The organism is Sphaerimonospora cavernae, assembly GCF_042435035.1.
In the GTDB taxonomy this organism is placed as follows: domain Bacteria; phylum Actinomycetota; class Actinomycetes; order Streptosporangiales; family Streptosporangiaceae; genus Sphaerimonospora; species Sphaerimonospora cavernae.
Genome location: NZ_JBHMQT010000014.1, coordinates 112434 through 227776 on the forward strand (window position 1 = coordinate 112434; position 115343 = coordinate 227776).

The 115343-nt window shown below is 68.4% G+C and carries 91 protein-coding genes and 1 pseudogene (2 of these 92 cut by a window edge); 44 read left to right on the plus strand and 48 right to left on the minus strand.

Features of this window, described 5'->3' with window-relative positions:
* Positions 1-110, plus strand: the 3' end of a protein-coding gene (locus ACFHYQ_RS09660) for a hypothetical protein (protein WP_394300758.1). It extends 136 nt beyond the left edge of the window; 110 of the gene's 246 nt are visible here — the last part of the coding sequence; the start codon falls outside the window, past its left edge; its stop codon occupies positions 108-110.
* Here the strand turns inward: ACFHYQ_RS09660 and ACFHYQ_RS09665 are convergent.
* On the minus strand, positions 70-396 hold the full coding sequence (locus ACFHYQ_RS09665) for a helix-turn-helix domain-containing protein (protein ID WP_394300759.1): 327 nt from the start codon (positions 394-396) through the stop codon (positions 70-72). The two genes, ACFHYQ_RS09660 and ACFHYQ_RS09665, sit on opposite strands and share 41 nt — an antisense overlap.
* Positions 393-758, minus strand: a complete 366-nt coding sequence (locus ACFHYQ_RS09670) for a type II toxin-antitoxin system RelE/ParE family toxin (RefSeq protein WP_394300760.1) — start codon at positions 756-758, stop codon at positions 393-395. The genes ACFHYQ_RS09665 and ACFHYQ_RS09670 overlap by 4 nt, the downstream gene beginning before the upstream one ends.
* 149 nt (positions 759-907) lie before the next feature.
* On the opposite strand from ACFHYQ_RS09670, the gene ACFHYQ_RS09675 reads away from it, so the two are divergent.
* The 3 genes from ACFHYQ_RS09675 to ACFHYQ_RS09685 are packed head-to-tail and all read left to right on the plus strand — an operon-like array spanning position 908 to position 7091.
* Positions 908-2425: a type I restriction-modification system subunit M gene (locus ACFHYQ_RS09675; protein ID WP_394300761.1), complete on the plus strand. Its 1518-nt coding sequence runs from the start codon at positions 908-910 to the stop codon at positions 2423-2425.
* On the plus strand, positions 2422-3627 hold the full coding sequence (locus ACFHYQ_RS09680; RefSeq protein ID WP_394300762.1) for a restriction endonuclease subunit S: 1206 nt from the start codon (positions 2422-2424) through the stop codon (positions 3625-3627). The genes ACFHYQ_RS09675 and ACFHYQ_RS09680 overlap by 4 nt, the downstream gene beginning before the upstream one ends.
* 23 nt (positions 3628-3650) lie before the next feature.
* Positions 3651-7091 (plus strand): DEAD/DEAH box helicase family protein, encoded by a 3441-nt coding sequence (locus ACFHYQ_RS09685; protein WP_394300763.1) that lies wholly within the window; start codon positions 3651-3653, stop codon positions 7089-7091.
* A 19-nt stretch (positions 7092-7110) separates the two neighbouring features.
* On the opposite strand, the gene ACFHYQ_RS09690 is transcribed toward ACFHYQ_RS09685, so the two are convergent.
* Positions 7111-7989, minus strand: a complete 879-nt coding sequence (locus ACFHYQ_RS09690) for a tryptophan 2,3-dioxygenase (protein WP_394300764.1) — start codon at positions 7987-7989, stop codon at positions 7111-7113.
* Positions 7990-8131: 142 nt separating this feature from the next.
* Between ACFHYQ_RS09690 and ACFHYQ_RS09695 the strand changes: the two genes are divergently transcribed.
* The 3 genes from ACFHYQ_RS09695 (at position 8132) to ACFHYQ_RS09705 (ending at position 9819) form a co-directional block, all read left to right on the plus strand.
* Positions 8132-8578 carry an Lrp/AsnC family transcriptional regulator gene (locus ACFHYQ_RS09695; RefSeq protein ID WP_394300765.1) on the plus strand — a complete coding sequence of 149 codons (447 nt, stop codon included), beginning with the start codon at positions 8132-8134 and terminating at the stop codon, positions 8576-8578.
* 411 nt (positions 8579-8989) lie between these two features.
* Positions 8990-9379: a hypothetical protein gene (locus tag ACFHYQ_RS09700; protein ID WP_394300766.1), complete on the plus strand. Its 390-nt coding sequence runs from the start codon at positions 8990-8992 to the stop codon at positions 9377-9379.
* Positions 9376-9819 carry a hypothetical protein gene (locus ACFHYQ_RS09705; protein WP_394300767.1) on the plus strand — a complete coding sequence of 148 codons (444 nt, stop codon included), beginning with the start codon at positions 9376-9378 and terminating at the stop codon, positions 9817-9819. Before ACFHYQ_RS09700 ends, ACFHYQ_RS09705 begins: the two co-directional genes overlap by 4 nt.
* Before the next feature lie 42 nt (positions 9820-9861).
* Here ACFHYQ_RS09705 and ACFHYQ_RS09710 read toward each other — a convergent pair.
* Both ACFHYQ_RS09710 and ACFHYQ_RS09715 read right to left on the minus strand, forming a co-directional pair.
* Positions 9862-9945, minus strand: a pseudogene (locus ACFHYQ_RS09710) (Lsr2 family DNA-binding protein); the annotation flags it as partial.
* Between the two features lie 13 nt (positions 9946-9958).
* A complete protein-coding gene (locus tag ACFHYQ_RS09715; RefSeq protein ID WP_394300768.1) occupies positions 9959-10849 on the minus strand; it encodes an NAD-dependent epimerase/dehydratase family protein in 891 nt (296 codons plus the stop codon).
* 151 nt (positions 10850-11000) lie between these two features.
* On the opposite strand from ACFHYQ_RS09715, the gene ACFHYQ_RS09720 reads away from it, so the two are divergent.
* Complete coding sequence (locus tag ACFHYQ_RS09720; protein ID WP_394300769.1) at positions 11001-11852, plus strand: helix-turn-helix transcriptional regulator; 852 nt, start codon at positions 11001-11003, stop codon at positions 11850-11852.
* An 82-nt stretch (positions 11853-11934) separates the two neighbouring features.
* Here the strand turns inward: ACFHYQ_RS09720 and ACFHYQ_RS09725 are convergent, their stop codons facing one another.
* The gene (locus ACFHYQ_RS09725; RefSeq protein ID WP_394300770.1) at positions 11935-12756 is read right to left on the minus strand and encodes an SAM-dependent methyltransferase; all 822 of its coding nucleotides are present in this window, start codon (positions 12754-12756) and stop codon (positions 11935-11937) included.
* A gap of 669 nt (positions 12757-13425) precedes the next feature.
* Between ACFHYQ_RS09725 and ACFHYQ_RS09730 the strand changes: the two genes are divergently transcribed.
* Positions 13426-15828, plus strand: coding sequence for a 5'-nucleotidase C-terminal domain-containing protein (locus tag ACFHYQ_RS09730; protein ID WP_394300771.1), 2403 nt, complete (start codon positions 13426-13428; stop codon positions 15826-15828).
* Between the two features lie 179 nt (positions 15829-16007).
* Positions 16008-18836 carry an ExeM/NucH family extracellular endonuclease gene (locus ACFHYQ_RS09735; protein ID WP_394300772.1) on the plus strand — a complete coding sequence of 943 codons (2829 nt, stop codon included), beginning with the start codon at positions 16008-16010 and terminating at the stop codon, positions 18834-18836.
* Positions 18837-19041: 205 nt separating this feature from the next.
* Here the strand turns inward: ACFHYQ_RS09735 and ligA are convergent, their stop codons facing one another.
* Together ligA and ACFHYQ_RS09745 are read right to left on the minus strand one after the other, a co-directional pair.
* On the minus strand, positions 19042-21255 hold the full coding sequence (gene ligA, locus ACFHYQ_RS09740; protein ID WP_394300869.1) for an NAD-dependent DNA ligase LigA: 2214 nt from the start codon (positions 21253-21255) through the stop codon (positions 19042-19044).
* A gap of 371 nt (positions 21256-21626) precedes the next feature.
* Positions 21627-22652, minus strand: a complete 1026-nt coding sequence (locus ACFHYQ_RS09745) for a methionine synthase (RefSeq protein WP_394300773.1) — start codon at positions 22650-22652, stop codon at positions 21627-21629.
* A gap of 19 nt (positions 22653-22671) precedes the next feature.
* Between ACFHYQ_RS09745 and ACFHYQ_RS09750 the strand changes: the two genes are divergently transcribed.
* The gene (locus ACFHYQ_RS09750; RefSeq protein ID WP_394300774.1) at positions 22672-23304 is read left to right on the plus strand and encodes an MBL fold metallo-hydrolase; all 633 of its coding nucleotides are present in this window, start codon (positions 22672-22674) and stop codon (positions 23302-23304) included.
* A 46-nt stretch (positions 23305-23350) separates the two neighbouring features.
* Here the strand turns inward: ACFHYQ_RS09750 and mnmA are convergent, their stop codons facing one another.
* Positions 23351-24469 (minus strand): tRNA 2-thiouridine(34) synthase MnmA, encoded by a 1119-nt coding sequence (gene mnmA / locus ACFHYQ_RS09755; protein WP_394300775.1) that lies wholly within the window; start codon positions 24467-24469, stop codon positions 23351-23353.
* A gap of 72 nt (positions 24470-24541) precedes the next feature.
* Here mnmA and ACFHYQ_RS09760 point away from each other — a divergent pair, with 72 nt between their 5' ends.
* The gene (locus ACFHYQ_RS09760; protein ID WP_394300776.1) at positions 24542-25576 is read left to right on the plus strand and encodes a DUF695 domain-containing protein; all 1035 of its coding nucleotides are present in this window, start codon (positions 24542-24544) and stop codon (positions 25574-25576) included.
* Between the two features lie 146 nt (positions 25577-25722).
* Here the strand turns inward: ACFHYQ_RS09760 and ACFHYQ_RS09765 are convergent, their stop codons facing one another.
* Positions 25723-26880, minus strand: a complete 1158-nt coding sequence (locus ACFHYQ_RS09765) for a cysteine desulfurase family protein (protein ID WP_394300777.1) — start codon at positions 26878-26880, stop codon at positions 25723-25725.
* A gap of 103 nt (positions 26881-26983) precedes the next feature.
* Here ACFHYQ_RS09765 and ACFHYQ_RS09770 point away from each other — a divergent pair, with 103 nt between their 5' ends.
* Positions 26984-27475, plus strand: a complete 492-nt coding sequence (locus ACFHYQ_RS09770) for a TetR/AcrR family transcriptional regulator (protein WP_275409010.1) — start codon at positions 26984-26986, stop codon at positions 27473-27475.
* A 214-nt stretch (positions 27476-27689) separates the two neighbouring features.
* A complete protein-coding gene (locus tag ACFHYQ_RS09775) occupies positions 27690-28922 on the plus strand; it encodes an MFS transporter (protein ID WP_394300778.1) in 1233 nt (410 codons plus the stop codon).
* Between the two features lie 216 nt (positions 28923-29138).
* Here the strand turns inward: ACFHYQ_RS09775 and ACFHYQ_RS09780 are convergent, their stop codons facing one another.
* Positions 29139-30092 (minus strand): electron transfer flavoprotein subunit alpha/FixB family protein, encoded by a 954-nt coding sequence (locus ACFHYQ_RS09780; RefSeq protein ID WP_394300779.1) that lies wholly within the window; start codon positions 30090-30092, stop codon positions 29139-29141.
* Between the two features lie 12 nt (positions 30093-30104).
* A complete protein-coding gene (locus tag ACFHYQ_RS09785) occupies positions 30105-30884 on the minus strand; it encodes an electron transfer flavoprotein subunit beta/FixA family protein (RefSeq protein WP_394300780.1) in 780 nt (259 codons plus the stop codon).
* Positions 30885-31164: 280 nt separating this feature from the next.
* Here ACFHYQ_RS09785 and ACFHYQ_RS09790 point away from each other — a divergent pair, with 280 nt between their 5' ends.
* Positions 31165-32529, plus strand: a complete 1365-nt coding sequence (locus ACFHYQ_RS09790; RefSeq protein WP_394300781.1) for an ATP-binding protein — start codon at positions 31165-31167, stop codon at positions 32527-32529.
* Between the two features lie 18 nt (positions 32530-32547).
* On the opposite strand, the gene ACFHYQ_RS09795 is transcribed toward ACFHYQ_RS09790, so the two are convergent.
* The 7 genes from ACFHYQ_RS09795 to glgP all read right to left on the minus strand — a co-directional run bounded on the left by ACFHYQ_RS09795 (position 32548) and on the right by glgP (position 43449).
* The gene (locus ACFHYQ_RS09795) at positions 32548-33978 is read right to left on the minus strand and encodes a serine/threonine-protein kinase (protein ID WP_394300782.1); all 1431 of its coding nucleotides are present in this window, start codon (positions 33976-33978) and stop codon (positions 32548-32550) included.
* A gap of 41 nt (positions 33979-34019) precedes the next feature.
* Positions 34020-36071 carry a serine/threonine-protein kinase gene (locus tag ACFHYQ_RS09800; RefSeq protein WP_394300783.1) on the minus strand — a complete coding sequence of 684 codons (2052 nt, stop codon included), beginning with the start codon at positions 36069-36071 and terminating at the stop codon, positions 34020-34022.
* Positions 36072-36082: 11 nt separating this feature from the next.
* Complete coding sequence (locus ACFHYQ_RS09805) at positions 36083-38311, minus strand: serine/threonine-protein kinase (protein WP_394300784.1); 2229 nt, start codon at positions 38309-38311, stop codon at positions 36083-36085.
* A 116-nt stretch (positions 38312-38427) separates the two neighbouring features.
* Positions 38428-38943 carry a YbaK/EbsC family protein gene (locus ACFHYQ_RS09810; protein WP_394300785.1) on the minus strand — a complete coding sequence of 172 codons (516 nt, stop codon included), beginning with the start codon at positions 38941-38943 and terminating at the stop codon, positions 38428-38430.
* Positions 38944-39014: 71 nt separating this feature from the next.
* A complete protein-coding gene (locus ACFHYQ_RS09815; protein WP_394300786.1) occupies positions 39015-39857 on the minus strand; it encodes a M55 family metallopeptidase in 843 nt (280 codons plus the stop codon).
* 145 nt (positions 39858-40002) lie between these two features.
* On the minus strand, positions 40003-40776 hold the full coding sequence (locus tag ACFHYQ_RS09820; RefSeq protein WP_394300787.1) for an enoyl-CoA hydratase/isomerase family protein: 774 nt from the start codon (positions 40774-40776) through the stop codon (positions 40003-40005).
* 81 nt (positions 40777-40857) lie between these two features.
* Positions 40858-43449, minus strand: a complete 2592-nt coding sequence (glgP, locus tag ACFHYQ_RS09825) for an alpha-glucan family phosphorylase (protein WP_394300788.1) — start codon at positions 43447-43449, stop codon at positions 40858-40860.
* 497 nt (positions 43450-43946) lie between these two features.
* On the opposite strand from glgP, the gene ACFHYQ_RS09830 reads away from it, so the two are divergent.
* From ACFHYQ_RS09830 to ACFHYQ_RS09840, 3 genes are read left to right on the plus strand one after another with little or no spacing between them, the layout of a single operon-like run.
* The gene (locus tag ACFHYQ_RS09830; protein ID WP_394300789.1) at positions 43947-46028 is read left to right on the plus strand and encodes an alpha-1,4-glucan--maltose-1-phosphate maltosyltransferase; all 2082 of its coding nucleotides are present in this window, start codon (positions 43947-43949) and stop codon (positions 46026-46028) included.
* A gap of 47 nt (positions 46029-46075) precedes the next feature.
* The gene (gene treS, locus ACFHYQ_RS09835) at positions 46076-47809 is read left to right on the plus strand and encodes a maltose alpha-D-glucosyltransferase (protein ID WP_394300790.1); all 1734 of its coding nucleotides are present in this window, start codon (positions 46076-46078) and stop codon (positions 47807-47809) included.
* Positions 47806-49164, plus strand: a complete 1359-nt coding sequence (locus ACFHYQ_RS09840; RefSeq protein WP_394300791.1) for a maltokinase N-terminal cap-like domain-containing protein — start codon at positions 47806-47808, stop codon at positions 49162-49164. The genes treS and ACFHYQ_RS09840 overlap by 4 nt, the downstream gene beginning before the upstream one ends.
* Positions 49165-49185: 21 nt before the next feature.
* On the opposite strand, the gene ACFHYQ_RS09845 is transcribed toward ACFHYQ_RS09840, so the two are convergent.
* Entirely contained in the window at positions 49186-49836 is a 651-nt protein-coding gene (locus tag ACFHYQ_RS09845) for a hypothetical protein (RefSeq protein WP_394300792.1), read from the minus strand.
* A gap of 58 nt (positions 49837-49894) precedes the next feature.
* Positions 49895-55702 (minus strand): DNRLRE domain-containing protein, encoded by a 5808-nt coding sequence (locus ACFHYQ_RS09850; RefSeq protein ID WP_394300793.1) that lies wholly within the window; start codon positions 55700-55702, stop codon positions 49895-49897.
* A 378-nt stretch (positions 55703-56080) separates the two neighbouring features.
* On the opposite strand from ACFHYQ_RS09850, the gene ACFHYQ_RS09855 reads away from it, so the two are divergent.
* Both ACFHYQ_RS09855 and glgB read left to right on the plus strand, forming a co-directional pair.
* Entirely contained in the window at positions 56081-56563 is a 483-nt protein-coding gene (locus ACFHYQ_RS09855; protein WP_394300794.1) for a transposase, read from the plus strand.
* A gap of 500 nt (positions 56564-57063) precedes the next feature.
* Complete coding sequence (gene glgB / locus ACFHYQ_RS09860; RefSeq protein ID WP_394300795.1) at positions 57064-59274, plus strand: 1,4-alpha-glucan branching protein GlgB; 2211 nt, start codon at positions 57064-57066, stop codon at positions 59272-59274.
* A gap of 25 nt (positions 59275-59299) precedes the next feature.
* Here the strand turns inward: glgB and sppA are convergent, their stop codons facing one another.
* The 8 genes from sppA to ACFHYQ_RS09900 all read right to left on the minus strand — a co-directional run bounded on the left by sppA (position 59300) and on the right by ACFHYQ_RS09900 (position 68593).
* Positions 59300-61027, minus strand: a complete 1728-nt coding sequence (gene sppA, locus ACFHYQ_RS09865) for a signal peptide peptidase SppA (RefSeq protein ID WP_394300796.1) — start codon at positions 61025-61027, stop codon at positions 59300-59302.
* Between the two features lie 102 nt (positions 61028-61129).
* Positions 61130-62638 (minus strand): glycosyl hydrolase family 18 protein, encoded by a 1509-nt coding sequence (locus ACFHYQ_RS09870; RefSeq protein ID WP_394300797.1) that lies wholly within the window; start codon positions 62636-62638, stop codon positions 61130-61132.
* A gap of 189 nt (positions 62639-62827) precedes the next feature.
* Positions 62828-64672 (minus strand): asparagine synthase-related protein, encoded by a 1845-nt coding sequence (locus ACFHYQ_RS09875; protein ID WP_394300798.1) that lies wholly within the window; start codon positions 64670-64672, stop codon positions 62828-62830.
* Between the two features lie 36 nt (positions 64673-64708).
* Positions 64709-65200 (minus strand): flavin reductase family protein, encoded by a 492-nt coding sequence (locus ACFHYQ_RS09880; protein WP_394300799.1) that lies wholly within the window; start codon positions 65198-65200, stop codon positions 64709-64711.
* A 32-nt stretch (positions 65201-65232) separates the two neighbouring features.
* Positions 65233-66150 carry an ABC transporter substrate-binding protein gene (locus tag ACFHYQ_RS09885; protein WP_394300800.1) on the minus strand — a complete coding sequence of 306 codons (918 nt, stop codon included), beginning with the start codon at positions 66148-66150 and terminating at the stop codon, positions 65233-65235.
* A 39-nt stretch (positions 66151-66189) separates the two neighbouring features.
* Complete coding sequence (locus ACFHYQ_RS09890) at positions 66190-66852, minus strand: ABC transporter permease (RefSeq protein ID WP_394300801.1); 663 nt, start codon at positions 66850-66852, stop codon at positions 66190-66192.
* Entirely contained in the window at positions 66849-67526 is a 678-nt protein-coding gene (locus tag ACFHYQ_RS09895) for an ABC transporter permease (RefSeq protein ID WP_394300802.1), read from the minus strand. Before ACFHYQ_RS09895 ends, ACFHYQ_RS09890 begins: the two co-directional genes overlap by 4 nt.
* The gene (locus tag ACFHYQ_RS09900) at positions 67523-68593 is read right to left on the minus strand and encodes an ABC transporter ATP-binding protein (protein ID WP_394300803.1); all 1071 of its coding nucleotides are present in this window, start codon (positions 68591-68593) and stop codon (positions 67523-67525) included. The genes ACFHYQ_RS09895 and ACFHYQ_RS09900 overlap by 4 nt, the downstream gene beginning before the upstream one ends.
* Positions 68594-68958: 365 nt before the next feature.
* Between ACFHYQ_RS09900 and ACFHYQ_RS09905 the strand changes: the two genes are divergently transcribed.
* Positions 68959-70497 carry an RNA polymerase sigma factor gene (locus ACFHYQ_RS09905; protein ID WP_394300804.1) on the plus strand — a complete coding sequence of 513 codons (1539 nt, stop codon included), beginning with the start codon at positions 68959-68961 and terminating at the stop codon, positions 70495-70497.
* 383 nt (positions 70498-70880) lie between these two features.
* Positions 70881-71531, plus strand: coding sequence for a TetR family transcriptional regulator (locus ACFHYQ_RS09910; protein ID WP_394300805.1), 651 nt, complete (start codon positions 70881-70883; stop codon positions 71529-71531).
* A gap of 120 nt (positions 71532-71651) precedes the next feature.
* Here the strand turns inward: ACFHYQ_RS09910 and ACFHYQ_RS09915 are convergent, their stop codons facing one another.
* The 4 genes from ACFHYQ_RS09915 to ACFHYQ_RS09930 all read right to left on the minus strand — a co-directional run bounded on the left by ACFHYQ_RS09915 (position 71652) and on the right by ACFHYQ_RS09930 (position 75049).
* A complete protein-coding gene (locus ACFHYQ_RS09915) occupies positions 71652-73097 on the minus strand; it encodes an ATP-binding protein (protein ID WP_394300806.1) in 1446 nt (481 codons plus the stop codon).
* A 64-nt stretch (positions 73098-73161) separates the two neighbouring features.
* Positions 73162-74247 (minus strand): alcohol dehydrogenase catalytic domain-containing protein, encoded by a 1086-nt coding sequence (locus ACFHYQ_RS09920; RefSeq protein ID WP_394300807.1) that lies wholly within the window; start codon positions 74245-74247, stop codon positions 73162-73164.
* A 79-nt stretch (positions 74248-74326) separates the two neighbouring features.
* Positions 74327-74521, minus strand: coding sequence for a ferredoxin (locus ACFHYQ_RS09925; protein WP_394300808.1), 195 nt, complete (start codon positions 74519-74521; stop codon positions 74327-74329).
* Positions 74522-74557: 36 nt separating this feature from the next.
* Entirely contained in the window at positions 74558-75049 is a 492-nt protein-coding gene (locus ACFHYQ_RS09930) for a pyridoxamine 5'-phosphate oxidase family protein (RefSeq protein WP_394300809.1), read from the minus strand.
* A gap of 82 nt (positions 75050-75131) precedes the next feature.
* Between ACFHYQ_RS09930 and ACFHYQ_RS09935 the strand changes: the two genes are divergently transcribed.
* On the plus strand, positions 75132-75767 hold the full coding sequence (locus tag ACFHYQ_RS09935; protein WP_394300810.1) for a class I SAM-dependent methyltransferase: 636 nt from the start codon (positions 75132-75134) through the stop codon (positions 75765-75767).
* 8 nt (positions 75768-75775) lie between these two features.
* Here ACFHYQ_RS09935 and ACFHYQ_RS09940 read toward each other — a convergent pair whose 3' ends face one another.
* The 3 genes from ACFHYQ_RS09940 to ACFHYQ_RS09950 form a co-directional block, all read right to left on the minus strand.
* The gene (locus ACFHYQ_RS09940) at positions 75776-76849 is read right to left on the minus strand and encodes a prenyltransferase (protein ID WP_394300811.1); all 1074 of its coding nucleotides are present in this window, start codon (positions 76847-76849) and stop codon (positions 75776-75778) included.
* Positions 76846-77559: a class I SAM-dependent methyltransferase gene (locus ACFHYQ_RS09945; protein WP_394300812.1), complete on the minus strand. Its 714-nt coding sequence runs from the start codon at positions 77557-77559 to the stop codon at positions 76846-76848. Before ACFHYQ_RS09945 ends, ACFHYQ_RS09940 begins: the two co-directional genes overlap by 4 nt.
* Before the next feature lie 62 nt (positions 77560-77621).
* A complete protein-coding gene (locus tag ACFHYQ_RS09950) occupies positions 77622-78902 on the minus strand; it encodes a glycosyltransferase family 4 protein (protein WP_394300813.1) in 1281 nt (426 codons plus the stop codon).
* Positions 78903-79158: 256 nt separating this feature from the next.
* Between ACFHYQ_RS09950 and ACFHYQ_RS09955 the strand changes: the two genes are divergently transcribed.
* The gene (locus ACFHYQ_RS09955; protein WP_394300814.1) at positions 79159-80184 is read left to right on the plus strand and encodes a GDP-mannose 4,6-dehydratase; all 1026 of its coding nucleotides are present in this window, start codon (positions 79159-79161) and stop codon (positions 80182-80184) included.
* 53 nt (positions 80185-80237) lie between these two features.
* On the opposite strand, the gene ACFHYQ_RS09960 is transcribed toward ACFHYQ_RS09955, so the two are convergent.
* On the minus strand, positions 80238-81449 hold the full coding sequence (locus tag ACFHYQ_RS09960) for a cytochrome P450 (protein WP_394300815.1): 1212 nt from the start codon (positions 81447-81449) through the stop codon (positions 80238-80240).
* 203 nt (positions 81450-81652) lie between these two features.
* Between ACFHYQ_RS09960 and ACFHYQ_RS09965 the strand changes: the two genes are divergently transcribed.
* Together ACFHYQ_RS09965 and ACFHYQ_RS09970 are read left to right on the plus strand one after the other, a co-directional pair.
* The gene (locus tag ACFHYQ_RS09965; protein WP_394300816.1) at positions 81653-82393 is read left to right on the plus strand and encodes an HAD family hydrolase; all 741 of its coding nucleotides are present in this window, start codon (positions 81653-81655) and stop codon (positions 82391-82393) included.
* A 30-nt stretch (positions 82394-82423) separates the two neighbouring features.
* Positions 82424-84784, plus strand: a complete 2361-nt coding sequence (locus tag ACFHYQ_RS09970; protein WP_394300817.1) for a glycoside hydrolase family 65 protein — start codon at positions 82424-82426, stop codon at positions 84782-84784.
* A gap of 51 nt (positions 84785-84835) precedes the next feature.
* On the opposite strand, the gene ACFHYQ_RS09975 is transcribed toward ACFHYQ_RS09970, so the two are convergent.
* Complete coding sequence (locus ACFHYQ_RS09975) at positions 84836-85909, minus strand: MBL fold metallo-hydrolase (RefSeq protein ID WP_394300818.1); 1074 nt, start codon at positions 85907-85909, stop codon at positions 84836-84838.
* Positions 85910-86083: 174 nt separating this feature from the next.
* Here ACFHYQ_RS09975 and ACFHYQ_RS09980 point away from each other — a divergent pair, with 174 nt between their 5' ends.
* From ACFHYQ_RS09980 to ACFHYQ_RS10000, 5 genes are all read left to right on the plus strand, one after another.
* The gene (locus tag ACFHYQ_RS09980; RefSeq protein WP_394300819.1) at positions 86084-86725 is read left to right on the plus strand and encodes a B3/B4 domain-containing protein; all 642 of its coding nucleotides are present in this window, start codon (positions 86084-86086) and stop codon (positions 86723-86725) included.
* A gap of 207 nt (positions 86726-86932) precedes the next feature.
* The gene (locus tag ACFHYQ_RS09985) at positions 86933-90673 is read left to right on the plus strand and encodes a multifunctional oxoglutarate decarboxylase/oxoglutarate dehydrogenase thiamine pyrophosphate-binding subunit/dihydrolipoyllysine-residue succinyltransferase subunit (protein ID WP_394300820.1); all 3741 of its coding nucleotides are present in this window, start codon (positions 86933-86935) and stop codon (positions 90671-90673) included.
* A gap of 143 nt (positions 90674-90816) precedes the next feature.
* Positions 90817-90990, plus strand: coding sequence for a DUF6104 family protein (locus tag ACFHYQ_RS09990; RefSeq protein WP_394300821.1), 174 nt, complete (start codon positions 90817-90819; stop codon positions 90988-90990).
* Positions 90991-91199: 209 nt separating this feature from the next.
* Positions 91200-91949: a DUF4097 family beta strand repeat-containing protein gene (locus tag ACFHYQ_RS09995; protein WP_394300822.1), complete on the plus strand. Its 750-nt coding sequence runs from the start codon at positions 91200-91202 to the stop codon at positions 91947-91949.
* The gene (locus tag ACFHYQ_RS10000) at positions 91946-92716 is read left to right on the plus strand and encodes a PadR family transcriptional regulator (RefSeq protein WP_394300823.1); all 771 of its coding nucleotides are present in this window, start codon (positions 91946-91948) and stop codon (positions 92714-92716) included. Before ACFHYQ_RS09995 ends, ACFHYQ_RS10000 begins: the two co-directional genes overlap by 4 nt.
* Positions 92717-92765: 49 nt before the next feature.
* On the opposite strand, the gene ACFHYQ_RS10005 is transcribed toward ACFHYQ_RS10000, so the two are convergent.
* On the minus strand, positions 92766-93728 hold the full coding sequence (locus ACFHYQ_RS10005) for a zinc-binding dehydrogenase (protein ID WP_394300824.1): 963 nt from the start codon (positions 93726-93728) through the stop codon (positions 92766-92768).
* 133 nt (positions 93729-93861) lie between these two features.
* Positions 93862-94410 carry an SSI family serine proteinase inhibitor gene (locus tag ACFHYQ_RS10010; protein ID WP_394300825.1) on the minus strand — a complete coding sequence of 183 codons (549 nt, stop codon included), beginning with the start codon at positions 94408-94410 and terminating at the stop codon, positions 93862-93864.
* Between the two features lie 209 nt (positions 94411-94619).
* Between ACFHYQ_RS10010 and ACFHYQ_RS10015 the strand changes: the two genes are divergently transcribed.
* Together ACFHYQ_RS10015 and ACFHYQ_RS10020 are read left to right on the plus strand one after the other, a co-directional pair.
* The gene (locus ACFHYQ_RS10015; RefSeq protein WP_394300826.1) at positions 94620-95753 is read left to right on the plus strand and encodes a trypsin-like serine peptidase; all 1134 of its coding nucleotides are present in this window, start codon (positions 94620-94622) and stop codon (positions 95751-95753) included.
* A 109-nt stretch (positions 95754-95862) separates the two neighbouring features.
* On the plus strand, positions 95863-97041 hold the full coding sequence (locus ACFHYQ_RS10020; protein WP_394300870.1) for a trypsin-like serine peptidase: 1179 nt from the start codon (positions 95863-95865) through the stop codon (positions 97039-97041).
* 8 nt (positions 97042-97049) lie between these two features.
* Here ACFHYQ_RS10020 and ACFHYQ_RS10025 read toward each other — a convergent pair whose 3' ends face one another.
* Both ACFHYQ_RS10025 and ACFHYQ_RS10030 read right to left on the minus strand, forming a co-directional pair.
* Complete coding sequence (locus tag ACFHYQ_RS10025; RefSeq protein ID WP_394300827.1) at positions 97050-98327, minus strand: NsdA family TPR-like regulatory protein; 1278 nt, start codon at positions 98325-98327, stop codon at positions 97050-97052.
* Between the two features lie 234 nt (positions 98328-98561).
* Entirely contained in the window at positions 98562-99746 is a 1185-nt protein-coding gene (locus tag ACFHYQ_RS10030; RefSeq protein ID WP_394300828.1) for an NAD(P)-dependent malic enzyme, read from the minus strand.
* 244 nt (positions 99747-99990) lie between these two features.
* On the opposite strand from ACFHYQ_RS10030, the gene ACFHYQ_RS10035 reads away from it, so the two are divergent.
* Positions 99991-100518 carry a CGNR zinc finger domain-containing protein gene (locus ACFHYQ_RS10035; RefSeq protein WP_394300829.1) on the plus strand — a complete coding sequence of 176 codons (528 nt, stop codon included), beginning with the start codon at positions 99991-99993 and terminating at the stop codon, positions 100516-100518.
* Here the strand turns inward: ACFHYQ_RS10035 and ACFHYQ_RS10040 are convergent.
* Positions 100515-100853: a S24 family peptidase gene (locus ACFHYQ_RS10040; protein ID WP_239089896.1), complete on the minus strand. Its 339-nt coding sequence runs from the start codon at positions 100851-100853 to the stop codon at positions 100515-100517. The two genes, ACFHYQ_RS10035 and ACFHYQ_RS10040, sit on opposite strands and share 4 nt — an antisense overlap.
* Before the next feature lie 63 nt (positions 100854-100916).
* Between ACFHYQ_RS10040 and sodN the strand changes: the two genes are divergently transcribed.
* The 3 genes from sodN (at position 100917) to ACFHYQ_RS10055 (ending at position 102868) form a co-directional block, all read left to right on the plus strand.
* On the plus strand, positions 100917-101318 hold the full coding sequence (sodN, locus tag ACFHYQ_RS10045; RefSeq protein ID WP_394300830.1) for a superoxide dismutase, Ni: 402 nt from the start codon (positions 100917-100919) through the stop codon (positions 101316-101318).
* Between the two features lie 327 nt (positions 101319-101645).
* The gene (locus ACFHYQ_RS10050) at positions 101646-102071 is read left to right on the plus strand and encodes an ATP-binding protein (protein ID WP_204017822.1); all 426 of its coding nucleotides are present in this window, start codon (positions 101646-101648) and stop codon (positions 102069-102071) included.
* Positions 102068-102868, plus strand: a complete 801-nt coding sequence (locus tag ACFHYQ_RS10055; protein ID WP_394300831.1) for an RNA polymerase sigma factor SigF — start codon at positions 102068-102070, stop codon at positions 102866-102868. Before ACFHYQ_RS10050 ends, ACFHYQ_RS10055 begins: the two co-directional genes overlap by 4 nt.
* A 2-nt stretch (positions 102869-102870) precedes the next feature.
* Here ACFHYQ_RS10055 and ACFHYQ_RS10060 read toward each other — a convergent pair whose 3' ends face one another.
* Complete coding sequence (locus tag ACFHYQ_RS10060) at positions 102871-103278, minus strand: hypothetical protein (protein WP_394300832.1); 408 nt, start codon at positions 103276-103278, stop codon at positions 102871-102873.
* A 130-nt stretch (positions 103279-103408) separates the two neighbouring features.
* On the opposite strand from ACFHYQ_RS10060, the gene ACFHYQ_RS10065 reads away from it, so the two are divergent.
* Both ACFHYQ_RS10065 and ACFHYQ_RS10070 read left to right on the plus strand, forming a co-directional pair.
* Positions 103409-104401: a diacylglycerol/lipid kinase family protein gene (locus tag ACFHYQ_RS10065; RefSeq protein ID WP_394300833.1), complete on the plus strand. Its 993-nt coding sequence runs from the start codon at positions 103409-103411 to the stop codon at positions 104399-104401.
* 283 nt (positions 104402-104684) lie between these two features.
* Positions 104685-104939, plus strand: coding sequence for a WhiB family transcriptional regulator (locus ACFHYQ_RS10070; RefSeq protein WP_204017819.1), 255 nt, complete (start codon positions 104685-104687; stop codon positions 104937-104939).
* 245 nt (positions 104940-105184) lie between these two features.
* On the opposite strand, the gene ACFHYQ_RS10075 is transcribed toward ACFHYQ_RS10070, so the two are convergent.
* The gene (locus ACFHYQ_RS10075; RefSeq protein ID WP_394300834.1) at positions 105185-106657 is read right to left on the minus strand and encodes a sensor histidine kinase; all 1473 of its coding nucleotides are present in this window, start codon (positions 106655-106657) and stop codon (positions 105185-105187) included.
* A 68-nt stretch (positions 106658-106725) separates the two neighbouring features.
* On the opposite strand from ACFHYQ_RS10075, the gene ACFHYQ_RS10080 reads away from it, so the two are divergent.
* The 4 genes from ACFHYQ_RS10080 (at position 106726) to ACFHYQ_RS10095 (ending at position 110330) form a co-directional block, all read left to right on the plus strand.
* Positions 106726-107919 (plus strand): 8-amino-7-oxononanoate synthase, encoded by a 1194-nt coding sequence (locus tag ACFHYQ_RS10080; RefSeq protein ID WP_394300835.1) that lies wholly within the window; start codon positions 106726-106728, stop codon positions 107917-107919.
* Complete coding sequence (locus tag ACFHYQ_RS10085; protein WP_394300836.1) at positions 107916-108659, plus strand: GntR family transcriptional regulator; 744 nt, start codon at positions 107916-107918, stop codon at positions 108657-108659. Before ACFHYQ_RS10080 ends, ACFHYQ_RS10085 begins: the two co-directional genes overlap by 4 nt.
* A gap of 136 nt (positions 108660-108795) precedes the next feature.
* Entirely contained in the window at positions 108796-109518 is a 723-nt protein-coding gene (bioD, locus tag ACFHYQ_RS10090) for a dethiobiotin synthase (RefSeq protein ID WP_394300837.1), read from the plus strand.
* A 44-nt stretch (positions 109519-109562) separates the two neighbouring features.
* Positions 109563-110330, plus strand: coding sequence for an endonuclease/exonuclease/phosphatase family protein (locus ACFHYQ_RS10095; RefSeq protein WP_394300838.1), 768 nt, complete (start codon positions 109563-109565; stop codon positions 110328-110330).
* Here ACFHYQ_RS10095 and cyaB read toward each other — a convergent pair.
* Positions 110327-110881, minus strand: coding sequence for a class IV adenylate cyclase (cyaB, locus tag ACFHYQ_RS10100; RefSeq protein ID WP_394300839.1), 555 nt, complete (start codon positions 110879-110881; stop codon positions 110327-110329). The two genes, ACFHYQ_RS10095 and cyaB, sit on opposite strands and share 4 nt — an antisense overlap.
* 119 nt (positions 110882-111000) lie before the next feature.
* Positions 111001-111846: a chitosanase gene (locus ACFHYQ_RS10105; RefSeq protein WP_394300840.1), complete on the minus strand. Its 846-nt coding sequence runs from the start codon at positions 111844-111846 to the stop codon at positions 111001-111003.
* Between the two features lie 191 nt (positions 111847-112037).
* Between ACFHYQ_RS10105 and ACFHYQ_RS10110 the strand changes: the two genes are divergently transcribed.
* Positions 112038-113684, plus strand: a complete 1647-nt coding sequence (locus ACFHYQ_RS10110) for an acetolactate synthase (RefSeq protein WP_394300841.1) — start codon at positions 112038-112040, stop codon at positions 113682-113684.
* A 153-nt stretch (positions 113685-113837) separates the two neighbouring features.
* Here ACFHYQ_RS10110 and ACFHYQ_RS10115 read toward each other — a convergent pair whose 3' ends face one another.
* A protein-coding gene (locus ACFHYQ_RS10115; protein ID WP_394300842.1) for a serine/threonine-protein kinase crosses the window boundary here: on the minus strand, positions 113838-115343 show its 3' portion. Its footprint extends 198 nt past the window's final position; only the last 1506 of its 1704 coding nucleotides appear in the window; its start codon lies off the right edge, out of view — the gene reads right to left on this strand; its stop codon occupies positions 113838-113840.

The following is a 115343-nucleotide window of genomic DNA, read 5'->3' on the forward strand; positions in this document are numbered from 1 at the left end:
TCACCCAGGCCAAGCACGCCGATGGCAGGAGCCTGCCCTCGTCGGCCGTCCGTTCGTCCCTCTGGAACGTCAGCCGACCACGAGACGTTCGCCGCCGAAATCAGCAATGATCTCCATTCGTCCGCCGAGGGCCCGGATGTAGGCGGCGAGGGTCCTCAGCTCGCTTGCGTCGACCTTGGCGCGTTCGATGGCAGAGACGCGCTCCTGACGCACGTTCATCCGCTCGGCGACCTCGGCCTGCGTCAGCCCCAGGCGCTTGCGCATCTCGGCCAGACGGTGCGCCCGGCTGATGTTGACGAGGTCCTGAGCTCCCGCCTCGACCTCCGCCCGGTCGGTCGCGTCAGGGAAGAAAGCCGAGAGGAAGCCCTCGCGGTCGTAACTGTGTGTGCTGCTCATGGCTCCGCCTTTTCCTTCAGGTAGGTCGCGTACCGGTCTTCGGCGAGGGGGATCGCTTGGCGGTACCAGGTCGTCCATTGCCCTGCCTTGTCGCCGGCGACAAGGAGGACTGCGTTGCGATCTGGGTCGAAGATGAACAAGATCCTTATCTCGGTCGTCCCGGCCGAACCGGGGCGTAATTCCTTCAAATTATGCAAGGTGGAGCCTTTGATCCGGTCCACCAGTGGCCGACCCAGGCTCGGCCCTTCGTCCAGCAGCGCAGTGATCGCCTGGCCGACCAGGATGGCACTTGCACGGTCGGTACGGCGAAGGTGGAGGAGCCAGTCCCGAACCTCCGCGACGATCTCCAGACGATAGGTCACGCAACGATAGTACTCCACGTAAGTATGCTTGAATACTATTGATCTTCATGGGAAGCTGCCATGAAAGCGAGATGCTGACCTTGGTCATAGGTCACGATCTGCAGCGGAAGCTACAGGTGTGTCGGGCTGCTCCGCTACGCTGACGGATCGTGATTACGGGTGAGCTGAAGAACAAGATTGACCGGCTCTGGGACGCCTTCTGGTCGGGCGGGATCTCCAACCCACTGGAGGTCATCGAGCAGATCACCTACCTGATGTTCATCCGGCGGCTGGAGGACATCCAGACCGCGAAGGAGCGCAAGGCCAGCCGGACTCGCAAGCCGATCGAGCACCCGATCTACACCGAGGAGACCAACGAGCTCCGGTGGTCGGAGTTCACCGAGCTGCACCCGGAGAGCATGCACCAGGTGGTGCGGGACGCGGTCTTCCCGTGGCTGCGCGAACTGGGCGGCGACGACTCCACCTACTCCCACCACATGAAGGACGCCCGCTTCACCATCCCCACGGCGAACCTACTCACGAAGGTCGTCGACATGATCGACGACATCCCCCTGGGCGAGCAGGACACCAAGGGCGATCTCTATGAGTACATGCTCGGCAAGATCGCGACAGCGGGCCAGAACGGCCAGTTCCGGACGTCGCGCCACATCATCGAGCTCATCGTGGAGATGATGGCCCCCGGCCCGCGCGATGAGATCTGCGACCCGGCCTGCGGCACGGCCGGCTTCCTGGTCGCGGCAGCCCAGTACGTCAATCGAACCCACAAGGACGCGCTCCTTGACCTGGAACAGCGCCGCCACTTCAACGAGAACATGTTCCACGGCTTCGACTTCGACAGCACCATGCTGCGGATCGCCAGCATGAACATGCTGCTGCACGAGATCGAGCGTCCGGACATCCGCTATCGCGACTCGCTGGCGCAGGGCTCCGCGAGCGAGACCGAGCGCTACACGATGATTTTGGCCAACCCGCCCTTCGCCGGGAGCCTCGACTACGAGACGACAGCCGAGGACCTACTCAAGGTCGTCAAGACCAAGAAGACCGAGCTGCTGTTCCTAGCGCTCTTCCTCCGCCTGCTCAAGCCGGGTGGTCGGGCGGCCGTCATCGTGCCCGACGGGGTGCTCTTCGGTTCCACCAAGGCGCACAAGGAGCTCCGCCGCATCCTGGTCGAAGACCACAAGCTCGACGCGGTGGTCAAACTTCCGAGCGGCGCCTTCAAGCCGTACACCGGAGTCTCCACGGCCATCCTGTTCTTCACCAAGACCAACAGCGGTGGTACGGACAACGTCTGGTTCTACGAGGTCACCGCCGACGGCTTCAGCCTGGACGACAAGCGCACCCCACTGCTGACCGAGAACAAGCTCGGCCCAGTACCGACAACTCAGCTTGACGATGTCGAGCACGCCAAGAACAACCTCCCGGATGTCCTCGCACGCTGGGCACTCCGCAACGGCAGCGAGCAGCAGCGCGACAGGACCGAGCAGAGCTTCTGCGTCCCCAAGGCTGACATCGCCACCCAGGGCTACGACCTGAGCCTCAACCGCTACAAGGAGATCATCCACGAGGAGATCGAGCACCGCCCCCCGATGGAAATCCTTGAAGAGTTGGAGCTCATCGAGTCCGAAATCCAACAGGGCATGTCCGACCTGAAGGGACTCCTGGGATGACTAATCTGGTACCGATTCGGGATTTGGTGGACAAGGTTTCGACATGGAATCCAGCTCAATCAAATTCCATCTCTACATTTAAATATATCGACCTCGGAACGCTCGACCAGAGCAGCAAGGAAATTACCGGAGCGTTTGATGTGCTAACAAAAGACGCCCCCAGCCGGGCGCGACAGTTGGTAAAATCCGGAGATATACTGGTTTCAACCGTTCGCCCCAACCTTAACGGCGTTGCTGTAGTACCGGAGGAGTTGGACGGGGCAACCGCTTCAACCGGGTTCTGCGTCTTGCGTCCCACATCAGCTATTGATGGGTCCTATCTGTTTCACTGGGTGCGCTCCCCTGAATTCGTGACAGACATGACAAGGAAAGCAACTGGGCAAAGCTACCCGGCAGTTTCCGACAAGATTATAAAAGAGTCGAGAATCCCGCTGCCTAAACTTTCCGACCAGCAGAGGATCTCAGAAACTCTCGGCGAGGTGGCCATGTTACGGGCGAAACGCCGAGAGGCGATCACCCTCCTTGGCGAGTTCACACAGTCCATCTTTCACGACATGTTCGGCGATCTGGCTGCTAACGCCAAGGGCTGGGATGATTCGCTATCGCTGGGCGATGTGGCCGATGTCAATTCTGGGATCACCAAGGGACGGAAAGTCTCGGGTACTCTCCGGCCAATTCCCTACATGGCCGTATTGAACGTCCAGGACAAGAATCTTGATTTGACTACGGTCAAGGAAATCGAGGCCACCGAAGACGAGATACAACGTTACCGGCTCCTTAAAGACGACCTCCTCCTGACGGAGGGAGGGGACCCCGACAAGCTCGGACGAGGCACGCTCTGGCAAAACGAACTTCCAGAGGCTATTCATCAGAACCACATCTTCAGGGTTCGCCTGCATCCCAGCTCCAAAGTGGAACCCAATTTCCTGAACTGGCTAATAGCATCCGAGAGAGGGCGTAGATACTTTCTTCGCTCTGCGAAGCAGACGACGGGAATCGCTTCTATCAACGCAACCCAGCTTCGCCAGTTCCCCTTGGTTATCCCACCTCTTGCGCTACAGAACGAGTTCGCCGTCCGACTGGGAAAGATAAAGACACACGAGTCCACCCAGCGCGCCCACCTCGCCGAGTTGGATGCGCTGTTCGCTTCGTTGCAGCAGCGGGCGTTTCGGGGGGGGTTGTGGGACGATCGGGGTAACTGAAGCGTTCCACCGGAGGGTGTTCGTTGGGCAACTTCGAGTTTCTTCGTCCGGAATGGCCTGATTTATACGAAGAAGCGACGCGCGCTGAGCGGCTTGCGGTCGTCGATCCGCGGGTGTCGTGCTTCTATGCCCGGCGGACGCTGGAGTTGGCGGTCACCTGGCTCTATACGGCCGACGACACGCTGCGGCTGCCGTACCGGGACGATCTCGCCGCCCTGATCACCGAGCCAACCCTGGTCAATCTGGTCACTCCAGCGATCCGCACCAAGATGGACCTCATCCGGCGGCAGGGGAACACGGCCGTCCATCGTCGTGGGCCGGTGCCGCCCGCCGACGCGATCCGGACCGTGGCCGAGCTGTTCCACGTCCTCTACTGGCTCGCCCGGCGATATGCCCGGAACCAGAACGCGAGACCGGCCGCCGGCCTGGCCTTCGACCAGACGCTCATCCCCAAGCCGATGCCGGCCGAGGTCAGGCAGAAGAAGCAGGCCGAGCTCCAGGCCATGGCCGAGGAGTTCGCCAAGCAGCAGGCCGAGTTGGCCAAGCAACTCCGGAAGAACCAGGATCTCGACGCCGAGCTGGCGAAGCTCCGGGCCGAGATCAAGCAGGCCAAGGCGGCCAACGACGCGGTCCCGGACGCCCACGACTACAACGAGGCCGACACCCGCGAGCTGCTCATCGACCTGCTGCTCAAGGAGGCAGGCTGGCCGCTCGACAAGAAGGAAGACCGGGAGTTCCCGGTCACCGGCATGACCACCAACCAGAGCGGAACCGGCCGGGTCGACTACGTCCTCTGGGACGACAACGGCAAGCCGCTGGGCCTGGTCGAGGCCAAGCGCACCAGCCATAACGCGGAGTCCGGCCAGCAGCAGGCCAAGCTGTACGCCGACTGCCTGGAGCGGATGTTCGGCCAGCGGCCGGTGATTTTCTATACCAACGGCTACGACACCGTCCTCTGGGACGATCTGCGCTATCCGCCCCGGAAGGTCCAGGGGTTCTACACCAAGGACGAGCTGCGCACGCTGATCCACCGTCGGAGCAGCCGCCGGCCGCTGTCGACCGAGCCGATCAACCCCGAGATCGTCAACCGCAACTACCAGACCCGGGCCATCCAGCGCGTCGGCGACACCTTCGACACGGACGGCATGCGGCACGCGCTGCTGGTGATGGCGACCGGCTCCGGGAAGACCCGTACGGTCATCGCGCTGGTCGACCAGCTGATCAGGGCCAACTGGGTCAAGCGGGTGCTGTTCCTGGCCGACCGGCAGGCCCTGGTCACCCAGGCTGCCAACGCGTTCAAGGAGCACCTGCCGGGCGTGCCCTCGGTCAACCTGCTGACCGAGAAGAGCGACGAGGGCCGGGTCTACGTCTCGACGTACCCGACCATCATGAACCTCATCAACGAGACCGCCGACGGGGTACGCAGGTTCGGACCCGGCTACTTCGACCTGGTCATCATCGATGAGGCGCACCGGTCGGTCTACCAGAAGTACGGCGTGATCTTCGACTACTTCGACTCGCCGCTCGTCGGGCTCACCGCCACGCCGAAGGACGAGATCGACCACAACACCTACCGGCTCTTCCACCTCGAAGACGGCGTGCCCACCGATGTCTACGGCCTGGACGAGGCCGTGGCCGAGGGATACCTCGTCGCGCCGAGCGCCGTCGACGTGCCGCTGAAGTTCCAGCGCGGCGGCATCAAGTACGACGACCTCTCGGACGAGGACAAGGAGCAGTGGGACGCGACCGACTGGTCGGAGAACGACGACGTCCCCGACGAGATCAGCGCCGACGAGATCAACAAGTTCCTGTTCAACGCCGACACCATCGACAAGACGCTCACCACGCTCATGGCGTACGGCGCGAAGGTCGAGGGCGGCGAGCGCCTGGGCAAGACGATCATCTTCGCCCGGAACAACAACCACGCCGAGTTCATCGCCCAGCGCTTCGACAAGCTCTTCCCCGAGTACAAGGGCACGTTCGCGCAGGTCATCACCCATCAGAAGCGGCTTGCCCAGGATCTGATCGACAAGTTTTCCGACCGTGACAAGGCCCCGCACATCGCCATCTCGGTCGACATGCTCGACACCGGGATCGACGTGCCCGAGGTCGTCAACCTGGTGTTCGCGAAGCTCGTACGGTCCAAGACGAAGTTCTGGCAGATGATCGGGCGGGGCACCCGGCTCTGCCCCGACCTGTTCGGCCCGAACCACGACAAGAACGGCTTCCTCGTCTTCGACCTCTGCCAGAACGTGGAGTTCTTCAACCAGAACTTCCCGACCGCCGAGGGCAGGATCCAGCCCTCGCTCAGCGAGCGGCTGTTCCGCCAGCGGATGGACCTGCTGCTCAACCTCGACCAGCAGCACCCCGACCTGTCCCCGCCGAAAGACGGCACGCCTGACGGCACGAAAAGCGAGGTCGACCTGCGCTGGGCCCTGGCGGAGCGACTGCAGGCCGAGGTGGCGAACATGAACACCGCCAACGTCGAGGTGCGCCGTCATCTGCGCGAGGTCGAGACCTACCGGGAGCCGGCCACCTGGCAGCGGATCACGTTAGAGAAGCACGCCGAGATCACCTCGACGCTTGCCGGGCTGCCGACGGAGTTCCGCGACGACGACAGCAGCCAGGAGGCCAAGCGCTTCGACCTGCTCGCGCTGCGGCTGCAACTCGGCCTGATCCACGCGGACGCGGGCTATCCGAAGCTCCGCGCGCAGGTGCAGGAGATCGCCTCGGCGCTGCTCGACCCGACCACGCTGACGATCCCGACCGTGCGGAAGCAGCAGGAGTTCCTCGAAGACCTCACCACCGAGCAGTGGTGGGAGGACGTCACGCTGCCGATGCTGGAGAACATGCGCAAGCGGCTGCGCGGGCTGGTCAAGCTCATCCCCAAGGTGAAGCGCGGCATCGTCTACACCGATTTCGAAGACGAGCTCGGCGAGCTGAACGTGACGCAGATCAACGGGGTCTCGCTCGGTACGGACAAGTCCAGGTTCGAGGCCAAGGTCCGGACGTACCTGCGCAGCCACGAGAACGAGCTGGTGATCCAGAAGATCCAGCGCAACCGGCAGCTCACCTCCGCCGACCTCGACCAGCTTGAGCAGATCTTCCTCACGAACGGCTTCGGCACCGAGGACGACATCGAGCGGGCCAAGGGCGAGCACGGCGGGCTCGGGCTCTTCCTCCGTGGGCTGACCGGCCTCGACCGTGAGGCCGCCGCGAAGGCGTTCGACCGGTTCCAGGCGGGCAGGAACCTCACCGCCAACCAGCTGCACTTCGTCACGCTGGTGATCGACTTCCTGACGCGGAACGGCTTCATGGAGGTCGACGTGCTCTACGAGTCGCCCTTCACGTCGCTGGCCCCCGGCGGCCCCGAGGCCATCTTCCCCGATCCCGACGTCGACGCCCTCGTCGAAGTCCTGGCCGCCGTGCAGGCGACAGCCGTACCCGAGGAGAACGCCGCCTGAAACACCGGACGAGGCCCCGTCACATGTGAGTCCTGGCGGACCACAGCTCGGGGAAGACCACCCGCGCCATGCTGCGTTCCAGCCAGGCCAGGCCGTTGGATCCGCCGCTGCCGGGCTTGGCACCCATCGCCCGGCGCACCGTGGCGAGGTGCCGGTAGCGCCAGTCGCCGAACAACTCGGCCACCTCGGTGAGCGCCTCGCCGAGCAGCCGCAGGTGGTTGCCGGGGCCTTCGTCGCGGTAGACGTCGGTCCAGGCCTCCTCCACCGCCGGATGCGGCTCGTGCTCGGCGGCGACGTCACGGTTCAACAGCTCACGCGGGATGTCGTGGCCACGCCGGGCCAGCAGGGCGATGGTGTCGTCCCAGACGCTCGGCGACTCGAACGTACGCAGCAGGTCGCGGTGGGCCTTCTCCTGACGCTTGAAGGGTCGGAGCAGGGCCGGGTTCTTCAGCCCGAGCAGAAACTCCACATGCCGGTACATCGCCGACTGCAGCCCGGACGCCTCGCCGAGCTGGTCCCGGAAGCGGTTGAAGTCCGCCGGCGTCATCCAGCGCAGTCCGCGCCAGCTCGCGTTCAGGCCTTCCAGGTGCAACGCCGTACGGCGCAGCGGGGCCAGCGCGGCCCACACCTCGTCGGCACGCAGCAGCTTCTGCGCGTGACGCAGTTCGAAGGCGATGAGCTTGAAGTACAGCTCCATCACCTGTGTGGTCATCAGGAACGACATCTCACCGGCGTCGTCGCTCATCGGCTGTTGCAAGGTGTGCAGCACGTCCGCGTGCACGTAGGCGTCGTAGGGAGTCCGCGTCTCGAAGTCCAGGGTCGGCGCCCCGCCGGTGGCTCTGGCCCTTTCGGCCCGTTCCCACGCCGTCGTCGGCCGTACGGCGGATTTCTGTCCCATGACGTCCCTCTCGTAGCTGGCCACTTCATGATGTCGTGGCACTATCGGGAAACGGAATGCCGAACGAAAGGCGATGACTGCCTTTCGCCGTGCATTGGCGGCGATAGCATCGCCATCGCTTTGCGAACGAAAGGAACGGGAGATGGACGAGACGGACTGGGAGCTGCTGCGCGAGGTGCAGGACAACGCCCGGCTCTCCTACAAGGAGCTCTCCCGCCGGGTCCACCTGTCCCCGCCCGCGGTCGCCGAACGCGTCCACAAGCTCGAAGAGGCGGGAGTGATCACCGGCTATCACGCGAAAGTCGACCCGATCCGGGCCGGCTGGCCGGTGTCCGCCTTCATCCGCATGTCCTGCTACGGCCCGCGTTGCGTGCTTCGTGACCCCGCGGTGGCCACCTGGCCTGGGATATTGGAGATCCACCGGGTCACCGGCGACGCGTGCAGCATCCTCAGGATCGTCGCAGTCTCCATGGCCGCCTTCGAGCACCTGATCGACCAGCTGGCCGCCTATGGACAACCCGCCAGCACCATGATCCTCTCCAGCCCGCTACCCGGCCACCCGCTCACCGCTCCGGCCCCGCCCGACTGACAGAGCGCGCGGCCGGCCCTCGGCGCGCGGCGTCAGAGCTCGAAGCCGGGTGGGTGGCCCGACTGCCGTCACGGAGGTCGTACGGCAGGCGTGCCGTTCGGCGGGGCGGCCTTCCTAGGATCGTTGGATGCCGCACGCACTCGTTCTCGGCGGAACCGGCCTGATCGGCCGGGCCGTCAGGCCGTGTTCACCGGCACCGCCGCCGGGTTGAAGACCGAGCCTGCTCTGCTGAACCGGCTCGACGCCTGGTTGGGCTGACACCGTCGGCTAGAGCCCGGCCCGCAGGCTGCGGGGCTGGGTCGACGCAAGGCATCACTTGACCGGCAGCGAAACTCTATGCAATGGATCTGTTACAGACAGTGTAGGCTGCTTGCTGTCTTCACCGTAACCACTCCCCCAGTAGGCACCTATATGAGTGACGACCTCGGCGATGAGGATTGGGTCAGTCAGTATGGAACGATCCACAAACCGATTGAAGGAAAGCCGTTCAAGCGGCGTCCGTCCGTCGGCGAAGTCTCACAAGAACTGTCTCTGCTCAAGGGCAAGCTGACGCCGGATCAAGCAGCGACGGCAGTGAACCACCACCGCGTTCGAGGAGCGATCCCGGGGGAAGGCGTACGCTATGCGCTGGCCGGGAAGCTACGGGCTGACGGTTTCCGGGTATGGGCGAGTCCGACAAGACATATACCCGGACATGTTTCCGTGGCGCTGATGGACGACGACCGGCTATGGACTCACGATGACATGGAGAGGTTCGACGCCTGCTTCGAGTCGACCAACTGGAAGGAAGGCATGCTGTGAGCGACCTGATCAAGCTGGGGATCGGAGAGCGTCCCTGGTTGCCCACGCCCAGCACTGAGATCGTCGAGGTTTTCGGCCGTTACAACATGCCTATCACCGGGTTGATCAAGCAGGATGACAAGCTCTTCGTCTTTGACTGCGTCGAGGGCCATGTGATGGCAGGCAACGTGTGGGTCTACGCGCACGTTGACGCGAACGAGGCACAGCGGCTCCAAGAGGCACATGGCGACGAGTTCCCTCGCCTGTTCGACGAGGCATTCACCGGCAAGAGGATCATGGTAGCCCTCGCCGTCAACACTCGCATCCGATCGGGCGCCCCCGTGGAAGATGAGGCGATCAAGCAGGTGGGCCTGCTGAAAGCTATCTTCGACCAGCTCGCAGACGGACTGGATTCAGCGAACGAAACCAAGAACGCGATGGAGCAGTTGGTCAACTGCTGATCCAGCCTGACGCGCTCCCGGGCGACAATCGGCATGCACGAGTCAGCCTTCGTGGGCACGCTCGTAGGCGAGCAAGATTTCGGGGCGGAGCCGCCCGCGGTCGGAGACGTCGAGACCGTTGTCCCGGGCCCATCGCCGGTCAGGCGGACGCTTGCGTGTAGGAGCCGGAGGTCAGTTCAGCGAACAGACCCGGTGCGGTGGGGGTCCACCCGAAGAGCCGCCGAGCCCGCGACGAGTCCAACGGCGACGAACGGGTGAGCGCGGCGGCGGACGGGCCCAGCGCCTCAATCGCCTGGTCGAGCGTGATCGACACGGCACGGGTCCCGGTCAGTTCGGCGACAGCCTCGGCGATCCGCCGCATGGGCGTCCGCTCTTCGTTGGCGGCATTGACGATCGCCTTGGGCTCGGGGCGCCGCAGTGCTGACACATACAGGGCGGCGAGGTCATCCACGTGCACCGACGACCACTCGTTGGCGCCGTCCCCAACGTAGGCGACCATGCCCTGCTGCCGGGCGGAGGCCAGCATGCCCTGAAGCAGACCCGACCCGCCCCGTCCATAGACCATTGCGGCCCGGACCACCATGCCTGCCGCGCGGTCGGCGTTCAGGACCCGCCGCTCGCCGAGGACCTTGAACGGCTGCGGAGAAGTCTCTGGGGCCACAAGGTGATCCTCGGTGACGGTTTCGCCCCGCATATCCGGATAGACCATGCCGCTGCTTGTGTAGACGAACGGCCGCCCTTCATCGAGTCCGCTCAGCATCGCATCCAGAGCCGCGACCTCGATGTCCGTCATGTCCGGACGGGTGTAGTCCACGGCCGTGGACACCACGGCGTCAGCGGCCTCCGCGCTCGCCCGTAGTACGTCGAGGTCCTCCAGACCACCGGAGACTGCCTTGGCGCCCAGACCCTCGACGCGCTCGCGGGCTCGGTCTGACCGAGCCAGGGCGATCACCTCGTGGCCGGCCCGGAGCAGGTGCTCGGCCACGACTCCGCCGACATAGCCGCTGGCTCCGGTGATGAAGATACGCATGGATTCAGTCGCCTTTCGCTGACGATGGTGCCGGCAACGAGAGCTCCCGCCGCCGGTCGCTGGCACCACCACCCTTGCTTCTGCGCATCCCCGTAGCCAGGGACCAGGAGTCCGTGGCTGACGTCCGGCGGCAGCACGTACGGTCGAGAGCATGGACAAGCGTGCCCTGGCGGATTTCCTACGCAGCAAGCGAGAGCGGGTCAGCCCGGCTGACGTGGGCCTGCCGTACGGGCAACGCCGCCGCACCCCCGGGCTGCGGCGCGAGGAGGTCGCCCAGCTCGCCTACATATCGGTCGATCACTACACGCGGCTGGAGCAGGCACGCGGTCGGCATCCGTCACGACGGGTGCTGGACGGCATCGCCCGTGCGCTGCGCCTTTCCGATCAGGAGCGCGCTCACTTGTTCCAACTCGCCGGTGAGCGGGAGGAAGATCCCGCCGTCGGACCGATCCGCGCGGTGAAGCCGAGCACGCGGAACCTCATCGACCGCCTGAACGACGCCGCGGCGATCGTCGTTGACCAGACCTGCCGGGTGCTGGCCTGGAACCCCCTCGCCGCCGCGCTGTTCGAGGACTTCTCCGCCCTGGCTGGAGAGGAGCGCAACATCATCCGGCGCTATTTCCTGCACCCCGATCCGGAACGGCGACACTACGGCATGGGCAGCCCGGAGCGGTTCGTGGTCACGGCGGTCAGCTACCTGCGCATCGCCGTCACCCGCTATCCCCACAGCCGTGAGCTCAACAGCCTGGTGGCGGAGTTGCTGGCCGGAAGCGAGGAGTTCGCCCGTCTGTGGAGCTCCCATCAGTTCCATATCGAGCGCCACCTGCACCAGACCGTACGGCACCCGCAGGTCGGGCCGATCGAGTTGGACTTCGACGTGCTGACCGTTCCCGATCAGGAGCAGCAGGTGGTCATCTTCACCGCCGATCCGGGATCTGCCGCCTACCGGTCCCTCCAGCTATTACGGGTCATCGGCACCCAGGACATGACCGTCGCCCGTTGATCTTCACATTGGCCGGCGTCCTCCGGCGGGCGGAGGGTTTCCGGCGAAGCCGCGGCTCTTCACAGGTTGCCGGTGGATATGTTCACTCCGGCTTCCGGGCTACCCCGCCCCACACCCACGGAGCGTTATTGGGGAAGTATGGCACCGGCCCGTCCGGACGCCAGTGCGAGACCTGGACGACGCCGGGGTCGAGGAGTTCCAGGCCGTCGAAGAAGCGGACGACCTCGTCGCGAGTCCGCGCGACCATCGGCGCGGTGGCCTTGTCGTACACCTGAGCGCCGCGTGACGCCGCCTCCGGGTCGAAGTCCTGTGTGACGTGCGAGATGACCAGGTAGCTTCCCGCCGGTGCCGCCGCCAGCAACCGGGCCACCACTCCATACGGATCATCGGAATCACGCAGGAAATGCAGCACGGCCACCAACATGATCGCCATCGGCCGGTCGAGGTCGAGCGTGCCGAGCACCTCGGGATGGCCGAGGATCTTCTCGGGCTCTCGCACGTCCGCCTGAGCGATCGTGGTCTTCCCCGCATCACCGCTCGCCATCAGCGCCCGCGCGTGCACCAGCACGATCGGGTCGTTGTCTACATAGACCACCCGGACCTTCGGATTGACCTGCTGCGCGGTCTCGTGAACGTTGGGCGACGTCGGAATACCGGTGCCAAGATCGAGGAACTGCTCGATCCCCGACTCGACGAGCATCCGCACCGCTCGGGTGAGGAACTTGCGGTTCTCGCCAACGATCAACCGCGCCGCTTCTATGCCCCCTCCCGCCGCTGCCACCACCTTTTCGGCCGCCTCACGATCAGCGGCGAAGTTGTCCTTTCCCCCGAGGTAGTAGTCGTACATCCGAGCCGGATGTGGCACTGATGTGTTCAGTTCGGGTACCGCACGCTCATCGGACATGCCCCATCCTCCAGTTCCGGCGATCACCGCGAAAGCATCAAAATCCTTCTCCGCCGATTAGTCGATCTTAGGTCACGTTGTCCGTAACTGCTGATAATCAGGGGGACTACGCGTACTGGTGGGCGCGCTTGTAGGCGAGCAGGATCTCGGGGCGGAGCCGGCCTCGATCTCCAGATCCGCCGGGTGCAGCGCGGTCCGCTGCCCGTATCGACGGCTCACCTGCTCCAGCCTGACGAGTGGGGGCCGAACCACGGTCACGGTGTCTCCTCGCCTTCCGTTCCGATCAGGGTGCCATCTCGCATCGGTGAGACGGATGGAAGGACGGAATGATCCCCGGCGGCCGATGAGGAGCGTCCACTCGTGGCCGTTTCGCGATGCGGCGTCACTGACGGTCTACCGCTCGCCACGCACTTCCGAAGACCTGCCGGGTATCTGGCAGTCGTGAGGTGAGCGGCCCGGAGGCCTCTTTCGCCGTCCAAGACCCGGAACGTGAACATCGGGTGAATACCGGCGGCCGACATCACCCTTCGGGCTTCCCCTTGGCAGTCTTTGTGCTTCCCCCTGGCAGTGCTTGACCATATGTTGCCTTTGTTAGTTCTTGTCCGAACGCACGGGAGGCACCGTATGCGCCTGCGAAGGCGTCTGGCGCCGTTGGTAGCAACGGCCACGATGGCCGCGATAGCAGGGATCGGCCTGGTCGGCGCGCCGGCGGCGTACGCCGATGACGCCGATGACACTGTCGAGATCGACATCCTCGGGATCAACGACTTCCATGGCCGGCTTGAGGCGAACGGCCAGGAAGCAGGAGCCGCGGCGCTGGCGACCGCGGTCAAGGATATGAGGGCGCAGAACCCGAACACCATCTTCGCCGCGGCGGGGGACCTGATCGGTGCCTCGACGTTCACCTCGTTCATCCAGCAGGACAACCCGACCATCGACGCGCTCAACGCGGCCGGCCTCGAGGTCAGCGCGGTCGGCAACCACGAGTTCGACCGGGGCTACGACGACCTGGTGAACCGGGTGATCCCGCGGGCCACGTGGCAATACCTCGGTGCGAACGTCAGGGTCAAGAAGGATCTCCAGGACAGGTACCGGGAGCTCACCAAGTCCTGGGTCAAGGAGATCGACGGGGTCAAGGTCGGCTTCGTCGGCGCGGTGACCGAGCACCTCAGCGAACTCGTCACCCCCGCGGGCATCTCCATGCTCGACATCCTGGACATCCCGCGCGCGGTCAACGAGGTCGCCGACGAGTTGCGGGCCAAGGAGGGGGCCGACATCGTCGTGCTGCTCGTGCACGAGGGCGCCGCCAGCACGCAGTACGATTCGGCGGTCGACCCGGCGAGCGACTTCGGAAAGATCGTGAACGGAGTGGACGAGAACTTCGACGCGATCATCTCCGGCCACACCCACCTGGCCTACGACCACAAGGTGCCGGTCAAGGAGTGGCAGGCCGAGAAGCGTCCGGTGACCATGCGCCCGGTCGTGTCGGCGGGTCAGTACGGCTACAACCTCAACAAGATCACGTTCACCTACGACCGGACCAAGAAGCAAGCGGTCAACGTCGACTCGAAGATCGTTCCCCTGACCGAGCGGCAGGCGGACGGCACGTGGAAGCCCCTCTACAGCCCGGACCCGACGGCCAAGGGAATCGTGGACGATGCCGTCGAGGTGGCCAAGCGGGAGGGCGCGCGCAAGCTCGGTGAGATCACCGCGGACTTCAACCGGGCCCGTCAGTCCAACGGCACCACCGAGAACCGCGGCGGTGAATCGACCCTGGGCAGCCTCGTCGCCGACGCGCAACTCGCGGGTGCTCGTACGACCGACCCGTCCACCGAGATCGCTTTCATGAACCCGGGCGGGCTCCGTACGGACATGAAGTACCGGGCCCAGGGCAAGCAGGACGGCACCGTCACCTACAAGGAGGCGGCCGAGGTCCAGCCGTTCGCCAACACCCTGGTCACGATGACCCTGACCGGTAAGCAGATCGTCCAGGTGCTCGAGGAGCAGTGGCAGCCCGAGGGGGCCAGCCGACCGTTCCTCAAGCTCGGCGTGTCCAAGGGGATCTTCTACACCTACGACCCGACCGCACCCAAGGGCCGGCACATCACCTCGGTCTCCCTCGACGGGAAGCCGCTGGACCCGGCCAAGTCCTACCGCGTGGTCGTGAACTCGTTCCTCGCCTCGGGAGGGGACAACTTCAGCACCCTGAACGAAGGGGCGGACAAGCGGGACACCGGCCAGGTCGACCTGCAGTCCATGGTCACCTACCTGGGCGAGAACTCGCCCGTTGCCCCGGATTACGCGCAGCGCGCGATCGGCGTACGGTTCGACGCGCCGCAGGATGGCTTCAAGGCCGGTGACCCGGTGACGGTCAATCTGTCGTCGCTGCTGTTCACCACCGGCGAGCCGAAGGACGAGAAGGTCACGGCCACGTTCGCCGGCCAGAAGGTCGGCACGTTCGGGGTCGACGCCACCGCCGACGCGAGCACCGACAACACCGACGAGGTCGGCCGTGCGACCGTCGAGTTCGCGGTGCCCGCTGCGCCGGCGCACGGGGGCGCGACGAGCGCGGACCTCGTCATCACCGGTGAGACGACCGGCACGGCGGTCACCGTGGCGATCCCGCTGGCCGCTGACACCGGCCCCGCGTGCACGGCCACGATCACCGGCCGCCACGCCGGTCCCCTCAAGGTGAGCTCCGGCGTCACCTGCCTGAACGGAGCAGCGGTCTCCGGGCCGGTCACGGTGCAGAAGGGCGCGAGCCTCCACGCGACCGGCGCCGTGGTCAGCGGGCCGATCAGCGCCTCGAAGGCCGCCGGTGTCTCGCTGAACCAGACGACGGTCGGTGGTCCGGTGACGGTCAACGGCGCCACCGACAAGCTCACCATCCTGGACTCCAAGGTGAGCGGTCCGGTCAGCCTGACCAACAACCGGGTGACCGACGCACCGGTCGTGTCCGGCAACCGGATCAGCGGGCCGTTGAGCTGCAGCGGAAACTCCCCGGCGCCGACGAACAACGGCAAGGTCAACACCGTGTCCGGTCCCAGAAGCGGACAGTGCAAGGGGCTGTAACCCGCTGATGCGGTAGTCCAAGCCGGATCAGGGGCGCCGGATCAGAGGGCGCCGGATCAGGGGCGGTGGCGTGGACGACGAACTGCGCCACCGCCCCTCGCTTACTCACAAGCACCGCGCACTCACGGCACCACGCTCTCGGGGGTCTTCAACACCACCAACGAGAAGAGAGGGACAGGATGCGTTCAAGCCGGCGCATTCCGCCATTCGCCGCCACCGCGGCGGCCGTGGCGATGACCGGTCTGGGGGTGGTCACCGTACCCGCGGTGGCGGCCGCGGAGTTCACCCCCTTCATCAGTGAGATCCACTACGACAACGTCGGCGCTGACGAAGGCGAGGCGGTGGAGATCGAGGCACCGGCCGGATTCGATCTCACCGGCTGGAAGATCGTTCGCTACAACGGCAACGTGGCTGACGCGGCCGTCGTCTACACGTCGCCGGGCACGATCAACGGTACGAGCGAGAACCTGTCCGGCACAGTACCGGCCGCCGGGGTGGTGGTCATCGAGTACGCCCAGAACGGCCTGCAGAACGGGCCGCGGGACGGCATCGCCCTGGTCGGCCCGGACGGGCAGGCCGTCGAACTCATCTCCTACGACGGCGTGTTCGCCGCGTCGAATGGTCCGGCCGCGGGGAAGACCTCGGCCGACATCGGCGTCAAGGAGCCCAGCAGCACGCCGATCGGCCACTCGCTGCAGAAGGTCGACGGGAGGTGGACCGGTCCGCTCCCGAACACCTTCGGGGTCCGCAACGGCTCCGGCGGCGGCGATCCGGACCCGACCCCGACCCCGACCTCGGACCCCGGCCAGGTGCCGATCGCGGAGATCCAGGGCACCGGCGCTTCGACGCCGTACGAGGGTCAGACCGTCACCACGTCCGGAGTCGTGACCGCGACCTATCCGACCGGCGGATTCAACGGCTACTACATCCAGACCCCGGGCACGGGCGGGGACTCGGACATGAGCGAGCGCACCGCCTCGGATGCGATCTTCGTGTTCTCGTCCGCGGCGCTCCCGCGGATCGGCGACCACGTCCAGGTCACCGGCAAGGTCAGCGAATATTTCGGGCTCACCGAGATCACGGTCCCGGCGTCCGGCCTGACGATCCTCGACAAGCCGGCCGAGGCGGTCAAGCCCGTGCAGTTCGTCCTGCCGCGCGATGAGGCCACCCGGGAGAAGTTCGAGGGCATGCTCGTCCAGCCCACCGGGGCGTACACGGTCTCCGACACGTACAACCTCGGCGGGTGGGGCAACAACGCGTTCGGGTCGATCACCCTCGCGGCCGGGGACACGCCGCTGCGCCAGCCCACGGACGCCGCCCGCCCGGGAGCCGGGGCCGACGCCGTGACGGCGGACAACCAGGCCCGCCGGGTGGTGCTCGACGACGGCCAGTCGGCTCGTACGCCCAGCAGCGGGCAGGTTCCGTACCTCACCAGGACCACCCCGGTGCGAACCGGAGCATCGGTCGCCTTCCCCGCACCGGTGATCTTCGACTACCGCAACGACGAGTGGAAGTTCCAGCCGACCGGGCCGCTGCCCGGCGGGGCTTCGGACGCGGTGACGTTCCAGGACACCCGCACCAAGGCGCCCGAACCTGTCGGCGGTGACGTACGGCTCGCCACGTTCAACGTGCTGAACTACTTCACCACGCTCGGAGTGGATCTGCCGGGCTGCAAGGCCTACACCGATCGCGCCGGCAACCCGATCTCGGTCAGCGGCGGCTGCGACGCCCGCGGTGCGTGGGACAGGCAGAACCTCGATCGGCAGCAGGGCAAGATCGTCAGTGCGATCAACAGCCTCGACGCCGACGTGGTGGCGTTGGAGGAGGTCGAGAACTCCGCCAAGTTCAACAAGGACCGCGACGACGCGCTGGCCAAGCTGGTCGACGCGCTCAACGCCGACGCCGGCCCCGGCACCTGGGACTATGCGAAGTCGCCGGAGAAGCAACCGGACCTTCAGGACCAGGACGTCATCCGCAACGCCTTCATCTACCGCCCGGCGGCGGTCACGCCGGTCGGGTCCTCGACGATCCTCACCGACTCCCCCGCCTTCCACAACGCCCGCGAGCCGCTCGCCCAGGAGTTCGCCGCGGTCAACGGCGGCAAGCGGTTCCTCGCCATCACCAACCACTTCAAGTCCAAGGGGTGCGGCGGCACGACCGATCCGGGTGACGGGCAGGGCTGCTGGACCCCGGACCGGGTGAAGCAGGCGCAGGCACTGGCCGGCTTCGCCGATGCTCTGGTCGCGAAGACCGGGACACGGGCGGTGTTCCTGTTCGGTGACTTCAACGCCTACACCCAGGAGGACCCGATGCAGGTCCTCTACACCGCGGGCTACACCGACCTGAACGCGGAGTTCGCCAAGAAGCACACGTACGTCTTCGACGAGACGGTGGGCTCGCTCGACCACATCCTCGGCAACGCCGCGGCGCTCACGTCCGTGCGCGGCGTGGACGTGTGGAACATCAACTCGGTCGAATCGGTGCTGACCGAGTATTCGAGGCACAACTACTTCGCCGGTGACCTGTTCGAGCCGGCCACGCCGTACCGCTCCAGCGACCACGACCCGATCCTCGTCGGCGTACAGAGCCTGCCGGCCTGCACCAAGACCATCGGCGGGAAGCACAGCGGTCCGTTGACGGTCAGCTCGGGGATCACCTGCCTGGACGGTGCGACGGTGTCGGGTGGGGTGACGGTACGGCCGGGGGCCGGCCTGTTCACGACCGGGTCGCGGATCAGCGGGCCGATCACCGCTTCACAGGCCGGGCAGGTGGCGCTGCTGCGGACGACGATCAGCGGGCCGGTGACGATCACCGGATCCGGTGAGGTGACGCTGGACGGGCTGACCATCAGCGGTCCGGTGCGCCTGAACGACAACCGGGCGCCGGTTGTCGCGGGCAACCGGATCAGCGGGCCGCTGTCGTGCACCGGGAACTCGCCCGCGCCGATCAACAACGATCGGCCGAACACGGTGTCCGGTCCCAAGACCGGCCAGTGCTCGGGGCTGTGAGCCGCTGACCTACACCGACCGTGTGCCGGGCCTCTCGTACGCCTCGTGAGGGGTGGCCGAGAGGCCCGGCACCGCCCGCCGGCGGCGCTGAACAATGTAAGATCACATCTACGTTAGATTGATTCTACGTATGAGCGAGGCGACCGAAGGCGGACGAGGAGCCGTCTGGGCCGCGCGCAGCAGGGCATGACTTTTGAAAGACGACCTAGGCCTCCTCCTCGGGGGTGACGGCGAGGGGGCGGGCGGCGTCGGGGCCCTTCTCCAGGAGGACGTGGAAGCCTTCCTCGTTGAGGATGGGGATGCCGAGCTTGACGGCCTTGTCGTACTTGGATCCGGGGTTGTCCCCGACCACCACGAACCCGGTCTTCTTCGACACCGACGAGGTGACCTTGCCGCCTCGGCCGGTGATGGCCTCGCTCGCCTCGTCGCGGCTGAAGTCGGTCAAGGTGCCGGTGACGACGAACGTCAGGCCCTCCAGCGTCCGCACCTCCAACCCTGCCGGGGCCTCGTCGGCCATCCGGACGCCGGCGGCCCGCCACCTGTCGACGATCTCGCGGTGCCAGTCGACCTCGAACCACTCGCGGATGGTGGCCGCGACGCGGGGGCCGATGTCCTCGACCGCTGCCAGTTCCTCCTCCGAGGCCGCCGCGATCGCGTCGAGCGAGCGGAACTCGTCGGCCAGCGCCCGCGCTGTCGGCGGGCCGATGTGTCGGATGCTCAGCGCGACCAGCACCCGCCACAGCGGCTGCGTCTTGGCCTTCTCCAACTGCTCCAGCATCTTCTCGGCGTTCTTGCTGGGATCACCCGACTTGTTGGCGAAGAACGTCACCTCCTTCGGTTCGCCGGTCTTGGGGTCGGTCTTGGGCAGGCCGGTGTCCGGGTCGCGGACGACCGACCGGATCGGCAGCAGGCGGTCCATCGTGAGGTCGAACAGGTCGGCCTCGGTGCGCACCGGCGGCTCCTGCGGCGGGAGCGGCTGGGTCAGCGCGGTGGCCGCGACATAACCCAGCCCCTCGATGTCGAACGCGTTGCGCCCGGCCGCGAAGAAGATCCGCTCACGGAGCTGGGCAGGGCAGGCGCGGGTGTTCGGGCAGCGCAGGTCGGCATCGCCCTCCCGCTCGTAGGCCAGCTCGGTGCCGCACTCGGGGCAGTGGGTCGGCATCACGAACTCCCGCTCGGTGCCGTCCCGCAGATCGGCCACCGGTCCGACGATCTCGGGGATGACGTCGCCGGCCTTGCGCAGCACCACGGTATCCCCGATGAGCACGCCCTTGCGCTCGACCTCGAAGGCGTTGTGCAGGGTGGCCCGCTCCACCGTCGACCCGGAGACCACGATCGGCGTCATCACCCCGTAGGGCGTGACGCGACCGGTGCGGCCGACCCCGACCTGGATGTCGAGAAGCTTGGTGGTGACCTCTTCGGGCGGGTATTTGAACGCGACCGCCCAGCGGGGCGCGCGGCTGGTCGAGCCGAGCTGCCGCTGCACGGCGATCCGGTTCACCTTCACCACGACGCCGTCGATCTCGTACTCCGGATCGTGGCGGTGCTCGTTGTAGTAGCCGATGTACTCGCGGACCTCGTCCAAGGTCTCGACGATCCGGAATCGGTCGCTGACCGGGAGGCCCCAGGAGGCGAGCCGCTCATACATCTCCGACTGGGACTTGGGCGACTCGGCGCCCTCCCATTTGCCGACGCCATGGACGATCAACCGGAGCGGCCGCTGCGCGGTGACCCGCGGGTCCTTCTGCCGCAGCGACCCGGCGGCCGAGTTGCGCGGGTTGGCGAACGGCGGACGGCCCGCGTCCATGAGCTGCTCGTTGAGCCGCTTGAAGCCCTCCACCGGGAGGAAGACCTCGCCGCGCACCTCCACGAGATCGGGCACGTCGTCGCCGGTCAGCCGGTCCGGTACGTCACGCAGTGTGCGGACGTTGGGCGTGATGTCGTCCCCGGTACGCCCGTCTCCACGGGTGGCGCCCCGGATCAGGCGGCCCTTCTCGTAGACGAGCGCCACCGCCAGGCCGTCGATCTTCAGCTCACACAGGTACGGCCCCGGGTCGGCCTCGATCAGACGCCGGGCCCGCGCCTCCCACCCCGCCAGCTCCTCGTCGTCGAACGCGTTGTCGAGGCTCTCCATCCGCTGCAGGTGGGCGACTGGGGCGAACTCGGTGGAGATCGGTGCGCCCACCTTCTGCGTGGGCGAGTCGGGCGTCCGCAGGTCGGGATGCTCCTCCTCCAGCGCCCTGATCTCGCGCATCCACGTGTCGTACTCGGCGTCGCTGACAGTCGGTGAATCGAGCACGTAGTAGCGCCAGTTGGCGTCCTCGATCAACTCGGCGAGCTCGGCGTGCCGCTCCCGCGCCGCGGCCGGCGCGGCCTCAACCGACACACCGGGCACAGCGGACACACCCTCGACCGGCATGCCCTCGACCTCGTTCACCTGCTCGGTCACGCCCGTCTCCCCTCGTCGGCCGCCTTGGTGGATGGCCTGGTCGATGGCCTGGCGGATGGCACAGAGAAACGGTATCTCCGCCGACTGACATTCGACGCCGCGACCACGACGAACAGCGCCAGGACAACCAGGGACCACGACAACCAGCGACCACGACATACAGGCGGCAGCGTCAGGTGGGGCGGGAGCCGTACCGAGGACAGGGCACGGCTCCCGCTGATCGACTCCGCCCAGAGGTCGCGCCAGACCACGCGGCCCCTCGTCTCAGGAGCGATCCAGAAATACGGTAGACGGCTCGCAGCCGACTTTCATTCCCTTTTGTCCGGCTCCGCCCGCGACCGTCACTCCATGCCTTCGCCAGGGTCTTCGCGCAGCACCCGGGCGGCGTCCCGGCAGCGGGCGAGCACCGCACGCGCATAGCGGGGCGAGGCCCCGGCGAGCCCGCACGCGGGCGTGAGCACGACCTGCTCGGCGAGCCGCGCGGGGGCGAACCCGAGACGCCGCCAGAGCTCCAGTGCGGGTTTGGCCACCACGCCGATGTCGGCGAGCCTGGCGTCGACGCCCGGCACGACCCCCAGGAAGAACGCGACATCCGCCTCGATGGCCTCGCCGATCGCGTCCTCGTCCCGCCGCCGCAGCAGCGAGGCGTCCAGCGAGATCCCGCGCGCCCCCGCCGTATGGAGGACCTCGAACGGCACGTCCGGCGCGCAGCAGTGGACGATGGGAAAGACGTCGTCGCCCAACCCCGAGATCAGCGTCCTGAGCCGTTCACTCGCGATCACGGGCTCGACGGCCGGCAGCCGCCCGAAACCGGATGCGGTCGGGACGGTGCCCGCCAGCGCTCCCGGCAGTCCGGGCTCGTCGAGCTGAACGACCAGGCGGGCCCCCGGCACCCGGCGCCGCACCTGCGCGATGTGCCCGGCGAGCCCCTCGGCCAGCGATTCGACCATGTCGCGTACGGCTCCCGCGTCGGAGAGCGCCTTGTCGCCGTGCCGCAGCTCGACGGCCCCGGCGAGCGTCCACGGCCCGCATGCCTGGATCTTCAGCGGGCCGACGTATCCCTGCGCGACCTCCTCCAGGCCGTCGAGGTCGCGGGCGAGGTGGTCGACAGCGCGTTTGAGGTCACGGCCGGACCGGTCGGTGAACCGCCACCCCGACGGCTGCACCTCGACCGGCAGCTCCGCCAGCAGAGACGCGCCCCTGCCGATCATGTCGGCGCCGACGCCCCGGCCGGGCAGCTCCGGGAGGTAGGGCATCGGCAGCTCACCGAAGGCCGTACGGAGAGCCTCCATGTGTGCCTCGCGGTCGTCACCCGGATGCGAGCCCACGCCCGTGGCGGTGGCCTCCTCCCACGGATAATCAGTCACGGGAACTAGCTTAGGCACTATGGAACTCACGAAACTCGGGCACGCGTGCTGGCGGCTGCGGAAGAACGGCTCGACCCTGGTGATCGACCCGGGGTCGTTCAGCGGGGAAGGTCTGCTCGACGGGGCGAGCGCCGTACTGATCACCCACGAGCATTTCGATCACGTGGACACCGACCTGCTGCGGAAGGCGAGCCCGGATCTGGAGGTCTTCACCTGCCGGGCGGTGGCCGACCACCTCGGTGAGATCCCGGCGGAAGTGCGGGTGGTGCGGGACGGCGACGCGTTCAGCGCGGCCGGGTTCGGGGTGAGGGTGATCGGCGAATGGCACGCGCTCAACCATCCCGACGTCCCTGTCGTGCAGAATGTCGGTTTCCTGGTGGACGAGGAGGTCTTCTACCCCGGTGACGCGTTCACTCCGCCGGGGGTCGAGGTGCCCACGCTGCTGGTGCCGACGAACGCGCCGTGGATGAGGACCGCCGACATGGTCGCCTACCTGCGCGAGGTCCGCCCGCAACGGGCTTACAGCACCCACGACGGCCTGCTGAACGAGATCGGCCTGAAGATCGTCGACAACTGGATCAGTATGGAGGCCGACCACCAGAAGGCCGACTTCCGCCGCATCCCAGTCGGCGAGTCCGTCGAACTGCCCTGACCTGTCGAACTGCCCCGGCCCGTCGAGCTGCCCCGGCCTGTCCAGCTCAGACGGCTGAGGCGATGGTGGCCGAGCCGATGACCATGTCGCCGTCGTAGAGGACGGCGCCCTGGCCGGGGGCGACGCCCGTGGCCGGAGTGTCCAGTTCGATGTGCAGCTCGCCGCCCGACAGCTGGGCGCGGCAGCCGTACACCTCGCCATGCGCGCGCAACTGCACCGTGCAGGCGATCGGCTCGTACGGCTCGGCCAGCGGGCCGTTCCAGACCGGGCGCTCGCCCACGATGGTCCGCACCTGCAAGGCCGCGCGTGGCCCGACCGTGACGGTGTTGGACACCGGCTCGATCGACAGCACGTAGCGCGGCCGGCCGTCGGCGGTCGGATGATCGATGTGCAGGCCCTTGCGCTGGCCGATGGTGAAGCCGTACGCGCCCTGGTGCTTGCCGACGACCTGGCCGGTCATCGCGTCGACGATCGGCCCGTCGGCGGCGCCGAGGCGCTCGGCGAGGAACGCCTGGGTGTCGCCGTCGGCGATGAAGCAGATGTCATGGCTGTCCGGCTTGTCAGCCACGGAGAGCCCACGCCGGGCGGCCTCGGCCCGCACCTGCGCCTTGGTCGAATCACCCAGCGGGAAGATCGCGTGAGCGAGTTGTTCCCGGGTGAGCACGCCCAGCACGTATGACTGGTCCTTGCCCTCGTCGACGCTGCGTCGCAGCACGCCGTCGACGAGCCGCGCGTGGTGGCCGGTGGCGACGGCGTCGAAGTCCAGTGCGAGGGCCCGGTCGAGCACCGCCTCGAACTTGATCTTCTCGTTGCAGCGCAGGCACGGGTTGGGCGTTCGGCCCGCCGCGTACTCGCTGACGAAGTCCTCGACCACGTCGCGGTGGAACCGCTCGGCCATGTCCCATATGTAGAAGGGAATGCCGATCACGTCGGCGGCGCGGCGGGCGTCACGGGCGTCCTCCAGCGTGCAGCAGCCGCGGGCGCCGGTCCGGTACGACTGGGGGTTGGACGAGAGGGCCAGGTGGACGCCGGTGACGTCGTGGCCTGCCTCGGCGATGCGGGCGGCGGCCACGGCGGAGTCCACGCCACCCGACATGGCGGCGAGCACGCGCAGCCGACGGGCAGGCCGGTCGGCGCCGATAGATTCCCCTGTGCTGTGCGTCATAGCATTTCGAGACTACCGCCGCGGCGGGCCCGCGTTGGCATCGGCGGGGTGGAGCTGGGAAGATGCGGGGTCATGCGACTGTTCGAGCGCAAGAACGCGCCGGCCGATGCGGCGGAGGCCATAGCGGACTTCTGGACCTGGTGGACACAGGTCCGTCCGGAGATCGACGCGCAGGTTGAGGCGGAGAACGCCGAGGCACTCGCCGAGGCGCTCGAGTCGGCTGTCAGCGCCATGCACCCGTCCCTGATGTGGGAGATCGCCCCGGGTGGTACGGCGCGGTACGCGCTGGTCGTCAGCGCGTACAACGATCCCGAGCTGCGGCCGCTCGCCCACCGGTGGGCGCTCGCCGCTCCCCCGGTCGACGAGCTGTGGGAGTTCCACCCCTCCCGACAGGCCAAGACGCACGTGACGGAGCTGGCCGTCGACGTCGAGGGCCGGGAGTTCGACCTGAGCCGGCTGGTGGTGGCCGCGCAGGCTCCGGGGAACGGTCCTCGCATGAACGTTTCCGTCTTCCACCCGATATTTCCGGATCTCGCGGACGAGCCGCGACTGGAGGCCGCGGAAATGGCGCTCGACTGGCTACTCGGCGAGGACGAGGTGGCTCGGTGGGTGGGCGACATCATGGCGGCCGAATTCGAGCCAATCGACGCGTTTCCGGCTATCCACCTGCCCGGCGTGATCGCCGATCTGGCGAAGGGCTTCGCGGAAGAGCAGTGGATACTGATGGAGGGCAACACCGACACCGGTAGCCGGGTCACCGCCCTCGCCCGGTATCCCCTCCGACCCGTCGACTATCCGCTGAACGACCAGTACATCGCGATCAGCCTGCCGTACCGGAACTCCGACGCGGACGGGCAGCCCGCGGGCGAGTCGCTCGACTCGCTGCGCGGCTTCGAGGAGCGGCTCGTGCGCGGCACGCTCGGCACCGCCGTACTCGCCGCGCACATGAACGCGGACGGTCGGCGGACCATGCACGTGTACGCCGACCCGAAGAGCGAGGCAGTAAGCGCGATCAAGGACCTCGCCGCCACATGGAAAGAGGGTAAGGCCGAGGTCGAGGTGGCCGACGACCCGTCATGGAGCGAGGTCGCCCACTTCCTCACCTGAGGAACAACGGCACCCGCACACCCCCCACCCCGTGATCTTGCGAATTCTCGCAGGAACCGGCAACTACCTGCGGCAACACCTTTCGTGTTCTCGCAGGTGAAGCGGGATGGGTGCGAGAAACTGCAAGATCACCGCAGGGGGGTGGGTTAGATGAGGATGCCGGCTCGTCTGGCACGTTCGACGACGTGGCCGATGACCTCGGCCACGTGGTCGACGTCCGCCTTCGTCGAGGTGTGACCGAGCGAGAAACGCAGCGAGCCGCGGGCTCGGACGCCGTCCTGTCCCATGGCGAGCAGCACGTGGGACGGCTGGGCCACACCTGCTGAGCAGGCCGAGCCGGTGGAGCATTCCACGCCCTTGGCGTCGAGGAGCATGAGCAGCGCGTCGCCCTCGCATCCGGGGAAGGAGAAGTGGGCGTTCCCCGGCAGCCGATCGACCGGATCGCCGTTCAGCACCACGTCGGGCACCGCCCGCCGCACCCGCTCGATCAGGTCGTCGCGGAGCGTGGACAGCCGTTCGGCGGTGGCCGACTGGTTCTCGACGGCGACCTGCACCGCCGCCGCGAACCCGGCGATCGCGGGGGCGTCGAGCGTCCCGGACCGGACGTCGCGCTCCTGACCTCCGCCGTGCAGTACGGGCACCGGGTCGGTGCCGCGCGACAGCAGCAGCGCGCCGACGCCCATCGGGCCGCCGACCTTGTGCCCGGAGACCGTCATCGCGTCGACGCCCGACTCGGCGAACTCGACCGGAAGCTGGCTGACGGCCTGCACGGCGTCGGTGTGGAACGGGATCCCATGCTCGTGGGCGATGGCGGCGAGGACGCGGATCGGCTGTACGGTCCCGACCTCGTTGTTGGCCCACATGACGCTGACGAGGGCTACGTCGTCGGGGTCGCGCTCGATGGCCGCGCGCAGCGTGTCGGGGTGGACCCGCCCGAGATCGTCGACCTCGAGCGGCTCGACGATCGCGCCGTGGTGGTCGGCCAGCCAGTGGGCGGGGTCGAGGGCTGCGTGGTGTTCGACCGCGCTGACCAGGACGCGCCGGCGTTTACGGGCCCAGTACAGGCCTTTGATGGCCAGGTTGTCGGCTTCTGTGCCGCCGGCGGTGAACACGACCTCGCTCGGGCGGGCGCCCAGCGCACCCGCGATCGTCTCGCGTGACTCCTCCACCACGCGGCGGGCACGGCGGCCCGCGGCATGCAGAGATGAGGGGTTGCCCACCTGCCCCAACTGCGCGGTCATGGCCTCGATCGCCTCAGGAAGCATCGGCGTGGTCGAGGCATGGTCAAGATATGCGGTTCCCACGGCCCCTCCAGACCCGGCCTCAGCGGAACAAGCCTATCCGGGACCGCGGCGCGAACGATCCCCGGATACGCGAACTGAACCGTCCGGACGGTATAGTAAAGCCGTGAGGAGAGATGAGCTACTCGACGCGGCCGAGTGCCTGCTCGACGACCAGGGAGTCCAGGGCCTGACCCTGGCCGCGGTCGCCGAGCGCGCCGGCGTGAGCAAGGGTGGCCTCCTCTACCACTTCGCCGGCAAAGAAGCGTTGATCCAAGGCATGATCGAACGCTTGATCGCGGACTTCGACGCACTGGTCGAGGCACAGGACGAGCCCACATACACGCGGGCCTATCTGGCCGCCACGTTCGAGGCCGTCGAGAGCGGCCGGCTGCGACGCTGGGCCGTGGTCACCGGAGCCGCCGGAGACCACGCGCTGCTCGCGCCGCTCCGTGAGGCGATGGCCCGCTGGCATACCCACGGGTTGGACGACGAACCCGATCCGCCGACCTCCCAGGTCGTACGGCTCGCCTGCGAAGGTCTCTGGGACGTCGCCACTCACAGCCCTTCGGTCATGGATTACGCGGCGGTCCACCGGCGGTTGCTCGAATTGCTGTGACGCGCTCCCCGGCCTGAAGACCGACGATTCGGCCCGTGCCGTACCCCCTCTGTGGCTTCTCGTGCCGCGCCGACCACAGCCCTCATCGCGGAGTTCTCACCCGGCCTCCACGGGCCTTCGACCCTCGCGGATCCGTTCCCGCCCCTCCCTGCCCCATCGATTTCACCAGCCCCATCGATTTCCAAACTTGAAACACTCCAGAAAGGTGGTCGTGATGACCCGCGCCCTGGGGGCGGCCCGTTACGGGTCGGTCCTCACGTTCGTGCTGGCCGGTCTGATGTGCGGAACGTTCACCGTACGCCTGCCCGCGCTGGTCCACCGGCTCCAGTTGTCGGAGTCTTCGGTCGGCGTCGCGCTGCTCTGCTGGGGGCTCGGCGCGCTGCTCACCATGCAGCTCATGCGCGTCGTCATGGCGAAGGCCGGCAGCCGCGGTGTGCTCCGGGTGGCGACTCCCCTCTGCGCGGCGTCACTGGTGCTCGTCGCGGTGGCGCCGTCATTCCCCGCCATGGTCGCGGCCACGACGCTGTTCGGCATGGCGTTCGGCGTCGTCGACGTGGGCATGAACGCCCAGGGCTCGACCGTCGAGCAGGCGTACGGCAGGCCGCTGATGAGCGGAATGCACGCCGGCTGGTGCGTCGGCGCGATCTCGGCGGGGCTGCTCGGCACCGTGGCGATCGCCGCGGGACTGTCCTTCACGTCCCATCTCGTGGTGATCTCCGTGGTGTCGTTCCCCATGTCGCTGGCGCTCGGCCGCACGTACCTACCCGACGCCGCCGCCGCGCCCGCCGAGACGTCATCCGGCTCGCGTCGCAGGATGCCCGGCATCGTCTACCTGCTCGGCGCGATCACGTTCGGTGCTTTCATGATCGAAGGCGTCGTGGCCGACTGGAACGGTCTGTACCTCCTCGGCACGCTCGGCGCGCCCGAGTCCGTCGCCGCACTCGGCTATCCCGTGTTCGAGGCGGGCATGCTGGCCGGCCGGCTGAGCGGGGACCGTTTCCGCGACCGGTACGGCGCACGCGGCCTGATCGTGTTCTCCGGGGCCGCCACGGCGGCGACCTTCCTGGTCGTCATCGCCGCGACGTCCGCTCCGATCGCGGTGGCGGGGATGTTCTTCGTCGGCCTCGCCGTGGCGACGATCTCCCCGATGGCGCTGTCGCTCGCGGGCACCGCGACGGACCGTCCGGGGCCGGCGATCGCCCAGGCGGGTGCCATGGGCTACGCGGGACTCCTGCTCGGCCCGGTCGTCATCGGCTTCCTGTCGAGCGCGACCTCCCTGCGGGCCGCCATGGGCGTCGCGGTCGCGGTCGGCGTGCTCGTCGCCGTGGCCGGTCGGTTCCTTCCGTCGGTCAGGAAGGCCGCCGCCGGATCCGCCCCGCCGGAGCGGTCTCCCGAGTCCGCCGACGCCATCGGAGAGACCTCCGAGCGCCTGCCCGTCGCCGCCTGAGCCCGTACCTTCGCCGTACGAAGGCGCGAACTCGGTACGAAGGCGCGAACTCGGTACGAAGACGCGAGCGGCGCCGCACCACGCGTGGTGCGGCGCCGCTCGGCGCGTTCTGGACGAGCCCGTTTCGATCGGCCCGTCGCCGAGCCCGTCGCCGAGCCCGTTGATGAGCCCGTTGATGAGCCCGGCAACCCGGCAGCCGGGCCATACGGAAGACCGCTACTTGCGCTTCTCGATCTCGTCGGTGAGCTGGGGAACGACCTGGAAGAGGTCGCCCACCACGCCGTAGTCGGCGATCTCGAAGATCGGCGCCTCGGCGTCCTTGTTGATCACCACGATCGTCTTGGACGTCTGCATGCCGGCCCGGTGCTGGATCGCACCGGAGATGCCGCTCGCGATGTAGAGCTGCGGCGACACGGTCTTGCCGGTCTGCCCGACCTGGAACTGGTGCGGGTACCAACCGGCGTCGGTGGCCGCACGGGAGGCGCCGACCGCCGCGCCGAGGGAGTCGGCGAGCTTCTCGATGATGGCGAAGTTGTCGCCGGACCCCACGCCGCGGCCGCCGGAGACCACGATCGCGGCCTCGGTCAGCTCCGGACGGGCGCCCTTCTCCTGCTTGACCCGCTCCACGATCCGCGCGGCGCGGGCGGCCTCCGACAGGGCGACCTCCACCTTCTCCTCGGCGCCGGCGCCTGCCGCGGCGACCGGAGCGGTGGAGTTGGGGCGCACCGCCACGATCGGCGTGCCCTTCGCGACCCGGCTGCGCACGTTGACGCCACCGCCGAAGATCGACTGGTCGGCGACGAAGCCCTCACCCAGGCCCACGGCGTCGGTGATCACACCGGAGTCGGTCTTGACCGCCAGGCGGCCCGCGACCTCCTTGCCCTCAGCCGTCGCCGCGACCAGAACGCCGGCCGGGGCCTTGTCCGCCACCAGCTTGGCCAGCAGCTCCGCCTTGGGCGCCACGACATAGCCGATGATCTCCTCGGCGTCCGCGACATAGATCTTGTCCGCGCCGTACTCAGCGAGCTTGGCCTTGGCGGCGTCCGAGTAGCCGGGCCCCGCCCACACGGCGGCCGGCGTGCCCAGCGAACGGGCCAGCGTCAGCAGTTCGAGGGTGACCTTCTTGACGTCACCGTCGACATGCTCGACGAGAACCAGGATCTCACTCATTTTCGGGGCCCCTCACACGAACTTCTTCGACGCGAGGAACTCGGCGATCTTGGCGCCGCCGTCGCCCTCGTCCTTGACAACCGTGCCGGCCGCACGCGGCGGCGCGACGGCGAAGTCGACGACCTCGCTCCACGCGTTCGCCAGCCCCACCTGGTCGGCGGAGATCTCCGCGTCGGCGACGCCAAGCGTCTCGACCGGCTTCTTCTTGGCCGCCATGATGCCCTTGAAGGAGGGGTAGCGCGGCTCGTTGATCTTCTCGACGACGGACACGACGGCCGGCAGCGAGGCCTCGACCTTGTCGTAGCCGTAGTCGGTGAGGCGCTGGACGGCGATGGCCGAGCCGTTCACCTCGACCTTGTTGGCGAGGGTGAGCTGCGGGACGCCGAGCCGCTCGGCCAGCATCGCGGCGAGCACGCCGGTGCGGGCGTCGGTGGACTCCGAGCCGAGGACGACCAGGTCGAAGCCGATCTTCTTCAGCGCCTGCGCCATGGCATAGGAGGTCGACAGCGCGTCCGAGCCGTGCAGCGCGTCATCGCTGAGGTGGACCGCCTTGTCCGCGCCCATGGCGAGCGCCTTGCGGATGGTCTCGGTGGCCTTGCCCGGGCCCATGGTGAGCACCGTCACTTCGCCCCCGTGGGCCTCCTTGAGCTTCAGCGCCTCCTCGACCGCGTATTCATCGAGCTCGTTGACGACGCCGTCGGCGGCCTCGCGGTCGAGCGTCTTGTCATCGGACCTCAGCTTGCGCTCGGTCGCCGTGTCGGGGACCTGCTTCACGCAGACGACGATGTTCATGGCCGGTGGCCGACCTCCCCTTTCCGTACGGCTGACGCCGCGATTTCGATACGTGCCGTGGGGTACGCGCACGTGCATGTACGACTTCCAGATGGGAGCAAGGCTATGTTACCCGTCGGTAGCTCAGCCACACTTCTCCGTCGCGACTTCACGATACCGAAGCATGTTCCGGACCTGTCGGGGCCCTCCTACCCACCCGAACCCGGCTCGTCGCACCCTTACCGACATTGATGTCGCCGACCCTGACGTCGCCGACGTCGATGTCGGTTAACTTGGAGACATGGTTTTCGTAGGCAGACAGGAGCAACTTGCCACCCTCGGCGAATGGTGGACGGAGCCGTACCCGCGGCCCGCGCTCATCTGGGGGCGCCGCCGAGTGGGAAAGACCGCTCTCCTTCAGGAGTTCGCGCGCGGGAAGCGGGTGGTCTTCCACACGGGCGGCAACCGAAGCGCTCATCGTGAACTCGAGGAGTTCTCGTTTCGCGCCGCCTCTGCCGTACGGTCACCAACCCGGGATTTGGAAGCGCGGCCGTACCAGAGCTGGGATGAGGCGCTTGACCACCTCGGTCGGGAGGCCGAAAACGAACCGCTGCTCCTGGTGCTTGACGAGTTTCCTGAAATGATCAGCAAGGCACCCGATCTGGAAGGCGTGCTGCGGGCTTTCCTCGACCACTCCCTTGGCCACACCAAACTGCGGATCATCGTCTGCGGCTCGGCGGTACGGACCATGCGGGCGATCCAGGAGTACCGCGCTCCGCTGTACGGAAGATTCGACCTGACGATGCAGCTCCATCCCTTCCGGCCGCACGAGGCCGCCGAGATGCTCCGCGACCTGACCCCGCCGGACCGCGCGCTGGTGTACGGAATCCTCGGCGGGATGCCGCTCTATCTGTCGTGGTGGCGGCCGGAGTTGAGCATCGAGGACAACCTGACGCGCCTCGCCTGCCATCCCGACGCGAAGATGATCAGGGAGGGCGATCTGGTCCTCGCCACGGAGGGTGGACAGGGTGTGCACGTCGCCGCCACTCTCCAGGCGATCGCAGAGGGATGCACCAAGCACAACGAGATCGCCGACGCCATCGGCGCGGACCCGACCAGGACGCTGGGCGATCTGCTGGCTCTGCGCCTGGTTGAGCGGCTTCAGCCGGTCACCGAGTCCCGGCGTACCCGCCGCCGGATCTACCGCATCGCCGACAACTTCCTCGCCTTCTATCTGGGCACTCTCTCCCGCGTCCTGCCAGAGATCGACAGGGGGCTGGGCGAGACCGTGCGCCCGGTGCTGATCGCGTCCATCGACGACCACATGGGAGACCCATGGGAAGAGGCGTTCCGCGATCACCTGCGGCTCCGCGCCCCCGAGATCGGCCCTGAGGTCGTCGCGATCGGACCCTGGTGGCAGGGCGACGGTCAGAACCAGATCGACGCGGTCGCCCTGAGCGGCAGGTCCAGGTCGCCCATCCTCGTGGGGGAGGCGAAGTGGGCGCGGAAGGTGAACGGGGCGCGGATCAAAGCCGGGTTGGCCGCCAAGTCCGCGCACCTCACCAAGGCCCCCGCCGAACTGCGATACGCCGTCGCAGCCCGGGAAAGCATCGCCGGCGCCGACCCGGACACCTTCTGCGTCACCGCCGCGGACATCTTTCCCTGACGCCTGCAGGAAACGGGATCAGCTCGCGACTACGAGAGTGATCAGCAGGAACACCACGGTGGCGACGGCGAAGAGCAACGTCATCGTGCTGAACAGCGAGCTGAGCAGGGCGTAGACGGCGACGACGCCGACGCCGCCCGCTGCGTCGACGACCAGCCTGGCCCGCGCCTTGGCGGCCAGACCGAAGGCGGCGTCGATCAGCACGCCGATGCCGTACAGGACGAGCAGGAGCAGCGAGATCTCGGGGAGGTTCCGCGAGGCCGCGGCGGCGAACAGTCCGACGACGAGGGCCGATCCGATGATCCACCGCCGGTGCAGCTTCTGCCGGTGCTTGGCCCGCGCGTCCGGTTGCCCGGCACCGGCGCGCCCGTCCGGGCGCCCACCCCGGGACGGCCGCCACTCCCTCGTGGGCGTGACGCCACGCGCCACACGCGCACCGAGAAGCCCACCCACGGGCCCACCCACGGGCCCACCCACGGGCCCACCGACGGGCTTCGTGGGCGCGGGCAGATCGGGAGCAGCGGAGGACACGGCGGGCGCGGTCGCCGTGATCCGGGCGACGAGACGTGCCGCCGTCGGCCGCGCGGCCGGGTCCCTGCTCAGGCACTCGGCCAGCAGCGGGGCGAGCCAGGACGGCACACCGGAAAGGTCGGGTTCGTGGTGGACCACCCGGTAGGCGACCGCCGACACGGGTCCCATCCCGTACGGCTGGCGCCCAGTCGCGGCGAAGGCCAGCGTCGCCGCCCAGGCGAACACGTCGGCCTCCGGCCCGGCCGCCCAGCCCTCCAGCACCTCGGGAGCCAGGTAACCGGGGGTGCCGACGACCGCACCCGACGCCGTGACCGCCGCCGACTCCAGCGCGCACGCGATACCGAAGTCGATCAGTTGCGGCTTGCCGTCCGCGATGATGACGTTGGCGGGCTTGAGGTCGCGGTGCACGATCTCCGCGGCGTGGACGCACTCCAGCGCCTCGGCCAGTCCGCGCGCGAGCCGTACGAGATCGTCCCCCTGAATCGGCCCGCCGTCCGCCATGACGACGCTGAGCGCACGCCCCTGGACATATCGGGTGACGATGTACGGCCGGGGGCCGGTCAGGGAGGCGTCGAGGATCTCGGCGACGTGCGGGCCGCGCACCCGGCGCATGGTCTCCACCTCGCGGGCCAGGCGGGCGATCGCGCGGGAGTCGGAGGCGATGTGCGGGTGGAGCATCTTCACGGCGACCGCGCGGCCCTCCGGGTCGAGGGCCAGGTGCACCTCGCCGAACCCGCCGGCGCCGAGCGCCGAGAGCAGGCGATATCGCCCCAGGTGGGCAGGATCGGGTTCGAGACCGGAGTCCTCCGAACGGCCCGGCCGTTCACCGCCCCGGTGATCGGAGCCCCGGTGGTCGGAGCCGTGGTCGGCACCGTCGGAGCCCCGCTGGTGAGGGCTCAGGTGTTCCGGTGTACCCATTCCGCTCCTCCGCTCCCCCTCGACGCCCTTCGGGTGCCGGGTCAGTTCCAGAAGGTGAGGAAACCCAGGCCGATCCTGTCCATGATGTCGCCGATGAGGCCGCCGACGAGGTTGACGACCGTGTCCTCGCCTCTGCGTCTGAGATCGGACACGACGTGGTCGATCGCCACCGAGGGCGGCCGCCACGGCGCCCAGGAGGCGTCGGCCGACATGGCCGTCATGACCGCGAACAGCGCGACGGTGCCCACGATGATCGCGACCACCATGCCGGCGCCGGGGCTGCGGATCGCCGAGCTGAGCGTCCGGGAGACCGCCTTGCGCGGCGCGGATCCGCCGGGCAGGACGAACAGCCCCGCGACGAACGCTCCGGCGGCGTAGGCCGCGGCCGGATCGGTGCTCATCTTCCCGATGTACACGAGCCCGCCCCACACGCACATCGCGAACATCGCGGCGAGCGGGATCTGGACGAGCGTGGCCAGCGTCGACCTGATCAGCGCCCAGGGCGTGCCCAGGATCGCGAACAGGGGGTCCGCGCCGCTGCTGCCCCTGATCGACCGGCGTTCCGCGAGGTCGCCGAACAGGTGATGCCCCACGCGCAGGCACAGCGCGGCCACGATGGCGAACAAGCTGACGGTCACCGGCAGCAGGCATGCCAGGGCCACGAGCACGACGAGGAGCAGCGTGGCCAGGACCGGGTGCGCGGCACGGTAGCGCGGCCGCGACGATTCCCGCCCGTACGGCACGGCCTCCGCCGGCGGCGCGGTCGGGGGCGCCGCCGTGTGAGGGGGTGCCTGAGTGGTGGGCGCCTGAGGGATTGTCTGAGGTGGCGGCGGATAGCCGGCGACCAGTTGGTCGGGGTGCGGCGGATAGACAGCCGGCGGCGGGCCGTACCCCGGCTGGACGTACCCGGTGGCCGGGCCGTACCCGGGTTGACCGTATCCGGGTTGAACGTATCCGGGGGCCGGGCCGTACGCGGGCCCGGTCGGTTGGGGGGCCGGCGCGAAAGCGGGCCGGCGCCGCGGCTCCCGGCGGGTGCGCTCCTGCTCGACATAGTTGACCGGGGGAAGCAGGTCCGCGTAGTCGTCGGAATACCCGCTAGCGCCCGGCAGGACGCCGGTACGCTCCGGCCGCGACGAGGTGCCCGACGGGGCGTCGGCGGGGGCCCTGCTCTCGTCGTACGCCGCCGGACCGGAGGCGGCTCCGTGACCGTTCGGGGCGCTCCCGTTGAGTGCCGTCGCGTCGAGCAGCCGGGTGCCGCCGTCCCGCGCGCCGGTCTCGTGGAGCGCGGTCACCGAGGGGTCGAGCGCCCGCGCCAGCTTGAGCAGCGAGGCGGCGGCGGGGCGGGCCGCGGCGTCCTTCGCCAGGGCCAGCCGGAGCCATTCCCGCAGCCAGGCGGGCGCGAGGTCGAACTGCGCCTTGCCCTCGAGGACGTTGTAGCAGACCGACTCGAACGTGCCGGATCCGAACGGCGGCCGGCCGGTCGCCGCGAAGAACACGGTGGCCGCGAGCGCGTGCACATCGGCCGCCTGAGTGATCTCGGTGTCCCGGATGATCTCGGGGGCGAGATAGCCGGGGGTGCCGACGAACATTCCGGTCTGCGTCAGCCGGATGGCGTTGACCAGGTGCGCGATACCGAAGTCGATCACGAGTGGTTCGCCGTCGACGAGCATCACGTTCGCGGGCTTGAGGTCGCGGTGGATGACGTCGGCCGCATGGATGGCGACCAGGGCCTCGCACAGCCCGCGGGCGAGCCGGATGATCCCCGCGTCGTCGAGCGGCCCGTCCTCCAGCACGGCCTGCTCCAGCGTCCGCCCGGGGGCGTACCTGGTCACGATGTACGGCGAGGCGCCGGTCAGGTCGGCGTCGAAGACCTCGGCGACGCGCTTGCTGCGCACCCGGCGCATGGTCTCGACCTCGCGGGTGAGCCGGTCACGCGCCTTCAGGTCGGTGGCGACATGCGGGTGCAGGACCTTGACCGCGACCTCGCGGCCCTCGCCGTCCAACCCGAGATGGACGACTCCCATGCCGCCCTCGCCCAGCCGGCGCAGCAGCCGGTAGGGGCCGATCCGCTCCGGAGCCTCGATAGCCGACATGTTGTCCCCCGTCACTGGTTCCCCATGTGGATCCGCAGCTCGCGAAGGCGTTCTACTACCGACAGAACGTCCACCGGCCCCCAGAAGTGCCCCGCTGTCTGCTTGTCCACCAGGCTTGCGAGTGCGACCAGCGCCACCACCGCGGTGGCGGCCGCGATCCCCCATGCCACCCCCGGCGCCGCCCCGTCTCCGGGAATCACGGAGGCGAGCGTCCGCCGCAGTTGGCGGCGCGGCCCCTCCACCCCGGGCCCGGCGCACACCGTCCACAGTGCCACCGCGAGCCCCCAGCTCAGCGCGGCGAGGACCGATGCCGACGGCACCAGCAGGGTCAGCAGCACCGTGACCGGCAGGCCCAGGACCAGTCCGTACGGCACCAGCGCGATCGTGGCGCCGACCGACCTCATGATCGCGTCCGGCCGGCTGAACACCCGGATCAGATCGGCGGGCGAGGCGCCGGCCAACCTTCGGGTGTCGAGCCGCGAATGGGCCATGTCGGCGGCCCGCAGCAGCACGGCGACCGGCAGCATGAGCACCCACACCAGGAGCGGCGCGATGACCGCCGCGCCCATCATCAGCACGAACAGCAGCGCGGCGGCCACGCCGTACGCCTTGGAGTGCCGCGGCACCACGCCGCCCGGCAGCGGCTGCTGGTACGGCCCCTGGTGCTGCTGATTGTGCTGCTGATAGTGCTGCTGGTAGGGCGACTGCATCGGAGGACCGGACATGCCGGGCGACGCGGACGGCGGCGGCATGTGGAGGGTGGGCACGAAGGGGGCCTGCTGCGACTGGGGGATGAGCGGGGTCTGCTCGAAGATCTCCGCGCCCTTCTTGAAGATCTCCGGGGTCTGGTCGACTCCCTTCGGCGGCTGATCCAGGAAGCTCTGCGGAACCACCTGGCGTAACTCTTCGGAGGTGACTCGCCTGGTCGGGATGTCCCCCTCCGGGGAGCCCGCCGGCTGCGCATGGACCGGACCGCCGGGCCCGATGCCTGCGCGGCGCAGATCTTCACCGGTCACCCGCACGGTCGGGAACGGGTCCCCGCCCTGGGCCGCGGGTGGGGCCGCCCCGGGTCGGACCGGCTGACCGGGCTGACCGGGCTGGATGGGCTGGATGGGCCCGTGAGGGGGCGCGGGATCGCCCCCGCGCCCGGCGTTGCCCCGGAACACGGGGGTGTCCATGATCTCAGGCCCGTTCCCCTGGCCCCAGGCACCGGGCGCCATCGCGCCGCCGGGGACTGGGGGGGCCGGGGAGCTGCGGAGGGCGGAGGTGCCGTCGAGGCTGGGCGGGTCCGCGAGCAGCGAGACGAACTCCCCCTGCCCCGGACCGGCGGTGCCGCCACCGGAAGTGCCGCCTCCTGAAGTCCCGGGACCGGGCGTGGGCCGGCCGCCGGTGTCATCGACGTTCGGCACGGTGGTGATCTCGTCGGGCACGCGGGGCCGATCGGCGGTGGGCCGTGTCAGCCTGGCGACCCAGTCGGCCAGCTCCACCGCGCTCGGCCGCCTCGCCGGATCGCGCTGGAACGCCGCACGCAGCATCGGCTGGAGCGGCTCCGGAGCCGCCGCCACGTTGGACCGGCCGGAGGTGATGTTGTAGAAAATCATCTCCAGCGTGCCCTTGCCGAACGGCGGCTGACCGGTCGCGGCGAACAGCAGCGTGCCGGCCCAGGCGTGCACGTCGACCTCCGGACCTGCCTCGTGCCCCTCGATGATCTCCGGGGCGAGGTAGCCGGGGGTGCCGATGAACATCCCGGTCTGGGTCAGCCGGGTGGCGTCGGCGCCCTGGGAGATGCCGAAGTCGATGAGCACCGGGCGACCGTCCAACATCAGCACGTTGCCCGGCTTGAGATCGCGGTGGACGACCCCGGCCGCGTGCACGGCCGCCAGCGCCTCGGCGACGCCGCCCGCCACCTTGAGCAGGGCGTCCAGAGCCAGCGGGCCGTCCTGCTTGACGATCTCGTCGAGTGGCCGTCCGGGCACGTACCGCGTCACGATGTACGGCCGCAGGCCGGTGACGTCGGCGTCCAGGACCTCCGCGACGTGCGGGCTGCGCACCCGCCGCATCGTCTCGACCTCACGCGACAGCCGCCTGCGCGCGACGTCGTCCCCCGTCACCTCCGAACGCAGGACCTTTACGGCCACCTCCCTGCCGCGCGGGTCGAGGGCGAGGTGGACCACACCCATGCCACCCTCACCGAGCCGCCGCAGCAGCCGGTACGGTCCCAGCCGGTCGTCCTGATTCATTGTCTAAGCACCATACCGACTAAAAGAACGCCCATGAGCGCACCAACGCGCCACATCCCTGCTCCGGTAAACGGCAGGCGCGGGCCGGTGGTTTCCCAGGGATCCCCAGAGGATGGTCAGAGCGTGAGCGAGAGGATCTCCGCGTTCGTCGTGTTGACCAACTCCTCCCCGGAAAGTGCCAGCTTGGAACGGCGAACGCCACTGCCGATCACGATGAACGGCCGGTCGATCACATTTCGGTCAACGAGCACCGGCCACTCCTCGGGCAGCCCGATCGGAGTGATGCCGCCGTACTCCATCCCGGTCAGCGCGACGGCCTCCGGCTGGGGCGCGAACGACGCCTTCTTTGCCCCCAGGTGGCGGCGGATGACCCCGTTGATGTCCGCCCGGTGTGTGGCGAGGACCACGACGGCCGCATGGCGGGTCTCGCCGCCCCGCTTGGCCGCGACGACGACGCAGTTCGCCGACTCCTCCAGGGCCACGCCGTACCGTTCGCAGAACGCGGCGGTGTCCGCGAGCTCGGCGTCGATGGGGGCGACCCGCGCGGCCACGCCCTTGGCGGTGATCGCCTTGGCCACCGGCTCGGCGAGCAGGTCGAGGCCGTCGTCGACGGGCATCCAGTCGAGAGTCAATTCAGCCCTCCTTGATCACACGTTCGTGCAGCTGAGTGACCACCTTACGGGGCGGATTCCACGGCACCGGATCAGCCGTAGGCGCCGCTGCCGCACGCCACCTGACCGCCGATCATCGAGAAGATCCCGAAAAGCGCCATGATGTCGTGGTAGTCGCCCGTCGTGAACTCGGTGTGCCGTGGGCCGACCTGCTTCACGCCCGGGATGATCGCGCAGGCCGCGGCGATCGCCGTGGAGCTCCACTCGACGCCCAGCGTGTACGGCGAGGCCACCACATAAGGCTTGAAATCGGACAGCCGATCGAGCGCCCGGGCGGCGCCGTCCCTGATCTGGCGGTGGGCCACGCTCGGCGGCAGCAGTTCGGCGGAGAACCTGTCGATGCCCTTCTTGACCGCGACGGCCTCGACGTCGCCGAGCAGATCCCGGGCCTCCTCGCAGACCGCCTCGTCACCCGCGACGAGCGCCACCGGTACACCCAGCGATCCGGCGAATCCGGCGACCAACCTGGTCTCGCCGCAGATCTCGCCGTTGAGGTGGACGTTGTGGATCTCCTTGCCCATCCACGTGTGGTTGAGCACGCCATGCCGTACGCCCGCTCTGGCGTGATAGCCGGCGAAGCAGGCGGCGGCGAAGTCGCGTGACAGCCCCTGTCCCATGCGGTGCGGCTTGCCCGGCCCCCGGATCAGCGTGGCCCGCTCGTCGAGCAGGTCGATCCTGAGGTTCTTGGTCGAACCGTGGGCATCGTTGACGAGCACGGCCTGCGCCCCCGCGTCGAACACCCCCCGGATCACCGCGTTGGCGTCCCCCGTCATCAGCTCGCAGCCGCGTTCGTAGCCGCGGCCGCCCGCGTGCATCTCCTCCGGATCGGTGAGCCCGGTGACGCCCTCCATGTCCACCGATAGATAGATCTTCATCTCGTTATATCCCCCATGTCTCCACCCGGCGGGCCTCATCCCCGTTCATCGTTAAGTGGTGATGACCTGGCCCTTCAGCGGGCCTCCCACGGCCGAGCCGCAGCCGCCCTCGCGCACATGGCGGGGCGGCGACGAGCCGGTGAACTCAGTGGCCGGTGAATTTGGGGCGGCGCTTCTCGGTGAAGGCGGTCATGCCCTCCCGCGCGTCATCGGTCGCGAACAGGCCGGAGAACTGGAGCCGCTCGATCTCCAGGCCGGTGTCGAGGTCGGTCTCCAGTCCCTGGTCGATCGCCTGCTTGGCGGCCCGTACGGCCGCCACCGGCCCCTGCGCGAAGGTGGCGGCCAGCTCCAGGGCGGCCGTGTAGACCTCCACATCGGGCACCACCCGGTCGACCAGGCCGATGGCGAGGGCCTCGGCGGCGTCCACGTGCCGGCCCGTGAAGATCAGGTCTTTCGCCTTGGCGGGGCCGACGAGGCGGGGCAGGCGCTGAGTCCCCCCGGCGCCCGGGACGATGCCCAGCGTGATCTCGGGCTGACCGAGCTTGGCGCTCTCCCCCGCCACCCGGAAGTCGGCGCACAGGGCGAGCTCGCAGCCGCCGCCCAGGGCGTACCCGGTGATCGCCGCGATGACCGGCTTGCCGACACGGGCGACCGCGGTGAAGCAGTCCTGCAGGGAACGTGACCGGACCGCCATCTCCGCGTACGACATGCCGGCCATCTCCTTGATGTCCGCCCCGGCGGCGAACGACCGCTCACCTCCATAGATGATGACGGCGTGCGCCTCGGGGTCCGCGTCGACCAGCCGCGCCGCCTCCGCGATCTCCTCCTGCACCTGCCGGTTCAGCGCGTTCAGCTTCGGCCGGTCCACCCGGATGGTGGCGATATGGTCGGCGATCTCCACGCTGACGAACTCACCCATGCGCCATCACCCTTCCACCGGCTCGACCGGCCGCTTCGACTTCTTCGTCAGGCACCACCCTAGGACGGTGATCAGGTGCGCTCAGCGCAGGGTGCCGTTGGTCATCCCGACCGGCTCCTCGGGTACGACGATGAGCCCCAGCTCGGCGGGCGACGCCATCAGCGCGTGGAACGGGACGGCCCGGACGGTGTACCCGAACGCTCCGGTCCGATCCAGCGGCACCACACCGGTGTAGTGCGCCCGCCCGTCGTCGCCGACCCCGTCCGGCTTCAGCGTCACGTGGTCGGGGGCGATCAGCTCGTCGTGCACGCCGACCCTGCCGTAGGCCGCCTGGACCCGCAGGTCCTCCGGGGACAGCTCGCCCAGCGCGATCGTCGCCCGCACCTCCAGGCGCGCCCCCAGTTCCGGGGTGTCCCCGATGCCGGTGGCCTCGACGTGTTCGACCCGCACGCCCGGCCAGGCCCGGGTGACCCGCAGCTTCCACGCGGCGAACAGCTTCGCGTTCTCGTACGCGTCGCCGGCGAGCGTGCGGGCCGAGCGGGCGGCGGGAGCGTACAGGTCCATGACGTACCCGCGGAGCATCCGCCCGGCGAGGACCTTCGGCCCGAGCGAGCTCAGCGTGTGCTTGACCATCTCCAGCCACCGGCGCGGCAGCCCGTCGGCGGCCCGGTCGTAGAACCGGTCGGCCACCTCACGCTCGATCAGGTCGTACAGCGCGGCCGCCTCGAGCTCGTCACGCCGGTCGGGGTCGTCGACACCGTCGGCGCTGGGGACGGCCCAGCCGTTGTTGCCGTCGTACCACTCGTCCCACCAGCCGTCCCGGATGGAGAGGTTGAGGCCGCCGTTGAGCGCGGCCTTCATGCCGGAGGTGCCGCACGCCTCCAACGGGCGCAGCGGGTTGTTCATCCACACGTCGGAGCCGGTCACGAGGAACTGCGCGAGGGCCATGTCGTAGTCCGGCAGGAACACGATGCGGTGCCGCACGTCCTCCTCGTCGGCGAACCGCACGATCTGCTGGATGAGCTTCTTGCCGCCCTCGTCGGCCGGGTGGGACTTTCCGGCGATCACGATCTGCACCGGCTTGTCCGGGTCGAGCAGCAGGCGCCTGAGCCGCTCGGGATCGCTGAGCATGAGCGTGAGCCGCTTGTACGACGGCACGCGCCGGGCGAAGCCGATGGTCAGCGCCTCGGGGTCGAGCGCCTCGTCGACCCAGCCCAGCTCGGCCTCGGCCGCGCCCCGCTGCCGCCAGGACCGTCTGAGCCGCTTGCGCGCCTCGGCCACCAGGCGGGCGCGCAGGTCGCCGCGGATCCGCCAGATGTCGGAGTCGGGGAGCCTGCGTACGCGGTCCCAGCCCTCCATGCCCTCCCGGCCCGCCTCGGCGCCCACGAGCTCGATGATCTCGCGGCCGACCCAGGTGGGCGCGTGCACGCCGTTCGTGATCGACCCGATCGGCACCTCGTCGACGTCGAAGCCCGGCCACAGGCCGCGGAACATCTCCCGGCTGACGTGGCCGTGCAGCTCGGACACGCCGTTGACCCGCTGGGCCAGCCGCATGCCCATGACGGCCATGTTGAAGACGGCCTTGTCGGAGTCGGGGCCCTCGGGCTCGGCGCCGAGCTCCAGGATCCGGTCCACGCTCACGGTCGGCCACGCGTTGTCCCCGCCGAACTGCCTGGCGATCATGTCCATCGGGAATCGGTCGATCCCGGCGGGGACGGGGGTGTGGGTGGTGAAGACGGTGCCCGCGCGGACGGCCTCGAGCGCCTCCTCGAAGGACAGCCGGGCCTCCGTGAGCTCGCGGATGCGCTCCAGGCCGAGGAAACCGGCGTGGCCCTCGTTGGTGTGGAACACCTCGGGATCGGCATGGCCGGTGATCCGGCAGTAGACGCGCAGCGCGCGGACGCCGCCGATGCCGAGCAGAAGTTCCTGCATCAGCCGGTGATCGCCGCCGCCGCCGTAGAGCCGGTCGGTCACGTCCCGGGCCGCCGTGTCGTTCTCGGCGACGTCGGAGTCGAGCAGCAGCAGCGGCACCCGGCCGACCTGCGCCACCCAGATCTGCGCGTGCAGCATGCGGGAGCCCGGCAGGCCGACGACGACCTTGGCGGGGGTGCCGTCCTCCTCCTTGAGCAGGGTGAGCGGCAGCCCGCCCGGGTCGAGCGAGGGGTAGTGCTCGAGCTGCCAGCCCTCCTCTGACAGCGACTGGGTGAAGTAGCCGTGCCGGTAGAGCAGACCGACGCCGAGGATGGGCACTCCGAGGTCGCTGGCCGCCTTCAGGTGGTCTCCGGCCAGGATGCCGAGGCCGCCGGAATACTGCGGCAGGGCGGCGGCGATGCCGTACTCGGGGGAGAAGTAGCCGATGGCGGCGGGCGCGCCTTCCAGCGACTGGTACCACCGCGGCGCGCTCATGTACTCGCGCAGGTCGTCGGCCGCGTCCGCCAGCCTGCGCAGGAAGCGCCGGTCCTGGGCGAGCTCCTGCAGCCGGTCGGCCTCGACGGCGCCGAGCAGTGCGACGGGATCGTGCTCGACCCGCTCCCAGACCTCGGGATCCACCTCGGCGAACAGGTCCATCGTCTCCGGATGCCACGACCACCGGAGGTTGCGGACCAGCTCGCCGAGCGGTGCGAGCGGGGCGGGAAGAACGGTGCGAACGGTGAACCTGCGGATTGCTCTCACGGGGCCAGACCCTAGTTACTCAGCGCCACGACGCGCGACCGAAACACTCTTGTCCATCCCAGGGGAAGCCCGCCGGCCAGGTCGCAAAAGATCCACATGATGCTCCCCGGCTCCCCCTGACCTTCCTGCAAACTTCCCTAACCACCAATAACCGGCACAAACCCCACCAAACTACACTCACCTACATGATGCCCATCGCGATGGCACGGCGGGCTCCGTAATGATCGATCTCCCGAGAAGGGCGGCCCAAACGCGGAGTGGCCGGCGAAGCCCTCATCGCACACAAGCAGGTGATGCCTTTCGTCGGCAGGGGTAACAGAGGACTATTGGGGCACCTCCTGTAGGAAGACGAACGGGCCCGGCGCCGAGCCCGTTCGTGCTGCGCGGCTCACGCCGCCCCCGTACGGGTCCAGCGGAGAAACTTGCAAAAGTAAAGATCCATGCTTGCTTCGGAAAATTCGGCGGTACCGTGTGTGCCGCCCCTAAGTTGAGTGGCGATGATCGGAAGAATTCCCATCCAGGACATCCAGCCCGTCGTGGACTGCGGGCGCCGGCCCGCCAAGGCGGCCGCCGGCGAGACCTTCGAGATCAGCGCGACCGTGTTCCGCGAGGGACACGACGCGGTGGCCGCGGGCGTCGTGCTCATCGACCCCGACGGCAAACCGGGTCGCCTGCTGCCGATGCGCGAAGGAGCCCCCGGCACCGACCGGTGGATCGTGGAGGTGTCGCTGCCGACGGAAGGACCGTGGCAGTTCCGCGTCGAGGCCTGGGGTGATCCCATCGCCACCTGGCTGCACGACGCGGGCATCAAGATCCCGCGCGGCATCGACGCCGACCTCATGTGCGAGGAGGGCGCGCGGCTGTTCGAGCGGGCGGCCAAGGCCGTACGACCCGCCGACTGCCCCGCCGTACCGGCCGGCACACCGCCGAAGTCAACCGCGTCGAAGTCGGCACAGGGAGCCGAGCGCGGCCGGGCGTGCGGGCACCGGGCGGCGCTGCTGACGGTCGCGGCGCGGCTGCGCGACGAGGGCGTCGACCCGCGTGCCCGGTTCTCGGTGGCGCAGTTGCCGGAGACCGCCGCGCTGATCGCGGCGCATCCCCTGCGTGATCTGCTCACCCGGTCGGGCCGCATACGTGTGCGGGTGGATCGGCGGCGGGCGCTGTTCGGCTCGTGGTACGAGTTCTTCCCGCGCTCCGAAGGCGCGGCGATCGAGAAGGACGCTCCCCCCACATCCGGAAATTTCCGGACGGCGCAGCAGCGACTGGCCGCCATCGCCCAGATGGGGTTCGACGTCGTCTATCTCCCCCCGATCCACCCGATCGGCGTCCAGTTCCGCAAGGGACGCAACAACACGCTCACGCCCGATCCGTACGACCCGGGGTCGCCCTGGGCGATCGGCTCGGAGGATGGCGGGCATGACGCGATCCACCCCGATCTCGGCACGATCGAGGACTTCGACGCCTTCGTGGCGCGGGCCCGCGAGCTCGGCATGGAGATCGCGCTCGACCTCGCCCTGCAGTGCTCCCCCGACCATCCCTGGGTGAAGGATCACCCGGAGTGGTTCAACATCCGGGCCGACGGAAGCATCGCGTACGCGGAGAACCCGCCGAAGAAATATCAGGACATCTACCCGCTGAATTTCGACAAGGACCCCGAGGGGATCTACGCCGAGGTGCGGCGGGTGATCCGGCACTGGATGGACCACGGCGTACGGATCTTCCGGGTGGACAACCCGCACACCAAACCGGTCGCGTTCTGGGAGCGGCTGCTGGCCGACATCCAGGAGACCGATCCCGACGTGCTGTTCCTGGCCGAGGCGTTCACCCGGCCGCCGATGCTGCGGACGCTGGCGATGATCGGCTTCCACCAGTCGTACACGTACTTCACCTGGCGCAACTCCAAGCCGGAGTTGGAGGACTACCTGGCGGAGCTGAGCCGGGAGACCTCGCACTACCTGCGGCCGAACCTGTTCGTGAACACGCCCGACATCCTGCACGAGTACCTGCAGCACGGAGGCATGCCGGCCTTCAAGATCCGCGCCGTGCTGGCCGCGCTCATGTCACCGGCCTGGGGCATCTACTCTGGTTACGAACTGGGCGAGAACGCCCCAGTACGGCCAGGTAGCGAGGAATACCTCGATAGCGAGAAATATCAATATAAGCCGCGTGACTGGGCCGCAGCAGAGCGGGAGGGTCGGAGCCTTGCCCCATTCATTACCCGGCTCAATTTGTTGCGAAGAGCCCACCCGGCACTCCAGGAATTGCGTAACCTACGGTTCCACAACGTCGACCAGCCGGACCTGATCTGCTTCTCAAAGCGACTGTCCGGCGCCTATGACACGGCCACACGAAGGCACGGGCTAGGCGATGTCATGCTGGCCGTCGTCAATCTGGATCCGCACAACACTCACGAGGCGACGGTCCGGTTGGACATGCCCGCCCTCGGTCTCGACTGGCAAGCCGAGTTCGTCGTGGACGACCAACTGTCGGGCGAGTCGTACCGCTGGGGGCAGGTCAACTACGTGCGCCTCGACCCGCACATCAATCCCGCACACGTTTTCACGCTTCGCCAAGGGTGAGCCCATCGCCCGTGAGCGCGGCCCTGCACATTCTGGGGAGTCCACAGGTGAGCTCGACACCTCAACCAAGCCACAGCCAGCCCGTCCCGAACACCTTCACCCATGAGAAGCCGCGGGATCAGTACTGGTTCAAGAGAGCCGTCTTCTACGAGGTGCTGATCCGCGGTTTCGCCGACTCCAACGGGGACGGCACCGGCGACATCCGCGGGCTGATCGACAAGCTCGACTACCTCCAGTGGCTGGGCGTCGACTGCCTCTGGCTGCTGCCGCTGTACGAGTCGCCCCTCCGAGACGGCGGGTACGACATTTCCGACTATATGAAGATCCTCCCGGAGTTCGGCGACCTGGCGGACTTCATCCGGTTGGTCGACGAGGCGCACAAGCGCGGCATCCGGGTGATCGCCGACCTCGTCATGAACCACACAAGTGACCAGCACCCGTGGTTCCAGGCCTCGCGCTCCGACCCCGACGGCCCGTACGGCGACTTCTATGTCTGGAGCGACACCGACGAGGAGTACCCGGACGCCCGGATCATCTTCATCGACACCGAGTCGTCCAACTGGACGTACGACCCGGTACGCGGCCAGTACTACTGGCACCGCTTCTTCCACCACCAGCCCGACCTCAACTATGAGAACCCGGACGTGCAGGACGCGATGATGGAGGTCATCCGGTTCTGGCTCGACCTCGGCATCGACGGGTTCCGGCTCGACGCCATCCCCTACCTGTTCGAGCAGGAGGAGACCAACTGCGAGAACCTGCCGCAGACCCACGCCTACCTCAAGAAGGTCCGGGCCGACGTGGACCGGCTCTATCCGGACCGGGTCCTGCTGGCGGAGGCCAACCAGTGGCCGGCCGACGTGGTCGAGTACTTCGGCGACCCGGTCACCGGCGGCGACGAGTGCCACATGGCGTTCCACTTCCCACTGATGCCGCGCATCTTCATGGCCGTACGACGCGAGTCCCGCTACCCGATCTCGGAGATCCTGGCCCAGACACCCAAGATTCCTGAGAACTGCCAGTGGGGCATCTTCCTGCGGAACCATGACGAGCTCACGCTCGAGATGGTGACCGACGAAGAGCGCGACTACATGTACTCCGAGTACGCCAAGGACCCGCGGATGCGGGCGAACGTCGGCATCCGCCGCCGCCTGGCGCCGCTCCTCGACAACGACCGCAACCAGATCGAGTTGTTCACGGCGCTGCTGCTCAGCCTGCCCGGCTCGCCCGTGCTGTACTACGGCGATGAGATCGGCATGGGCGACAACATCTGGCTGGGCGACCGCGACGGGGTCCGCACGCCGATGCAGTGGACCCCGGACCGCAACGCCGGCTTCTCCACCTGTGATCCCGGCCGCATCTACCTGCCGGTGATCATGGACCCGATCTACGGCTATCAGGCGATCAACGTCGAGGCGCAGCAGAAGCACGGCGGCTCACTCCTCCACTTCACCAAGCGGATGATCGAGATCCGCAAGCGCCACCCGGTGTTCGGCCTCGGCGAGTTCACCGAACTGAACTCCTCCAACCCCAGCGTGCTCGCCTTCGTCCGCGAACTGGGCGACGACCGGGTGCTGTGCGTCAACAACCTTTCCCGCTTCCCCCAGCCGGTGGAGCTCGACCTGCGCAGGTTCGAGGGCGCCACGCCGGTGGAATGCATGGGTGGAGTTCCCTTCCCGCCGATCGGCGAGCTTCCGTATCTTTTGACGCTTCCCGGGCATGGGTTCTACTGGTTCACCCTGCCCGCGATCCAGAGGGCGGCCGGCTCGAAGGAGGAATGACGACTGCACTGCATGGGCTTCTCGCCGGCTGGCTCACCGAGCAGCGGTGGTTCGCCGGCAAGGGCCACACCATCGACGACCTGTCCATCGACTCCCTGACCGAGATCCGCTCAGGCGACCCGGGGCTGGTCCACCTGATCGTGTCCGTACGGCAGGCCGACCGGCGGACGCGTTACCAACTGCTGGCCGGTCTGCGCACCGAGCTGCCCGACCGGCTGAGGCACGTCCTGATCGGAAACTGCCACTGGGCCGACGACGGCGAGCGGTATGTCTATGACGCCGCCCACGACGCCTCGCTCACGGCCGCTCTGCTGGAGGGCATGGCGGCCGGGCTGCGGGTGGGAGATCTCGCCTTCCATCACGTGCCGGACACGGAGATCGACACCTCGCAGCGGAGCCTCGTGCTGACGGCCGAGCAGTCCAACACGTCGCTGGTCTACGGCGACAAGTACATCCTCAAGCTGTTCCGCCAGCTCACCGCGGGAGTGAACCCGGAGCTGGAGATCGTCACCGGCCTGGCCACCGCGGGTTCGGCCCACGTGGCCAGGCCGTACGGCTGGATCGAGACCCGGCTGGACGGCGAGCCGACCACCCTGGCGATCATGCAGGAGTTCCTGTCGAACGCGGGCGACGGCTGGACGATGGCGCTGACCAGCGTCCGGGATCTCTACGCGAGCCCGGAGGACATGCCGGCGGAGGAGGCCGGCGGTGATTTCGCCGCCGAAGCCTTCCGGCTCGGTACGGCCACGGCCGAGGTCCACCGCCAGCTCGCCGAGGCGTTCCCTACGGGGACGATCGAGCCGTCCGACATCAAACAGATGAGCGAGCTGCTCCGCCGGCGCCTGGACCGGGCGGTCGCCGAGGTGCCGGCGCTCGGCGAGCACGCGGACGTCGCGGGCCACGCGTTCGACCGGCTGGCGGAGCTCGGGCACAGCGTGCCCGTCCAGCGGGTGCACGGCGACTACCATCTCGGTCAGGTGATGCGCACCCTGGTCGACTGGGTGGTGCTGGACTTCGAGGGCGAGCCGGGCCAGCCGCTGGCCGAGCGCCGCGCCCTCGACTCACCACTGCGTGACGTCGCCGGGATGCTGCGGTCGTTCGACTACGCCGCCCGGCACCTGCTGGCCGACCATCCGGAGGCCGAGTCGCTGGAGGGCCGGGCCCTGGAGTGGTCCGCCCGCAACCGGGCCGCCTTCCTGGCGGGCTACTCCGAGGGCGGCGGCCGGGTCCGCGGCGACGACGCCGTCCTGCTGCGGGCGCTGGAGCTGAGCAAAGCGGTCTACGAGGTCGTCTACGAGTCGCGCAACCGCCCCACCTGGCTCCCCATCCCCCTCGCCGCCTTCACGTCGCGCTGAGACCGTCTTCTCGGGTGATGATCAGCTCCAGCCTGTGGTGGAGCTTGAAGTCGGTGAAATGCGGTAGAAGGTGCGAGTCGCCGTCCACCACTCCCGATCGGTGAAGCGCCCCGTGATCCGGCCCATCATGCAGAAGAAGAGATGCACATCCCAGTACAGGCCTCTCCTGCCTAGTTCCAGTCCCGCCGTGTAGGGCCGGTAGTCGGGGAGGTCCATATCTCCGCCTTCCTCGAAGGGTGGGCTGACGTCACCGATCCGCTCTCCGTCGTAGTTGAGGTACAGCGGCTCAAGTCCTTCGCCTACTTCCCCCGCAAAGTACATCTCGAAGACGCGTCGCTCTCCCAGATTGTGGATCACGGGGTGGAACGAGTAGGTGCCGAAGACGAAGATGTGTGTCCATCCAGGCGCGTGCGGTCCCATCCAAATCGCCTTCTCCGGCAGTCCCTCGTAAGTCTCGAACACGGTTTTCAGGTCGCACTCCAGACGCGAGCTCGGATCAACCCTGAGCAGCCGGGCCAGCTCCTCCTGGTCGTCGCCTTCCGCCCAGAGGGCGTGGAACCCGAGTTCGAGCAAGTACCCGTACTCGACCAGCAGGTCCCACTGGTTTTCCATGGGAAGCGCCTGCTCGAGATTTAGCATGTTGTGATTCCTTGCATTGATCTGAATCGCCATGGAATTACGGGGTTGCCGGGCGCGAGCCCCGACAACCCCGTGTTTTATCTATAGGATATCAGTTTACGACCTTCACCCAGAATGGACTGTCGCTGACCTTGGTAATGGTGTTGACAGGGTCATAGGTGAGAAGCCGGTAATGGCCATAGAACGCCTTGAGCGCATTTCCATGCAGCCAGTTATGGTCTGCCCGAACCCCCTGAACAGAGTAGTTAATCTTATCTTTTGCGGCCCCTTCCTGTGTGGAGGCGAATGGGTACTCGTCACACTGCACCCTTGTATAGCCGTATTTTACGTAGACATCCGAGGTGTAGTACTTGCAATAGTTTGATCCGTAAGAGTTGCCCATGGAGAAGTTGTCTTGGGGCACCGAAAACGCATGCTGGGAGAAGATCTTCCGGTTATCATCGTACCCCTTGTCGGTACCCCTCCACAGGGCGGCGCCCTCAGGGGTATTCGGCGGCTTCGCGTAGTTGCCCGGAATGACCTTCGATAGTTCGTTCCACAGCGGCCCCTTAACCGGCGGGAGGTTGACATCCCGTCCGGCGGTCGTGTCTCCCGGGCGGTACGGCGGGTAAGTGCCAGCGTTCGTCGCCGGGTTCAGCGCCTTCTCGATATGCAGGATGACGTCCAGGAATTCATAATCCCTGGACTTAGACATCGTGAACACCCGATCGGCCCGGATGTAGATACAGCCGCCAGTATTCGCACCCTCCTTATTGGCAACTCCGAGCTTCTTCCAGTCGCAGCGGAAACTGGGGGACCACAGGGTGCTAGTCGGAACGCCATGTCCCCACCGCACCACACCTAGACGCTTGCCCGCTTCGCTGAGGAGTTCCTGATCCCACAGAGGAAGTCGTCCTTTGTCCTCCTTGCTTTCCTCGTTCTCCTTGTACCGGGCGATGGCGGGCATGATGGAGCAGACTTCTCTGTCGTGTGCCTCCGGCTTGGGTGTGATGAGCAAGTACTCGAGATACGGTGTCGCGCGCCAGCCCGCGATACTCTTGAGCTCGGTCGGATCCCCCTGCTGGATTTGGCATCCTTGCGTGGCGAGGTCGAATTCAATCTTGACATCGTCCAGTTCATCATCCAATTCGGTGCGGCGGAACCCCGTATTGTAGATGCCGAAATCGGTGAGCTTCAGCCAGAACTTGATGTTCTGCGGCTTCATGCCAGCGCTGGCAGCTCCGCCCTTGTAGATGGCGTTCCCTGTGGAGTCTCCGATGTAGGTGTGCGCCACCCAGGTTGCCCGGAAGGCGAATACGTCGCCAGGGTGCAACTGATCCACCAGCATCGCTGGTATTCTCAGTGGACCGGGGAATAGTTTGACCCACTTTTTCGTCGCCGGCTTGCGCTTCTTTCGACCGCCGTCGTCCTCTTCCTCCCATCCTCCGTACCCGATCCAAGCGGTCCAGCAGGCGGAGTGCGGGCGCTCCTGCATACGAGAATACGAATCGACTAACCTGGGCGCCCTGGTGGTGGCGTAGCAGTCCTCCAGCGATGGGTGCTCGTACCTGAAGTTGCCTGCTGTGGCCGTGGTCACGGTCGGCGCTACGGATGCCCGAGTCTGGGACGGCTGGGCAACCGGGTTCGTCAGGAGGGCAAGGACTCGCACGGCGTCAAGGGGCCGCTGGTAGATCTGGACGTCGTCCAGGCCGCCCTGCATCCTGCTGCCCAGCGTCATGGCGGTGTCAGCGTTCCACGCCGTGAAGCTCACCGGCTCGGTCTTGATCAGCGTTCCGTTGAGGTGCAGCGAGGCGGTCTTGGCCGCCGCGTCGTACACGCCCGCCAGGTGGAACCACTCATCCGCCGGTGGCTCTACGCCGGAGCGCACACCCTCGACTGTCGCGTCGGCGGTGTCGGCGCTGGTGAAGGTGAACACCAGTCCGTGCTCGGGATCGTTACCGAGCCGGAAGGGTGCCTGGTGGCTTCCCCTCTGCTCGATGACGCTGTAGTCCCCGTTGGCGTCACTCCAGCGCAGCCAGGCGGCGATGGTGAAGCTCTGGTCGGTGCGGATCACCGGGCCGGTGGTCTGTGCCAGCGGCTCTTCCCCAGGCTGCACGACATCGATGGTGATCTGTTGCCAGTCCGACCAGGGCGAGGATGCCTGCTCGGTGACCGCGCGGGCCCGCCAGCGGACCTTCCACCCGTCGGCCAGTTTCCCGGCCAGGACGGTCACCGATGCCTGGGTGCCGGTGGCCGCCGCGGGTGAGGTACCGGCCCAGATCTGCCCGGTCCCCTGGCCTTGCGGGGCGGCCGGGTCGTGCTCGATTTCGAACTCGCCGGTCAGGTCGCCGCCGGCGGCATCGGACACCACGGCTGCGAGTTGCGGGGTGAGCGAGCCGACGACGGTGGCGCCGTCCACCTCCTGCGCGGGAGAGATCGCCGGTCCGCTGATCGTGGGAGCGGACGCGGGTCCGCTGGTGGTGATGGTCAGCTTCGGCGGGACGTTGAAGTCGGTGTTCTCCGAGGCGGTGAACACCCGGAAGTTGTCGACGTTGGTCTCGCCGGGCGATTTCAGCACCAGGCCGTGGTTTGCCGCGCCGGCGGCCCAGTCCTGGGCGATGCCGGTGACGTTCCACTCCATGACGTCGGGCCAGGTGGCGCAGTTCTGGTTGACGCCCTTGGTGTTGGCCGACGCGTCCTCGGCGGTGAAGGCGGGCTTGTTCGCCCAGTGCACGTTGTCCGGATCCCAGGCGCTGGTGAGGCGGGCGACCTGGATGCCGGCACCGACCTTGGCGCCGCAGTTCGGCGCGTCGATGGTGTTCATCGACAGCGTGGCATCGGTCACCGTGCTGCCCGCCAGGCCCACGGTGTCGAACTTCAGGTGCACCCGGTGCTTGAACCCGCCGCGCTGGGTGCCGGCCATCAGGAACGGACTGGTCGGGTCGGCCGGCCAGTCGGCGTCGCTGTAGGAGTCCACCTCGACGTCGGAGCTGAGTGGCAGCGTGACCGCCGGGTCCACCCGCACCGGATAGGTGGTGCCGGGGTCGGTCAGCCACGCGTGATCCGGCTTGAGCACCAGCTCAGTGCGGCCGCCCTTGACGACCACGTCCGTGGCGACCTTGGCGTGCCGGGCCAGCGGGAGACGGCCCTTGGCGCTGCCGTCCCACATGACCGGCTGCGGCGCCGAGGCCACCACCGTCTTCTTGCTATTGCCGGCCTTGAGCAGCAGGCGTCCGCCCTTGCCCTCGGTCAGGGTCAGGCCTCCGGCCTCCACCCCGATCCGGATCTCCAACGGCTTGGCCGGCCGCTCCCGCAGCACCACATCGTGCCGGAACCCGGTCGGCAGCACCGTGACCACCAGATCAGCGCCCTTACCGGCCGCGTCGGTGAACGTGGCCACGTTCTTACTCACGGTGGGCTTGGGCAGCGGGGACGGCCAGCGCAACCCGTACGACCCCCCTTCGGAGGTCATCTTCACAAAGGCGCCCGTACCACCGGTGGAGATCTCCACGGCCGCGCCCTCGGCGAGGGCCTTAGGCCGCAGCACACCGCCCTGCTCGGCCAAGGTGGTGTCGACCGGCACCCACTTACCGCCCTGCTTGGCTCGCACCGGACCAGCCGTAACCTCGGTCTTGAACGTCTTCCCGTCAGGCTGGGCGTAGGTGATGCTGGTTGCGGTCGTTAGGTCAGCGACTTCGACCTGCTTGCCCTGGGTTGCGGCCGCCTCGGAGGTAACGACCAGGGCCTGGGAGGGCGTATTGGATACCCCGTGCCCATTCTTTCCTTCGATCCACGCCGCTGTGTCATTGAGCGTCGCGTCATGGCCTCTGCCCGAGGAATCGCCGGTCGTACGGCCGTTCCCTTCGTCGAACTTCCAGTGGCCCGCAGCCTGCCTTGGAGTATTGAAGGACCACGTGTATGAGGTCATTATGTTTTCCCACGAGTCGGTCGCATCGGAAACCACCGCGGTATAGGTGGTTCCCGGGCTCAACGCCTGAGCAGGTGTGAACGTCGCCACTGTCTCGGTGCTGTCGTAGGCTACCGTCGCTGTGACTTCGGCCCCGCTGGCATCCTTGAGCACCAGGGTGGCCTCGCTGACCGGCTCGGAGAAGGTGACCTTCAGCTTCGCTTCAAGAGGGACGTCGACAGCACCATTCGCAGGCTCCACAGCGATCACTTGCGGCGCGCCCGTATCCTCACCGGTGCCGTCGTCACCATCGCTGCCCTCGGTGGCGACATCGAGCTCGTCCGCCGTTACCTCGAATTCTTCCCCATCGCGCTGTCCCGCGATCTGACCGGCGAACTCATTGTTGATGATGGTTTGCTCACTGCCCGTCGGCTCATACACCGACCTGGCGCGAGCTTCCTCGAACGTCGGAAGGCTCGTGATGGGGTCGGGCGACATAAAAGTGAAGCCATCGACGACCGGCGGAGGAGGAAGTTCGAAGTCCACCGTGAGGATAGGCGGGTGGAGCGTCCCTTGACAGGCTTCCAGCGGCGTTGTGCTGCAACCGCCGGCCTCCTCGGTTCGGTAGCGTCGCCAGTTGGTCGTATCCGATTCGCTGCCGGCGGTGAGTTGGATGCCGTAGTTGGTGGCGCCGTCCACCCATGCCTGGACGATCTCGTCAACCGAGTGGATCAGGTCCCAGGCGTAGTTGCAGTCACTGCTGTAGGCGCCGTACTCGGTGTCCGCACCCACGCTGGTGACGGACGGCTGGCTGTTCCAGCTCAGTGTCAGCTCATCCCAGTCGGAGGTGATCCGCCGCGCCGTGATGCCGGAACCGACACGCGTTCCGCAGGTGTTGGACAGGTAGTTCCACAGGATCAGGTCGGCGTTCTGCACCGTGCTGCCCGCGAACTCGGCGGGGATGTCGGGGAACTGGAGGTAGCTGCGCCAGCGCACCGTGCCGCTGTTGGACTTGCCGACCAGAATCCGGTCCAGCCTGAAGTTGTCCCAGCTTTCTGGGTATTCGGCGTTGTTGACGAAGGTGTCCATGGCGTCGCCGAGCCACGTCTGGCCGGTGTGGCCCTCCCACCAGTCGGACACCGCGGCGGCCACCGTCACCGGGTAGGTGACCGCCGGGTCGGCCAGGAACGCGGCGTCCGGTGTGAACACCAGAGTTTTGCCGTCTTCACCGAGGGTGACAGCAGCCTTCCCGACCTTGCCCGCTCCCATGGGAGCTTTGGCGTCGGCGGCCTTGGCGTCCTGGATCAGGGTCGGCCGCAGTTCGACGAGCGTCTTGCCGTCCTTGCCCACGATGGTGGGCAGGTTCGCGGTGTTCTTCCCGAAGGACAGGCCTGAGGGCAGGTCTACCGGCACCTTGAAGGAGACCGGACCGGTGGGCCGTTCGGCGATGGTGATCTGCTGCCGGAACCCGGTCGGGTTCGCGGTCACCACCAGATCGCGGCCCCTGCCATAGGCGTTCGAGTAGGTCGCGGTGTTGCCTTTGAGCCGGGGCTCGGGTAACACCGACGGCGCGATGATCTTCGCTGTGGCGTCGGCCGCCCGGCTTTTGAGCAGGGTCTTGTCCCGACCGGCGGACAGGATCAGATCGCCATGCGCGGCCTTGGGCTTGATGACGCCGCCCGTCTCGACGAGGGTGGTGTCGATCGGGGTGAAACCGTCGCCCTTGGCGTTCTTAACCCGGATCGGCTGCGTATGCAGCTCCATCCGGAGGGTCTTGCCGTCCGGGTTGGCGTACAGGGTGGCGGTCTCGGTGTTGCGTTCCGGGATCTGCACCCGCTTGCCGGACCTGGCCGCCTTGCTCTTGGCCGTCTCGATGGCCTTGTCACCTGCTGGAGCTCTGCTGGGCGGCCGGGAGGTGTTCTCCTTGGCCGTCGGCTCGGGGGGCGGGGTGGGTTCTTGAGCCCAAGAGGGTACGGCGGCGAGGCTGACGAACATCGCGGACGCGATGCTCATCACTACAGCGCGGCGGAGAGTGCCTCGGCGTCTGGGACGCGGCTGTCTGGGCGGATCCACCCAGGCAGCGCCCTGGCGGGCTGACGGCGCCACGTGACCCCCACTTCACACATCAACATAAAAGGACATAAACCAGAGCATTCAGCCGGACATGACCACACCTCGTCAAGATCAACGGAAAGTGAACGTCTACCGGGGTGAAAGGACGCACAACGGCGAGAAAGTAAAGGTCAGGGGAATGAACGGCCATTCGGCAGGAACCGAACGACACGGAGTTGACTACTCACGGTAAGAACCCGCGGGCGTGTTTGAAAAGGTCGCCGACATCCGGCGCAGCCATACGACGACAGCCGTCCGATTTGTCGTCATAATGGCTGCATGTCCCCCCGTCGTTGCCCCTCTGACCTGACGGACGCGCAGTGGGAACTGATCCAGCCTCTGCTTCCGGAGCCCAACACCAGCGGGCGCCCGGAAAAGCATCCACGCCGCGAGATCGTGAACGCGATCCTGTACGTGGTGCGCTCAGGCTGTCCCTGGCGATACCTGCCCAGAGACCTTCCGCCCTGGCAGACGGTGTACTGGCACTTCCAGCAGTGGGAACAGGCCGGGATCATCACCGAACTGCTGTCCGAACTGCACATCAGGGCTCGCCTGCAAGCCGCCGGCGAGGACCGGCCATCGACGGGGGTTGCCGGCCCCCTCAGCGTCGACGATGCCGGCACCACCCGCGATGACATCGTTAAACGCGGCCGGAAGCGTCTCATCCCCGAGATCACCCGGCCGCTGGTCGCCCTCACGGTGATGGCCGCCAGTTGGCGGGAGCGTGACGAATTCGAGCAGGTCCTGCTCTGGGCGTTCTGATGACATCGCTCCGGAATGTTCCCCTCGGACGCTCACCAGGATGGGCAGGCCAGTCAGCCCATCGATTGACCTGGCCCACTACCTGTCAGCCCCTGGCCCATGCGCACGTCGACCGACCCTCGCCGAAGCCTCCGGGCGTCCTTTTCAAACACGCTCAAAGTTGACCCAAATGCACAATGAATGTGATTTACATCACATTCATTGTGATGTTTTGCTCAAAGTCCGGGGTCCATGGGTTCAAGGCCACCTGAGGCCCGGGCGGCGGAACAGCTGATCCAGCAGGGTGCGAGCCGGCCTTCTGCGTGGACACCCACTGTGGGAATGTCCATTGTCAGAGGGCGTAGTGCTCGCCGGGGCGATGGCGGTCGCCCGTGATCTGGCGGTGGTCCTGCGTAAGCTGGAGAAAAGGCTGCCTGACGGTCGCACGGCCGCTTGCGCTGCCGGTGATACCTCGCCTGCGTTGGTGGTGATGACGGCCTCGTGTGGGGCAGGGTTAGGGCATGGATCTCGATCGGCTGGCCGGTGGCGCTCATCATGACCCGCACTCGATCCTCGGCGCGCATCTGTGCCGAAGGGGCGAGGGCGAAGAACGCGCGCCCGACGGTGTGACGATCCGGGCGCTGCGGCCCCTCGCCGAGAAGGTCGAGGCCCTTGTGGACAGCACGGCACACGAGTTGAGCCACGTCGCCCACGGGGTCTTCGAGGTGACCGTCCCGGGGCTGGACAAGATCCCCGATTACCGGCTGCGGATCACCTATCCGGGGGCCCCGCCGTACGAAACGGATGATCCGTACCGGCACTGGCCGACGCTGGGCGAACTCGACCTGCACCTGATCGGCGAGGGACGGCACGAGCGGCTGTGGGAGGTGCTCGGCGCCCGGGTCATGCGTCACGAGGACGTCGACGGCACCGCTTTCACGGTGTGGGCGCCGAACGCGCAGGGCGTCCGCGTGATCGGCGACTTCAACCACTGGGACGGCGTCGCCCATCCGACGCGCTCGCTCGGCCGGTCGGGCGTCTGGGAACTGTTCATCCCGGAGATCGGGCCAGGCGCCCGCTACAAGTTCCAGATCCTCGGCATGGACGGGGTCTGGCGGGAGAAGGCCGACCCGATGGCCCGTCACACCGAGGTGCCGCCTGCCACCGCCTCGGTCGTCGAGCGGTCCGAGTACGCCTGGGGCGACGAGGAGTGGATGTCGGCCCGGCCGGAGCACGACGCACGCGCCGAGCCGATGAGCGTCTACGAGGTGCACCTCGGCTCCTGGCGGCCCGGGCTGTCCTACCGGGAGCTCGCGGCCCAGTTGGTCGAGTACGTCACGGACATGGGCTTCACGCACGTGGAGTTCCTGCCGGTGGCCGAGCACCCGTTCGGCGGGTCGTGGGGATACCAGGTCACGTCGTACTACGCGCCGACCTCCCGGTTCGGCACCCCCGACGACTTCCGGCATCTCGTGGACGAACTGCACCGGGCCGGCATCGGCGTGATCGTCGACTGGGTGCCCGCGCACTTCCCCACCGACGAGTGGGCGCTGGCCCGCTTCGACGGCACGCCGCTGTACGAGCACGCGGACCCCAGGCGTGGCGAGCACCCTGACTGGGGCACCTACGTCTTCGACTTCGGCCGCCGCGAGGTGCGCAACTTCCTCGTGGCCAACGCGCTCTACTGGCTGAAGGAGTTCCACATCGACGGCCTGCGGGTGGACGCGGTCGCCTCGATGCTCTACCTGGACTACTCACGCAGGGAGGGCGAGTGGACCCCCAACGTCTACGGGGGCCGGGAGAACCTCGACGCGATCGATTTCCTGAAGGAGACGAACGCGGTCTGCTACCGCGAGGTCCCCGGCATCGTCACGATCGCGGAGGAGTCGACCGCCTGGCCCGGCGTGTCGCGGCCGACGCATCTCGGCGGACTCGGCTTCGGCTTCAAGTGGAACATGGGCTGGATGCACGACACGCTCGCCTACCTCGCCCGTGAGCCGATCTTCCGGCAGTACCACCATCACCAGATGACGTTCTCCCTCATGTACGCCTTCTCCGAGAACTTCCTGCTGCCGCTCTCCCATGACGAGGTCGTCCATCTGAAGGGATCGCTGCTGGGCAAGATGCCCGGCGACGAGTGGCAGCGCTTCGCCAACCTCCGGGCGCTGTACGCGTTCATGTGGGCGCATCCCGGCAAGCAGTTGCTGTTCATGGGCGGCGAGTTCGGCCAGGGCGCGGAATGGTCGGAGGCCACCGGGCTGGACTGGTGGGTCCTGGACTTCGACTTCCATCAGGGAATACAGCGCCTCGTGCGCGACCTCAACCGGATATATCGCGAAATACCGGCCATCTACTCCCAGGACTTCACACCCGACGGCTTCCGATGGATCGACGCGGACGACGCCGCGGGCAACACGTTCTCCTTCCTCCGGTACGGCTCGGACGGCTCGATGCTGGCCTGCGTCGTCAACTTCTCCGGCGCCCCGCACGAGAACTACCACCTCGGCCTCCCACTCGGCGGCGAGTGGGAGGAGGTTCTCAATACGGACGCCTTCGAGTACGCCGGCAGCGGCGTCGGCAACCTCGGCGCGGTGCCGGCCGAGGAGATCCCGCACCATGGCCTGCCCTGCTCGGTACGGCTCCGCCTACCCCCCCTCGGCGCCGTCTGGCTTCGCCCGACCATGACCGAATCGGCTTCCGGGGCGTCGGCTCTCCCGCCGGAAGAAGAGTGAGAGAGCACGGCTCACGTGGTTCCGCTCAGCGGATCGTCCACCAGCCGGGGAGCACGAGCGGGCCGTACACGGGCAGCCCGAGATCGGCGGCGATGCGAGCGACCGGGCCCCACGCCTCCAGCCGGACGCGGGCGCCGGATGCGGACCTGTCCTCGCTTGACTCCGGCGGAAACAGCCGCTCCAGCGGGTGCATGCGCGGATATGTCCGTACCGGTGTGGTCGTGGGCAGATCGGCCCGGCGGCGGGCCATGACGAGCGCGTCCTCCAGGCCGCCGATCTCGTCGACCAGGCCGTGCTTCACGGCGTCGGCGCCCGTCCAGACACGGCCCCTGGCCAGCTCGTGCGCCCGGTCACGGTCCAGGCCGCGGCCGTCGGCCACCTTGCCGACGAAGTCGGCGTAGATCCGGTCGAGCCAGGCGTTGACCCGCTCCCACTGCCCGTCGGAGAACTCCCGCGTCGTCGAGAACATCCCGGCGTTCGCGCCTTCGGTCACGGCCTCGGTCACCACGCCGAGCTTGCCGAGGAGCTCCCCGACGACCGGCTTGCCGCCGAACACGCCGATCGACCCGGTCAGCGTGCCCGGCTGCGCCACGATCAGGTCGGCGGCCATGGACACGAAGTAGCCACCGGAGGCGGCCAGTTCACCCATCGACACGATCACCGGCTTGCCCGCCTTCCGGGCCAGCACGACCTCACGCCAGATCGCGTCGGAGGCGACGTACGACCCGCCGGGGCTGTCCACGCGGAACACGATCGCCCGGACCTTCTCGTCCCGCCGGGCCGAGCGCAGCGCCGCACAGATCGTGTCGGAGCCCATGGCACCCCCGCCGCCCAGCGGGGATCGCCCGCTGCGCCCGAGCCGGATCATGCCGTTGCCGTGGACGAGCGCGACGACGTCGGCGCCGGGGCGGGGCAGCCGCCCCGGCAGCGCGGACCTGGCGTACCTCGACACGTAGAGCAGGCGGGCCGCACCCCTCGCGGTCTCGGCGCCTCCCACGATCCCGGCGGCTCCCAGGGTCTCGGCGTAGACCTCGTCCCGGTACTTCAGCCCGTCCACCAGGCCCGCCTCGACGGCCTCGGCGCCGATGAACGGCCCCTGGTCGATCAGCTCACGGACCCGGTCGGGGTCGAGAGAGCGGCCCTCGGCGATGCCGGCGGTGATCTGCTCGGTCACCGACTCGGCGATGCGGGCGGCCGACTCCCGGTGCGCCTCGGTCATGTGGTTCTGGGTGAACATGTTCGCCGCGGTCTTGTACTCGTGGCGCTGACCGAGTTGGTACTCGATGCCGGCCTTCGCCAGGGCGTCCCGTACGAACCGCTGCTCGAGAGCCACGCCGGTGAGCCCGACGTCGCCGGAGGGCTGCAGGTAGACCCGCTCGAAGGCGCCGGCCAGGTAGTAGGGGACGGTCCCGGCGCCGAACTCGCCGAACGTCTCGGCGAACGCGACCGTCAGCTTGCCCGCCGCCCGCAGCTTCAGCACGGCGGTACGCAGCTCCTGAACCATGCCGAGGCCGAGCGGGACGCCGCCGACTTTGACGATCAGCGCGCGGACACGGGGGTCGCGACGGGCTCGCTTGAGGCCGGACAGCACGTCGGTGAGGCGCGCCTTCCGCATGGACAGCAGGGCGCCGAGCGGATCGGCCGGCGGTCCCTCCGACAGCCCCTCGGTCAGGTCCAGTTCCAGCACGAGCGGGGCGGTACGGCGCTGCCGCAGCTTGTCGACGGTCTCCACAATCGTCCTCGTCGCGTCCATGAATGCCACCTTAAGCGACGGCTTGGATGCCGCGCAGAAACGGGAACGGGCCCCCACACCAGGTGGTGTGGGGGCCCGGATCGACCTTGGTCGAAGAGGTTGCTACTTCAGGGCAGAGATCAGCTCACCGTTGGTGGTGTCACCGCTGAGCTCCCAGAAGAAGACTCCGCCGAGGCCCTGGTTCTTGATGTAGCTCATCTTGCCGGCAAGGGTGGCCGGGGTGTCGTAGCTCCACCAGTTGCTGCCGCACTTGGCGTACGCCGTGCCCGCGATGGTGCCGGTGGCCGGGCAGCTGTTCTTGAGGACCTTGTAGTCCTCGATGCCCGCCTCGTAGGTGCCCGGAGCCGCGCCGGTGGCGGTGCCGCCCGGCGTGCTCTGGGTGACGCCGGTCCAGCCGCGGCCGTAGAAGCCGACGCCCAGCAGGATCTTGCTCGCCGGCACGCCCTTGTTCTTCAGCTTCTGGATCGCCGCGTCGCTGTTGAAGTCAGCGATCGGGATGCCGGAGTAGGAGGTGAGCGGCGAGTGCGGAGCCGTCGGGCCCTTCGCGTCCCAGGCGCCGAAGAAGTCGTACGTCATGACGTTGTACCAGTCGAGGTACTGCCCCGCGCCCGCGTAGTCGGAGAGGTCCAGCTTGCCGCCCGGGCTGGCGTCAGCGGTGATCGCCGCGGTGATCAGGTAGTCCTTACCGAACTTGTTGCGCAGCGCCCGCACCAGGTCGGTCATGGCGTTCGGGCCGCTGCTGTCGCAGGTCAGACCACAGGCGTTCGGGTACTCCCAGTCGATGTCGATGCCGTCGAACACATCGCCCCAGCGCGGGTCCTCGACGAGGTTGTAGCAGGAGTTGGCGAAGGCCGTGGGGTTCTTCGCCGCCTGGCCGAAGCCGCCGGACCAGGTCCAGCCACCGAAGGAGAACAGCACCTTGATGTGCGGGTACTTGGCCTTCAGCTTGCGCAGCTGGTTGAAGGCGCCGCGCAGCGCGTTGGGGTTGTCCCAGGTGTCGGCCACGCCGTCCACGCTGTTCGCCGCGGTGTACGCCATGTCGTAGTCGGCGTAGGCGTCACCGATGGTGCACTGACCGTTGGTGACGTTGCCGAAGGCGTAGAGAAGGTGGGTGAGCTTGTCCGCCGAGCCGCTCGTCGCGATGTTCTTGACGAAGTACTGACGGCCGTAGACGCCCCAGTTGGTGAAGTAGCCGACCACCTTCTTGCCACCGGGCGGCGGCGGCGCCGTCGGCGTCGCGGACGGCGACGGGCTCGTCGGAGGCTTCGTGGGGGTCGCGGACGGCGACGGGCTCGTCGGAGGCTTCGTCGGGGTCGCGGACGGCGACGGGCTCGTCGGAGGCTTCGTCGGAGTGGCGGACGGCGACGGCGTGGAGCCGCCCGGGAGGAGCTTCCACAGGGCCGGAACGTTCGGCGGCTCCCAGCCGGCCAGGGACGTGTGCGGCTGGACGATCTCGTAGTCCTTGCCGGAGTACGTGACCCGCGCGCCCACGGCGTAGTAGGTGTTCGGGGCCCAGGCCGGGTAGGCCAGGGCGACCGCGCTCTGGGGGGCGGTGGCGGCGGTGGCGGTCCCGATGGCGAGCGGCGCGAGCAACATTGCGCCTGCGACCATGGACCCCAGCAACATTTTTCGCAAAAGTAGCTCCAGGTAGGGGGGTGTCCCGGAAACTCATAGGAAAGTTTCCTATCAGTTAATCCTGGAGCTTACGTTCACGTCAGCCGACGGTCAACACCCGAGTCGCCGGTTAATCTCTGTTTAAGGATCCGCTAAGGCATTCCCGATCGGATCCGCACCCGCGGATCAGCTTGTCGACGGGATGAGCACCTCGATGGGATCGAGGTCGCCGGGGGCGTCGCCGGGGTAGGCCCCGGACAGCATCGCGCCGACCGTGTAGAGATTCCAGGCGAGGGCGGGCTGCTTGACCACGGGCGCGGCGAACATCTCCTCGACGGCGTCCTTCCTGACGAGGTCCCAGAGCACGCCGTCGCCGAGTACGCCGTCGCGGAGCGCCGCGGTCAGCCGTTCTCCCGGGCTGGTCCGCCAGTTCCAACCGCTTCCGCCGCCCTTCGGTTTGGGCGCGGCCGACTTCTTCGGCGCGGACGACCGGCGGCGGGCGAGCAGCGACTCCCACCTCGAGGGGGTGCGCTCGGCCCGGAACCTCCACTCGGCGCCCTCGAGCGGGATCCCCCGAAGCCGCGGCGCGAAGATGCCGATCAGTTCGTGGACGACTTCCTCCGAGCGGCGCCACAGCGGGTCGAGGGCGAGCGCCGCCCCCACCACCCTGTTGTCGAGGAACGGCTGCACGGCGTCTCCCCTGCGCAGCGATCCGGCGCGCGCCGCCGCGTGCCATCTGCCCACCCGGTAGGTGACGTATATGTGGTCGAGCGCCCCGGCGGGATCGGTCTCGGCGCGTTCGCGCCAGGGCGTGGCGAGCTCGAGGGCGTGGGCGTTGGCGTCGTCGGTGAAAAAGGCCTCGTCCTTCAGGAAGAACGCGTCCACGCGGCGCCGCATCGCGGCCGGCGCGGGATTTCCCTGACTGTAGAGGAAGCCGCCGCGCAGGATCTCCCCGCTCTGCCCGGACATGGTGAGCTTCGAGCTGTAGGGCAGGTATTCGACGATGCTCTCGTATGCGGAGGTCATGCCCTCACACGTGCGCAGCACCTCGTGGGTACGGCGCAGCGGATGCTCCACCAGCACCGCGTCGCGCCGCTCCGTTCGCTTGGGCGCGATCACGTTGTGCTCGACACCGAGCTTGGCGGCGATCCGCCGGGCGATCACGACGTCCGGATGGTCGTCCAGGCCGTTGGTGGTAGCCCGGAACGGCACCCCGGCCGCGTGGAGAAGCGCCGCCATCAGCCGGCTGTCGCGTCCTCCGGTGAGCGCCAGGTTGACCTGGTCGGTGAGCGGCCGGACCGTCTCCACCAGCGCCTCGGCCAGGCCCTCGATCGCGGCACGCCTGCCCCGGGACGATGTCGGCACGGGACCGGCCGCGGGCGGCGGCACCGTCGTGATCCGCCTGATCCGTTCGTGGCCGGCGCCGTCACGCACGTCGAGCGTCGACGACGGGGGCAGCGCGGCGACCCCCTCGAACGGGGTCTCGTCGGACAGGAAGTAGCCCTGACGCACCATCGACTGCAGGGCCCGCACGTCCCAGGCCACCGGACCGCCGCCGCGGGCCACCAGGTGCACGAGAAGCGCCCGGTTTCCGACGATGTGCAGCTCCGGCGTCTGCGCGTAGAAGATCCCGCAGGCCCGCGTCATGTCGGTGACGGCCGTCAGCCCGCCCGGCTCGATCCTGATGGCGGAGAAACACCCGCGCGTGCCGAGCGCGATCTCCCCCATCGACAGGCCCGACGAGGACGGGCCGAGCAGCCTCCCCACGTCGTCCCAGTCGAGCAACCGCCCGGTGACGCCGATGGCCGCGTCCCGTGTCGCCGTCACGAGCTCGGGCCGGGTACGGCTGTCGCCCTCGTTTCCCCAGCCGAGCAGTACGGCCCCGGGAAATCGGTGCCGAGCCGAGGTCACGGTGTCCGCGGGCACCGGGAAAGCCTGCTCGATCAGGTCTTCCGCCTGCCGGATCACGCTGTCGAGCAGCGGCTCGGCGGAGCCGCCGCCTTTGCTCGCCACGGCGAGAAAAACGCGCATGAAGACCTCACATCGGTGGAACTCGCGATCACGTCGTCAGAGAACCGGACGATACCGGCCGCGCAGTCGGACGAACGGGGCTTTCGCGGCATTGACGTAATCGACGTTGCGGACCTCCCCGATGAACAGGGTGTGGTCGCCCGCCGGCACCACCTGCGCCGTCTCGACCTCGATCGCGGCGACGCCGCCGTCCACGACGAGCGCGTCGCTGTGGGGGCCGCGATGGTGGGCGACCCCCGACAGCAGCAGGCGCGCGCCGGGCCGGCCGGCCGCGGCGAACCGCGAGGCGATCGCCTGCTGGCCGTCGGCGAGCAGGCTGGCCGCCCACTGGTCCCGGCGCAGCAGCACCTCGGTCAGATAGCTCGTCGAGGTGAGACCGACCAGCACGAGGGGAGGATCGAGCGACACCGACGTCAGGGACGTCACGGTGACGCCGAGGTCGTCGCGGCCGTCCCGTACGGTGACCACCGCCACCCCGGCCGCCGCCTGGGCCATGGCCTCGGTGAACAATCCGCGCAACGAGCTCACTCCTTCCTGTCTGGTCGGGTCATCCGGACGGGTCAGAGGAGCCCGTTCCGGGTCAGCCAGTCCTTGGCCACCACCGGAGGATCATCCTTGTCGACGGCGATCCGCTTCATCAGCGACACGAGCGTGGCGGTGTCGAGCTTGGCCGAGATGTCATCGAGAGCCGAGGTGACCTCGGCGTTGACTCCCGCCCGGTAGACCAGAGGGGTGACGTTCTCGGCGCCGAAGGCGTTCTCGGTGTCCTGCAGCGGCACCAGGTCGTTCAGCACGATCTTGGGGTCGGTGGTGAACACGTTGCCGACCTGGATCGTGCCGCTCTTGATCGCGTCAGCGGTGGTCGCGCCCGTCGGCTTCCACTGCTTGAACTCGATGCCGTAGACGGCCTTGAGGTTCTCCTCCTGGCGCTGCTTGAACTCGGGCGGTCCGCCGACGACGAACTTCTTCGACACCTTGGCCAGGTCCTCCATCGTGGCCAGGCCGTACTTGTCGGCGGTCTTCCTGCTCACGCTCAGCGAGTTGTTGTCCTCGGCGGCCGACGGTGCCAGAAGCACGAGTTCGGCCGGGAGCTTCGCCCTCACTTCGGCCATGATCTCCCTCTGGGTCCTGGCCGTGCTGCTCTTGTCGACGAACGCCAGCAGCGAGCCGACATATTCGGGCAGAACGGTCAGTCCGCCGCTCTTGATCTGGTCGTACACGACCTCGCGGCTGCCGATGTTGGGCTTCTCCTCGACTGTGATGCCCTTGGCCCGCAGCGCCTGCGCGTAGATCGAGGCGAGCAGGACGCTCTCGGGGAAGTCGAAGGAGCCGACGACGACCGGGCCGGCCAGTCCGCTCGAGGTGGCGGAGTCAGCCGACTCCGTGGTGCTCAGCGGGTCGGCGCCGCCGCAGGCGGATAAGGCGAGCGTCGTCACCAGGGCTACGGCGGTCGCGCCGAGGATGCGTCGGATCATCATGAATCCCTTCAAGTCGGAAAAGTAGGAGAAGTTAACAGATCACCAGAGGTTACGCACTCCCGGCGAGACGGTCACGCGCTGGAGCAGCGTGAAACCGAGTTGGACGGCCAGCGCGAGCGCGGCCACCAGGACCGCTCCCCCGATGACGTCGGCGTACGTCTTGGTGGCGATGCCGTCGATGATGAACCGCCCGAGTCCGCCCAGCCCCACGAACGCCGCGATCGTGGCCGTCGACACCACCTGGATCGCGGCGAGCCGCAGGCCGAGCAGGATCAGCGGCAGCGCGACCGGGACCAGCGCCCGGAAGAGGACCTGCCGGCCGCGCAGGCCCATGCCGTACGCCGCGTCGCGCAGGTCGGGGTCCACTCCGCGGATGCCCTCATAGGTGTTGACGAGGATCGGCGGAACAGCCAGCACGATCAGCGGGATCAGGACCGGCGCCGCGGTGCCGACGCCCGCCAGCAGCACGACGAGCACGAGCAGCCCGAGCGTGGGCAGGGCGCGGGCGGCGTTCGCCGAGACGACGACGATCAAAGCGCCCCGGCCCGTGTGTCCGGTCAGCATGCCGAGCGGCACGGCGATCAGGGCCGCGATCAGGAACGCCACCCCGGAGAACTCCAGGTGCTCCAGCAGCCGGACGGGAATTCCGTACGGGCCGGACCAGTTGGCCGCGTTCCCGAAGAAGTCGATCAGCCAGCTCATCGCGCGTCCCTCCGTGCCCGGGACCATGGAGTGAGCAGCCGTTGGGCGAGCACGAGCAGGCCGTCGGCGAGCACGGCGAGCAGCACGATGAGCGCGATCCCCACGATGATCGGAGTGTAGAACTGGCGCTGCCAGCCGTCCATGAAGAGCTCGCCGAGGCCGCCCTGCCCGATCAGCGCGCCCACGCTGACCAGGCTGATGCTCGACACCGTCGCCACCCGCGTGCCCGCCAGGACCACCGGTACGGCGACCGGCAGCTCGACCTGGAGCAGGCGGCGCAGCGGCCGGAAGCCCATCGCCACCGCCGACTGCCGCACATGGTCGGGCACCGAGGCCAGTCCGTCCACCACCGCCGGGATCAGCACGGCCAGCGTGAAGAACGTCAGCGGGATGATGACGGTCGCCGGGGTCAGCCCGGTGACGGACAGGAAGATCGAGAAAAGCACGAGCGACGGCAGCGCGTACGTCACGTTCACCAGACCGGCGGTGGGCTGGTAGAGGCGTGGCCAGCGCGCGCAGGCCAGGCCGAGGGGCAGGGCGACGAGCAGCCCGAGCAGCACCGGGACGAAGGCCATCAGGAGGTGGCTCTCCAGCAGCGTGCTGATCGCGGACGGGCTGCCGTTGTCCCAGTTCCGCGTGATCCAGTCCCAGCGGATCAGCGGTTCGCTCTTCATGCCGGTGCTCCCTCGCCGGCCGATGCTCCCTGATCGGCCGGTGCTCTCTGGTCAGGGAGGCCTCCGGCGTATTTCCGCAGCACGGCGTCGAGCGCCTCCCGCGTCGCCACGCCCAGCACGCGGCCGTCTCCGTCGACCGCCACGGCCGTGCCGTCGGGCGACAGCAGCGCCGCGTCCAAGGCCGCGCGCATCGAGTCGCTCTCCGGATCGAAGGTTCCGTACGGCACGAGCCTGCCGTCGACGCGCAGGCCGAACGGGCGGTCGTCGTCGTCGACGGCGAGATCGGCGGGCGCCGGGTCGAGCCGGACGTCCTTGGCGGAGATGAAGGACAGCCGCCGGATGCCGCGGTCGCGGCCGAGGAACTCGCGGACGAAATCGTCGACCGGTTCGCTGAGCAGCGTGGCCGGTCCGGCCATCTGGGCGAGTCTGCCTCCCGTATGGAGGACGGCCACGGTGTCGCCCAGCTTGATCGCCTCGTCGATGTCGTGGGTGACGAACACGATCGTCTTCCGCAACTCGGACTGGAGACGCAGCAACTCGTCCTGCAGTCCGGTCCGCACCACCGGGTCGACGGCGCTGAACGGCTCGTCCATCAGCAGCACGGGCGGGTCGGCCGCGAGCGCCCTGGCCACCCCGACGCGCTGCTGCTGGCCGCCGGAGAGCTGGAAGGGATAGCGCGTCGCCAGCTTGGGGTCGAGGCCCACAAGCTCGATCAACTCCATCGCTCGGGCCCGGGCCTTCTTCCTGTTCCAGCCGAGCAGGTACGGCACAGTCGCCACGTTGTCCACGATCTTGCGGTGCGGGAACAGGCCGGCATGCTGGATCACATATCCGATGCCGCGGCGCAGCGTGGCCGGGTCGATCTCCCGTACGTCCCGGCCGCCGAGCAGGATCCGGCCCGAGGTGGCGTCGACCATGCGGTTGATCATCCGCAGCGAGGTGGTCTTGCCGCACCCGGACGGCCCGACGAGCACGGTGATCGCCCCGCCGGGCACCTCTATGCTCAGGTCGTCCACGGCGACCGTGCCGTCCTGATAACGCTTGGTGACACCGTCGAATATGATCAAGGATTTCGTCCCGTCGTTTGATCCCGCCGGTGCCGCCGGGTCGTGGTCACCCTCGCGCCGCCGGTCCGCCGGGCCCGCCCCCCGACTTCTGCCTCTTCAGCCCCGCGTCGTCCCTGCTCCTGCCTCTGGCCTCGCGCCGATGACCGTTGTCTTGATGACTCTTTTGTTGTTGACTCCTGACCGTCAGCCTACGACCGTACGGTAGACATCTCCGAGTGACCACTGAATTCGAACACATGAATGATACGTGAAGATCTTGACCGAATGCCCACCAATAGGGCATCTGAGGTGCGCCGACCCGTGACGTCTTGGCATGATTGGCCTCGGGCTTCCTGTCTGCCCTCCGAACCACCCAGGAGGCGGTCGTGACTACACCGCTCATCGGCCAGCCGCTCACCGGGAAGCACTCCCGGAGCGATCTGGTCGCCGAGTTCTACGAGCGTCACGCCGCCGGGCTGTTCGCGTACTGTCACGACCAGCTCGGTGAGACCACGTCAGCCGGCGACGCCGTCGTGGCGGTGTTCGCCGCGCTGCCGTTCGGGGAACCGCCGCGCGCCGTCCTCTACGCGCTGGCCCGCCGGGAGATCTACCGCCGGGACGTCAGCTACGCCATGCCCGCCGTCGACTCGGCTGTCGATCCCGCCACCGCGCTCATCGAGCGGGTGTTCCGCGACATCCGCCCGCACCAGCGTGAGGTGCTGCTGCTGTCCGCCGTGTGCGGGCTGACGAAGCCCGAACTTTCTCTGGTACTGGACGTCGCAGCGGACACGGCCGAGGATCTCACGGCCGGGGCGAGGCATCGCTTCGCCCAGACTCTGGCGACCGCGGTGTCGGCCGTCAGGTCGGCGCCGTACCTCGCCTCGGATGTGGCCGAGATCTACGACGCGATCGGCGTCGCCCCGATCGAAGACGTGCTGGCCCGGCTACCCTGGCGCCGGCCCTCCGCCGACGTACGCGGCCGGGTGCTGTCATCGCTGCCTCACCAGGACCCCGGTGCGGCCGATGCCGCTCCCCCGCTGCCGATCAAGCGGCTCTGGCCGACCGCTCCGTCCTGGCCGCTGCCGCTGAGCGCGCCCGACCAGGTCAGCAACACCTGCGTGGTCCCGGCCGACGCGGTCCCGGCCGACGCGGTCCCGGCCGGCTCGGCTCAGACCCACGCGGCTCAGACCCACGCGGCTCAGACCGAGGCGCCAGGTTCGGCCAGGCCGAGGCGGAGGGCCAAGCACGAGGCCACCACCGAGCCCATGCCCAGGTTGCGCGGCTCGCTGCTGGCCGCGCTCGGCGAGGGCCGTACACGCAGGCGACGCGGCGGCACGGCGGGGAAAACAGCGGCGTCCCATGCGACGGGTACGGCGACGGACACAGCAACGGACACAGCAACGGGCACAGCGACGGGCACAGCGCAGGCCACGCCCACCCGGTCCGACGCTCCCGCGCCCCAATCCTCCGCCGCCCGATCCCCCGTGTTCGGGTTTCCCGTGTCCGGGCTTCCCGTGACGGCGGCATCGGGTCCCGTCACCGAGCCGTTCGACGCCTTCCGGCCCCTCGATCCGGAGAACAGCCCGAAGGAGAACAGCCCGGACAGGCAGGAGACGCGGGGTGGTCACGGGACCACCACCAAGGACGACCCTCCGCCGCCCGTCTTCGCCGCGCCCGTCTCGACGACGTCTGGCTCGACGTCGTCCGGCTCCGCACCGGCCACCGGTGAGGGCCCCACTCTCAAGGAGACCGAGAGCAAGACCGCCGGGGAGAGCAGGGCGCCCAAGGCGGCCCAGGCGCGGAGCAAGCGCGTCAGGAACCGCGACCGCCACTACGACTGGGCATGGGAACTGATCGGCTTCCTGATCTGCCTGGCCATCGCCTTGATCGTGTTTTTCGCGCTACCCAACATGGTCACGCATTGATCGTCGGCTGAAGTGCTCACCTGGGCGGTTCGGGGAGCCAGGCCCGCCCTCGCCATCGCCTTCCAGATCACGGTCGTACGGCCGGCCACTCTTCTCGTGTGCCTCGATCCCGGCCGGCGCGACCTCTCGACTCAGCAGTCCCGACGTCAGCGTGCGCGGTTCCATCTGGACCGCGTCCAGAGCGAAGTCCACCGGGTCGCCCAGAAGGTCTCGTCCCGCTCCCCTGAACGGAAAGCTAGAACAGCTTCTAATATCCGTCCAGAGGCAGAGTTTCCGAGGCGATCACAGTTGGGCAAATAACCATGAAATGCATGGAGGAATGCGCGATTTTGCGACTGAGCGGTAACCCTTCTAGGAGGGCGGGAATCAGATAACGTGTTCTCATGCATACCTCGCGAGCGGCCACCGACGACCCGGCGCCACCACTGAAGGGGGCTACCGGTGCCCGCACCCGCAGCCAGCACCAGCGGCGCCGGCGCATCGTCCAGGCAGCGGCCGCACTCGCCTCACGAGGCGGCGTCGAAGCCATGCAGATGCGCACGGTCGCCGAACGCGCCGGAGTCGCCCTCGGCACGCTCTACCGCTATTTCCCCTCGAAAATGGACCTGGTCGTAGCGGTGGTGAGCGAGGAGATCGACCTGCTGGAGACGAGCATCGAGCGACGTCCCCCCGCGTCCGGCACACCGGCGGGCCGGGCCGTGGACGTCCTGATGCGCGCCACCCGGGGCCTCATGCGGGAGCCGGAGCTCGCCGACGCCCTCATCCGCTCGCTGATCATGGCCGAGGTCGAGACGCCGTTCGGAGAGCGGCTCGCGCGGCTGCTGCTGCGGGTCGCCGCGGGCAGCACCGGTACGGACGGGGTCATCGCCGAAGCCTCCTCCGGGGATGTCACCAGGGAGCGGCTCGCGCTCGCCGAGTCGCTGGCCGCCATCTGGGTGCACGAGCTACTGGAGATGCTGCGCGGCAAGCGCACCTATGACGACATCCAGTCACGCATCGAGCTAGCCGCCCAACGCCTCGTAGCCGACTTCTGACCAAACCCCCGATGCCGCGACACCCCGAGACTGCAAGGTAACAAATGCGGTAAGCGCAGCTCAGCGTAGGTGTGTGCGAGCAAGTGCGAGATCACGGGGAGGGTGTGCGGGGAGGGGGAGTCAACGCCAGGCGTCGATGACGTCTTCTGCTCCCCACAGGAGATCGACACGTTGGGTGTCGGGGTGGACTCCGGACAGCGATACCACGGCCAGACCGCTCACTCCGGTTTCGAATCCGGGGACCTGTGCGGCATCGCGGCGGAGCTTGGCGAGGTCGTGCCCGTCGAACGGAGTGCCGAGCCACTTGATCGATCCCGCGAACGCGATTTGACGGGCCACGGGGGACCGATCGGCGCCGACGAGGTCGACTTCGGGGGCGAACTGGCGGTTCCACCAGCCGCCTATGGCCTCCGCCTCGGGCCATGGCAGCTCCCCCACCGCGGCCGCGACTCCCAGGGCCTCGCGTACGATCGGCTCCACCGCCCGGCCGCGCAGACTGGTCCATCGCCGCTCCACCAGCCGGAAGGCCATGTCGGGCCGGCCGCGCCGTACGTGCTCGGCCGCTGAGCGCAGAACGCCCAGGTACATCCGTAGGTTGTGATCCGAGATCCGGTACAGCGCCGGTTTGCCCGGCTGGATTGACAAGGGCTCATCGATGGCCAGAACGTGCTTCTCCTCCGCCAATCTACGCAGAAGCGGAGAGAGCGAGCCCGACTTCAGTGGGCCCTCACGTCCGCCTGCCGCCGCCGCGATGGCGGCCTGCGTCCGGTCGCCGCTACCGACCGCCTCCAGCACCCGGCGGGCCTGGTCAGGTGTGGGGAACTCGGCGAGCAGCACCGACTCGGGCACACCGAACAGGGGAGAGGCCGGATCCGCGCATTCCGCCCGGATGAAATCGAGCGCAGGCGTGCCCGACGGCCAGGCGCGAAGGATTCCCGGCAGGCCTCCACTTATGAGATAGGCGTCCATCGCGTCCGCTCCCGTCAGGCCGATGGCCTCGGCGGTCTCGGCCGGGTTGAGCGGCCCGAGGGCCATGGTGTCGGCACGCCCGTAGAACGGACGGTCGTAGGCGGTCAGGCGCTCCATCATGTGCAGGTCACTGCCGGGCAGGAGCAGCAGGATCGGCCGGGCCGACAGCAGCCTGTCCCAAGCCGTCTGCAGCGCTCCGTCGAACAGGTCGTCCTGCTCGGCGAGCCAGGGCATCTCGTCGATGACGACGATTGCGGCACCTGGGGGAAGTGCCGCGAGCAGGACCCGGAACGCCTCGGGCCAGCTTCCGCTGGTCAACTGGACGACATGCTCCGGTGTCGGCGGCAGTGATGAGTCCGCGAGCTCCGCACAGAACTCCGCCACCGACTCCACCGGAGACATGCCCTTGGTAGCGGTGAAGTACAGGTACGGCACGCCGGCCTGGTCGCAGAACTCCTGCACGAGCCGAGACTTGCCCACCTGGCGACGGCCCCTGATGGCCAGGGCGGCCCCGCTGCCTGTGACACGCACCTGGTCGAGGCGCTTGCGGAGCACGGCGAGCTCGGTTCGGCGTCCGATGAACGTCGATCGCACCATCAGGCCCCCTATGTAGATGCCATCTAGCTAGATGCTATCTACATAGGGGGACAGCGATGTCGCGTCAGTCGAAGACGACGATCTGGCGGAGCACTTCGCCGCTCTTGAGTGCGGCGACGGCGTCGTTCAGGTCGGACAGCTTGATCCTGGAGCTGATCATGCTGTCCAGGTCGAGCTTGCCCGCCTTGTAAAGGGCGGCGAAGCGCGGGAAGTCCCGGCGCACGTCGGCTCCGCCGTACATCGAGCTGAGCAGGTTCTTGCCCTCGAACAGCAGACTGAAGGCCGTCAGCGGGACCTGGTCGTCCATGGCGCCCGCTCCGACGACGATCGTGTCGCCGCCGCGGCGGGTCGCCTGCCATGCCGTCATGATCGCGGCGGATCTGCCGACCACCTCGAAGCCGTAGTCGAAGCCCTGGCCGCCGGTCAGCGTGCCGATCGCGTCCATGAGCCCGTCGGGCGTGCACGCGTGGGTCGCGCCCACCTTCTTGGCGAGCTCGTGCTTGGACTCCAGCGGGTCGATCGCGAGGATCGTGGTCGCGCCGGACAGTCGGGCGCCCTGGATCACCGACAACCCGACGCCGCCGCAACCTACGACGGCGACGGTCGACCCGGGCCGTACCTTCGCCGTGTTGAGCACGGCGCCCACGCCCGTGGTGATGCCGCAACCGATCAACGCGGCGGCCTCGAAGGGCACCTCGGGGTCGACCTTGACGGCGCCCTGCCAGGGGACCACGATCTCCTCGGCCCAGGTGCCGCAACCGGACATGCCGAACGCCGGCTTGTCTCCGTCGTAACGGAACCTGGCCTCGGCGAAGCTCTTCATGATGTACGTCATGCAGAGGTTCGGCTGACCGACGATGCAGTTCGGGCAGTCGCCGCAGGCAGGCGTCCAGTTGATGATGACGTGGTCGCCAGGTTGTACGGAGGTCACCTGGTCGCCCACCTCGACGACCTCTCCCGCGCCCTCGTGACCCGGGATCACCGGCAGCGGCATGGGCAGCACGCCCGACAGCACCGACAGGTCGGACTGGCAGACCCCGGTCGCCCTGATGCGTACGCGGACGTCGGCCGGTCCCACCGGCGTCAGCGTGAAATCGTCACGGATGTCGAGCTTCTCGTCGCCGACCGCATGTAACAGCGCGCCGCGCATGGGGACCTCCTGGTTGTCCGGTCTGTAGGGGAATGGTCCTCGTCAGTCGTCCATGAGGGTCAGTGGTCCTAAGGGGCGGTCAGTCGTCCACGATGGTGATGGCGGCCTTGGGGCAGGACCGCGCCGCGTGCCGTACGCGGTCGTGCAGCTCGGCCGGCGGCTCGGGCATCAGCACGTTGAGCATGTCCTGGTCGTCGACTTCGAAGACCTCCGGGGCGAGGCCCATGCAGACGGCGTTCGCCTCGCACACGTCGTAGTCGACCTTGATCCTCATGGTGCGTCCTCCTGTCGTGCGGCTGTCATGACGATCTCATTCTTCGGATCGCCGCTGCCTCACGCTATCGCCGCCGAGCTTGCGGTGATCCCAGGACACGACGCGGAACGGCTCGACCACGAAGGCGACCCGCTTGCGTCCGGTGTGCTCGACGTGTTCGCGGATCTCCGCCACCTCGTCGGCTGTCATGCCGGTCATCCGCCGGGTCACCGTCATCCCGACGTCGAGGACGCCCGACGGGTCGTCGATGCGCCGCGCCTTGCCGTACAGGAGCACGCCGCGCAGTTCGGAGTAGTCGTCGCCGGTCTCGATGAGGCAGCTCACCCGGGGATCGCGTTCGATGTTGCGGGTCTTCTGGGACTTGCCGTACGTCCAGAACGCGATCGCGCCGTCGGTGAGCCCGTAGAACATGGTGACCAGGTGTGGCATGCCGTCCGGATTGATCGTGGCGAGCTGGAGCTTGCGGCCGCCCTGAAGGAACTCGGCGATCTCGTTCTCGGTCATGGCTATCCGGTCACGCTGTTTCACGATGCAAAGTAGAACATGTTGCATAAAAACGGGCAAGGGGCGTGGCAGAATCTTGTTCGGGGACCGTACAGGGGGAGAGCGCATGACCGTGACGATGCCCGCCGAGCTTCGCCGCCTGGCCGAGGAGACCAGGGGGTTCATGCCGCCGGAGGAGGGGCTGGCCCTGTTCGAGATCGCCTCCGCGTACGGCTCCCGCGGCCCGATCTGTGAGATCGGCACATATTGCGGCAAGTCCGCCGTCTACCTCGGCGCGGGGGCCCGGATGGCCGGATCGGTCGTGTTCACCGTGGACCACCATCGCGGCTCGGAGGAGATCCAGCCGGGATGGCCACATCACGATCCGGAGCTGGTCGACCCGAGGTCGGGCCGGATGGACTCGCTGCCGTTCTTCCGCGAGACGATCGCCGCCGCGGGGCTCGAGGACGAGGTGATCGCCGTCGTCGGCGCGTCGGCGACCGTCGCGCGGTTCTGGCACACGCCGCTGGGCGCGCTGTTCATCGACGGCGGCCACTCGGAGGAACCGGTGACGCAGGACTACGAGGGCTGGGCCCGGCATGTGGCGGTGGGGGGCGCGCTGGTGTTCCACGACATCTATCCCGATCCGGCCGACGGCGGGCAGGCGCCCTACCGGGTCTACCTGCGCGCCCTCGCCTCGGGGTCGTTCACCGAGGTCCGCGCCGTCGGCTCCCTCCGCGTCCTGGAACGCATCTCGGCGTGATCTCGCGCTCAGGCGCGGGCGCGCTCGCAGCCGCAGTCGTCGTTGACCCGGACCAGGTGGTCCCCGGCATCGCGGAACACACCCGAGCCGGGCGTGGCCCGGGACAGGGCGTCGGCCGCGAGGATCACCGCGGCCGCCGTGTAGCCCGAGCGCTCGTGCGGGAAGTGCCTCTCGTTCACGAACTGCCAGCCGGTCCAGTAGGACCCGTCCTCGTGCCGCAGGTGCTGCATGTCGGCGAACACACCGAGCGCCCGCTCGCGCAGCCCCGCCGCGTCGAGGGCCAGCACCAGCTCGCACGACTCGGCCCCGGTCACCCACGGCTGGTCGCTGACGCACCGCGCGCCGAGGCCGGGCACGACGAAGGCGTCCCACTCCCGGTCGAACCGCCGCGCAGCCTCCGGCCCCCGTACGGCACCGCCGAGCACCGGGTAGTACCAGTCCATCGAGAAGCGGCTCTTGTCGGCGAACGCCTCCGGGTGGGCGGCGATCACGTGTCCCAGCGTGTCGGCGGCCAGTTCCCAGTCGGGCTGGGGGTCGCCCAGCCGCTCGGCGAGCAGCACGCCGCAGCGCAGCCCCTGGTAGATCGACGAGCATCCGGTGAGCAGTGCGTACGCCGCGGGGGTCCCGTCGGCGTCACGCTGCCACCGGATCTCGCCCCGGCTCGTCTGCAGCCCGATCACGAAGCCGAGGGCTCTGACGACCACCGGCCACATCGCGCGGGCGAAGACTTCGTCGCCGGTCACCAGTAGGTCGTGCCAGACGCCGACCGCGATGTACGCCGCGTGGTTCGACTCCCCGGCGGCCTCGGCGGGCTCACCGCCGACCATCTTCACGGGCCAGGAGCCGTCCGGCCGCTGGTGCCGTACCAGCCACACGTAGCCGCGGCGCGCCTCGTCGCGCAGACCGGCGACCGTGAGCGCCATCAGGCACTCGACGTGGTTCCACGCGTCGACGTGCCCGTCCGGCCACGGCACGCCGCCGTCGGGCTCCTGGATCGCCGCGATGCTCCGGGCCGTCTGGAGCACCTGGTCGGGGGTGATGATCCCGGAGACCTCGGGAAGCGCGACGGGGGTCTCCCTCATGTGGGCTTCCGGACGTAGACCACGACGCTCTTGCCGATCAGGGGGTTGAGCACGGACTCGGCGAGCCGGGTGGCAAGCGGGCGCTTCATGATGTCCCAGACCAGCAGCTCGTGGTACGCCTTCGCCAGGGGATGCTCGTCGTTGTTGACACCGACCGCGCACTTGATCCACCAGTACGGCGCATGCAGCCCGTGGGCGTAGTGGTGGGCGCCCACCTCGAGCCCACACGACTTCAGCTTCGCCTGGAGCTCCGCCAAGGTATAAATCCGGATATGACCGCCGGGGGCGGTGTGATACTCCTCCGAGAGGGCCCAGCAGATGCGCTCCGGCAGGAAGCTGGGGACCGTGATGGCGGCCCGGCCACCCGGCTTGAGCACCCGGACGATCTCCCGCATCGCCGACATGTCATCGGGAATGTGCTCCAGCACCTCCGCCGCGATCACCCGATCGAACGAGGCGTCCGGGAACGGCATGTCGAGTGCGTCGCCGACGACGGCCTCGCCGGACGCGCCGTCCGGGACCTCGCCCTCCTTGTCCATCGCGGTGAACATGGCGGCCACGCCCTCGAGTTCGGCGGCGTCCATGTCGAAGGCGACGACGTCGGCGCCCCGGCGCAGCACCTCGAAGGCGTGCCGGCCACCTCCGGCGCCGAGGTCGAGAACGCGGTTCCCCGGCCCGACGGGCAGCCGGTTGAAGTCGACGGTCAGCACTCGCCCCACCTTTCGTGATAACGGGAGGGTTCGGGTCGGATCGATCGGATCGATCGGATCGGTCAGCCGGCCGTACGGCCCGCGCGGGCCCTGTGGGTGGCCCTGTGGGTGGCCCGGTGGGCCGCGATGGCCTCGCCGTACGCCTCGACGGTGCGCTGCGCGACGACCGGCCACGCGTACCGCTCCATCACGCGGTCGTAGCCCCTGCGGCCGATCGCCGCCCGCTCCTGCGGGGAGTCGAGAAGCCGGCGCAGCACCGCGGCGAGCTCCTCGGCGTCGCCCGGCGTCACCTGGACGGCCGCGTCGCCGACGACCTCGGGCAGGGCGCCCGTACGGCTGGCCACCAGCGGAGTGCCGCACGCCATGTGCTCGACGGCCGGCAGCGAGAAGCCCTCGTACAGCGAGGGGACGACGGACACCTCTGAGGTGGCGATCAGCTCGGCCAGTTCCTCGTCGGAGATGCCGTGGACGAACCGTACCCGGTCGTGCAGCGACAGCTCGGCGACCAGCTTCTCGGTCGGCCCCCCGGGCGTCGGCCTGCTGACCACGGTCAGGTCGACGTCCCGTTCTGTCGCGAGCTTGGCGACCGCCCGCAGCAGCGTCGCGACCCCCTTCATCGGAGAGTCGGCGCTGGCCACGGCCACGATCGAGCCCGGACGCCTGGGCAGCCGCGGGCGAGGGTGGAAGAACCGGGTGTCGACGCCGAGCGGGATCAGCCGCATGTTGGACTGCGGGACCCCGAAGTCGCGGTGGATGTCGGCGAGAGACGACTCGCTCACCGTGAGGATCGGACTGAGCCGGGGCGCGACGAAGCTCTGCATGCGCACGAAGCCGTACCAACGGCGCATCGACAGCTTCTTCCACCCCTTGGCGGCCTTCAGTTCGATCCGCCGGTCGACGCTGATCGGGTGATGGATGGTGCCGACCACCGGAAGATGCCGCTGGATGCCGAGCACGCCGTAGCCCAGCGTCTGGTTGTCCTGGACCACGTCGAAGTCGCCGGCGCGTTTCTTGAGCTCGCGGTGGGCGCGAAGGCTGAACGTCAGCGGCTCGGGGAAGCCGGCCGTGCACATGGTGGCGAACTCGAGCACGTCGACCCAGTCGCGATACTCGCGGAGCTTAGGAACGCGGAACGGATCCTCGTCCCGGTAGAGGTCCAGGCTGGGGACCTTGTTGAGGATGACGCCCTCGTCGAGCTCCGGGTACGGCTGGCCGGAGAAGACCTCGACGTGGTGCCCGAGCGCGACGAGTTCGCGGCTGATGTGGCGTAGGTACACCCCCTGGCCGCCACAGGTGGGTTTGCTGCGGTAGGACAGCAGCGCGACTCGCAGCCTCTCCGCCAAGCGGCACCCCTTTCCAGCCGTGCCCCGGCAGGGGCTGGCAGTGAACCCTACCATTTGACCCTAGTGTGGGAAGGGCCGGTGAAATGGCTCCCTGCTTTACCGAGAGACCGCCGGACCTGCGGGGTTAGCCTACCCGAACGTCATTCGGTGCAACACGTTCTAGCATCGAATGACCGACGGGTGGAGCCTCGAGCCGGGCATGGCGGTACATTCGCGTCATCACAGACCAGAGTTGGGCTCAGGCGAGGAGGAACCGTTGACCAGGCGTGCGCTGCTCACCGGCATCACCGGTCAGGACGGCTCCTATCTCGCAGAGCATCTGCTGAGTGAGGGCTACGAGGTGTGGGGCCTCGTGCGCGGCCAGGCCAACCCGAGGGTACCGCGCGTGCGCAGGTTGCTCCAGGACGTACGGCTCGTCCGCGGCGACCTGCTCGACCAGGGCTCGCTGATCTCCGCCGTGGAGAAGGTACAGCCCGACGAGGTCTACAACCTGGGTGCCATCTCGTTCGTGCCCATGTCGTGGGAGCAGGCCGAGCTCACCGCCGAGGTTACCGGGATGGGCGTGCTGCGCATGCTCGAGGCGATCCGCGTCTGCTCGGGGATCACCGGCTCACGCGGGTCGGCCGACGGGCAGATCCGGTTCTACCAGGCGTCGTCCTCCGAGATGTTCGGCCAGGTCAGGGAGACACCGCAGACCGAGCGCACGCCGTTCCACCCCCGCTCCCCGTACGGCGTGGCGAAGGCGTACGGACACTTCCTCACGCAGAACTACCGCGAGTCGTACGGCATGTTCGCCGTGTCGGGGATCCTGTTCAACCACGAGTCCCCCCGGCGGGGGGCGGAGTTCGTCACCCGTAAGGTCTCGCTGGGCGTCGCCCGGATCAAGCTGGGCATGGCGACGGAACTCCGCCTGGGCAACCTGGAGGCACGCCGGGACTGGGGGTACGCCGGCGACTTCGTACGCGCGATGCACATGATGATGACGGCCGAAACGCCGGAGGACTATGTGATCGGCACCGGCCGTACGCATTCGGTCCGCGAACTGGTGGAGGCCGCCTTCGGCGCCGTCGGGCTCGACTGGGAGCGTTACGTCGTCCACGACCGGTCGCTGCACCGGCCGGCCGAGGTGGACCTGCTGTGCGCCGACCCGAAGAAGGCCAGGACACAGCTCGGCTGGGAGCCGACCGTGTCCTTCGAGGAGCTCGTCGCCATGATGGTCGAGGCCGATCTCCGTCTGCTGTCAGACGGCGAAGACCCCGACCAGTACTCCCCCTGGCCCTGACACCCCCCATTCCTGTGAGAATTCGCAAGATCACTTCCCGAAGGGGGGAGTGATCACGGGCGGAGGGAGACGGGGAGGGTTTTTATGCCGTTGATGAAGTTGGATCTGAGGCGGGTGGCCGCACCGGTCTGGCGGATGTCGGGGAAGCGCTCGGCCAGCACCTCGAAGAGGACCTTGAGCTCGAGCTTGGCCAGGTGGTTGCCGAGGCAGAAGTGCGCTCCGCCGCCGCCGAAGCCGATGTGCGGGTTGGGGTCGCGGGCGATGTCGAAGACGTCGGGCAGGTCGAACACGTCCTCGTCCCGGTTGGCCGAGCCGTAGAACACCACCACCTTGTCACCCTCGGAGATCTTCTGGCCGCGGATCTCGGTGTCGGCCGTCGCCGTACGCCGGAACAGGTTCACCGGGGAGACCCAGCGGACGATCTCGTCGGCGGTCCGTACGGCCAGCGACGGGTCGGCGACCAGCCGGGCCCACTGTGCGGGGTTTTCGAACATGGCCAGCATGCCGCCGGACGCCGCGTTCCTGGTGGTCTCGTTGCCGGCGACGATGAGCAGCAGCACGAACAGGTCGAACTCGTCCTGGCCCAGCACCTCGCCGTTGTCGTCCGGGCGCAGAAGCCTGGTGACGATGTCGTCCCTCGGGCCGGCCTCCTTACGGGCCGCGGCCAGGGCGTCGGCGTACGCGTAGACCTCCATCGCGGCCGCCTGGCCCTCCTCCGGGCTTGCGGCGTATTCGGGGTCCTCGCTGCCGACCAGCCGGTTCGACCACTCGAAGATCTTTTCCCGGTCCTCCACCGGGGCGCCGAGCAGCTCACAGATCACATACAGCGGGAGCGGCGCGGCGACGTCCCTGACGAAGTCCACCTCGGGCAGTTGCTCCGCCTCGTCGATGAGCTGCCGGCAGATGTCCCTGATGTGCTCCTCCAGCCGGCCGATCACCCGTGGGGTGAAGCCGCGGTTGACGAGGGAGCGCCGCCGGGTGTGCTCGGGAGGATCCTGGTTGAGCAGCATCAGCCGCTGCAGTTCGACCTGCTCGTCCGGCAACTCGTTGAACAGCGCCAGCCTCCGGTAGGAGGAGAACAGGTCCGAGTGGCGGGAGACGTGGACGACGTCCTCGTGCCTGGTGACCGCCCAGAACCCGGGCCAGCCACGCTCGGCGTCGCCCTCGTGCCAGAAGACCGGCGCGTTCGCCCGCAGCCAGCGGAACTGGTCGTACGGGGCGCCGCGCCGCGCGTAGTAGTCCTGGTCGACGAGATTCACTTCCATTGGCTCCACCCGGTTCGCCCGTCCTGTTGAAACGTGTTCTATTACGGTCCCAAGAGATCGTCAAGGGTTGCCGCTGTCAGTCATACCGCGGCGTCAGTCATACTCGGGCTTGAGGTCACCCGTACCGATAGGACCGGGGGCCGGAGGGTACGGATGACCAGGAAGAGGACCGGGGACGGGACATCGACCGATCGGGGAAGGCGATGCTGGGGTTGCCCGACGGAGTCCGGGGCTGCCTGTTCGACATGGACGGCGTGCTGACGCGCACCGCCAAGGTTCACGCAGCCGCGTGGAAGGCGGCGTTCGACGACTTCCTGCGTGAGCACGCGGCACGGACCGGTGTGCCCTTCGTGCCGTTCGACGAGGTGACCGACTACGAGCGCTACGTCGACGGCAAGAAGCGGATCGACGGGACGCGGACATTCCTGGAGGCGCGGGACATCGACCTGCCGGAGGGGTCGCCGGGCGACCCGCCCGGCACGCTCACCCTGCACGGCCTGAGCAACCGCAAGAACGATCTCGTCCAGGGCTTGCTGGACGAGCGCGGCGTGGAGGTCTTCGAAGGCTCGGCCCGCTATGTCCACGCCGTCCGGGACGCCGGCCTGCATCGGGCCGTCGTGTCGTCGAGCGCCAACACCGAACGGGTGCTCGCCGCCGCCGGACTCGCCGGCCTGTTCGAGGTGCGGATCGACGGCGTCGTCGCCGAGGAGCGCGGCCTGGCCGGCAAGCCCGCCCCCGACATGTACCTCGCGGGCGCCGAGGCGCTCAGGTTGAAGCCGAGCGAGGCGGCCGTGTTCGAGGACGCGCTGGCCGGGGTGGCGGCCGGCCGCGCCGGAGACTTCGCCTTCGTCGTCGGCGTCGACCGTCTCGGGCAGGCGGACGCGCTGCGCGAGCACGGCGCCGACATAGTGATCACAGACCTCGCCCAGCTCCTCCACCCCTGACAGACGCCCTCTGACGAGCAGGGAGGCACAGTGATCAAGCATCCGGCCTTCATCGTCGAACCGTGGTCGGTACGGGAGTGCCGACTGCACATGGACGTGCTGGCGCAGACCGAGTCGGTGTTCGCGCTGTCCAACGGGCATGTCGGCCTGCGCGGCAACCTCGACGAGGGCGAGCCGCACGGACTTCCCGGCACCTACCTCAACTCCGTCTACGAACTGCGGCCGCTGTCGCACGCCGAGACCGCGTACGGCTACCCGGAGTCCGGGCAGACCGTGGTCAACGTGACCAACGGCAAGCTGATCCGGCTGCTGGTCGACGACGAACCCTTCGACGTGCGGTACGGCACGCTGCACGAACATGAGCGGATCCTCGACCTGCGAGCGGGCACCCTCACCCGCAAGGTCCACTGGACCTCGCCCACGAAGGGGGAGATCCGTCTCACCTCGACCCGGCTGGTGTCGTTCACCCACCGCGCGGTGGCCGCCATCCGCTACGAGGTCGAGCCGGTCGACCACCCGGTGAAGGCTGTGGTGCAGTCGGAACTGGTGGCCAACGAGACCCTGCCCGAGTCGGGCTCCGACCCTCGTGCCGCGGCCGCGCTGGAGAATCCCCTGGTGCTGGAGGAGAACCTGCCGGCCGCGGACGGGGTGGCGGTCATGGTCCACATCACCCGAGCCAGCCGGCTGCGCGTCGCGGCCGGGATGTGGCACGACGTCGACGGCCCCGAGAACACCCAGGTCGACGCCGGTGGCCGCGAGCACGTCAGCAGGGTGACGATCGCGACCTTCCTGGAGCCGGGGCAGCGGCTACGGCTGACGAAGCTCTTCGCGTACGGATGGTCGGCGCAGCGGTCCCGGCCCGCCATGCACGACCAGGTCGTGGCCGCGCTGGCCGCCGCCCGGCTGGCCGGATGGGACGGCCTGTGCGCCGAGCAGCGGAGGTTCCTCGACGATTTCTGGGAGGGGGCCGACGTGGAGGTCGAGGGCGACACGGAGGTGCAGCAGGCCGTCCGCTTCGGGCTGTTCCACCTGCTGCAGGCCGGCTGCAGGGCGGAGCAGCGGCCCATCCCCGGCAAGGGGTTGACCGGTTCGGGCTACGACGGGCACGTCTTCTGGGACACCGAGGCCTTCGTGCTGCCCGTGCTCACCTACACCCATCCCCAGCCCGCCGCCGACGTGCTGACGTGGCGGAAGTCGATCCTGCCGCTCGCGGAGAGACGCGCCGCACAGTTCGGGCTGGAGGGCGCGGCCTTCCCCTGGCGCACGATCAACGGTGAGGCGTGCTCCGCGTACTGGCCGGCCGGAGCCGCGGCGTTCCACATCAACGCCGACATCGCGGACGCGGTCACCCGCTACGTCGACGCGACCGGCGACGTGGCGTTCGAGCGTGACATCGGCCTGCCTCTTCTCGTCGCGACCGCCCGGCTGTGGCGCTCCCTCGGCCACCACGACGTCGACGGGCGGTTCCACATCGACGGGGTCACCGGCCCGGACGAGTACAGCGCGATCGCGGACGACAACGTCTACACGAACCTGATGGCGCAGCGTAACCTGCGCGCCGCCGCCGAAGTGATCATCCGTCATCCCGACCGTGCCGAGCAGTTGGGGGTGACGCTGGAGGATGCCGCGATCTGGCGGAACATCGCCACGGCGATCTTCATCCCCTATGACGAGCACCTCGGGGTGCATTCACAGAGCGAGGGGTTCACCCGGCACGCGGTCTGGGACTTCGCCGCCACCAAGCCGGACCAGTACCCGTTGCTGCTGCACTTCCCCTACTTCGACCTCTACCGCAAGCAGGTGGTCAAGCAGGCCGACCTCGTGCTCGCCATGCACACGTGCGGCGACGCGTTCACCTCCGAGCAGAAGGCACGCAACTTCGCCTACTACGAAGCGCTGACCGTCCGGGACTCGTCATTGTCGGCGTGCACCCAGGCAGTGCTCGCCGCCGAGGTCGGACAACTGGAGCTCGCGCACGACTACCTCGGCGAAGCGGCGCTGGTCGACCTTCGGGACCTGCAGCACAACACCCGCGACGGCGTCCACATGGCCTCCCTCGCCGGCGCCTGGATCGCGCTGGTCGACGGGTTCGGCGGGATGCGCGCCGGCGGCGGGCGGATCCAGTTCGCCCCGCGACTGCCCTCGGGCATCACCCGGCTGAGCTTCCGCCTGCGCTACCGGGGGCGCCTCCTGCAGGTCGACATCACCCAGAGCACGACGACCTATCATCTCCTGGAAGGCCCCCCGCTGCCGCTGGCCCACCATGGTGAGGAGTTCACGCTCGACGAGCATCCGGCCACCCGGCAGAACCCGCCGCCGCCGACCCCCGGACCGCGGATCCGCCAGCCGCCGGGCCGCGAGCCCACCCCCCGCCGCCCAGAGATCGGCTGACCTCTCCGCCCAGGGCGGCCCCCACGACCGTCTCTGCGAGCATTCGCAAGATCACGGGGAAGGGGGGGACCACAGGTCGGGGTGGCCGGGCTCGCCAGGCACGTGGGTCAGCAGCCCGCGGGCCTTCAGCCACAGGAGGTGTGCGAGCGTCTCGTTGTTCGCGGTCCGCTGCATGAACAGCGGGATCGTCTCCCAGGGCCTCGACCAGGTCAGCCGGGTGGCGATGTCCCAGCAGGTCAGACCGGGCGACTCCGCCACGGCACGCTCGATCTCGGCCAGCCGCTCCTCATGGTGGGCGATCACGTAGTCGACCCGCGCGCCCAATTCCAGGAAGCGGAACTCATGAGCGGGCAGCACTTCGTCCACGTCGAGCTTGCCGACCTCGCGCAGGGAGTCGAGGTAGTCCGCGAGCGGGTTCGGCCCCGACTGGGGATGCGCGGCGACATGGGGCGTGATCTTCGCGAGCACGTGGTCGCCGGAGAAGAGCAGCTTCCGCTCGGGCTCCACGAAGCACAGGTGACCCGGCGTGTGCCCGGGGGTCCACAGCGCCCGCAGGTCCCAGCCGGGCAGGTCGAGCCGTTCACCGTCCTCGATGAGCCGGTCGGGCGTGGCCATCGTCACGAAATCGCGGATCGCCTTCGACGCCCCGGCCAACTCCTGCGCGGTGAAGTCGGGCACTCCGCACATGACGAGTTGCCTGCGCTGCAGGTCGATCAGGGGTGCCATCGCGTCTTCGTCATAGCGGTCGTGCAGGAGGCGGGCATCGGCCTCGTGAAGGCCGATCCACGCGCCCGATGCCTCCCGGATGCGTCCGGCGAGGCCATAGTGGTCGGGATGCATGTGCGTGACCAGCACGGCCTTGACGTCGCCGATCTCATATCCGGCGGTCCGGAGTCCGGCTTCGAGCGCGGCGTAGGCCTCGTCGGTGTTCCATCCGGCATCGATGATCACCACGCCGTCGGGGATCTCGAAGGCGTACACCAGGACATATCGCAACGGATTGATCGGGATCGGTACGGGGAGCGACCACAGGCCGGGCCGTACTCGCTCGACCCGCGGCATCGCTCCGTCGAACCAGGCGGCACGCTGTTCCTCGTTCGCCGCCGTCACACCGTTCTTGGCCATCGGCTTCCACCCCTCTCGCAGACCCGATCACGTTCGATTGTGCCCGCCAACCGAATTTCGTTCTACAAGGGGGTCCCCGGATGCCGCGCGCGGGGCGGGCAGCCGTACATAGAGGAAGGTCGAACACACGCTTCATCCGACCGTCGCGTACGGGCATGGCCCTAGGCTTGGGGTGTGATCAATGACATCCGGGTGGACGCGGCGGTCACCGCGCTGCGTCCGGACTTCGCCGTGCTGGTCGTCTGCGCGTACGGGCTGCGCAACGGACCGAGTGACGACAGGTCCCGCGGATGGCTGGCCGCCGCCGCGGCCGACGCCGTACCGCTCGACCACGAGAAGATCGAGGCGTGGCGCGCCGCGTACCGCGCGTTCGGCGCCAAGCCGCAGCGCACCCGGCCGTCGGTCGACGCGCTGATCCGGCGAATGCCGCTGCCCGAGATCAACCTCGTGGTCGACGCGTACAACACCGTGTCCGTACGGCACGGCCTGCCGATCGGCGGCGAGGACCTGCGCCGTTATCAGGGAACGGCGCGCCTGGTCCGGGCGGCCGGGGACGAACCGTCCGACGAGGCGCTCGGCGACCCGCATATCGGCGAGGTCGTGTGGCGCGACGACGCGGGCGTGACCTGCCGCCGGTGGAACTGGCGGCAGTGCGTGCGGACGAGGATCACCGAGGAGACGGTGGACGCGCTGTTCCTGCTCGAACGGCTGGAGCCGCTGTCGCTCGAGGAACTGTCGGCGGCCGGGGACGAACTCGCCGCACTGCTCGCCGAGGTCAGCCCGCAGGTGCGGATCGAGTCTCGAGTGGTCGGTTGAATTCGGCCATCCGATACACGCATGACCAAGGGGAAGTACTATCTCATCGTCCAATCGGGCCATGAGGGCGTGACCTGTTCGATCGGTCCTGGGAAGATGGGCCGGAGCCTGGAACAAGCTACGCGTCCCTGACCGTTTCAAGGCGAGTAGCCTGGGACAGGTTCACCAAACATCAACGCCGATCTGCGGAAGAGGGCGATTTCCGCCGTGTCGTCTGAGTCGTCGCGGACAGACCCGCTGGCAAGCTTCGGACAGAACGAATGGCTTGTCGACGAGCTTTACCAGAAGTACCTCGAGGACCCCGAGTCTGTGGACAAGGCCTGGTGGCACTTCTTCGCTGATTACAGCGGGACCGGCAAGACCGCTTCTCCTGAGGCCGCCGCTCCCGCGGGCGTGCCGGGTGAGGCGCCGAACGGCGCGAAGGCCCCGGCCGCCGGACCGGCCGCACAGGTCACGCGAACACCGGCTGCACAGGCTGCACAGGCCGTGCCGGCAGCGCGGCCCGCCCCGGCGGAGCCCGCTGCTCCGGCAGCCAAACCCGCTCCGGCGGCGGCAGCGAAGGCGAAGCCGGCTCCGGTCCCCGCCGGCGCGGCGGAGGAGCGGCTGCGCGGCGCCGCGGCCCGTACGGCTCTCAACATGGAGGCGTCGCTGGCGGTGCCGACGGCGACCAGCGTGCGCGCGGTGCCGGCGAAGCTGCTCATCGACAACCGCATCGTCATCAACAACCACCTGCAGCGCGGGCGTGGAGGCAAGATCTCCTTCACGCACCTGATCGGCTATGCCATCGTCAAGGCGCTCGCGACGATGCCGGAGATGAACCACTCCTTCACGGAGGTCGACGGCAAGCCGGTCCTGGTCAAGCCCGAGCACGTGGGCCTGGGCCTGGCGATCGACGTGCGGAAGGAGGACGGCAGCCGCCAGCTCCTCGTTCCGTCGATCAAGGAGGCGGAGACCCTCGACTTCCGCCAGTTCTGGGTGGCGTACGAGGACATCGTGCGCAAGGCCCGCGGCGGCAAGCTCGGCGTGGAGGACTTCCAGGGCACCACGATTTCGCTGACCAACCCGGGCACGATCGGCACGGTCCACTCGGTGCCGCGCCTGATGCCGGGCCAGGGCACGATCATCGGCGTCGGCGCGATGGAGTACCCGGCGGAGTACCAGGGCGCGTCGACCGACACGCTCTCGCGCCTCGCGATCAGCAAGGTGATGACGCTCACCTCCACTTACGATCACCGGATCATCCAGGGCGCCCAGTCGGGCGACTTCCTGCGCCGGATCCACCAGCTGCTGCTCGGCGCCGACGGCTTCTACGACGAGATCTTCAAGTCGCTGCGCATTCCGTACGAGCCGATCCGCTGGGAACCGGACATCTCGGCCACCCATGATGACGACGTGACCAAGTCGGCCCGCGTGCTGGAGCTGATCCACGCCTACCGGGTACGCGGCCACCTGATGGCCGACACCGACCCGCTGGAGTACAAGCAGCGCAAGCACCCGGACCTGGACATCAAGTCCCACGGCCTGACGCTGTGGGACCTGGAGCGCGAGTTCGCCACGGGCGGTTTCGGCGGCCGTCCCCTGATGAAGCTGCGCGACATCCTCGGTGTGCTGCGCGACTCCTACTGCCGCACGGTCGGCATCGAGTACATGCACATCCAGGAGCCGGAGGAGCGTGCCTGGATCCAGGCGCGGGTGGAGAAGGCGCACGCCAAGTCCGACCGCGAGGAGCAGCTCAACATCCTGCGCCGGCTCAACACGGCCGAGGCGTTCGAGACCTTCCTGCAGACCAAGTACGTCGGGCAGAAGCGGTTCTCGCTGGAGGGCGGCGAGTCGCTCATACCGCTGCTCGACTCGGTGATCAGCGCGGCGGCGGACGACGAGCTCGACGAGGTCGTCATCGGCATGGCCCACCGCGGCCGGCTGAACGTCCTGGCCAACATCGTCGGCAAGTCCTACGCGCAGGTGTTCGGGGAGTTCGAGGGCAACCTCGACCCGCGCAGCGCGCACGGCTCCGGCGACGTGAAGTACCACCTGGGTGCGAGCGGCGACTTCGTCGGCGCGAACGGCACCAAGATCAAGGCATCGGTCGTGGCGAACCCCTCCCACCTGGAGGCCGTCGACCCCGTCCTCGAGGGTGTCGTCCGAGCCAAGCAGGACCTGCTGGAGCGGGGCGAGGAAGGCTTCACCGTCCTGCCCGTGCTCGTCCACGGCGACGCGGCGTTCGCCGGTCAGGGCGTGGTGGCCGAGACCCTGCACCTGTCGCAGCTGCGCGGCTACCGCACCGGCGGCACCGTCCACATCGTGGTGAACAACCAGGTCGGCTTCACGACCAGCCCGGCGAGCTCCCGCTCCTCCGTCTACGCGACGGACGTGGCCCGGATGATCCAGGCGCCGATCTTCCACGTGAACGGCGACGATCCCGAGGCGGTCGTCCGCGTCGGCAGGCTGGCCTTCGAGTACCGCCAGGCGTTCCGCAAGGACGTCGTGATCGACATGATCTGTTACCGGCGGCGCGGCCACAACGAGGCCGACAACCCGAGCTTCACCCAGCCGCTGATGTACGACCTGATCGACGCCAAGCGGTCCACCAGGAAGCTCTACACCGAGGCTCTGATCGGCCGCGGCGACATCACGGTCGAGGAGGCCGAGCAGGCGCTCCGCGACTACCAGGAACAGCTCGAACGGGCCTTCACCGAGACCCGCGAGGCCTCGAAGAAGCCGCTCGAGCCCGGCTCGGTCGTGGTGCCGGAGCCGGACGAGCTGATCCCGTGGTCGCACGAGGACACCAAGAGCTCGATCTCGGAGGAGACGGTCAAGCGGGTCATCGAGACCCAGCTCAACCTGCCCGAGGGCTTCACCGTCCACCCACGTCTGGCCCCGATGCTGCAGCGCCGCGGCGCCATGATCACGGATGACGCCATCGACTGGGCGACCGGGGAGCTCCTGGCCTTCGGCTCACTGCTCATCGACGGGCACCCGGTGCGCCTGGTCGGCCAGGACTCCCGGCGCGGCACGTTCGGCCAGCGGCACGCCGTGCTCGTCGACCGGGTGACCGGCGAGGAGCACACGCCGCTCAAGTCCTTCAATCACGAAACCACGAAGTTCTACGTGTACGACTCGCTGCTCAGCGAGTTCGCCGCGATGGGCTTCGAGTACGGCTACAGCGTGGTCAGGCCGGACGCGCTGGTCGCATGGGAGGCCCAGTTCGGCGACTTCGCCAACGGCGCCCAGTCGATCATCGATGAGTTCGTCTCGTCCGGTGAGCAGAAGTGGGGCCAGCGCTCCTCGGTCGTGCTGCTGCTGCCGCACGGCTACGAAGGCCAGGGGCCGGACCACTCCTCGGCGCGCATCGAGCGTTTCCTGCAGATGTGCGCCCTGGACAACATGACGGTGGCCCAGCCGACCACGCCGGCGAACTACTTCCACCTGCTCCGCTGGCAGGTGCTGTCCAACCGGCACCGGCCGCTGGTCGTGTTCACACCCAAGTCGCTGCTGCGCCACAAGGCGGCCGCCTCCGCGACCGAGGACTTCACCTCGGGCTCGTTCCGGCCGGTCATCGGCGACTCGACCGTGGATCCGGCGGCCGTGACGCGGGTCGTCGTCTGCTCGGGCAGGGTCTACTACGACCTGCTCGCGCAGCGGGAGAAGACGGGCAGGCACGATGTGGCCCTGGTCCGCCTGGAGCGCATCTACCCGTTCCCGGAGAACCCGCTGAGCGCCGAGATCGACCGCTACGGCGCCGGCGTCGACCTGATCTGGGCCCAGGACGAGCCCGTCAACATGGGCCCCTGGCCGTACCTGAGCCTGAAGATGATGGAGAAGCCGGAACTGCTGGGCGGCCGCAGGCTGCGCCGGGTGTCGCGTACACCGAACTCGTCGCCGGCGACCGGCTCGCACTCCAAGCACGACGCGGAGCTGGCCACCATGCTGAAGGAGATCTTCGGCTAGCCGCCTGTGCGCCCCCCGGCGCGTGGCCCGGCGAGCCGTACGAGAAAGATGGAAGTCCCCCACGGTCACGATCGCGGGGGACTTCCCCATGGACAGGAACATTTCGAGCAGGCGCGGTTTCCGCTGACTGGAGAAAAGAGGACATGTACTTCACCGACAGGGGCATCGAGGAGCTCACCGACCGGCGCGGCGAGGAGGAGGTCAGCATGATCTGGCTGGCCGAGCGGCTGCGGGAGTTCGTCGACCTCAACCCGGAGTTCGAGACCCCCGTGGATCGGCTGGCCACCTGGCTGGCCCGCCTCGACGAAGACGAGTAACGGAAGTCGAGTAACGAAGACGAGTAGCACGGCCCCTCCGGCTCACCCTTCCTCAAACGCGATACATCTTGACTTTTGCGAGACGCGATATATCGTGTCTTGTGAGAGTGCTGTTCTCGCACGGGAAGGGTCGAGCAATGCCCCAGTGGACTGTCCAGGAGCCCGGACAACTGACCTTTGACACGGTCACCAGTCTGAGTGTGCGAATCGTGGCCGGACGTCTGGCCGTACTGGCCAGCGACGGGCCGCCGACACTGGAGGTGACCGATATCCGGAAATCACCACTGATAGTGACCCAGGACGACGACGGCCGGCTCACCGTGGCGTACCGGGATCTGACCTGGGACGGCATCCTCGACTGGCTGAAGCCCGGGCCGCAGTCCACGACCCTCACGCTGACAGTGCCGAAAGACTGCCCGGTGCAGGTAGGGGTGATCTCCGCCTCGGCGGTGGTTGCGGGCTTCGAGAGCCGCGCGAACGTCAAGAGCGCCTCCGGTGAGATCGTGCTCGACGGGGTGAGCGGCGAGGTCCACGCCGAGACGGTCTCCGGAGCGGTGGAGAGCCGGGGCCTGGCGGGCGACATGGATTTCACCAGCGTGTCGGGCGAGCTCACCATCGCCGGCGGGACGCCGCGCAGGCTCAACGCCAAGACCGTCTCCGGCCGGATCACGGCGGATCTGCGGCTGACACCGACCGGCAATGTCACGCTGAACAGCGTCAGCGGTGCCATCGTCGTACGGCTGCCGCAGTCGGTCGACGCCGATGTCACCCTGCGTTCCGCCTCGGGCCTGCTGAAGTCGGCCTTCCCCGGGCTCGGCGGTGGTCACCCGGGGTCGAAGTCGCTCGCCGGACGACTCGGCGGCGGCATGGCGTACGTCTCGGCGAGCACGGTGTCCGGCGCCGTCACGCTGCTGAGCAAGGAGACCGCGGAAGCGGACGCGGAAGAGGAGATGGCATGAGCCCGGTGTTCGGGCACGGACGGCTCCGGCTGTACCTGCTGAAACTACTGGAGGAGAGTCCGCGGCACGGCTACGAGGTGATCCGGCTGCTGCGGGACCGCTTCCTCGGCGTGTACTCCCCCTCCCCCGGCACCATCTATCCCCGGCTGGCGAGGCTGGAGGAGGAGGGCCTGGTCACCCATGAGGTCGTGGACGGCAAGAAGGTCTTCACGATCACCGACAAGGGGCGGGCCGAGTTGCTCAACCGGATGGACGAGTTGGCCGAGTTGGAGCGGGAGATCACCGCCTCGGTGCAGGACATCGCGCGGGAGGTCAAGGAGGACGTACGGCAGACCGTACGTTCGCTGCGGGAAGAGCTGACCCAGATGGCCCGCGACATCGGCAGGAACGCCGAACACGACGCCGACCGGAGCGGACGCGACGCCTGGCGGGCCAACCGGGAGGAGTGGAAGCGCCAGCACCAGCAGGCGAAGGAGGAACTGCGGCGGCAGAAGGAGGATTGGCGCCGTCACAAGAACCACCTGCGTGAGGAGGCCGAGCGCTGGCAGCGCGAGTGGCGCCGCATCTGGGAAGAGAGCCGGTCGTGGATCGGCAGGCCGGGCAGCCCCGGCCCCGACGCCGAACTCGGATGCCTGCTGGCCGAGTTCGTCGGCGAGGTACGGCGAGTCGCCGACGACGGACAACTGACTGAGTCGGCCCTGGCGGAGTGCCGGGCCGCGCTCGACGAGGCCACCCGGCGCATCCGCGACACTCTGGGAACCAGCTGACCCACTGGGAAGCCCATGATCACAAGATCACGGAATGGGGAGACGACGATTAGAGGGTGAACACGATCTTGCCGAACAGGGCGCCGCGGTGCATCGCGGCGAAGCCGTCCTCCGCCTGAGTGAGCGGCAGCACCCGATCGACCAGTGGGCGCACCCCGGTCTGCTCGAGGAAGACCGCCAGCCTGGCGAGCTGATCCCGGGTGCCCATTGTGGATCCGACCACGGACTTCTGCAGGAAGAACACCTGCGCGAGCTGCGTCGGGGCGACCATCCCGCTGGTCGCGCCGCTGACGACGATCCGGCCGCCGGCGCGCAGCGAGGCCAGCGAGTGCTGCCAGGTGGCCTCGCCGACCGTCTCCATCACGGCGTCGACTCGCTCCGGCAGCCGCGCCCCGGACTCGAAGACGCGGTCGGCGCCGAGTTCGAGGGCACGGGCCCGCTTCTCCTCAGACCGGCTGGTCGCCCACATGCGGTAGCCGGCGGCGCGGCCGAGTATGATCAAGGCGGTTGCCACGCCGCCGCCCGCGCCTTGGATGAGCACGGTCGATCCCGGCTCCAGCCCGGCCTTGTCGAACAGCATCCGGAAGGCGGTCAGCCAGGCGGTGGGCAGGCAGGCGGCCTCCTCGAAGGAGATCGCCTCAGGCTTCGGCACCAGGTTGCGCTTCGGGACGGCGACCTTCTCGGCGAACGTGCCGTCGTACACCTCGGAGAGCAGGGAGCGCTTGGGGTCGAGTGTCTCGTCTCCGTTCACGGGCGTGCCGATCACCGAGTGGACGATGACCTCGTTGCCGTCCTCGTCCACGCCGGCGGCGTCACAACCGAGGACGATGGGCAACCGGTCCTGGTTGATCCCGACGCCCTTCAGCGTCCAGAGATCGTGGTGGTTCAGCGCGGCGGCCCGTACGGTGACCGTCGTCCAACCGTCTGGGACCGTCGGCTCGGGGTGCTCACCGAGGGTCATCCCCTTCAGCGGGTTGTCGGGATCGATCTGCGTGGCGGTAACGGCGAACATAGCCGCACCCTACTCGGCACTCCCCCAGACGATCTTTGAGCCCTGCCGTGCCGAGCAGAACGAGGGGGCTCGATGGACGAAACCACCGTGCCCCCTCGCGATCGGTTTTACGACCCTCATACGGGCAGTGGGGTCAAATGGCGAAGACGCCCCCCTCGACAGACCGCATCTCGCACTTGTTCCCGTATGTGCGGCGGTACCAGAAGTACTTCCCGTCCCAGATCCCATTGGCGGTGACCGTGACTGGGCTGTACACCATGGGGCAGTTCGTCCCCTTAACCGGCCGGAGGCTGGCCGGGTCGCCCTTGACCTTGGCCAGGGCCGCACACGCGTCCTTCGCGCCCGGGTGGGATCCACCCACCGGCCGGCAGTTCAGGAAGGCGTACTGGTCGGGGAGGTCGGACTCGGATACGCCTCCCGAGGTGGCCGTCACGAGCATCATCCGGACGTTGCCGAGGTTCTGCCCGCCCTTGGCGCCCGGCCGGCCGATCAGGGTCATCGGCCCGGGAGCTGAGACGGTGCGGGACTCGGAAACGCCGACGGGCGTCTGTGCGATGGATGGCCTGGATGATGCGGGTGAGGATGCGGATGCGGGCGCCGGCGGCCCCTCGTCCGCCTGCGCGGGTGTGACGATGCCGGCGGCGAAGGCCGTACCGGCCAGTAGAGCAAGGAGTGGCTTCATTGGATCCCCCCGTTTCGGCTGATGGTCAGCCTTCCGGGACGGGCAGGCACGATCAAGCGCCCACCCCGGGCCATGGCCAAATCTGACGCACCACTGATCCCTTTGGTTCCGCCGGTTTCATAACGAGACGGTTACAAAGCTGTGCCGCAACCGTATGGATCTGGAAAAATCACCCCTTAGTATCCATATCACCACACTGGAAGGTCACAGTGGCCAGGCATCTCACACTCGCCATCGGTGGCGCCCTCGCCGCCGCGGGTGTGATCGCCGTGCTCGCGAGTCGGGCGGAGCCCGTCCCCGCGGCCGTACCACCCCTTCAGGTGAGCGCCGCCGCCCTCCAGAGCGCCGCCTTCCTTCAGAACGGGGTCAGCTCCTATCCCCTGGCGCCGGCGAAAGCCGACATGGAACGGGTCGCGGCGTACTGGAGCCCAGAACGGCTCAAGCAGGCGAGCAGCTACGAACCGAGCACCAAGCCGTCCGAGCCGGCGGCCACACGCAAGGCGACGACCTCCGCCGCCGAACTGAGCCGAACGCGTGCGCAGCGGACGGTCACGCCCCTGCCGGAAAACCGTCGGGCCACCACCGCCCCACCCATGGTCGGCAAGGTGTTCTTCAAGGTCGGGGCCAAGGAGTACTGGTGCTCGGCTTCCGTGGTGCACTCGAAGTACCGCAACCTGGTGGCGACCGCCGGTCACTGCGCGTACGCCCTGGCACAGGACAGGCCGGTCGAGAACTGGATCTTCATCCCGTCCTATCAGGACGGCAGGGCCGACGCCGGGATCTTCGTGGGTCACACGCTCTACATGCATGAGGACTTCGCGGGCAAGGGCGACTTCGATCGTGACTACGCCTTCGTCACCGTCCATCGCGGCTTCACCTGGCAGCCCTACACCGAGGCGGGCAAGGTGAAGTACCGGCCGGCGGACACGGGCCGGGTCGAGGACAAGGTGGGCGCGTTCCGCTTCTCCACCGGCAAGTCGGCCGGGCAACGGCTGACAGTGTTCGGTTATCCCGCCGGTGCTCAGCCCGACGGCACCCGGCCGTTCACGGGACAGGTCGTCAGGAGGTGCGGCGGCACCACCGAGAAGAAGTTCGTAAGCGCGCCGACCTGGCAGCTCAATTACGGTGTACGGCTGCCCGGCTGCGGCTTCACTTCCGGGGCGAGCGGCGGCCCCTGGGTGATCGGTTACAACAGTGTCAAGCGGACCGGCCATCTCGTCGGCGTCACCAGCCTGACCTGGAACCTGACCGGCGGCGACCGACTCGACGCCATCTCCGCGCCCTACTTCAACACGCTCACCCAGCGTGTGTACGCGCAGGCGACCCGCGAGTTCACCGGCTGACTTCGTTTCCGATGCGCGGCCTGCTCGCTGTATGTTTTCCTCTGCGGCCACATATTTACGAATTCGGTGCCGAAAGTGCGCCGCAGCGCGAGGAGTTCCGGTGAAGGGCATGCCCCTCCCCCCATGGGGTGTGGTGGCGGCGGTATTGATACTCGCCGCGGGCGTGCCGACCCCCGTTCGAGCCCAGGCAGTCCCTCTCCAGGCCCCCATGCCGGTCATCAAGGCGGAGGGCTACGACATCGCCTTGAGCCACGCCCTCGCCACTTCGTCGCAGGCCGCCTCGGTCGCCACGTTCTGGTTGAAGAACGGTGGCCGCGCCCTCCTGTCCGCGACGCCGTACGCCCCAGAAACCGGGATCACCGCGAAGCGTGCCCTGCTCGGCGGCCCCGGCCCTGATGTGAAGCCGGGCCTGGTGGCGGCCGCGGCCGGGAAGGCGAAGGGCGCCGCCGCCTCCGCGCGCACCGAGCCGAAGAGCGACCGATCGCGCGCCGCCGAGGCCGGGAACGGCACGCGGAGCGGCACTTCCAAGAACATCAACCCGCCCAGGACCATCGGCAAGGCGTTCTTCATGGGAGCGGACGGCCGGCCACACTGGTGCTCGGCCACGTCCGTCCGCTCCGATCACGGCGATCTGGTCGTGACGGCGGGGCACTGCGTCTACGACATCCGGCCCGGCTCGGCCACCACGCTGCGCAACTGGGTGTTCATCCCTGGATATCACCGCGGCAGGGCGCCGTGGGGCATCTACATCGGCCGGCAGGCCTTCACCCACCGCGACTTCGCCACCTACGGAGACGCGGACCGCGACTACGCGTTCGTCAGCGTGGCCGACGGGCTCGCGCCGCGCCGCGCCGACGCCGGGAAACAGTCGGAGCCCTGGCCCGGGAACGGGTTGGGCTTCACGGACACCGGGCGCCTCGGTGATCGGGTCGGCGGGCAGGGTCTCGCTTACAACCTCCGGATCGGCAGGCCTCTCCTCATCATCGGTCACGCCAGGCGAGGCGGCTCCCTCGTCTCGTCGTACGGCAGGCCGTTCGCGGCGGCGGATCCCGCCATCAAGGCGACGGGCCTGATCGGCGTGCGGCCGACCCGCACGGACGCCGTCGGCTCCCCCTGGCTCGCCGCCTACCGGAGCCCTCGCGGCCTCGGCTATCTCAACGGCCTCACCATCGGCTTCTCCGGAACCGGCCGTACGGCGACGGCCGTGTCCCCATATTTCGACGGGGAGCTTTACACGGTCTACGACTCCGCCCGCCAATTCCGGGCAGAATCAGATAACCGGGCGTAGCCTCTGAATCACGCCGCGCCGACCGGCGAGCAGCTCTCCGCGGGTCGGCCGCAGCGTTCGAGCAGCGCCGACACTCGTGGCTGCGCCGCGTACGGCTTGAGCCTGCCGCGCAGGTCCGCGACGTACGACCGGGTCCTGACCGACTGGATGCCCTCGGCCAGGTCCAGGGCGGAGGTGGCGGCGTCGCAGGCCTCCTCCAGCTCGCCCTGCTGGATGAGTGCCGAGGCCAGCAGGGAGAAGTTGAACATCTTGCCGCGCACGTACCGCCCGTCCATCACCAGCGACCGTCTGGCATGTCGTACGGCTCTGGCTCCGTCACCCAGATCGCGCAGGCAGTGGGCGGACTTGGCCGCGAGGTACGCCTCATCGAAGTAGCCGATCCACTTCGGCTCGTCCCGTGGCGAGCGCCGGTCGAAGGCGGTCTCGGCCGCGTGCAGGGACGCGGCGCACGCCGTGCCGTCGCCGAGCCGTGCGAACGCGTGCGCCTCCAGCACCCGGGCCTCCGACAGCAGAGAGAACACCCCGGAGCGCTCGGCCGCCACCACCGCCGCCCCGGCCAGCTCAAGACCGTGGCGTGGCTGCCCTATGTAGATCGCCTGGTGGCTCATCCCGGCGAGGATCTCGCCGGCGAGGCCGTGATCACCCGCGCTACGGGCCAGCCCGAGCGCCTGGATCAGGTAGCGCTGGGCGAGGCCGTGCTGCTCCAGGTCGTAGGCCATCCATCCGGCGAGCCGGGTCAGCTCGGCCGCCGCCGTCGCCAGCGCACGCCCGGTCGCCTCGCCGTACGACCCGTCACGCAGCAGCGGGGTCACCGCCGTGTGCAGATATCGCACGACCGGCCCGCGAATGCTGCCGCCGCCGAACCGGTTGTCCAGCTCGCCGAACGAACGTGTGACCTCCCGGATCGAGGCGACGTCGGAGACCCCGACGCGACGCGGACCGTCGGCGGAGAGCCGGTCGGGGGTGGGATTCCTCAGCCAGCCTCCGACCCCCACGGATCCCGCTCCCAGCACGAAGGTGGAGTCGATGAGGAACCTGCGCCGCTCGACGTCGGCCTGCCACAGTGCTGTCACGCTCGCCACGCCCTTCTCCCATGAGTGGGGGAACTCCTGCCCGAGGCCGAGAGGCACTGCTCCGCACGGCGTGCCGGGGTCCTCGGCGGGCTCCCGCCACCGCACGGGCCTGAGCGAGAAGATCCCGGCCAGCAGGCCGGGCGTCCGGCCGGTACGGGACGGCGCGGCATCGGCGAGATGCCGTTGGAACGGCGGGTCGGGGGCGCGTCGCATGACTCTCCTCACCAGGACAGACATAGCCGATAGGTAACGGAGAGCTTTCTTTATAGCACGGACCGTGAACCTCTAAAGGGATTCCCAAATCTTCGCGGCCGTGAAAACGCGCGGGGCCGGTGAGCGGGAGTGCGCCCACCGGCCCCGGTCGCCCGTCAACCGATCCTCGAGTCGACGGGTTGATCTGTTTTCGTGCCGTGCGATGCCGAGATCGGGTTACGCGGATCGCAACGATTACTTGCGTGCGACGCCGTCCTCGCGGGCCTGCCGTGCCACGGCGGCGGTCACCGCGGGGGCGACCCTCGCGTCGAACGGTGAGGGGATCACGTACTTCTCCGAGAGATCGTCGCCGACCACCTCGGCCAGCGCGGTGGCCGCGGCCAGCTTCATGTTCTCGGTGATCGCCGTGGCCCGGACGTCGAGCGCCCCGCGGAAGATCCCGGGGAAGGCCAGCACGTTGTTGATCTGGTTCGGATGGTCGGAGCGCCCGGTGGCCACCACCCGGGCGTACCTGGCCGCCACGTCCGGCTCCACCTCGGGCGTCGGGTTGGACAGCGCGAACACGATCGCGTCCGGTGCCATGGAGGCGATGGCCTCCTCCGTCACCGTCGACCCGGACAGGCCGATGAACACGTCCGCACCGGCGAGCGCCTGCTCGGTCGATCCGGTGAGGCCGAGCTTGTTGCTGTCGCGGGCCAGCGCCGCCTTGACCGGGTTCAGCCCCTCACGCCCGCCATAGATGACGCCCTTGGAGTCGGAGACCGCGATGTCGCCGATGCCCGCCCCGATCAGGATGCGGGAGACGGCCACGCCGGAGGCGCCGGCGCCGGCCACGACCGCGCGAAGCTCCCCGAGCGAGCGCCCGGTCAGGCGCGCGGCGTTCTGCAGCGCGGCGAGGACCACGATGGCCGTGCCGTGCTGGTCGTCGTGGAAGACGGGAATGTCGAGCAGATCGCGCAGCCGGTTCTCGATCTCGAAGCAGCGCGGCGCACTGATGTCCTCGAGGTTGATGCCCCCGAACGAGGGCGCGAGCCGGACCACGGTCTCGACGATCGCATCGGTGTCGGTGCAATCGAGGCAGATCGGCACGGAGTCGACGTTGCCGAACTCCTTGAAGAGCAGCGCCTTGCCCTCCATGACGGGCATGGCGGCGGCCGGCCCGATGTCGCCGAGGCCGAGAACGGCGGTGCCGTCGGACACCACGGCGACCACGTTCGACACCCAGGTGTAGTCGTTGGCCAGATCAGGCGCGTCAGCGATCGCGGTGCACACACGGGCGACCCCCGGCGTGTAGGCGAGCGACAGATCGTCCGCGTCACGGACCGGAATGGTGGAACGGACCTCCAGCTTGCCGCCGCGGTGCAGGGCGAAGGCGGGGTCCAGATCGAGAGATTCGAGAGAAACAGGTGTAACGGTCACAGCGACCCCAGTGTCATAAGGACGATTTCCTTCGGTAGACGCCGCAATGTAACGAAGAGCCCAGGCTTCGGTAGCCGCCCGAGGCCGTCGTCGTCGACGGGCGTCTCATAAGGGGGTACGGGGGTCACCCGTTCCCTGATTGTGCCACATCCCGGCTCACTCGTCTGGAGGCAGGTGTTCCCCTGGGACGCGCCGCGTGTAATACTCGGCTTACAATTGATCTCTTACGCACTTGGGCGTCCCAGTGGACTTGACGTCATATGCCGAGCTGGCCGTCCTGCTGGTCAACAGGGGCGACGAGCTCAGAGGTCTCACCGAGTTGCGCGAACTGCTCGATGAGACGGGCCGCAGGGAGTCGGCCGCCCGGGTCACCCGGCGGGATCTCGACGCACTGCGGGAGCTACGCGAGGAACTCGCCGGGGTCTTCCAGGCCGCGGCCGAGGGTGACGAAGACGACGTCGTCGAGCGGCTCAACGGCCTCTTGGTCCGACATCCCGTGCATCCACAGATTTCGGGCCACGACGGCCAGCGCTGGCACATGCATCTGACCGAGGGCGGGCGGGTGGCCGATGCGTTGGCGGTGGGATCCGTCATGGGCCTGGCGAGCGTGGTCACCGGCCTCGGCGTCGACCGCCTCGGCATCTGCCAGGCCTCCCCCTGCCGCAACGCCTACCTCGACACCTCGTCGAACCGGTCCCGCCGCTACTGCTCGGAGCGCTGCGCCAGCCGCGCCAACGTGGCCGCCTACCGCGCACGCAAACGCGGCGCCTAGAACTGCGGGCTCGGGGGGAAACGCCGGGTCGGCCGGGGCCAGTAGCGCAGGACGACTCTGCCCAGGACGTCGGATTCCGGAACGGCGCCGAAGTCCCAGCTGTCCCGGCGGCCGGGCGCGGACTGGTTGTCGCTCTCCAGCCACCATCCTTCCCCGGTGAGCTGGAACGCCCGTTTCACGATCAGCCCGTGCGGCCGTCTGGCGACCACCAGGTCGCCGGGCCTGATCGGCGCGCCGGGCCGGACGAGAAGCAGGTCTCCGGGCCGCAGGACGGGCAGCATCGAGTCCCCGGCGACACGCACCGCGGTCAGCATCATCCCCCTCAGCGCAAGCATTTCCGGACGAGTAAGGTCGGTCTTGGACAGTGCTGTCACCAGCATGCCTAAGGAAGGATTCCGATGTTCGCACGACTGCTGCGACCCAAGCGCGAAGTATCCGCCCACTGCGACCTGCCGTGCGGGGTCTACGACCCGGCGCAGGCCCGCATCGAGGCCGAGTCGGTTAAGGCGATCATGAAGAAGTACGCCGAGAACGACGACCCGGTCTTCCGTACGCGCGCCCTCATCATCAAGGAACAGCGGGCCGAGCTGGTCAAGCACCACCTGTGGGTGCTGTGGACCGACTACTTCAAGCCCCCGCACCTGGAGCAGTACCCTCAGCTCCACCAGCTCTTCTGGGACGCCACCAAGCTCGCCGGCGCGGCCGGGGCCAAGGGTGCCGTGGACGCCGCCCAGGCGGACGAGCTGCTCGCCAAGATCGAAGAGATCGCCAAGATTTTCTGGGAGACCAAGGCCGCCTGAGGCAATGCGTTCTTCCGGCCCCGCCTTCCGGCCCCGCACGATCTTCCGGTTCCACGGTCACCGGATCGGGCGGGGCCCGCTCATTTTCGCGGCGATCAATAGGAAAGGTGATCTAGCAGGGAATTTACCGGCGCTTACTGCCAAGGATCACCATAATCAGGGCCGGGGAGCGGAGCATCAGGAGGCGAGTGGCGGTAGGTTGCAGTCAGGGCACTGAGCCGTCTGCGATGGGGCCGACTGCGAAGCGCCGACTGCGAAAGAGCCGCCCGCTGAGAGCCGACCGCGAAGGTCGGTCTCCGGGACGGCGGCGAAGGGGCGAGGAGGAACGTGACCGAGGAAACCGAGACGCCTGCGGTGGATCTGACCGGGATTCGCGACGCCGTCACCGTCCGGCTGCCCGCAGTGAGCGCCTATCTCTCCGTGCTGCGTACGGCTACCGCCGGGCTCGCGGCACGGCTCGACTTCACCCTCGACCAGATCGAGGATCTTCGCATCGCCGTCGACGAGGCGTGCGCCATGCTTCTCCGGCACGCCGTACCCGGCACCGACCTTCTCGCGGAGTTCGAGCTCACCGGTCAGGAGATGACGGTCCGGGTCGAGGTGAACACGGTGGGCGTCAGCTCCCCCAACCGGGAGGACTTCGCCTGGATGGTCCTCACGGCCCTCGCCGACGATGTGGACGCCCTGTCAGACCACGCCGACCACATGGCGATCGTCCTGCGCAAGCGCCGAGGCACAGCGAGGCCGGCGTGATGGAGAGGACGAGTGCCATGGCCTCCGGCGACTCGGCCGTGCCCGACCGCGTCCGCGCGCGCACGCTCTTCGCGGAGCTCTCGGAACTGCCCCCGGACGACCCGAGGCGCCAGCGCATCCGCGACGAACTCGTCGAACTCCATCTGCCGCTGGTCGAATACCTCGCGCGGCGCTTCCGCAACCGCGGCGAGTGGCTCGACGACCTCACGCAGGTCGCCACGATCGGGCTGATCAAGTCGATCGACCGGTTCGACCTGGCCAGGGGCGTGGAGTTCTCCACGTACGCGACCCCGACCATCGTCGGGGAGATCAAGCGGCATTTCCGCGACAAGGGCTGGGCGGTGCGCGTACCACGCCGCCTGCAGGAGCTCAAGCTCTCGCTGACCAAGGCGATAAGCGAGCTGTCGCAGCGGGAGAGCCGGGCGCCCACGGTGGCCGAGCTCGCCGCGCACCTGCAGATGAGCGAGGAGGAGGTGCTGGAGGGCCTGGAGTCGGCGAACGCCTACTCGACGGTCTCCCTCGACGCCCCCGACTCCGGAGACGACGACGCGCCGGCCGTGTCCGACTCGCTGGGCATCGTGGACGAGTCGCTGGAGGGCGTCGAGTACCGCGAGTCGCTCAAGCCGCTGCTGGAACGGCTCCCGCCGCGCGAGAAACGGATCCTGCTGCTGCGCTTCTTCGGAAACATGACCCAGTCGCAGATCGCCAACGAGCTGGGGATCTCGCAGATGCACGTGTCCCGGCTGCTGGCCCGTACCCTCGCCCAGCTCCGCGAGGGCCTCACCGCTGAGGACTGAGCTCAGGTGCCGGGGCGGCCGTCCTCGCCCATCAGTGCTCGCGTCGATGTCGGCGCGAGCACTGTGACCAGAGCGACGGCCGCCGCCGCCACAAGCGGGACGCCGTAGCCGTACTGTCCTGACTGGATCAGCGTGACGGCCACCGGCAGCACGAAGATCTGTGTCACGACGGCCGGACCCCTGCTCCAGCGCAGCACCCGCCACAGACCGTAGGCGACCCAGAGCAGCCCGGCGCCGGCGAGCAGGCCGAACCCGGCGACCGCGAGGCTGGTGATCGTGTCGGTGGGTTCGCCGATCAGTGTCTCGACGGCGACGTACCCGCCGAGGGTCAGCACGAGCAGGCCCTGGGCGGCCAGGACAGCGGCGGCCACGGTCACCGTGACGGGACGGTCGGCGGAACGGCGGATCACACCGCCCAACCCTACCCGTACGTATCCGCGCCCCGGCACCGATGTTTTGCGGCGGCGGCGCCTGGTCCGCCTCTCGTTTCTACGTGGTGTCGCAGGCGTCCGCGGTAAAGCGTTCGTTAACCTTCAGGGCATGCGGACACTCCTCCTCGTCAATCCAAAGGCGACAACGACGCACGAACGCACCCGCGACGTGCTGATCCGGGCGCTTGGCGCGGCCGTGCATCTGTCAGTTGAGGAGACCGCGTACCGGGGCCATGCCATGGAACTCGCCGGTACGGCGCATGCACGGGGATTCGAGGCGGTGGCCGTCCTGGGGGGCGATGGCACGATGAACGAGACGGTCAACGGGCTGCTCGGCGCGCAACCCGACCGGCACGCGAGCGAGCGGCCGACCCTGGTGATCATCCCGGGGGGCAGCGCCAACGTGTTCGCCCGGGCGCTGGGTCTGCCGAACAACCCGGTCGAGGCCACCGGTGCCGTGCTGGAGGCGCTGCGCGACGGGCGGCGCCGGACGATCGGGCTGGGCCAGGCCATCTGGCATGACGAGGTTTCGGGCCCCGATCCCGGGGCAGATGGGGGCCCAGACCATCGCCGGTCTCGATATTTCACATTTTGCGCGGGGCTTGGGTACGACGCCGAGGTCGTCAGGGCCGTGGAGGGGCTGCGAAGCACGGGCCAGCGCGCCCTGCCCGCCCTCTACGTGAATACAGCGGTGCGCCACTTCTTCGTGACGGACCGCCGACATCCCGCCCTCCGGCTGCGGCGTCCGAACCGGCCGGACGAGGAGGAGATCTTCCTCGCCATCGTGTCGAACACCACACCCTGGACCTACGCGGGACCACGTCCGATCAACCCCACGCCGCTGGCCACGTTCGAGACGGGTCTCGATCTGCTGGGACTCCGGAAGCTAAACCTGCCGACCATGGCGGCGCTCGTCCGCCAAATCGTCGGGGAACGGCATTCATTACCGGCGGGTAAACACCTCGTCCAGTTTCACGACGAGGCCGAGTTCACCCTGTTGGCCGCGCGGCCGGTGGCCTTCCAACTGGACGGGGACTACCTGGGAGAGCACGAATGGGTGATCTTCCGTTCTATCCCGGATGCATTACAAGTTCTGGTCTAAACCGTGACGGATCGTCACAATGTGATGCATCCGACAGCTATGACGGGCAAAACCTTGCCCCGAACCTCTTGTGTGGTGTTGGTGCGGCTGAAAAGCTGAACTACGACGTCGGAACGTAGGACCTTTACGGAGGCCACCGCCTCCGCATCGGTCACCGGCGATCACGCGGACACGCCCGGCCCGAACCCTGGACCGGGCAAATGTTCGCAATAGATAGTGAAAGACTTCACAAAGTTGACCAGCGGAGGTCTGTGAGGCCCCGCTTGACGAAGGAGTGGAACGCATGGACTGGCGCCACCGAGCTGCCTGCCGTGACGTGGACCCCGAGCTGTTCTTCCCCATCGGGAACACTGGTCCGGCGCTCATGCAGATCGAAGAGGCCAAGCAGGTATGCCGTAGCTGCCCGGTCATCGACTCGTGCCTAAAGTGGGCTCTGGAATCCGGTCAGGACGCCGGGGTCTGGGGCGGACTCAGCGAGGACGAGCGTCGCGCGCTCAAGCGCCGTGCGGCTCGCGCCCGCGCCCGCGCGGGCGTCTGACTCCCGCTGAATGGCGACGGTCTCAGCACGACTCACGGCCTCACGGACCCCTCGGGCCCGAGTATTCACTCCGGGCCCGAACAGGTCACCTGACGTGAGAATGCGGTTTTTCCGGACGCTTACTGACTGACTGAAACGGCCCGGAATTCGGAGACAGCCCGGTGCTTTCCGAAAGCCGGTTCCAGAAAAGCCGCTCCCAGAAGCCCAGAAGGGCTCCAGAAGAGCGGCTGCCCCGGACGACGCGGTCATCCCAGCGGCATGGGAATGTGGAGGCTGACCTCCGTGCCCCCGTCCGCTCTCCGCCCGATGCCCAGGCGGCCCGACAACTCGGCCTCGACCAGCGTGCGGACAATCTGCAGTCCCAGGCTCCCCGTGGACTCCAGGTCGAAGTCCGGCGGCAGGCCCTGCCCGTCGTCGGCCACCACGACCTCCAGTTGGTCCGTCTCGCGCGTCACAATCACCTCCACGTTCCCCGAATTGCCCGAGCCGTGCGAGAAGCCGTGCTCCACGGCGTTCTGCAGCAACTCGGTGAGGACCATGGCGATCGGCGTCGCCACAGCGGCCGGCAGCACGCCGAACCCGCCGACGCGCTTGGGCATGACGTGGGCCAGCGAAACCTCGGCCGTCATGGCGATCACCCGATCGGCGATGTCGTCGAACTCGACCATCTCCTCGGGCATCTGCGCCAGGATCTCGTGCACTATCGCGATGGAGCCGACGCGCCGGACGGCCTCGTTCAGCGCCTCCCGTCCCTCGGGGTTGCTCAACCTGCGCGCCTGCAGCCGGAGCAGGGCCGCGACGGTCTGCAGGTTGTTCTTGACCCGGTGATGAATCTCACGGATGGTCGCATCCTTGGTCAACAGCTCGCGCTCGCGGCGGCGCAGTTCGGTCACGTCGCGGATGAGCGCCAGCGCCCCGGTCCTGCCGTCCCCGACGATCAACGGGATGGCCCTGAGCTGCACCACGGTCCCACCGTTCTCCACCTCGATCTCGCGGGGCGCCCGGCCGCTCGCGACCAGCATCAGATCCTCGTTGATCGGCTCGTCGGAAAAGCACAGCGCGGCCGTTGTCCTACCGAGGTCGGCGCCCACCAGGTCGGCGTGCAGGCCGAGACGGCGGTAGGCCGACAGCGCGTTCGGGGAGGCGTAGGTCACACGGCCCCCCTTGTCCAACCGGAGCAGGCCGTCACCGACCCGCGGAGACCTGACGAGGATCGGCTGCTCGCCGGCGAACGGGAACCTACCCTCGGCCACCATCTGCGCCAGATCTGACGCGCTCTGCAGGTAGGTCAACTCCAGGCGGGACGGCGTACGCGCCGACGACAGGTTGGTGGAGCGTTGGATGACCCCGATGAGGGGGCCGTCGCCGCCTCGCCGTACCGGGATCGTCTCCTCCCGGACCGGCACGCCGCTGGACCAGTCGGGATCGCCCTCGCGGCAGATCCGCTGTTCGTCCCACGCGATGTCGATCAGCGGCCGCTCCCCCTTCGCCACGACGACGTCGACGACGTCGTCGTGATAGACGGTCGGGCCGGTGGTGGGCCGCATCTGGGCCACCGCCACCCAGCCCGTTCCGGTCCGGTGGGGGACCCACAGGATGAGGTCCGCGAAGGACAGGTCGGCCAGGAGTTGCCAGTCCGACACCAGGGAATGGATCCAGTCGACATCCGCGGAGTCGAGCGCGGTATGCCGGGACACCAGGTCGCTGAGAGTTGGCACCCTCGCATCATGCGTCGGGATCCGGCCCGGAGGCGAATCGGCGGCCACCACCTGGCAAGATGCACTCCATGAAACGGCCACTCGACAGACTCCGCGCGGCCACCGCCCAGCGGGAGGCGGCCGGGCTGCGACGCGTCCTGCGCCCCCGCACGCCCGACCATGACGGCCTGCTCGATCTGGCCTCCAACGACTATCTCGGGCTGTCGCGGGACGAGCGGCTCATTGAGGCCGCCGTCCGCGCCACCCGCGAGTGGGGCACCGGCTCCACCGGTTCCCGCCTGGTGACCGGGACGACGCGGCTGCACGCCGAACTGGAGGAGCGCCTGGCCGCGTTCACCGGCGCGGCCCGGGCCCTGGTCTTCTCCTCCGGCTACCTCGCCAACCTGGCCGCCGTCGGCCTGGCCTCGGCCTCGGCCCTCGGCGGGGGCGGCAGCCTGATCGTCTCCGACTCCGGCAACCACGCCTCGATCGTCGACGCCTGCCGGCTGTCACGGACCCGGGTGGTCGTCACCCCGCACGGGGACGCCGAGGCGGTCGAGAAGGTCCTGGCCGACCGCGATGAGGAGCACGCCCTCGTCGTCACCGACGCCGTGTTCTCCGTCGACGGCGATCTCGCGCCGCTACGCGAACTGCACGCGGCAGCCGTACGGCACGGCGCGCTGCTCGTGGTCGACGAGGCCCACGCGCTCGGCGTGGTGGGCGAGCGCGGGCGCGGCGCCGTTCACGAGGCGGGACTGGCCGACAGTCCCGCCATAGTGAGAACCGTCACGCTGTCGAAGTCGCTGGGATCGCAGGGCGGCGCCGTGCTCGGCGCACCCGAGGTGATCGACACGCTGATCGACACGGGCCGCTCGTTCATCTTCGACACCGGACTCGCCCCCGCCGGTGTGGGGGCGGCGCTGGCCGCGCTCGGCATCCTCGAAGGCGCCCCTGGAGACTCCGCCGACGACCTGTCCGAACGGGCGAGGGCCAACGCGCGTGCCCTGGCCACGATGGTCCGCGAGCTGGGCCTGTCCCTCGACCTGGAGCCGAACCCGGCTGCGGCCGTGGTGCCGGTCGTGCTCGGCCCGCCGCAGCAGGCGGTGACCGCCGCCGCCGTGTGCGCCGAGCACGGTGTGCGCGTCGGATGCTTCCGGCCGCCATCCGTCCCCCAGGGCCGATCATGTTTGAGGTTGACCGCGAGGGCCGATCTGGGGTCGGATGATCTCGCGGTGGTCAGGGGTGCGCTCACCGCTGTGGCCGATTCGAAGGTGGACACGTGACGGAGCACAGCGAGGACTCTCCCCGGGTCCCGAAGTACTACGACGTCAAGCGGAGCCTGCTGGAGCTCACTAAGACCCTGCCGCCCGGCAGCGCGCTCCCCCCGGAGCGTGCGCTCGCGGTGAGCTTCGAGACCTCGCGGACCACGGTCCGTCAGGCGCTCTCGGAGCTCGTGGTGGAGGGCAGGCTGCTGCGGATCCAGGGTAAGGGCACGTTCGTCGCCCAGCCCAAGGTGGCTCAGGTGCTGCAGCTCACCTCGTACACCGGTGACCTGCGCATGGTCGGTCTGGAACCCGACACCAAGATCCTGGACATCAGCTACATCACGGCGGACGAGGCGCTCGGCCAGCGGCTGGCGATCAACCCGGGCGGGCGCGTCCTGCGCATACACCGGCTCCGACTGGCCAACGGCGAGCCGATGTCGATCGACACCACCCACCTGTCCGCCCGGCGCTTCCCCCGCCTGCGGCGGGAGCTGGAGGCCCATCCGTCGCTGTACGAGACGCTGCACAACGCCTACAACGTGCAGCTGACCGACGCGGAGGAGGTCATCGAGACCGTCCTCGCCACGCCGTACGACGCGCAGGTCCTCGGGGTCGACGTCGGGCTGCCGATGCTGCTGCTGACCCGGCACGCGTTCGACGCGGACGGCAACCCGGTGGAGTACGCCCAGTCGCTCTACCGCGGAGACCGCTACAAGTTCGTCACCCGCCTGCGGCGGCCCTCGGGCGGAGCCGCCTGACGACCCCCGTCGCACTGTCGCACCGAGTCGTACGGCTGTCGCCGGGGCGGCGCCGACCGCCGCCCCGGCGACACGGCCGCGTCCGGCGCTCATGCCCTGCGCCGCCGGGCCGCCGCCACGCCGTACGCTGCGGTGAATGAGCATTATCGTTGTCACGGGCACGGACACCGGTGTCGGAAAGACGGTTGTCACGGCAGCGCTGGCCGCAATGGCCCTTGGACGCGGCGTGACGGTCGCGGTGGTGAAACCGGCGCAGACCGGTGTGGCGGCCGACGAGCCGGGAGACCTCGACGACGTGCTCCGGCTGTCGGGGGCGAGAACGACGTTCGAACCGGCCAGATATCCCGACCCGCTGTCGCCCGCCGCCGCCGCCCGCGTGTCGGGCCTGCCGCCGGTCTCACTCGCCTCGGTGGCCACACTCGTCCGGGAGCAGGCCGAGTCGCACCGGCTGGTCATCGTGGAGGGGGCGGGCGGCCTCCTCGTCCGTTTCGACGAGGAGGGGAGCACGATCGCCGGCCTGGCGCATGAGCTGGGGGCGCCGGTCCTGGTGGTGGCCCGGGCCGGGCTCGGCACGCTCAACCACACCGCGCTGACGCTGGAGGCGATGGCCGGCCGAGGCCTCGAACTGGCCGGCGTGGTGATCGGCTCGTGGCCGGCCGAGCCGGGACTGGCTGAGCGGTGCAACGTCGCCGACCTGGAGATGCTCGCGGCCCGACCGCTCGCCGGGGTGCTGCCCGAGGGTGCGGGCGCCCTCGGGCAGGCCGAGTTCCGGCGCGCGGCACGGGCGGGGCTCGCCCCGACACTGGGCGGAGTGTTCGACGCCGCCACCTTCCGCACCACCCTCAAGCTTTCCGCATGACCCCACGAGCCCGCTTGAGCCCCAGCGACCACGAAATGGGCGCAGTGAACGACGACATTCTGGAGATCGCCCGCGTCCAGGTGCGGCGACCGGAAGATGTGTTCCTGCTCACCGAAACAAGCGCCGGGACCGGTACGTCCTACCTGCTAGATCAGTTCCGGAATGCCGGCTACGCCGTGGTCAAGACACCTGATATCGACGGAGAGCGAGGGACTGCGCTGGTCAGCCGAATACCTTTGGCTCACACTCAGCCCGACCCCTTCGATGAGGTGAGTATCCCCGGTCGGGTCGCGTTCGCGGCGCTAGACACGAGTCCACGGATGTGGATCCTCGCTGTCTACGTACCTAGCCGAGACCGCAGCGCAGACAAGATCACTCGCAAGGAAACCTTCATCGGCTCCCTCCTCAAAGCGTTGGAGGAACTACCCGCCGAGCAGCACGACCACCTGGTGATCGGCGGGGATTACAATGTGATCTCCGCCGATCACCAGCCACTCCACTCGGGATTCCTCCCGTTCGAGTTCGGCTTGCTGGAAACTCTCAAGGCCCGGGGTTTCCTCGATGCCTACCGTCGCTGCTCGCCGGGCATTCAGGCCTACAGCTGGATCGGCAGGACCGGCGATGGCTACTGCTATGACTACTTCCATGTGGGCCCAGCCTTGGCCGACCGCATCTGCGATTGCGCCTATCTTCAGGAGACGCGCGAGACCCGCCTGACCGATCACGCGGCAGTCCGGCTGGGACTGCAGGCGGAGGCGGCGAAGCTGCCCTGCGACGCCCCATCCGGGCCGGATGCCCTCGCATTGTTTTAGGCAGGGGCGAGGGCTGCACGCACGAGGGAGTCGTAGGTGTCGGTCGTACGCTCCAGTTCGACGCCGAGTGATCGCGCGACGGCGTCGAGCTCCTGCTGCACGGCTGCGCCGGACTCCCCGCCGTGCACTGTCCGCTCGATCTCGACGAACACCCCGGCGTGCTCCACCTCATCGATACAGATCGACATGTCGCCCAGCACCCCGGTCCTCCGGGTCTTCACGATCCGGACCGTCGGGTAGAAGCCCATCGCTACGACGGCCTGATGCATCTGCTCCCGGTCGGCGACCTCGGTCTCGTGCTCCAGGCAGGCCATCTCGTTGTCGAGCGGCTTCTTCACCGTGAACAGATGCCGCCCCTGCTGGGTACGCAGACGTGCGAACGCCACCCCGATCTTGCTATTTCCATAGCTCCAGCCATCTTCGGCGTACGCTTGGTCGTCCTGCCGTATCGTGGCCGACAGGGACACCCCGCGCTGGACCAGCGCGTCCTCCAGCGCCGCCACGTCGGCCACGCGGTACTTGACCTCAACCTCTTGCGTCCCCTGAGCCACGACAGCCTCCCTGGCATTCGCTGAAGCGGTCCGGAGCCTATCGAGTCCTTCGGCTCGCTGTCGGCCGAAGCGGTAAAGACGGTCGGCTCTCGCCGTAGGCAGGGCCGTACATGAAGGTGTCACTCGATCCGGTACGGGTCGCCGTAGACCTTCCATCGCAGCGGCGGGTCCAGGTCGAGGTTGCCGTTCCTGAGGAAGACCCGCTGGGCGGTGTCCACCCGGCTGGTGTCCTCGTGCGCCGCCTCGGCCCGCATGGCCTTCTTCCGCGCGTCGAGAAAGGCGTTCAGATAGGCGGTCTCGTCGCCGCCCCGGGCCGGAGGCCTGGCCTTCTTCAGCGCGTTCTTCCGGATGGCGCCGAAGCTCTCGGGGTCGTCACCGTCGCCGTGCATGATGATCGCGTCGAAGTAGACGAACTGGCCGAGTGCCCGTAGGCCGTCCTTCTTGGCCCACGCGACCGCCGGGTTGAAGTAGACGCGGTCCCGCTCGTCCTCCTGGGCCCGTTGGAAGGCACTGTCCCTGGCCGCCGTCTTCCATGCCTTGACGAACTTCGAGCCGAGACCGGAGTGGGAGTCCGAGCCGTTCACCCGGCGCAGTGCGGGAAGGTACCTGGCCAGCACATTGCGCGGCCTGCGCTTGGTGTAGAGCTCGACCAGGTCGAGCATGTCGCCGGTGCCCGAGCAGAAGCCGACAATGCCGGCCGTGTAGCCGCGGTCGTCATCGATGTCCTCGATGTAGCCGTACTGTGCCCTCCAGTCGAGGGACGAGTTCTCCGCGCTGGAGACGATCCGCATGGCGATCTCCTTCATACGCGGATCGGTGAGATCGACGCCGCTTTCCGCCCCGTCCCAGACCGCCGTGGCGATCACTGTGGGGGCTGCGGTAGGCGGGCAGGATGCCGCCGGAGCGGCGACGGTCAATGCGAGCAACAGGGGCGGGATGACGAGCACGGAGGTCAGGCCGGGCATGGGTCTCCTTGAGGGGATGGAGGAGCAGCCGAGGGGGTACGTCTTCGACAGGTGATCGAGTAAACCACCGGGTGTCCCGAGCCGCCGATGCCGGGCGACGACGGGTGTGACGGCACGCGATTGCGGGCAGGTTCGCGGGGGCCAAGAAGTCTTCTGTTCCGGCTAAGTGACCGACTGGTAGGTTTCCCCGCATGGAGTCCCCGAAGCACGCAGGCGACATCGCGGTCGCCGTCTCCCAGGCGTACGGCGTCGACACGATGTTCACGCTGTCCGGCGGGCACGTGTTCCCGCTGTACGACGGCGCGGTCCACCGGGACATGCGCATTCTCGACGTCCGCCACGAGCAGAGCGCGGTCTTCGCCGCCGAGGCGACCGCGCGCCTGACCCGACGCCCCGGCCTGGCGGTGCTGACCGCCGGCCCCGGCGTCACCAACGGCGTCTCCGGGGTCGCGACGGCCCACTTCAACGGCTCGCCGCTCGTCGTGCTCGGCGGCAGGGCGCCGCGCTCCCGATGGGGCTCGGGCGCGCTGCAGGAGATGGATCACCCGCCGCTGTTCGAGCCGATCACCAAGCTCGCCTTCACCGGCGCGGGCGCCGACTCCATCGGGCAGGACGTCGAGACGGCGTTCCGTACGGCACTGGCCCCGCACCGCGGGCCGGTGTTCCTGGACGTCTACATGGACGACCTGTTCGCGCCCTCGGCCGACTTCGATGCCCAGACGTTGACCCCGTCGCCGCTCGAACCCGACACCGACGCGCTCGCCGGGATCGCCCGGCTGATCGCCGAGGCCGAGCGGCCGCTGCTGGTGTTCGGCTCGGACGTGTGGATGGACCGCGCTGAGGAGGCGGCCCGGGACTTCGCCGAGGAGTGGCGTCTGCCGGTCGTGCCCAACGGCCAGGGCCGGGGCATCCTGCCCTCCGGCCACGACCTGCTGGTCACCCGCGCCCGGGGGCTCGCGTTCGGACAGGCCGACCTGGTCATCGTGGTCGGTACACCGCTGGACTTCCGGCTCGGCTACGGCTGGTTCGGCGGCAAGGACGGCGCGCCGCTCTCCCGGGTCGTCCACATCGTGGACGCGCCGTCCCAGCTCGCCACCCACATCGGTCTGGCCGGGTCGGCCGCGGGCGATCTCTCCGTCACCTTGTGGGGGCTCGCCGCCGCGTGCCGCGATGCCGGGGTGAATCCGAAGGCGTACGAGCCGTGGAAGGACCGGCTGGCCGAGACGGCGGCCGCCGCGATCGCGTCCGACGCGCCGCTGCTGGAGTCGGACGCCGATCCGATCCACCCGATGCGGATCTACGGCGAGCTGAACAGGCTGCTCGACGACGACGCCGTGGTGATCGGAGACGGCGGCGACTTCGTGTCCTACGCCGGGAAATACGTCGAGCCGCGCAGACCCGGCAACTGGCTCGACCCGGGGCCGTACGGCTGCCTCGGCACCGGGCTTGGCTACTCGATCGCGGCCCGGCTCGCCCGGCCGTCCTCGCAGGTCGTGCTGCTGCTCGGCGACGGCGCCGCCGGCTTCTCGCTGATGGACGTCGACACTCTGGTACGGCACCGCCTGCCGGTCGTCATGATCTGCGGCAACAACGGCATCTGGGGGCTGGAGAAGCATCCCATGCAGTTGCTGTACGGCTACGACGTGGCGGCCGAACTGCAGCCGCAGTGCCGGTACGACCAGGTCGTGACGGCACTCGGCGGCGGCGGCGAGCTGGTGACCTCGCCCGATGAGATCGGACCGGCACTACGCCGGGCGTTCGACTCCGGCGTACCGTACCTGGTGAACATCGCCACCGACCCACAGATCGCCTACCCGCGCAACACCACCGGAGTGTGATCCCCGCCCCCCACATGGCGCGTGATCCTGCGAATACCGCAGCCGTACTCTGCAAGATCATGACAAGCGAACATGCACGTCAAATACCGTTTCTGCGAGCAACTGCAAGATCACGCCCGGGGCTCGTCCCCAAGGTTCGCGTTCGAGCCCGGGTCAGGAACTGGGACTGGGCGACGGGCCGGGCGGCGTCTGCGAGGGCGACGGGGACGGGCAGGCTTTTCTGGCGATCGCGACCATCACGTTGGACCCCTCCGGCCTGGGTGTGCCCGCCGCCGGAGACTGGTGGCTCACCTGGCCCTCGCATTCGCCATCGCCCTTGTAGCTGACGCTGACTCCGAATCCAAGCTGGATCAGCTTGGCCCGGGCCGCGCTCTCGTCCAGCCCCTTGACTTCCGGCACCTTGACCATCATCACGCTCGGGCTGGGCGAGGGCGACGGGCTCGGCGACGGGCTCGCCGAGGGGCTGGGCGACGGACTCGGTGACGGGCTCGGCCGCCGCGGCGGAGGCGGAATCACTCTCGTCGGGCTCGGTGAGACGGCCCTGCCCCTTGCGCGAGTGCGACTGGGCGTGGGCGAGGGGACCTCGGCGGTGACGGACGGCTCAGCGGACGGCACCGGCACACCGGAACGGGCCGAGGCGAGGTTGACGCCCGCCGCGACCAAGCCGACCACGACCACGCACCCGGCCATCCCCGCCACGATCGGCCCGGTGCGCGTCCTGCGCCCCTTCTTGAGCTGCGCCCGGCGAGACGATCGGGATCCCGGTTGTGACCCCTCCTGACGCCCCGCGACGGACGCCGCCTGCGTGGTCCCGGACAGGGGGGCCATGTGCGTCGCAGCGGTGCCGTCATGCCAGGCTTCCCTGGTGACCCGATAGGTCTGCCCGTCCTCCAGGTAGTCCGTTTCCTGGAACGCCGCCTCGATCATCGCCGCGTCCGCCGACTGCTCGACCGGCGCGGCGCCCGGATGCCCGTACGGCGTTGCCGCGACCGGCTGTCCATAGCCGGAGTCGGGCTGTACAGCACCGGTGGGGTGGGCGGACTGGCGGGCCGCCTGGCTCATCGCGGCGGCGGACGGCCACCGGCGCGCCGGGTCCTTGGACATCGCGCGTTCGACGACGGCGCGCACCGCGGGCGGCACGTCGGACGGCAGAGGCGGCGGCTGTTCGCGGATGTGCTTGAGCGCGATCGTCACCGGCGTGTCGCCGTCGAAGGGCCGCTGGCCTGCGAGGCACTCGTAGGCCACCACGCCCAGCGCGTAGATGTCCACCGCGGGGGTCACGGGAGCCCCCTCCGCCTGCTCCGGAGCGCAGTACGCGGCGGTGCCGAGGACCATGCCCGCGTCGGTGAGACGGCTGCCCGAGTCGGCGCGGGCGATGCCGAAGTCGGTCAGCACCAGCGTGCCGTCCGAGCGGACCAGGAGGTTGCCCGGCTTGATGTCGCGGTGCACGATGCCGCTGTCGTGGACCGCCTGGAGCGCCGCAGCGGCCTGCGCGATCAACTCCATCGCGGGTTCTGCGCCGATCCGGCCGAGCCGCGTCAGCAGCCGGTCGAGGGGCTCTCCGTCGACGAAGCGCATCACCAGGTAGGCGGTCGGGCCGTCACCGGGGACCTCGGCGACGCCGTAGTCGTAAACGTCGACCACGCCCGGGTGATTGAT

Coding starts and splice junctions, on each gene's coding strand:
- ACFHYQ_RS10020 (WP_394300870.1), top strand. CDS start 95,863: ATGCCCCTCCCCCCATGGGGTGTGGTGGCGGCGGTATTGATACTCGCC.
- ACFHYQ_RS09890 (WP_394300801.1), bottom strand. CDS start 66,852: ATGAGCTGGCTGATCGACTTCTTCGGGAACGCGGCCAACTGGTCCGGC.
- ACFHYQ_RS09965 (WP_394300816.1), top strand. CDS start 81,653: ATGCTGGGGTTGCCCGACGGAGTCCGGGGCTGCCTGTTCGACATGGAC.
- ACFHYQ_RS09715 (WP_394300768.1), bottom strand. CDS start 10,849: ATGCGTATCTTCATCACCGGAGCCAGCGGCTATGTCGGCGGAGTCGTG.
- ACFHYQ_RS09915 (WP_394300806.1), bottom strand. CDS start 73,097: ATGGTGCGATCGACGTTCATCGGACGCCGAACCGAGCTCGCCGTGCTC.
- sppA (WP_394300796.1), bottom strand. CDS start 61,027: ATGGACGCGACGAGGACGATTGTGGAGACCGTCGACAAGCTGCGGCAG.
- ACFHYQ_RS09800 (WP_394300783.1), bottom strand. CDS start 36,071: ATGTCGGCTATCGAGGCTCCGGAGCGGATCGGCCCCTACCGGCTGCTG.
- ACFHYQ_RS10005 (WP_394300824.1), bottom strand. CDS start 93,728: ATGTTCGCCGTTACCGCCACGCAGATCGATCCCGACAACCCGCTGAAG.
- ACFHYQ_RS09780 (WP_394300779.1), bottom strand. CDS start 30,092: ATGAGTGAGATCCTGGTTCTCGTCGAGCATGTCGACGGTGACGTCAAG.
- ACFHYQ_RS09975 (WP_394300818.1), bottom strand. CDS start 85,909: ATGGCCAAGAACGGTGTGACGGCGGCGAACGAGGAACAGCGTGCCGCC.
- ACFHYQ_RS09875 (WP_394300798.1), bottom strand. CDS start 64,672: ATGCGCGTTTTTCTCGCCGTGGCGAGCAAAGGCGGCGGCTCCGCCGAG.
- ACFHYQ_RS10040 (WP_239089896.1), bottom strand. CDS start 100,853: ATGCTTGCGCTGAGGGGGATGATGCTGACCGCGGTGCGTGTCGCCGGG.
- ACFHYQ_RS09720 (WP_394300769.1), top strand. CDS start 11,001: ATGGACAAGCGTGCCCTGGCGGATTTCCTACGCAGCAAGCGAGAGCGG.
- ACFHYQ_RS09665 (WP_394300759.1), bottom strand. CDS start 396: ATGAGCAGCACACACAGTTACGACCGCGAGGGCTTCCTCTCGGCTTTC.
- ACFHYQ_RS09680 (WP_394300762.1), top strand. CDS start 2,422: ATGACTAATCTGGTACCGATTCGGGATTTGGTGGACAAGGTTTCGACA.
- ACFHYQ_RS09940 (WP_394300811.1), bottom strand. CDS start 76,849: ATGAGGGAGACCCCCGTCGCGCTTCCCGAGGTCTCCGGGATCATCACC.
- ACFHYQ_RS10065 (WP_394300833.1), top strand. CDS start 103,409: ATGCGGACACTCCTCCTCGTCAATCCAAAGGCGACAACGACGCACGAA.
- ACFHYQ_RS09750 (WP_394300774.1), top strand. CDS start 22,672: ATGGAACTCACGAAACTCGGGCACGCGTGCTGGCGGCTGCGGAAGAAC.
- sodN (WP_394300830.1), top strand. CDS start 100,917: ATGTTCGCACGACTGCTGCGACCCAAGCGCGAAGTATCCGCCCACTGC.
- ACFHYQ_RS09990 (WP_394300821.1), top strand. CDS start 90,817: ATGTACTTCACCGACAGGGGCATCGAGGAGCTCACCGACCGGCGCGGC.
- ACFHYQ_RS09925 (WP_394300808.1), bottom strand. CDS start 74,521: ATGAGGATCAAGGTCGACTACGACGTGTGCGAGGCGAACGCCGTCTGC.
- ACFHYQ_RS09885 (WP_394300800.1), bottom strand. CDS start 66,150: ATGATGATCCGACGCATCCTCGGCGCGACCGCCGTAGCCCTGGTGACG.
- ACFHYQ_RS10105 (WP_394300840.1), bottom strand. CDS start 111,846: ATGCCCGGCCTGACCTCCGTGCTCGTCATCCCGCCCCTGTTGCTCGCA.
- ligA (WP_394300869.1), bottom strand. CDS start 21,255: ATGCCGGTCGAGGGTGTGTCCGCTGTGCCCGGTGTGTCGGTTGAGGCC.
- ACFHYQ_RS09870 (WP_394300797.1), bottom strand. CDS start 62,638: ATGGTCGCAGGCGCAATGTTGCTCGCGCCGCTCGCCATCGGGACCGCC.
- ACFHYQ_RS09775 (WP_394300778.1), top strand. CDS start 27,690: ATGACCCGCGCCCTGGGGGCGGCCCGTTACGGGTCGGTCCTCACGTTC.
- ACFHYQ_RS09725 (WP_394300770.1), bottom strand. CDS start 12,756: ATGTCCGATGAGCGTGCGGTACCCGAACTGAACACATCAGTGCCACAT.
- bioD (WP_394300837.1), top strand. CDS start 108,796: ATGAGCATTATCGTTGTCACGGGCACGGACACCGGTGTCGGAAAGACG.
- ACFHYQ_RS09920 (WP_394300807.1), bottom strand. CDS start 74,247: ATGCGCGGCGCGCTGTTACATGCGGTCGGCGACGAGAAGCTCGACATC.
- ACFHYQ_RS09935 (WP_394300810.1), top strand. CDS start 75,132: ATGACCGTGACGATGCCCGCCGAGCTTCGCCGCCTGGCCGAGGAGACC.
- ACFHYQ_RS09840 (WP_394300791.1), top strand. CDS start 47,806: ATGACGACTGCACTGCATGGGCTTCTCGCCGGCTGGCTCACCGAGCAG.
- ACFHYQ_RS09805 (WP_394300784.1), bottom strand. CDS start 38,311: ATGAATCAGGACGACCGGCTGGGACCGTACCGGCTGCTGCGGCGGCTC.
- ACFHYQ_RS09815 (WP_394300786.1), bottom strand. CDS start 39,857: ATGAAGATCTATCTATCGGTGGACATGGAGGGCGTCACCGGGCTCACC.
- ACFHYQ_RS09820 (WP_394300787.1), bottom strand. CDS start 40,776: ATGGGTGAGTTCGTCAGCGTGGAGATCGCCGACCATATCGCCACCATC.
- ACFHYQ_RS10110 (WP_394300841.1), top strand. CDS start 112,038: ATGGAGTCCCCGAAGCACGCAGGCGACATCGCGGTCGCCGTCTCCCAG.
- ACFHYQ_RS09690 (WP_394300764.1), bottom strand. CDS start 7,989: ATGGGACAGAAATCCGCCGTACGGCCGACGACGGCGTGGGAACGGGCC.
- ACFHYQ_RS09795 (WP_394300782.1), bottom strand. CDS start 33,978: ATGGGTACACCGGAACACCTGAGCCCTCACCAGCGGGGCTCCGACGGT.
- ACFHYQ_RS09730 (WP_394300771.1), top strand. CDS start 13,426: ATGGCCGCGATAGCAGGGATCGGCCTGGTCGGCGCGCCGGCGGCGTAC.
- ACFHYQ_RS09790 (WP_394300781.1), top strand. CDS start 31,165: ATGGTTTTCGTAGGCAGACAGGAGCAACTTGCCACCCTCGGCGAATGG.
- ACFHYQ_RS10070 (WP_204017819.1), top strand. CDS start 104,685: ATGGACTGGCGCCACCGAGCTGCCTGCCGTGACGTGGACCCCGAGCTG.
- ACFHYQ_RS10000 (WP_394300823.1), top strand. CDS start 91,946: ATGAGCCCGGTGTTCGGGCACGGACGGCTCCGGCTGTACCTGCTGAAA.
- ACFHYQ_RS09830 (WP_394300789.1), top strand. CDS start 43,947: ATGATCGGAAGAATTCCCATCCAGGACATCCAGCCCGTCGTGGACTGC.
- ACFHYQ_RS09735 (WP_394300772.1), top strand. CDS start 16,008: ATGCGTTCAAGCCGGCGCATTCCGCCATTCGCCGCCACCGCGGCGGCC.
- ACFHYQ_RS09700 (WP_394300766.1), top strand. CDS start 8,990: ATGAGTGACGACCTCGGCGATGAGGATTGGGTCAGTCAGTATGGAACG.
- ACFHYQ_RS09855 (WP_394300794.1), top strand. CDS start 56,081: ATGTCCCCCCGTCGTTGCCCCTCTGACCTGACGGACGCGCAGTGGGAA.
- ACFHYQ_RS09910 (WP_394300805.1), top strand. CDS start 70,881: ATGCATACCTCGCGAGCGGCCACCGACGACCCGGCGCCACCACTGAAG.
- glgB (WP_394300795.1), top strand. CDS start 57,064: ATGGATCTCGATCGGCTGGCCGGTGGCGCTCATCATGACCCGCACTCG.
- ACFHYQ_RS10080 (WP_394300835.1), top strand. CDS start 106,726: ATGAAACGGCCACTCGACAGACTCCGCGCGGCCACCGCCCAGCGGGAG.
- ACFHYQ_RS10025 (WP_394300827.1), bottom strand. CDS start 98,327: ATGCGACGCGCCCCCGACCCGCCGTTCCAACGGCATCTCGCCGATGCC.
- ACFHYQ_RS09960 (WP_394300815.1), bottom strand. CDS start 81,449: ATGGAAGTGAATCTCGTCGACCAGGACTACTACGCGCGGCGCGGCGCC.
- ACFHYQ_RS09845 (WP_394300792.1), bottom strand. CDS start 49,836: ATGGCGATTCAGATCAATGCAAGGAATCACAACATGCTAAATCTCGAG.
- ACFHYQ_RS10010 (WP_394300825.1), bottom strand. CDS start 94,410: ATGAAGCCACTCCTTGCTCTACTGGCCGGTACGGCCTTCGCCGCCGGC.
- ACFHYQ_RS09785 (WP_394300780.1), bottom strand. CDS start 30,884: ATGAACATCGTCGTCTGCGTGAAGCAGGTCCCCGACACGGCGACCGAG.
- ACFHYQ_RS09850 (WP_394300793.1), bottom strand. CDS start 55,702: ATGAGCATCGCGTCCGCGATGTTCGTCAGCCTCGCCGCCGTACCCTCT.
- ACFHYQ_RS09760 (WP_394300776.1), top strand. CDS start 24,542: ATGCGACTGTTCGAGCGCAAGAACGCGCCGGCCGATGCGGCGGAGGCC.
- mnmA (WP_394300775.1), bottom strand. CDS start 24,469: ATGACGCACAGCACAGGGGAATCTATCGGCGCCGACCGGCCTGCCCGT.
- ACFHYQ_RS09895 (WP_394300802.1), bottom strand. CDS start 67,526: ATGAAGAGCGAACCGCTGATCCGCTGGGACTGGATCACGCGGAACTGG.
- ACFHYQ_RS09695 (WP_394300765.1), top strand. CDS start 8,132: ATGGACGAGACGGACTGGGAGCTGCTGCGCGAGGTGCAGGACAACGCC.